Origin of the sequence: Gordonia oleivorans (assembly GCF_040044975.1) — a bacterium.
Classification (GTDB): domain Bacteria; phylum Actinomycetota; class Actinomycetes; order Mycobacteriales; family Mycobacteriaceae; genus Gordonia; species Gordonia oleivorans.
On the sequence record NZ_JBDZDI010000021.1, the window covers coordinates 1 to 93,945 of the forward strand.

The 93,945-nt window shown below is 66.9% G+C and carries 84 protein-coding genes and 2 pseudogenes; 46 read left to right on the forward strand and 40 right to left on the reverse strand.

What is annotated here, in order from left to right; all coding sequences use genetic code 11:
- The 5 genes from ABLE92_RS21480 to ABLE92_RS21500 form a co-directional block, all read left to right on the forward strand.
- The coding region (locus ABLE92_RS21480) for a hypothetical protein (RefSeq protein WP_348806830.1) at positions 1–377 on the forward strand (377 nt) is incomplete at its 5' end.
- Positions 374–844: a MaoC/PaaZ C-terminal domain-containing protein gene (locus tag ABLE92_RS21485; protein WP_348806831.1), complete on the forward strand. Its 471-nt coding sequence runs from the start codon at positions 374–376 to the stop codon at positions 842–844. The genes ABLE92_RS21480 and ABLE92_RS21485, both read left to right, overlap by 4 nt.
- 18 nt (positions 845–862) lie before the next feature.
- Positions 863–1,327 (forward strand): helix-turn-helix transcriptional regulator, encoded by a 465-nt coding sequence (locus ABLE92_RS21490; protein ID WP_348806832.1) that lies wholly within the window; start codon positions 863–865, stop codon positions 1,325–1,327.
- 10 nt (positions 1,328–1,337) lie between these two features.
- Positions 1,338–1,751: a VOC family protein gene (locus ABLE92_RS21495; RefSeq protein WP_348806833.1), complete on the forward strand. Its 414-nt coding sequence runs from the start codon at positions 1,338–1,340 to the stop codon at positions 1,749–1,751.
- 28 nt (positions 1,752–1,779) lie between these two features.
- The gene (locus ABLE92_RS21500; RefSeq protein ID WP_348806834.1) at positions 1,780–4,158 is read left to right on the forward strand and encodes an ATP-binding cassette domain-containing protein; all 2,379 of its coding nucleotides are present in this window, start codon (positions 1,780–1,782) and stop codon (positions 4,156–4,158) included.
- 24 nt (positions 4,159–4,182) lie between these two features.
- Here the strand turns inward: ABLE92_RS21500 and ABLE92_RS21505 are convergent, their stop codons facing one another.
- A complete protein-coding gene (locus tag ABLE92_RS21505) occupies positions 4,183–4,737 on the reverse strand; it encodes an FKBP-type peptidyl-prolyl cis-trans isomerase (protein ID WP_348806835.1) in 555 nt (184 codons plus the stop codon).
- A gap of 58 nt (positions 4,738–4,795) precedes the next feature.
- On the reverse strand, positions 4,796–5,836 hold the full coding sequence (locus ABLE92_RS21510) for an LLM class F420-dependent oxidoreductase (protein ID WP_348806836.1): 1,041 nt from the start codon (positions 5,834–5,836) through the stop codon (positions 4,796–4,798).
- Between the two features lie 160 nt (positions 5,837–5,996).
- Between ABLE92_RS21510 and ABLE92_RS21515 the strand changes: the two genes are divergently transcribed.
- Complete coding sequence (locus ABLE92_RS21515; RefSeq protein WP_348806837.1) at positions 5,997–6,584, forward strand: PadR family transcriptional regulator; 588 nt, start codon at positions 5,997–5,999, stop codon at positions 6,582–6,584.
- Position 6,585: 1 nt separating this feature from the next.
- Here ABLE92_RS21515 and ABLE92_RS21520 read toward each other — a convergent pair whose 3' ends face one another.
- Both ABLE92_RS21520 and ABLE92_RS21525 read right to left on the reverse strand, forming a co-directional pair.
- On the reverse strand, positions 6,586–7,005 hold the full coding sequence (locus ABLE92_RS21520) for a nuclear transport factor 2 family protein (RefSeq protein ID WP_348806838.1): 420 nt from the start codon (positions 7,003–7,005) through the stop codon (positions 6,586–6,588).
- Between the two features lie 116 nt (positions 7,006–7,121).
- Entirely contained in the window at positions 7,122–8,048 is a 927-nt protein-coding gene (locus ABLE92_RS21525) for a LysR family transcriptional regulator (protein ID WP_348806839.1), read from the reverse strand.
- Positions 8,049–8,166: 118 nt separating this feature from the next.
- Here ABLE92_RS21525 and ABLE92_RS21530 point away from each other — a divergent pair, with 118 nt between their 5' ends.
- Together ABLE92_RS21530 and ABLE92_RS21535 are read left to right on the forward strand one after the other, a co-directional pair.
- Positions 8,167–9,987 carry an acyclic terpene utilization AtuA family protein gene (locus ABLE92_RS21530; protein ID WP_348806840.1) on the forward strand — a complete coding sequence of 607 codons (1,821 nt, stop codon included), beginning with the start codon at positions 8,167–8,169 and terminating at the stop codon, positions 9,985–9,987.
- Positions 9,984–11,480 (forward strand): CoA transferase, encoded by a 1,497-nt coding sequence (locus ABLE92_RS21535; RefSeq protein WP_348806841.1) that lies wholly within the window; start codon positions 9,984–9,986, stop codon positions 11,478–11,480. The genes ABLE92_RS21530 and ABLE92_RS21535 overlap by 4 nt, the downstream gene beginning before the upstream one ends.
- A gap of 32 nt (positions 11,481–11,512) precedes the next feature.
- Here ABLE92_RS21535 and ABLE92_RS21540 read toward each other — a convergent pair whose 3' ends face one another.
- Positions 11,513–12,505 (reverse strand): isopenicillin N synthase family dioxygenase, encoded by a 993-nt coding sequence (locus tag ABLE92_RS21540; protein ID WP_348806842.1) that lies wholly within the window; start codon positions 12,503–12,505, stop codon positions 11,513–11,515.
- 486 nt (positions 12,506–12,991) lie between these two features.
- Here ABLE92_RS21540 and ABLE92_RS21545 point away from each other — a divergent pair, with 486 nt between their 5' ends.
- The 3 genes from ABLE92_RS21545 to ABLE92_RS21555 are packed head-to-tail and all read left to right on the forward strand — an operon-like array spanning position 12,992 to position 18,602.
- Positions 12,992–14,467 (forward strand): DUF3375 domain-containing protein, encoded by a 1,476-nt coding sequence (locus ABLE92_RS21545; RefSeq protein WP_348806843.1) that lies wholly within the window; start codon positions 12,992–12,994, stop codon positions 14,465–14,467.
- On the forward strand, positions 14,464–15,264 hold the full coding sequence (locus ABLE92_RS21550) for a DUF4194 domain-containing protein (RefSeq protein WP_348806844.1): 801 nt from the start codon (positions 14,464–14,466) through the stop codon (positions 15,262–15,264). Before ABLE92_RS21545 ends, ABLE92_RS21550 begins: the two co-directional genes overlap by 4 nt.
- Positions 15,261–18,602, forward strand: coding sequence for an ATP-binding protein (locus ABLE92_RS21555; protein ID WP_348806845.1), 3,342 nt, complete (start codon positions 15,261–15,263; stop codon positions 18,600–18,602). Before ABLE92_RS21550 ends, ABLE92_RS21555 begins: the two co-directional genes overlap by 4 nt.
- 117 nt (positions 18,603–18,719) lie before the next feature.
- On the opposite strand, the gene ABLE92_RS21560 is transcribed toward ABLE92_RS21555, so the two are convergent.
- The 5 genes and pseudogenes from ABLE92_RS21560 to ABLE92_RS21580 all read right to left on the reverse strand — a co-directional run bounded on the left by ABLE92_RS21560 (position 18,720) and on the right by ABLE92_RS21580 (position 21,324).
- Complete coding sequence (locus ABLE92_RS21560) at positions 18,720–19,136, reverse strand: DUF5313 domain-containing protein (protein ID WP_348806846.1); 417 nt, start codon at positions 19,134–19,136, stop codon at positions 18,720–18,722.
- A gap of 159 nt (positions 19,137–19,295) precedes the next feature.
- Complete coding sequence (locus tag ABLE92_RS21565; RefSeq protein ID WP_348806847.1) at positions 19,296–19,649, reverse strand: VOC family protein; 354 nt, start codon at positions 19,647–19,649, stop codon at positions 19,296–19,298.
- A gap of 46 nt (positions 19,650–19,695) precedes the next feature.
- Positions 19,696–20,379: an MFS transporter gene (locus ABLE92_RS21570; RefSeq protein ID WP_348806913.1), complete on the reverse strand. Its 684-nt coding sequence runs from the start codon at positions 20,377–20,379 to the stop codon at positions 19,696–19,698.
- Between the two features lie 8 nt (positions 20,380–20,387).
- Positions 20,388–20,627 (reverse strand): annotated as a pseudogene (locus tag ABLE92_RS21575) (hypothetical protein); the annotation flags it as partial.
- A gap of 76 nt (positions 20,628–20,703) precedes the next feature.
- The gene (locus ABLE92_RS21580) at positions 20,704–21,324 is read right to left on the reverse strand and encodes a TetR/AcrR family transcriptional regulator (RefSeq protein ID WP_348806848.1); all 621 of its coding nucleotides are present in this window, start codon (positions 21,322–21,324) and stop codon (positions 20,704–20,706) included.
- Positions 21,325–21,494: 170 nt separating this feature from the next.
- Here ABLE92_RS21580 and ABLE92_RS21585 point away from each other — a divergent pair, with 170 nt between their 5' ends.
- The 4 genes and pseudogenes from ABLE92_RS21585 (at position 21,495) to ABLE92_RS21600 (ending at position 23,271) form a co-directional block, all read left to right on the forward strand.
- On the forward strand, positions 21,495–21,635 hold the full coding sequence (locus ABLE92_RS21585; protein WP_348806849.1) for a hypothetical protein: 141 nt from the start codon (positions 21,495–21,497) through the stop codon (positions 21,633–21,635).
- A gap of 329 nt (positions 21,636–21,964) precedes the next feature.
- Positions 21,965–22,111 (forward strand): annotated as a pseudogene (locus ABLE92_RS21590) (X-Pro dipeptidyl-peptidase domain-containing protein); the annotation flags it as partial.
- Between the two features lie 77 nt (positions 22,112–22,188).
- Positions 22,189–22,659, forward strand: coding sequence for a M15 family metallopeptidase (locus ABLE92_RS21595; protein ID WP_348806910.1), 471 nt, complete (start codon positions 22,189–22,191; stop codon positions 22,657–22,659).
- A 57-nt stretch (positions 22,660–22,716) separates the two neighbouring features.
- On the forward strand, positions 22,717–23,271 hold the full coding sequence (locus ABLE92_RS21600) for a hypothetical protein (RefSeq protein WP_348806850.1): 555 nt from the start codon (positions 22,717–22,719) through the stop codon (positions 23,269–23,271).
- A gap of 92 nt (positions 23,272–23,363) precedes the next feature.
- Here the strand turns inward: ABLE92_RS21600 and ABLE92_RS21605 are convergent, their stop codons facing one another.
- The 3 genes from ABLE92_RS21605 to ABLE92_RS21615 all read right to left on the reverse strand — a co-directional run bounded on the left by ABLE92_RS21605 (position 23,364) and on the right by ABLE92_RS21615 (position 27,480).
- A complete protein-coding gene (locus tag ABLE92_RS21605; RefSeq protein ID WP_348806851.1) occupies positions 23,364–25,601 on the reverse strand; it encodes an NADP-dependent isocitrate dehydrogenase in 2,238 nt (745 codons plus the stop codon).
- Between the two features lie 455 nt (positions 25,602–26,056).
- Positions 26,057–27,178 carry an NAD(P)/FAD-dependent oxidoreductase gene (locus ABLE92_RS21610; protein WP_348806852.1) on the reverse strand — a complete coding sequence of 374 codons (1,122 nt, stop codon included), beginning with the start codon at positions 27,176–27,178 and terminating at the stop codon, positions 26,057–26,059.
- A 77-nt stretch (positions 27,179–27,255) separates the two neighbouring features.
- Complete coding sequence (locus ABLE92_RS21615; RefSeq protein ID WP_348806853.1) at positions 27,256–27,480, reverse strand: dodecin; 225 nt, start codon at positions 27,478–27,480, stop codon at positions 27,256–27,258.
- A 138-nt stretch (positions 27,481–27,618) separates the two neighbouring features.
- Here ABLE92_RS21615 and ABLE92_RS21620 point away from each other — a divergent pair, with 138 nt between their 5' ends.
- A complete protein-coding gene (locus tag ABLE92_RS21620) occupies positions 27,619–28,698 on the forward strand; it encodes an NADH:flavin oxidoreductase (protein WP_348806854.1) in 1,080 nt (359 codons plus the stop codon).
- Here ABLE92_RS21620 and ABLE92_RS21625 read toward each other — a convergent pair.
- Positions 28,695–29,726, reverse strand: coding sequence for a polysaccharide deacetylase family protein (locus tag ABLE92_RS21625; protein ID WP_348806855.1), 1,032 nt, complete (start codon positions 29,724–29,726; stop codon positions 28,695–28,697). The two genes, ABLE92_RS21620 and ABLE92_RS21625, sit on opposite strands and share 4 nt — an antisense overlap.
- On the reverse strand, positions 29,713–30,936 hold the full coding sequence (locus tag ABLE92_RS21630; RefSeq protein WP_348806856.1) for a methyltransferase domain-containing protein: 1,224 nt from the start codon (positions 30,934–30,936) through the stop codon (positions 29,713–29,715). Before ABLE92_RS21630 ends, ABLE92_RS21625 begins: the two co-directional genes overlap by 14 nt.
- A 246-nt stretch (positions 30,937–31,182) precedes the next feature.
- Here ABLE92_RS21630 and fadD5 point away from each other — a divergent pair, with 246 nt between their 5' ends.
- Complete coding sequence (gene fadD5 / locus ABLE92_RS21635; RefSeq protein ID WP_348806857.1) at positions 31,183–32,790, forward strand: fatty-acid--CoA ligase FadD5; 1,608 nt, start codon at positions 31,183–31,185, stop codon at positions 32,788–32,790.
- 64 nt (positions 32,791–32,854) lie between these two features.
- On the opposite strand, the gene ABLE92_RS21640 is transcribed toward fadD5, so the two are convergent.
- A complete protein-coding gene (locus tag ABLE92_RS21640) occupies positions 32,855–33,703 on the reverse strand; it encodes a 3-hydroxybutyryl-CoA dehydrogenase (RefSeq protein WP_348806858.1) in 849 nt (282 codons plus the stop codon).
- A gap of 111 nt (positions 33,704–33,814) precedes the next feature.
- On the opposite strand from ABLE92_RS21640, the gene ABLE92_RS21645 reads away from it, so the two are divergent.
- From ABLE92_RS21645 to ABLE92_RS21655, 3 genes are all read left to right on the forward strand, one after another.
- Complete coding sequence (locus ABLE92_RS21645) at positions 33,815–34,207, forward strand: ArsR/SmtB family transcription factor (RefSeq protein ID WP_348806859.1); 393 nt, start codon at positions 33,815–33,817, stop codon at positions 34,205–34,207.
- Between the two features lie 4 nt (positions 34,208–34,211).
- Positions 34,212–34,697, forward strand: coding sequence for an SRPBCC family protein (locus tag ABLE92_RS21650; RefSeq protein WP_348806860.1), 486 nt, complete (start codon positions 34,212–34,214; stop codon positions 34,695–34,697).
- A gap of 99 nt (positions 34,698–34,796) precedes the next feature.
- Positions 34,797–35,588: a hydroxymethylpyrimidine/phosphomethylpyrimidine kinase gene (locus ABLE92_RS21655; RefSeq protein ID WP_348806861.1), complete on the forward strand. Its 792-nt coding sequence runs from the start codon at positions 34,797–34,799 to the stop codon at positions 35,586–35,588.
- 20 nt (positions 35,589–35,608) lie between these two features.
- Here the strand turns inward: ABLE92_RS21655 and ABLE92_RS21660 are convergent, their stop codons facing one another.
- On the reverse strand, positions 35,609–36,781 hold the full coding sequence (locus tag ABLE92_RS21660) for an arylsulfotransferase family protein (protein ID WP_348806862.1): 1,173 nt from the start codon (positions 36,779–36,781) through the stop codon (positions 35,609–35,611).
- Between the two features lie 146 nt (positions 36,782–36,927).
- Between ABLE92_RS21660 and ABLE92_RS21665 the strand changes: the two genes are divergently transcribed.
- Positions 36,928–38,211 (forward strand): benzoate/H(+) symporter BenE family transporter, encoded by a 1,284-nt coding sequence (locus tag ABLE92_RS21665; protein WP_348806863.1) that lies wholly within the window; start codon positions 36,928–36,930, stop codon positions 38,209–38,211.
- Positions 38,212–38,241: 30 nt separating this feature from the next.
- Here the strand turns inward: ABLE92_RS21665 and ABLE92_RS21670 are convergent, their stop codons facing one another.
- Entirely contained in the window at positions 38,242–39,327 is a 1,086-nt protein-coding gene (locus ABLE92_RS21670) for a T6SS phospholipase effector Tle1-like catalytic domain-containing protein (protein ID WP_348806864.1), read from the reverse strand.
- A 144-nt stretch (positions 39,328–39,471) separates the two neighbouring features.
- Positions 39,472–41,181, reverse strand: a complete 1,710-nt coding sequence (ilvD, locus tag ABLE92_RS21675; RefSeq protein ID WP_348806865.1) for a dihydroxy-acid dehydratase — start codon at positions 41,179–41,181, stop codon at positions 39,472–39,474.
- 649 nt (positions 41,182–41,830) lie between these two features.
- Between ilvD and ABLE92_RS21680 the strand changes: the two genes are divergently transcribed.
- The 3 genes from ABLE92_RS21680 (at position 41,831) to ABLE92_RS21690 (ending at position 49,969) form a co-directional block, all read left to right on the forward strand.
- Positions 41,831–47,323 (forward strand): ATP-binding protein, encoded by a 5,493-nt coding sequence (locus ABLE92_RS21680; protein WP_348806866.1) that lies wholly within the window; start codon positions 41,831–41,833, stop codon positions 47,321–47,323.
- A 220-nt stretch (positions 47,324–47,543) separates the two neighbouring features.
- Entirely contained in the window at positions 47,544–48,899 is a 1,356-nt protein-coding gene (locus tag ABLE92_RS21685) for a hydroxysqualene dehydroxylase (RefSeq protein WP_348806867.1), read from the forward strand.
- A complete protein-coding gene (locus ABLE92_RS21690) occupies positions 48,896–49,969 on the forward strand; it encodes a phosphotransferase family protein (protein WP_348806868.1) in 1,074 nt (357 codons plus the stop codon). The genes ABLE92_RS21685 and ABLE92_RS21690 overlap by 4 nt, the downstream gene beginning before the upstream one ends.
- A 138-nt stretch (positions 49,970–50,107) precedes the next feature.
- Here the strand turns inward: ABLE92_RS21690 and ABLE92_RS21695 are convergent, their stop codons facing one another.
- Together ABLE92_RS21695 and ABLE92_RS21700 are read right to left on the reverse strand one after the other, a co-directional pair.
- Positions 50,108–51,400, reverse strand: coding sequence for an ammonium transporter (locus tag ABLE92_RS21695; RefSeq protein WP_348806869.1), 1,293 nt, complete (start codon positions 51,398–51,400; stop codon positions 50,108–50,110).
- A 140-nt stretch (positions 51,401–51,540) separates the two neighbouring features.
- Positions 51,541–52,356 carry a crotonase/enoyl-CoA hydratase family protein gene (locus tag ABLE92_RS21700; protein WP_348806870.1) on the reverse strand — a complete coding sequence of 272 codons (816 nt, stop codon included), beginning with the start codon at positions 52,354–52,356 and terminating at the stop codon, positions 51,541–51,543.
- Positions 52,357–52,493: 137 nt separating this feature from the next.
- Between ABLE92_RS21700 and ABLE92_RS21705 the strand changes: the two genes are divergently transcribed.
- The 5 genes from ABLE92_RS21705 to ABLE92_RS21725 are packed head-to-tail and all read left to right on the forward strand — an operon-like array spanning position 52,494 to position 55,329.
- Complete coding sequence (locus ABLE92_RS21705; RefSeq protein ID WP_348806871.1) at positions 52,494–52,919, forward strand: DUF2255 family protein; 426 nt, start codon at positions 52,494–52,496, stop codon at positions 52,917–52,919.
- A 2-nt stretch (positions 52,920–52,921) separates the two neighbouring features.
- Positions 52,922–53,764, forward strand: a complete 843-nt coding sequence (locus ABLE92_RS21710; RefSeq protein ID WP_348806872.1) for a DUF7379 domain-containing protein — start codon at positions 52,922–52,924, stop codon at positions 53,762–53,764.
- A 23-nt stretch (positions 53,765–53,787) separates the two neighbouring features.
- Positions 53,788–54,447 (forward strand): DUF7379 domain-containing protein, encoded by a 660-nt coding sequence (locus tag ABLE92_RS21715; protein ID WP_496560837.1) that lies wholly within the window; start codon positions 53,788–53,790, stop codon positions 54,445–54,447.
- A gap of 49 nt (positions 54,448–54,496) precedes the next feature.
- Positions 54,497–54,901, forward strand: coding sequence for a hotdog family protein (locus ABLE92_RS21720; RefSeq protein WP_348806874.1), 405 nt, complete (start codon positions 54,497–54,499; stop codon positions 54,899–54,901).
- Positions 54,898–55,329 (forward strand): MaoC family dehydratase, encoded by a 432-nt coding sequence (locus ABLE92_RS21725; protein WP_348806875.1) that lies wholly within the window; start codon positions 54,898–54,900, stop codon positions 55,327–55,329. The genes ABLE92_RS21720 and ABLE92_RS21725 overlap by 4 nt, the downstream gene beginning before the upstream one ends.
- Positions 55,330–55,333: 4 nt before the next feature.
- Here ABLE92_RS21725 and ABLE92_RS21730 read toward each other — a convergent pair whose 3' ends face one another.
- Positions 55,334–56,956: a long-chain fatty acid--CoA ligase gene (locus ABLE92_RS21730; RefSeq protein ID WP_348806876.1), complete on the reverse strand. Its 1,623-nt coding sequence runs from the start codon at positions 56,954–56,956 to the stop codon at positions 55,334–55,336.
- Positions 56,957–57,099: 143 nt separating this feature from the next.
- On the opposite strand from ABLE92_RS21730, the gene ABLE92_RS21735 reads away from it, so the two are divergent.
- Positions 57,100–58,107, forward strand: a complete 1,008-nt coding sequence (locus ABLE92_RS21735; RefSeq protein WP_348806877.1) for a DUF8017 domain-containing protein — start codon at positions 57,100–57,102, stop codon at positions 58,105–58,107.
- 15 nt (positions 58,108–58,122) lie between these two features.
- Here ABLE92_RS21735 and ABLE92_RS21740 read toward each other — a convergent pair whose 3' ends face one another.
- The 8 genes from ABLE92_RS21740 to ABLE92_RS21775 form a co-directional block, all read right to left on the reverse strand.
- Entirely contained in the window at positions 58,123–59,229 is a 1,107-nt protein-coding gene (locus ABLE92_RS21740; protein ID WP_348806878.1) for a YihY/virulence factor BrkB family protein, read from the reverse strand.
- A gap of 261 nt (positions 59,230–59,490) precedes the next feature.
- On the reverse strand, positions 59,491–61,710 hold the full coding sequence (locus ABLE92_RS21745) for a 6-phosphofructokinase (protein WP_348806879.1): 2,220 nt from the start codon (positions 61,708–61,710) through the stop codon (positions 59,491–59,493).
- 456 nt (positions 61,711–62,166) lie between these two features.
- On the reverse strand, positions 62,167–63,393 hold the full coding sequence (locus tag ABLE92_RS21750; RefSeq protein WP_348806880.1) for an NAD(P)/FAD-dependent oxidoreductase: 1,227 nt from the start codon (positions 63,391–63,393) through the stop codon (positions 62,167–62,169).
- A 24-nt stretch (positions 63,394–63,417) separates the two neighbouring features.
- Complete coding sequence (locus ABLE92_RS21755) at positions 63,418–64,065, reverse strand: dihydrofolate reductase family protein (RefSeq protein WP_348806881.1); 648 nt, start codon at positions 64,063–64,065, stop codon at positions 63,418–63,420.
- A gap of 29 nt (positions 64,066–64,094) precedes the next feature.
- The gene (locus ABLE92_RS21760) at positions 64,095–64,499 is read right to left on the reverse strand and encodes a VOC family protein (protein WP_348806882.1); all 405 of its coding nucleotides are present in this window, start codon (positions 64,497–64,499) and stop codon (positions 64,095–64,097) included.
- 102 nt (positions 64,500–64,601) lie between these two features.
- Positions 64,602–67,211, reverse strand: coding sequence for a LuxR C-terminal-related transcriptional regulator (locus ABLE92_RS21765; protein ID WP_348806883.1), 2,610 nt, complete (start codon positions 67,209–67,211; stop codon positions 64,602–64,604).
- A gap of 119 nt (positions 67,212–67,330) precedes the next feature.
- On the reverse strand, positions 67,331–68,422 hold the full coding sequence (locus ABLE92_RS21770; protein ID WP_348806911.1) for a catalase family protein: 1,092 nt from the start codon (positions 68,420–68,422) through the stop codon (positions 67,331–67,333).
- A gap of 59 nt (positions 68,423–68,481) precedes the next feature.
- A complete protein-coding gene (locus ABLE92_RS21775; RefSeq protein ID WP_348806884.1) occupies positions 68,482–70,329 on the reverse strand; it encodes a peroxidase family protein in 1,848 nt (615 codons plus the stop codon).
- 368 nt (positions 70,330–70,697) lie between these two features.
- Here ABLE92_RS21775 and ABLE92_RS21780 point away from each other — a divergent pair, with 368 nt between their 5' ends.
- The 6 genes from ABLE92_RS21780 (at position 70,698) to ABLE92_RS21805 (ending at position 78,044) form a co-directional block, all read left to right on the forward strand.
- Positions 70,698–71,441, forward strand: a complete 744-nt coding sequence (locus ABLE92_RS21780) for a hypothetical protein (RefSeq protein WP_348806885.1) — start codon at positions 70,698–70,700, stop codon at positions 71,439–71,441.
- A gap of 132 nt (positions 71,442–71,573) precedes the next feature.
- Positions 71,574–74,267 (forward strand): hypothetical protein, encoded by a 2,694-nt coding sequence (locus tag ABLE92_RS21785; RefSeq protein WP_348806886.1) that lies wholly within the window; start codon positions 71,574–71,576, stop codon positions 74,265–74,267.
- The gene (locus ABLE92_RS21790) at positions 74,251–75,153 is read left to right on the forward strand and encodes a DUF4132 domain-containing protein (RefSeq protein ID WP_348806887.1); all 903 of its coding nucleotides are present in this window, start codon (positions 74,251–74,253) and stop codon (positions 75,151–75,153) included. Before ABLE92_RS21785 ends, ABLE92_RS21790 begins: the two co-directional genes overlap by 17 nt.
- Before the next feature lie 357 nt (positions 75,154–75,510).
- The gene (locus tag ABLE92_RS21795) at positions 75,511–75,672 is read left to right on the forward strand and encodes a hypothetical protein (RefSeq protein WP_348806888.1); all 162 of its coding nucleotides are present in this window, start codon (positions 75,511–75,513) and stop codon (positions 75,670–75,672) included.
- 371 nt (positions 75,673–76,043) lie between these two features.
- On the forward strand, positions 76,044–77,408 hold the full coding sequence (locus ABLE92_RS21800) for a wax ester/triacylglycerol synthase domain-containing protein (protein WP_348806889.1): 1,365 nt from the start codon (positions 76,044–76,046) through the stop codon (positions 77,406–77,408).
- A 69-nt stretch (positions 77,409–77,477) separates the two neighbouring features.
- Positions 77,478–78,044 (forward strand): dihydrofolate reductase family protein, encoded by a 567-nt coding sequence (locus tag ABLE92_RS21805; protein WP_348806890.1) that lies wholly within the window; start codon positions 77,478–77,480, stop codon positions 78,042–78,044.
- A gap of 7 nt (positions 78,045–78,051) precedes the next feature.
- Here the strand turns inward: ABLE92_RS21805 and ABLE92_RS21810 are convergent, their stop codons facing one another.
- Positions 78,052–78,498, reverse strand: a complete 447-nt coding sequence (locus ABLE92_RS21810) for a nitroreductase family deazaflavin-dependent oxidoreductase (protein ID WP_348806891.1) — start codon at positions 78,496–78,498, stop codon at positions 78,052–78,054.
- Positions 78,499–78,652: 154 nt separating this feature from the next.
- On the opposite strand from ABLE92_RS21810, the gene ABLE92_RS21815 reads away from it, so the two are divergent.
- From ABLE92_RS21815 to ABLE92_RS21825, 3 genes are all read left to right on the forward strand, one after another.
- Positions 78,653–78,814: a hypothetical protein gene (locus ABLE92_RS21815; protein ID WP_348806892.1), complete on the forward strand. Its 162-nt coding sequence runs from the start codon at positions 78,653–78,655 to the stop codon at positions 78,812–78,814.
- Between the two features lie 61 nt (positions 78,815–78,875).
- Positions 78,876–79,493: a TetR family transcriptional regulator gene (locus tag ABLE92_RS21820; RefSeq protein WP_348806893.1), complete on the forward strand. Its 618-nt coding sequence runs from the start codon at positions 78,876–78,878 to the stop codon at positions 79,491–79,493.
- A gap of 3 nt (positions 79,494–79,496) precedes the next feature.
- Positions 79,497–80,318: a mycofactocin-coupled SDR family oxidoreductase gene (locus ABLE92_RS21825; RefSeq protein ID WP_348806894.1), complete on the forward strand. Its 822-nt coding sequence runs from the start codon at positions 79,497–79,499 to the stop codon at positions 80,316–80,318.
- A gap of 24 nt (positions 80,319–80,342) precedes the next feature.
- On the opposite strand, the gene ABLE92_RS21830 is transcribed toward ABLE92_RS21825, so the two are convergent.
- Entirely contained in the window at positions 80,343–80,939 is a 597-nt protein-coding gene (locus tag ABLE92_RS21830) for a hypothetical protein (RefSeq protein ID WP_348806895.1), read from the reverse strand.
- 287 nt (positions 80,940–81,226) lie between these two features.
- Between ABLE92_RS21830 and ABLE92_RS21835 the strand changes: the two genes are divergently transcribed.
- From ABLE92_RS21835 to ABLE92_RS21845, 3 genes are all read left to right on the forward strand, one after another.
- On the forward strand, positions 81,227–82,075 hold the full coding sequence (locus tag ABLE92_RS21835; RefSeq protein ID WP_348806896.1) for a carotenoid oxygenase family protein: 849 nt from the start codon (positions 81,227–81,229) through the stop codon (positions 82,073–82,075).
- Between the two features lie 20 nt (positions 82,076–82,095).
- On the forward strand, positions 82,096–82,647 hold the full coding sequence (locus ABLE92_RS21840) for a carotenoid oxygenase family protein (protein WP_348806897.1): 552 nt from the start codon (positions 82,096–82,098) through the stop codon (positions 82,645–82,647).
- Positions 82,648–82,840: 193 nt separating this feature from the next.
- Complete coding sequence (locus ABLE92_RS21845; RefSeq protein ID WP_348806898.1) at positions 82,841–83,686, forward strand: oxygenase MpaB family protein; 846 nt, start codon at positions 82,841–82,843, stop codon at positions 83,684–83,686.
- Positions 83,687–83,748: 62 nt separating this feature from the next.
- On the opposite strand, the gene ABLE92_RS21850 is transcribed toward ABLE92_RS21845, so the two are convergent.
- Together ABLE92_RS21850 and ABLE92_RS21855 are read right to left on the reverse strand one after the other, a co-directional pair.
- On the reverse strand, positions 83,749–85,398 hold the full coding sequence (locus tag ABLE92_RS21850) for an alkaline phosphatase D family protein (protein WP_348806899.1): 1,650 nt from the start codon (positions 85,396–85,398) through the stop codon (positions 83,749–83,751).
- A gap of 95 nt (positions 85,399–85,493) precedes the next feature.
- Positions 85,494–87,527 carry an erythromycin esterase family protein gene (locus tag ABLE92_RS21855; protein WP_348806900.1) on the reverse strand — a complete coding sequence of 678 codons (2,034 nt, stop codon included), beginning with the start codon at positions 87,525–87,527 and terminating at the stop codon, positions 85,494–85,496.
- A 284-nt stretch (positions 87,528–87,811) separates the two neighbouring features.
- On the opposite strand from ABLE92_RS21855, the gene ABLE92_RS21860 reads away from it, so the two are divergent.
- Complete coding sequence (locus tag ABLE92_RS21860; protein WP_348806912.1) at positions 87,812–88,240, forward strand: type II toxin-antitoxin system Rv0910 family toxin; 429 nt, start codon at positions 87,812–87,814, stop codon at positions 88,238–88,240.
- Positions 88,241–88,428: 188 nt separating this feature from the next.
- Here ABLE92_RS21860 and ABLE92_RS21865 read toward each other — a convergent pair whose 3' ends face one another.
- On the reverse strand, positions 88,429–88,638 hold the full coding sequence (locus ABLE92_RS21865) for a hypothetical protein (protein WP_348806901.1): 210 nt from the start codon (positions 88,636–88,638) through the stop codon (positions 88,429–88,431).
- 192 nt (positions 88,639–88,830) lie between these two features.
- Between ABLE92_RS21865 and ABLE92_RS21870 the strand changes: the two genes are divergently transcribed.
- The gene (locus ABLE92_RS21870) at positions 88,831–89,085 is read left to right on the forward strand and encodes a type II toxin-antitoxin system Phd/YefM family antitoxin (protein WP_348806902.1); all 255 of its coding nucleotides are present in this window, start codon (positions 88,831–88,833) and stop codon (positions 89,083–89,085) included.
- A 20-nt stretch (positions 89,086–89,105) separates the two neighbouring features.
- Positions 89,106–89,462, forward strand: a complete 357-nt coding sequence (locus ABLE92_RS21875; protein ID WP_348806903.1) for a PIN domain-containing protein — start codon at positions 89,106–89,108, stop codon at positions 89,460–89,462.
- Between the two features lie 185 nt (positions 89,463–89,647).
- On the opposite strand, the gene ABLE92_RS21880 is transcribed toward ABLE92_RS21875, so the two are convergent.
- From ABLE92_RS21880 to ABLE92_RS21890, 3 genes are read right to left on the reverse strand one after another with little or no spacing between them, the layout of a single operon-like run.
- Positions 89,648–90,790 (reverse strand): DUF3560 domain-containing protein, encoded by a 1,143-nt coding sequence (locus ABLE92_RS21880; RefSeq protein WP_348806904.1) that lies wholly within the window; start codon positions 90,788–90,790, stop codon positions 89,648–89,650.
- A gap of 45 nt (positions 90,791–90,835) precedes the next feature.
- Positions 90,836–91,273, reverse strand: coding sequence for a hypothetical protein (locus ABLE92_RS21885; RefSeq protein ID WP_348806905.1), 438 nt, complete (start codon positions 91,271–91,273; stop codon positions 90,836–90,838).
- Between the two features lie 38 nt (positions 91,274–91,311).
- Positions 91,312–91,464, reverse strand: a complete 153-nt coding sequence (locus ABLE92_RS21890) for a hypothetical protein (RefSeq protein WP_348806906.1) — start codon at positions 91,462–91,464, stop codon at positions 91,312–91,314.
- 433 nt (positions 91,465–91,897) lie between these two features.
- Here ABLE92_RS21890 and ABLE92_RS21895 point away from each other — a divergent pair, with 433 nt between their 5' ends.
- Positions 91,898–92,710 (forward strand): hypothetical protein, encoded by an 813-nt coding sequence (locus tag ABLE92_RS21895; protein ID WP_348806907.1) that lies wholly within the window; start codon positions 91,898–91,900, stop codon positions 92,708–92,710.
- Here ABLE92_RS21895 and ABLE92_RS21900 read toward each other — a convergent pair.
- Positions 92,707–92,964, reverse strand: a complete 258-nt coding sequence (locus ABLE92_RS21900; RefSeq protein ID WP_348806908.1) for a hypothetical protein — start codon at positions 92,962–92,964, stop codon at positions 92,707–92,709. The genes ABLE92_RS21895 and ABLE92_RS21900 overlap by 4 nt on opposite strands.
- A 172-nt stretch (positions 92,965–93,136) precedes the next feature.
- Positions 93,137–93,709 carry an ImmA/IrrE family metallo-endopeptidase gene (locus tag ABLE92_RS21905; protein ID WP_348806909.1) on the reverse strand — a complete coding sequence of 191 codons (573 nt, stop codon included), beginning with the start codon at positions 93,707–93,709 and terminating at the stop codon, positions 93,137–93,139.
- Between the last annotated feature and the right edge of the window lie 236 nt (positions 93,710–93,945).

The window sequence follows — 93,945 nt, forward strand, 5'->3', positions numbered from 1 at the left end:
TCCAGATACTCCCGGACATAGGCTGTGATCTCAGCGATCGTGTAACCAGCACTAATACTCATGTTGTGAACCTCCTCCTCGGAAGTGACTCACACCCAGATTGGCATACAACGGACAGCGCTCTCCTCATCGTTGACAGCGCTCTCGTCGTCACTGACAGCGCCCTGGTCGTCACTGACAGCGCTCTCGTCGTCACTGACAGCGCCCTGGTCGTCACTGACAGCGCTCTCCGCATCGTTGACAGCGCCCGCAGACATCCGGGTGCGCCATCCCGCGGGGTACGGCGGGTGTCCGACGGGCGGTACGGTCATAGAACTTTCCGACACGCCGAGCTTCCCGACACGCCGCGCCCGCAGAGGAGTGATCACCGCCGATGACCGATCCGAGCCCGAATCCCACCCTCGTCTACGCCGACGATCTCTCCGTCGGCACCCGATACGAGTTCGACCCACATCACGTCACCGAGGCCGCCATCGTCGAGTACGCCTCGGCGTGGGACCCGCAGTCGTTCCACATCGACCGCGCCGCCGCCGATGCGGGCGCGTTCAGGGGCCTGATCGCCAGCGGAATCCACACCCTGGCCGTCGCACAGCGCCTGTCGGTCGACGCGGCGCTGCACACCTGGGAGGTGATCGCCGGACGTCGGCTCACCGAGGTGGAGTTCCTCGCCCCGGTCCGCCCCGACGACGATCTGGGCGGATTCCTCGAGATCGAGGGCGTCGACTTCGATGACCGTGGGCGCGCGCTGGTCACCCATCGATGCGATCTGATCAATCAGGCCAGCGTCACCGTGCTCCGGATACGCGTGCAGGCCTACGTTCGGGCGCGTCCGACGACCCGGTGATATGCCAGGATCGGTGAGGTGACCCGCCGCGACGACACCTCCACCGCGCAACATCGGCGGGACCTGGAGCGATTGCGCAGGGTCCGCGATCGGATCGACCGTGACTACGCGCAACCTCTCGACGTCGAGGCTCTCGCCCGGGGTGCGCACATGTCGGCCGGCCACCTGAGCCGCGAGTTCCGACGCGCTTACGGGGAGTCGCCGTATTCCTACCTGATGACCCGGCGGATCGAGCGGGCCATGTCCCTGCTCCGCCGCGGAGACGTGTCGGTCACCGAGTCCTGCTTCACCGTCGGTTGCTCATCGCTGGGTACCTTCAGCACCCGGTTCACCGAACTGGTCGGAATGTCACCGAGTGAGTACCGCCGGCGTGCCGCCGACCTCGCGGCCGGGGTATCCACCGAGGGCATCCCCGCATGTGTCGCCAAACAGGTCACCAAACCGATCAGGAATCGAGAAGTCCCCGGCCCCGCGAGTCACTAGCGTGAGCGACATGACCATCACCATCCACTACGCGTTCCTGCCACAGACCGATCCCGACGCCGCGTTGGGCTTCTACCGCGACACACTCGGATTCGAGGTCCGCAACGACGTCGGCTACCACGGCATGCGCTGGATCACCGTGGGCCCACCGAACCAACCGCAGACCTCGATCGTGTTGCAGCCACCGGCCGCCGACCCGGGTATCACCGACGACGAACGCCAGACCATCCTCGACCTGATCGCCAAGGGCACCTACGGCGCCGGCCTGACGTTGGCCACCGACGACCTCGACGGCCTCTTCGCCCGACTCGAGGCCGCCGGCGCCGAGGTGGTCCAGGAACCGATGGACCAGCCCTACGGCGTCCGTGATTGCGCATTCCGCGACCCGACCGGCAACCTCCTGCGCATCAATCAGGCATCCTGAATCCCACCCCCGAACAGACGGAGATCCGATGAGCCGGACGCCCCGCGCGTCGACACCCCATCCCGCCGACACCCACGACATCATTCGTGTGCACGGCGCCCGCGAGAACAATCTCCGGAACGTCGACGTCGAGATCCCCAAGCGCCGGCTGACCGTCTTCACCGGAGTGTCCGGGTCGGGGAAGAGTTCACTGGTCTTCGCGACGATCGCCGCCGAATCCCAGCGGATGATCAACGAGACCTACAGCGCGTTCGTGCAGGGGTTCATGCCGACGTTGGGTCGGCCCGACGTCGACGTGCTCGAGGGACTGACCACCGCGATCATCGTCGATCAGGAACGGATGGGCGCCAATCCGCGGTCGACCGTCGGCACCGCCACCGACGCCAACGCCATGCTGCGGATCCTGTTCAGCCGGTTGGGAACACCGACGATCGGTTCGCCGCAGGCTTTCTCGTTCAATGTCGCCTCGGTGTCCGGGGCGGGTGCGGTGGAGATCGAACGCGGTGGACGAAAGGTGAAGGAACGCAAGGAGTTCAGCGTCACCGGAGGCATGTGCCCGACGTGTGAGGGACGCGGCGATGTCTCCGACTTCGACCTCGGGGCACTCTACGACGACACGAAGTCCCTCAACGAGGGAGCCCTGACCATCCCGGGCTATTCGATGGACGGGTGGTACGGGCGGATCTATCGCGAGTCCGGGTTCTTCGACCCGGACAAACCCATCGCGAAGTTCACCAAGCGCCAACTCGACATCCTGCTGTACTCCGAACCCAAGCGGATCAAGGTCGAGGGCATCAACGTCACGTTCGAGGGTCTCATCCCGAAAATCCAGAAGTCGTTCCTCGCCAAGGACCGCGAGGCGATGCAGCCGCACATCCGTGCCTTCGTCGACCGTGCGATCACCTTCACCGTCTGTCCGGACTGCCAGGGCACCCGACTGAGCGAGTTGGCCCGATCCTCGACGATCGACGGCGTCAGCATCGCCGACGCCTGCGCCATGCAGATCACCGACCTGGCGCAGTGGGTGGGCGGACTCGACGAACCCGGTGTCGCACCGCTGCTGACCTCGCTGACCGAATTGCTCGACTCCTTCGTCGACATCGGCCTCGGCTACCTATCGCTGGACCGACCCTCGGGCACACTCTCGGGTGGAGAGTCGCAGCGCACCAAGCTGATCCGGCATCTCGGTTCATCGCTGACCGATGTGACCTACGTGTTCGACGAGCCGACGATCGGACTGCATCCGCACGACATCACCCGGATGAACGATCTGCTGATCCAGTTGCGCGACAAGGGCAACACCGTCCTGGTGGTCGAGCACAAACCCGAGGCGATCGCCATCGCCGACCACGTCGTCGACATCGGCCCCGGCGCCGGAAAGGACGGCGGCACCATCGTTTTCGAGGGCAGCGTCGAGGAGCTGCGCCACAGCGACACCCTCACCGGACGTCACCTCGACGACCGGTCGGCGTGCAAGGACGTGGTGCGCCAACCGACCGGCGCGGTCGAGATCCGCGGCGCCGACACCCACAACCTGCGAGAGGTCGACGTCGACATCCCGCTCGGCGTGCTCGTCGTGCTCACCGGTGTCGCGGGATCGGGCAAGAGTTCCCTCATCGGCGGTTCGGTCGCCTCCCGCGACGGCGTGGTCACCATCGACCAGGGCGCGATCAAGGGATCGCGACGCAGCAACCCGGCCACCTACACCGGCCTCCTCGAACCCATCCGGAAGGCCTTCGCCAAGGCCAACGGCGTCAAACCCGCACTCTTCAGCGCCAATTCCGAGGGTGCGTGTCCCAACTGCAAGGGGGCCGGCGTCGTCTACTCCGACCTCGCGATGATGGCCGGCGTGTCGACCATCTGCGAGGTCTGCGAGGGCAAGCGGTTCCTCGCCGAGGTCCTCGACTACACCTTCGGCGACCGCAACATCGACGAGGTACTCGGCATGTCGGTGGCCACGGCGCACACGTTCTTCGCCGACGGCGACGCGAAAGTTCCGGCCGCACACAAGATCCTGACGCGGCTGGTCGACGTGGGTCTGGGATACCTCACCATCGGGCAGCCGCTGACCACCTTGTCCGGTGGTGAACGGCAACGCCTGAAGCTCGCCTCCCAGATGGGGGACAAGGGCGACATCTACGTCCTCGACGAACCCACCTCGGGACTGCATCTCGCCGACGTCGAGGCGCTGCTGGGTCTCCTCGATCGGCTGGTCGATTCCGGGAAGTCGGTGATCGTGATCGAACACCACCAGGCGGTGATGGCCCACGCCGACTGGATCATCGACCTGGGCCCCGGCGCCGGCCACGACGGCGGGCAGGTCGTGTTCGAGGGCACCCCGGCCGATCTCGTCGCCGATCGATCCACCCTCACCGGCCGGCACCTGGCCGACTACGTCGGGGCCTGACCCGCAACCGGTCCGGCCGTCCGGTCAGCCCTGGGCGTCGATGATGGTGAGGACGAAAACGAGGGTGTCGCCGGCATCGATCCCGGCGTCGGCGTTGCCGGTCGTGTACCCGTCGGCCGGCGCGATCGCCACCGCGACCGTCGACCCGACCTTCTGTCCGCCGATGGCCTTGGCGAACCCGGGGATCACCCGGTCCAGCGAGAAACTGGCCGGCCTGCCGCGCTGATAGCTGCTGTCGAACTGGATGCCGGTCCGGCCGTTCACGCCGACATAGCTGACCTCGACGATCGCGGTCTGCGACACGGTCTCGCCGCTGCCCTCGGTGAGCACGTGCACCTGCGTTTGATCGACCGCGAACGGGGTGGTGACCTTGACGGTCGGTGGGGTGCTCGCGTTCTGCGATGCGGTCACCGTCACACTGCCGGTGGTCCCATCGAGGGTCCATGTCGCACCCGGTGCCGAGCTGCCGCCCCCGTTCGATCCGACGCCATCCGATCCGCCATCATCGGAGCCACACCCGCTCACCACCAGAACAGCGAGAACGGCCAGGATCCCGAGGACTCCACGTACTGTGCGCATGGTGCTCGACGCTACCGGGTGCGCACCGGCCGGCCGGTCGGCGGCACCCGCAGGCCGGTCAGCTCGACTGCACCAGCGACGCCAACTGTTCCACCTCGGCGACGCTGCCCGGCGAGACGAGCATCGTCGTCACGCCCGCCTTCTCCCAGATCGCGATCTGCTCGCGGACGTGGTCGCGGTCACCGACGATGGCCGAATCGTCGACCACCGCGTCGGGGATGATGTTCGCCGCCTCGTCCTTGCGTCCGGATCGGAACAGTGCGGTCACCTCGTCGACGACCTCGCCGTACCCCATGCGGCGATACACCTCGGCGTGGAAGTTGGTGTCCTCGCTGCCCATTCCGCCCATGTAGAGCGCCAGGAAGGGTTTGATCGCCGCGTAGGTGGCCGCCCGGTCGTCGGTGATCACGATCTGTGCGGTGGCACAGATCTCGAAGTCCGCGCGGCTGCGGCGGGCGCCCGCTCGCGCGAATCCCTCGTCGAGCCAGGCGTTGTAGGTGTCGGCCATGCGGGGTGTGTAGAACAGCGGCAGCCAGCCGTCGGCGATCTCGGCGGCCAGCGCGATGTTCTTCGGTCCCTCCGCGCCGAGCATCACCGGGATGTCGGCGCGCAACGGATGGGTGATCGGCTTGAGGGATTTGCCGAGTCCGGTCGAACCGGGACCGGTGTAGGGCAGCGAATAGTGCGGGCCGGCGCTCGCGACCGGCGCCTCACGGGCCCACACCTGCCGCATGATGTCGACGTATTCGCGGGTTCGGGCCAGCGGTTTCTCGAATTTCTGGCCGTACCAGCCCTCCACCACCTGCGGGCCGGACACACCGAGTCCGACGATGTGCCGGCCGCCGGAGAGATGATCGAGGGTCAGGGCCGCCATCGCGCACGCCGTCGGCGTGCGCGCCGACATCTGCAGCACCGACGTGCCCAGGCGTACCCGCTCGGTGGACGAACCCCACCACGCCAACGGCGTGTAGGCATCCGAACCCCAGGCCTCCGCGGTGAAGATCGCGTCGAACCCGGCGGATTCGGCCGCGGCCACCAGTTCCTTGTGGGCGGGCACGGGTTGCGCGCCCCAATACCCCAGTTGCAGACCGAGTTTCATTTCTCGCGGGTCCTTTCCTCGACCATCGGCGATGAGGCGATGCATCGAACCTATACCGCCCGGTCTACCAACCTCAAGGGATCGGCAGTCAATTCCTTTACCATGGGTGCGTCGCCGCCAAACGCCCCCGGCGGCAGCGCCGACCGAGGAGGGGATCGTCATGTCATTGCGTCACGCGATTCTGGCCGAGTTGATCAACGGCGAGGCGTCGGGCTACCAACTCGCCAAGACCTTCGATGTCGCGGTCGCGAGCTTCTGGTTCGCCACCCCGCAACAGTTGTACGCGGAGTTGCCCCGCCTCGAGGCCGCCGGCCTGATCAGCGGCCGCGAGGTCATCCAGCACCCTCGTCCCAACAAGCGGGTCTACGCGATCACCGACGACGGTAGGGAAGTGTTGCGGAGGTTCGTCGAGGGCGCCTCGAAACCGACCTTCATGCGTGATGAACTCCTCGTGCGTGTGCGGGCCTGCGACATCGGCGACACCCCCGCACTGATCGACGACCTGCGCGGACGCGCAGAGTCGGCACTGGCCAAGGCCCGTCTCATCGAGGGATTGTTGCGCAAGGTGCGCGGCGACGTCTCCGAAGATCGCTTTCTCGCCGAAAGTCCGTCCGTGGGACCGTATCTCACCGGACTGCGTGGCATCGCCTTCGAACGGGAGAACGCCGCATGGTGTCGACGCGCCGCCGACGTCCTGTCCACCCGGATGGCCGCGACGGCGCAGGCCGACCGGGCCGACACGCCCTGACTCAGCCCCGACTCCCGCCGGCGGCCGCCGCGGCCTCGGCTGCCTCGGCGCGGATCCGGTCGAACTGCGCGCCCATCGCCTCGGCCACCGCGGTGGCCCCGGACAGTGGACGCACCATCACCATCAGGTCATCGATCCGGCCATCGGCGTCGACGTGGATGAAGTCGCAGCCGGTGATCGATTTCCCGCTCACGGTGGCGGTGAACATCAACGCAGTGTCGGCGCCGCCGGCCGATCCGAACTCGCGGATGTAGCGGAAGTCCTCGAACACCCGCATCACGCCGCGCAGGATCGCCGCGGTGATCGCCTTGCCCTCGTACGGCGCGAACGCCACCGGACTGGTGAACACCACATCGTCGGCGAGCAACGCCTCGATGGCCGTCGTGTCGCCCCGTTCGACCGCCTCACGGAATTCCTTCATCGAACACTCCTGGTCATGAAACATCCATGGTCATGTAATTGAGTATGACGGAGATGGTAGACGGAATCGTTCGGGTGGGCAGCCGTTTGGCGGCCTTTCGCCGGGTTCGCCGGTGATCAGCCCGATGCGGATTCCGATCGGCGGTGATCGTCGAGGCGGCCGACGACGTCGACGAGGTCGGCGACCAACGGATCGGTGGCCGCTCGCCGTTCCCGCCACGCCGCCACCGTGCTGATGTGCGCCCTGCTGTGGCGCAGCGGAATCACCTGCACCGGCTCACCGGCAAACAGGCGGCCGGTCATTCCGTCACCCAAGGCGACGAGGGTGAACGCCTGCCCGGTCGCCACCAGATGCGCCAGACCCCCGAAGTTGCCGTCGCTCAGCGTGATCCGTTTGTGCACGCCGTGCCGGGTCAGCAGGTTGTCGAGGTTCGCGTAGATCTCCGGTGCCGCATCGTGATTGATCGAGGCGAACGGGATCTCGGCCAGTTCGGCCAGCGCGATCGTCTCCGGCGTGCCGTCGACGATCATCGAACCGACCGCCACCCCGACGGGCTGCCGATCGAGCAGCAGGGACTCCACACCGTCGGTGCCCACCGGCCCGTGGACGAGGACGAGGTCGGCGGCTCCGCCTCGTAGATCCCGCAGCAGCGGAGCGGTGCTGGCCGGTAGTAGTTGGGGACGGACGTCCGGATACCGTTGTGCCAGAACGTCGAGGAATGCGTCACGGATCGACGGCGACACCTCCGGGGCGATGCCGATGACCGCGCGGCGCTGCTGCCCGGTCTGCGCCGCCGCGAGAAGATCGGGAATCGCGTCGACCCGTTCGACGATGTCACCCGCCTGGGGGAGCAGCGCGCGTCCGGCGTCGGTCAACTCGACCCGACGGTGCGCGCGGATGAACAGATCCATGCCGAGTTCGCGTTCGAGATCCTTGATGCGCTGACTCAACGGCGACGCGGCCATGTGCAGTCGCGCCGCCGCCCGCGTGAAACTGCGTTCCTCGGCGACCGCGACGAAGTACCGCAGATGAAGCACATCCACAGCGATCACTGTAGGCCACCGCCACCGGCGGCTCTCCGCGTTCGCGACCGATTCGGTCATCGTGGGCTTCGCCGATCGATCCTGGTCACCGCCGACGGTCGGTCGATAGCCTGCCCACATGGCAGTACCCGACCCCACACGACCCATCCGCATCGCGAACTTCTCCGGATATCTCGGTGATCGCCCCACCGCCATCACCGAGGCACTCGACGGTGACCCGATCGACGTTCTGATGGGTGACTACCTCGCCGAGATCACCCTCGCCTCGTTGTCCGCGGCCTATATCCGCAACCCCGATCGCGGTTACGTCGAATACTTCGTGCGCCAGATTCGGCCACATCTGGCCACCATCGCCGATCGTGGGATCGCCGTGGTGACCAACGCCGGCGGATTCCATCCGGCCCGGCTCGCCCAGGTACTTCGCGACGAGATCGCCGCTGCCGGAGTCGCTCTCGAGGTCGCCTACATCGAGGGCGACAACATCCTCGGTGACCTCGCCGACCTGCGCGCCGGAGGCCATCTCCTCGATCACCTCGACAGCGGTGCGCCGTTGTCACAGTGGACGGCCGAGCCGATCGCGGCCAACGCCTACCTGGGCGGGTGGGGGATCGCCGCCGCACTGGAGGCCGGGGCCGACATCGTCGTGTGTGGCCGCGTCACCGACGCCTCGCTGACCCTCGGCCCGGCGGCGTGGTGGCATGGCTGGTCCACCGACGAGTGGGACGCACTCGCCGGGGCCGTGGTCGCCGGACACATCATCGAATGCGGATCCCACGCGGTGGGCGGTAACTTCTCCGGTTTCCTCGACATTCCCGATCGCCTGGTGCCCGGATTCCCGATCGCCGAGATCGCCGCCGACGGCTCCGCTGTCATCACCAAACACGCCCGGGATGGGGGAGCGGTCACCGTCGACACCGTCACCGCCCAGTTGGTCTATGAGATCCAGGGACCGGTCTACCTCAACCCGGATGTCACCGTTCGTCTCGATCATGTGCGCGTCGATGCGGTCGGGTCCGACCGCGTGGCCGTCACCGGTGCCGTCGGCTCGCCGCCGCCGCCGACCACCAAGGTGGCCCTGTTCGGCAAGGTCGGCCACAGCGTCGTCAACACGGTCTTCGTCACCTCGCCACACGTGGAGGAGAAGATCGCGCTGATCCGCGATCAACTGTCGCTGGATCTGCCCGACGGCGTCGAGATCGACCTCACGGCGATCGGTACGGCCGCCGATGATCCCGAATCACAGTGGGCCGCAACGGTGTCGTTGCGCGTGATGGCCACCGCCGACGATGCCGACACGCTCGGTGCCGCCGCTCTCGGTGCCCGACTGGGGAGCCTGTATCTGCAGGGAATCCCGGGCTATTTCCACGACGGGGCGGCCGGTCTGCACTCACGGCCGTCACCGCGGATCGACTACTGGCCCGGTGTCCTGGACCAGTCGGCGCTGCGCCATCGGGCCGTCGTCGGAGACGGCCGCACCGTCGACGCACCGCGACCGCCCGCATTCGAGATCGTCTCGCAGCCACAGCATCCCGAACCCTCGGGCGCGCCGCTGGCGGAGCGGGTGACCCGTGTCGCACTGGGTACCGTGGTCCATGCCCGCAGCGGCGACAAGGGCGGCAACTCGAATGTCGGTGTGTGGACCCCGGATCCGCGAGTGTGGCTGTGGCTGCGCCGATTCCTCGACACCGACGAGATCCGTCGCCTCATCCCGGAGACCAAGGACCTCGACATCGTCCGACACGAGTTCCCCGAGTTGCGGGCCGTGCACTTCGTCTTCCGCGGACTGCTCGGTACCGGCGGGTCGTCGAATCTGCGTGTCGATCAGGTCGGCAAGGCGATCGGCGAATACCTGCGGTCGCGCCAGGTCCTCCTTCCCGACGATCTGCTCAGCGCGGCCGCCGACGGCAACGACGTCGACGATGCCGAGGTGACCGCATGACGTCGCTGACCGAACGACTCCGCACCGCCGCGGCCACGCCGGCCACCGACGACATCTTCGATGCCGGTGCCGAATTCGAGGGCGTGCTGTCCGGGCTGGGCATGTCGCCCGCCGACACCGGTGGCGAGGTGAGGTTCATCGGTGCCGATCCGGTGGTGCCGAGCACCCTGCGACTCGGCGCGGCGGCGGGCATCGCGCTGGCCACCAAGTCCGCCGCGGTCGCCAAGCTCCACCGTCTGAGAGGTGGAGCCGGACAGGACATCTCGGTCGACCTGCGCAGCGCACCACACCGGCTGTGCCCGTTCTACGACCAGAAGTGGGAGTTGCTCAACGGGTATCCGCCGTCGACCCCGGCGAATCCGTCGAATGCGTTGGGATTCCGTTTCTACCGGACCGGCGACGATCGCTGGATGATGCCGCTCAATCCCTATCCCAAGATCAAGATCGGCGCCCAGCGACTCCTCGGTGTCCCCGACGATTCGCGGGCGGTCGCCGCCGCCATCGCCACCTGGAAGGGACGTGAACTCGAGGCTGCCGGCACCGAGGCCGGGGTGGTGATGCCGATGCTGCGCACCATCACCGAACTGCTCGACGAGCCCCACTACCGTGACGTCCTCGCCGATATGCCGTTGATCGAGATCACCCGCATCGGCGACGGTGACCCGATTCCGCTGTCCGGTGGGACCGACCAGCCCCTCGACGGCATCCGCGCGCTCGGGATGGGCCACGTCATCGCCGGTGCGGGCGTCGGGCGGTCGCTGGCGTTGCACGGCGCCGACGTCCTCAACATCTGGCGACCCAACGAACTCGAACACGACGCCACCTACGCCACCGCCAACGTCGGGGTCCGCTCATCGGTGATCGATCCGCGTTCGGAGTCGGGGAGCGCACTCCTCGGCGGTCTGGTGGCCGGCGCCGACGTCCTCTACGCCAACCGACGGCCGGGTTACCTCGCCGAGATCGGACTCGACGCCGCGACCGCCACCGCCGGGCACCGAGGTCTGATCCACGCGACGGCGTCCCTCAACGGCGAATCGGGACCGTGGAGCGATCAGGTGGGGTTCGATCAGACGGCGGGCAGCCTGGCCGGGATGATGCTGAGCGAGGGCGGCGGCGACACACCCTCGCTACCACCGATTCTCGTCGTCAACGATTACATCGTGTCGTGGTTGCTGGCCGCCGGGGTCACCGAGGCGCTGGCCCGTCGGGCAGAGCACGGCGGCAGTTATCGGGTGCATGTCTCGCTGACCCGGGCGGCGCTGTGGATCGTCGGCATGGGGGTCTTCGACCGCGGATACGCCCACGAGATCGCCGGTACCGACGCCGGCGGCGGTGCGCACCGCTACCTCGATCCGGAGACGTTCACCGCCGACACCGCACTCGGTGCCTATCAGGGCGTCACCGATCAGGTCCGGATGAGCGGCACGCCCGGTGCGTACCGCACCATCCTGGTGCCGCGGGGTTCCTGCCGCCCGGAGTGGCTGCCGATCTGAGTCCGGAGTCCGGTGCCGGTCGGTACGCCGGGTCAGTATGCCGAGGCGGGGCCCGTCGGGGTGATCCCGTGATGACGTTGTGCGACATCGGGATGCGCCCGGGTACGCGACTTCCACGCGTTCTCCCCGTAGGTGGCATAGATCGGGTTGGCCGGATCGGCTTCGACGCCGCGCGAGCGGGCGGCGAGTTCCGGAGGCAGGTCGATGATCGGTATCACCGCATCGAGGGCGGGATTGAGGAAGAACGGGATCGAGATGCGATCGGTTCCCGGTTTCGGTGCGCGCACCCGGTGACGGGTGGCTCGCAGATATCCTCCGGTCGCGACTTCGAGCAGTTCACCGACATTGACGATGAACGCGTCGGCCACCGGTGGCACATCGATCCACTCACCACCGGTGGTCTCGACCTGCAGTCCCGCCGATCCCGGCTCGACGAGCAGAAGCGTCAGGACACCCGAATCCTTGTGCGCCCCAACGCCTTGCTCACGTTCGGCGGTGCCCGGGTAGCGCACCACCTTCAGCAAGGTGGCGGGCGCGTGGGCGAACGCCTCGTCGAAGTGGTCCTCCGAGGCACCCAGCGACAACGACCACTGCCGCAGCAGCCGCAGCCCGACCTCGGACAGGGAGTCACTCCACGATCCGAACACCTCACGAAACCGCGAGGGTCGAGTCGGCCACAGATTCGGGCCCTGAAGGTTCCAATAGCCGTCCGCGTTGTCGATGACCGGTCGATCCGGACCCAGATCGATCTGTTCACGCCAGTCGATCCGCCCGTTGGTGAGTTCTCCGCCCAGTCGCGAGTAGCCGCGGAAATGCGGGCTGTCCAGCTGACTGATCTCGTCCTTCTCCGCATCGTCGAGGGCGAAGAACTCGCGGGCCACCGCCACCGCGGCCGACATCTGTTCGGCGGGTATCCCGTGGCCGATCAGGTAGAAGAATCCGTGCACATGCGTGGCCTCGCGCAGCGCGAGCCGAAACCCCTCCGGATCGGTGTCGGCGTCGGCGAGATCCAGGATCGGCAGCATGTGCTCCACTCTGGCACCGCCGTCGGAACCACGCCAGGCCGCCGACCCCTTCGACCCACCGCGGCGTCAACACCGCTTCACCGACAGCGCCCTGCCGATCGTTGACAGCGCTCTGTTCCTCACTGACAGCGCTCGTCACTCCACTCACAGCGCCCCTATCCTCACCGACGGCGCTCTGTGCGTCGTCGGCTTCTGTCATCGGGGCGCCGTCGACGTCCGGCTGAGCGCTGTCAATGCGGGCGAGAGCGCCGTCAACGCGGGCGAGAGCGCCGTCAACGTCCAGCAGAGCGCTGTCAACGACGTGCGCGGGCATCGCCCCCAGCCGATCGACCTGCGGATATCGCCATCGCTCCACACGTGCCACCGGGCGACGCGGGCGAGGCGACCCGGCCGTGGGACACTACCTCGGGTCCGAATGTCCCTGACGAAGTGTCCCTGAAGAAGTGACACCGACGAACTGTTTCCCGACGAACCCACGAGGCGGCCATGGAGAGTGTGCAACAGCCGGCGCTGGCGCAGGCGTGGGAGGCCAATCGCTCGATCCAGAAGTCGGCAGCCGTGCGCCTCTTCGCGGCCACCAACTCCGCCCTCTACGTCACCCTGATGGAGCGCCACCTCGACTTCGGCTCGCGACGGTCGGAGACAGACCTGGCGGTCCGCCTCGATCGCGACATCTCCGACCTCGGTCTCATCGACCAGCCCCAGGGACTCGACCTCATCAAACTGTGGGCCAAGAACGGGTGGCTGCACCGGATGCCCGATCCTGCGGTCACCGGGCAGAACCTGTGCCACCTGACGCCCGAGGCGCGCTCGGTCCTCGACTACACCCGCCGGCTTCGCCGTGAGGACTCGGTGGCCACCGGTGGGTCCATCAACGGCATCGCCGCGGGCCTGCGACGCGTCGCCGGACAGGTGAGCGACGACGCCGACGCACTGCGTGAGGACCTCACCCAACAGATCGAGGAACTCGACGCCGAACTGGCCGACCTCGATGCTGGTCGTCGGCGCGAGCCCGACCTGGCCGCCGCCGAGGACGAGGCCCGGGCCATCGCCTATCAGATGGAACAGATCATCTCCGACATCGGTCAGTACGGCAGCATGCTCGATCGCATCACCACCGCGCTGCTCGACGATCCCGGCGATTCCGACCTCGCCTACCGGGATCGGCAACGGCAGATGTTCGACGACTACGAATCGCTGCTGGAGTCGTCACAGAGCGCCTCGTACCACGCATTCACGACGATGATCGGCGACCCCGCACAACGCGCGAAGCTGATCGCCGACATCGACACCGTCATCGCCCGTCTCCCCGGTATCGATCCGGCGCTGCGGTCGGTGATGGACAACTTCTTCGTCCTCGTCACCCAGCAGATCGGTGAGGTCGGCCGGATCCGTCGGCGCTGCGCCCGCCGCATCCGCCGATTCGTCGCCTCCGGCACCCTCGAACAGAGCCGCGGCATCGCCCGCCAGCTCAACGACGCGTTGTCGACGGCGAACGAGTTGCTGTCGACATCGCTGTCGGATCGTCGCCTCGGCTACGAATTACCGCTGGCCACAACGTCATTGACCTCCATCGGTCGACTGGCGTTCGAGATCCGCAATCCCGAACCACCGATCCCGGCGCTCATCGCCGACGGACAGGCCGATCTCGACTCGTTCGTGTCGCTGGCCGGCCAGGTCGACACCGTCGAACTCACCGAGCGCGTCAACGACGCCCTGCACACCGGTCCGGTCACCCTCGCCGAGGCCATCGACTCGCTCGACGAACCGTATCTGGCCCATGTGATCGTGTTGTGGTCGTGGGCGTTGCGCCAGCCCGGGGCGTCGGCGTCATCCCCGTCCGCGTCCACGCCGACCTCGGTTCTCCGCTTCCGGTCGCTCGATGGCGACGACCGCTTCATCGAGGTACCGAGCCTCACCTTCACCGAACCGATTCCGACCGCGGAGGCCGACACCCTGTGACCGACAATCGCGACCACGGCACCGCCGTCGACCCTGCCACCACCGACGAGTTCCGCGGCTACGACGACCTGCCCGCCGTCGCCCGGACCGCCACCGTCGACGACAGCCCGAAGGTGCCGCGTTTCGACGGCGACCTCAGCGAGATGCCCGACCGCGCGTGCTGGGCGTTGCAGAACCTGGTGACCCGCCGCTACGTCAGCGCCGATCGCACCCCGCAGCTGTGGTCGTGGGTCCTCGAGTATCAGGATCGGCTGCGTGTGCGGCTGTCCGAACTCGATCTGCGCCTGCGGCTGGTCACCGAACTCGAGGTCGCCTTCGTCGAGCAGGTGGGCTATGACTCACGTTGGGGGAGAAGGCTTCTCAAACGAGAGACCATCCAGACCTATGATGCGATCCTGGCTCTGCATCTGGCCAAACACATGCGGGCCGCGCGCGAGGAACAGGTGCTGATCACCCACGAGGAGATCCACGAATTGTTCGCGGGCGTGTCGAATACGATCGACCGGGACCTGACACTGTTCGACAAGCGCATCGACAAGGCCATCGACAAACTCGAGGAACTCGAGTTCCTGCGTCGTCACCGCGACGACCCCGACACCTTCACCGTCAGCCCGGTGATCACCGCGGTGATGACCGCCTCGGTCATCACCGATCTGCAACACCAGTTCGAGGTGTTCATCGGTTCCGGCGAGGTCGGTGATGACGACGCGGAGGACACGCCGTCGGATCACGACGGCGCCGAGTCGGTGGATCTCGATGCCGACGATACCGACGACGAGGGGGATGACCAGTGGTGAGCAGCAGCGTCGACCAGTTCCACCTCTCCCGGCTGCAACTGATCAACTGGGGTGTCTTCGACGGGTACCACTCGATTCCGTTCAGCGTCAACGGGTCTCTGGTCACCGGCTCGTCCGGCAGCGGTAAGTCGTCACTGCTGGACGCGATCTCGCTGGCCTTCCTGCCCGATCATCGGCGCAACTTCAACGCCTCCGGGGACGCGACGGCCGCCGGTTCGGCCAGTGGCAAACGCACGGTCGGCAAGTACGTCCGCGGCGCGTGGGGTGAGCGCCGCGACGGGGTCAACTCCACCCGCGAGGTGATGTACCTGCGCGGCACGGGTCCGGCATGGGCGGCCATCGCCGTCACCTACACCTCCGATTCGGGTGCCGCGATCACCGGGCTGGTGCTCAAATGGCTTGCCGCGGGCAAGATGACCGATGCGCACAGCGCCTACTTCCTGACCGAGGGCGACGCCGACATCGTCGAGGCCTGCAACGAGTGGGCGCAGGGCAATCACAACGCCGCCCGACTCCGTGAGCGCGGCTGGCGCGGTGGTCCCGGGGAGGGCAAGTACCTCGCGTCCCTGTACTCGCTGATCGGCATCCGCGGATCCGATGCGGCCCAACAACTTCTCGGAAAGGCCAAGTCGCTCAAGAGCGTCGGTGGCCTGGCACAGTTCGTCCGCGAGTTCATGCTCGACGAGCCGACGAGCATCGTCGGCATCAAGGACGCTCTCGAGCAGATCGATCCGTTGGTCGACGCGCGTGAACTCCTCGACATCGCCCGGCGTAAACGCACCATTCTCGGCGACATCGAGGCGATCCAGGAACGTTATGCGACCGAGGCGGCGAAGTTCTCGGTGCTCGACACCATCGACACCGCCGCCGTACGCGCCTACCTGACCAATCTGCGAATCCGGCACGCACAACCGGAGATCGCCGACCTCGACGATCAGATCGAACGCCTCGACGGCGACCTCGAGGCGCTGACCGCCCAACACGATCAGCTACGGACCGATCACAGTCACCTGCTGTCCCGGATCGCTTCGAGCACAGCGGATCTCGCCCCGCTGTCCGAGCAGCTCACCGCCGCCCAGAAGGCCGCCAACGAGGTGTCGATCCGGTTCTCCTCGTATGAGGCCAAACTGTCCGCGCTCGACGTCGAGATCCCGGACACCGCAGAGGATTTCTGGGAATCACGCGAGTTCCTGATCGAGGAGGCCACCCGGATCGACGGGCTCCTCGACGCCGGAAAGGGGCACTACGCCGAGGTGCTCGCCCAGGAGGTGGCCGCCCGGACCCGGCGTGACGCCGCGAGGGACGAACTCACCCGCGTCGAGAACGCCGGTTCGGCCCTGCCGCGCTCCGAGCACGAGATGCGCCGGGTGATCGCCGACGCCCTGCAGGTCGACGACACCGAACTGCGCTACGTCGCCGAACTCGTCGAACTCGATCCCGATCAGGAACGGTGGCGACCCGCCGTCGAGAAGGTACTGCGCACCGCAGGATTACGACTCCTGGTGCCCGACAGGCACTTTCATGCCGCACTGCGTTTCGTCAACACCCACGACATGCGTGGCCGGATCCAGTTGCACCAGGTCCAGGCCCGGGAGGCCGGCGCCGCCGAGCCCGGTACGCTCGCCGCGACGCTGCGTCCGGTCGAGGACACCCATCCCAGTTCCGCGGAGGCCCTGACCATCCTCAACCGGTTGGGCAACTACGTCTGCGTCGACGATCCCGCCGAGTTCTCCCGGCACACCAAGGCGGTCACCGATCGCGGGCTGCGCAAGGATTCGGCCAGACTCGCCATCAAGGATGACCGTCAGACCCTGCGGGCATCGCAGTTCATCTTCGTCGGCAACGTCGATGCCAAACTCGCCGCCCTGCGCGACGAACTCGATCAGCACGAGAGCAACTACGAGTCGGCCCGCGCGGCGACCGCGTCGATCGAGGCCGACCGATCCGACAAACAACGGCGACGCGACGCGTATCGCAGTGTCTGCGAACAGTTCACCCAGTGGACCGAGATCGACGTGGAGTCGGCCGAGGACCGCGCCGAACGCCTGTCCGACCAGTACGAACTGCTGATGGAGGAGCATCCCGACGTCGAGGCCCTGCAACGCAAGGCCGAGGAGATCTGGGAACAGGTGCGCGCGGCGATCTCCAAGGCGGCGCTGGTGCGCGACCGCATCGCCACCCACGACGAGCGCCGCACCCAGTTGCTCGACCTCACCGATCGGCTCACGCCCGAACAGGTCGGTGAGGGCATCGAGGTGGCGCTCGACGGTTTCCGGGAGGAGTCACCGGCCATCCTCGACGTCCTCGCACCCGAGCCCTACCGCGCGGAACTGGTGAAGGCGGTCGGCCGGGACCGTGACCGCATGCGCGCCGATGCCCGGCGCTCCCGGGACGAACTCGCGCGGATCGTGCGGACCTACGACGAGGAGTTCCCCGACGCCATCCCGAACGACAGCGACGACCTCGACGAGCGGGTGTACGACTACGTGGCGATGTGCCGCCGCATCGATGAACGGGAACTCCCGTCGGCCTATGAACGGATGCGTCGACTGATCACCGAGCAGGCGCCGGGAGCGATCCTCAACCTGCACATGGCCGCCGACGCCGAGGAACGCCGCATCGTCGAACAGATCGAACGTGTCAACACCGGCCTCGGGGCCGTCGCGTTCAACCGCGGTACCCGGCTGCGTCTGCAGCCCGGGCGCAAACACCTCGCCGCCGCGGCCGAACTGACCGAGAAGGCCCGTCAGATCTCCCGGCGGTCGACCGCGGTCGCCTTCGGCGACGAGCAGGCGATCCTCGAGCAGTACGCCGACATCCTGCTGCTGCGCGAACGTCTCGCGGGCGCCACCCCGGAGGATCGCCAGTGGACCCGCGATGCCCTCGACGTGCGCAATCGTTTCGACTTCTACTGCGAGGAGCACGACGCCGCCACCGGCGAGACGATCCGGACCTACAGCAACGCCGGCGACAACTCCGGTGGTGAGCAGGAGAAACTGATGGCGTTCTGTCTGGCCGGAGCGCTCAGCTTCAACCTCGCGAGTCCCGACGGGGACGACAACCGGCCGATCTTCGCGCAGCTGATGCTCGACGAGGCGTTCTCCAAATCCGATCCGCAGTTCGCCCAGCAGGCTCTCTCGGCGTTCCGCAAGTTCGGGTTCCAGCTGATCATCGTGGCCACCGTGCAGAACACCAGCACCATCCAGCCCTACATCGACAACGTGATCATGGTGTCGAAGACCGAGACGGGTGGGCGGCCGGTCGCCACCGCGACCTCGACGTCGATCGGCGCGTTCACCGAACTGCGGCGGTCCTCGGGCCGCAACCGGCTGATCTGACACGGCTGACCTGACACAGGGCCGACCGACAAAACAGCCGACCGACGAAACGACAGAAGTGGGGGAAGACGAATCTTCCCCCACTTCGTGGGCCGGGATTGCGCTGGAGCGCCGGGCTCAGTGGCCGGTGCCGCGGTACTTGCGCCGGTACTCGTCGTAGAGGTCGGCGTTCTTCTCGCGTTCGAGCTTGTTGACGAGATCCGGATCGAGTCCGTGCTGGGTCAGCCGGAAACGTCGGTACACCCGGTTCAACGCGATCGAGAAGAAGATGTACGGGATGAGGATCGGCACCGTCATGTTGGCGCGCACCAGCCAATCGGCCGGTGTGAACAGCAGCGGGACGAGAACGACGATGCACGGGATCGCCCAGCGCGCGACCATCCGGGTCGCCGCGCCGGGGCCGGCGAGATCATTGGTCACCCAGTCGCGCATCGAATCGGGCAGGCGACCGCCGTAGCAATACTTCACGTACTGCCAGCCGTGCGGGCGCTCGGTGGCCGTGCTGGTCGTGGTGACCGTGGACGTCTTGCTCATCGGGATCTTCCTTGTCTCGGCTGGGGTGTATGGCTCTGGGGTGTACGGCTCGGGTGTCGGCTACCCGCGTACACCGGGCGATCCACCCGGCGCCGATAAGTAGTGCACGATTTAATTGTATTCACTTTGATGCGCAAGCGCTACCCCTGGTCGGCACGATCAGCGTGCGAGCGGACTGTAGAACACCAGTCCGTTGCCCTTGTTGTCGTAGACCACGGCGCGACGTTCATGCGCATCGTCGTAGGGACCCTTGACGATGCCGCCGCCACTCGCCTCGATGGCCTTGGCGGCCGCGTCGACGTCGTCGGTCTTGATCCCGACCACCACCTGTCCCGGGATCGGGTGATCGACCTCGGTGGCCAGCGCCAGGGTGACGGCCCCGCCGTTCAATGCCGCGAAATGCGCACCGTCACGGAACTTCAGCGCGAAACCCAGGGTCTCGCTGTAGAACTCGATGGATGCGTCGAGATCATCGGTCGACAGCACGATCATCTTGACCTCATGCTCACTCACCACTGACTCCTTTTCTCGCAGGCACCCCCAGCATAGGCCTCCGACTTCATTCGCAGGCACCTCCACCATAGGCCTCCGACGCGGGGACAGGAACCTCGCCTGTCCCCGGACCGGCGACGAGAAGCGCTGCCGGACATGGCTTGTCATTTCGATGCAATCGGCCCATGCGACGCGGGATGATGACGGGATCCCCGTGGTGGCTCTGTGCCCCACCAGCGAGCCCGTCACCGCGCCCACCACGAAACTGCAGTGCGCCGAGCAGTGCCGCCGCCGCGCCGGCGCGTTCGGGATGGCGTATCAATGCCAGGGCGGTGACGCTCGGCCGATCACACCCCACAACGCTGCGATGACCGCACAGCCGACGAGCAGCCGCCAGGCCATCTGTTCCCGCGGCCACGACCAGAAGCGCCGAACCGGCTACGAGAAACGCAGCACCACAGGCGATCTGGTGGAGCGCTCGGGAGAATCGCACCCACCGTGCACACGCCATCAGGCACAGACCGTCGACCGCGAACACCACCGCGAACTCCGAGGGGCTCAGTCCGTGCACCTCCTGGAATGCGAAGGGGGAGCCGGTGATGTAGGCGAACAGCGCCCCGAAACCGACGGCGCCGGTGGTGATGACCAGCAGGTACGGCCATCGCTGAGCAGCCGCCCATACGACGCCGAGGCGCCGGCCAGCACCCCGCCGGACACTCGGTGTCCCGGCGGCAGCGTTTCCGGGATCCACATCGCGGTGGCCACGACGAGGAGCGCACCGATGACGGCGAGCACGGCGAAGATCGTGCGCCACGAACCGACCAGCTGGATGGCGCTACCCAGCAGCGGGGCCAGTACCGGGCCGAGCCCTACGACGACGGTGAGCAGCGCAAAGACCGACACCAGTGCCGATCCCGAACACCGATCGGCCCACGATGGCCCGGGGGAGCGCCGGAAGGTAGAGATCGGTGGAGATCGGGCCGAATGCCGACAGCGCACCGAGAATCACCAGGACGCGCCTGCCGACACCGGACTCCGACTCGTCCGGATCGTCCCGCACAACCACGGCGGACGTTCAGTCCGCGGCCGGTGCGAGCAGCCGAACCCAACTGTCGACGAGTTCGGTGATCATCTGTTCCTCTTCGAGTTTCCAGTCGGAGCTGCCCCAGTTCTGGGCGACGTAGTCGAGTTCGGCGATGGCCAGGACGCCCCGGAAGTGGCGTTGGTGTTTCTCGAACCGGCCGGCCCGCTCGAGTCCCTCCTCGATGTCGGCCACGGCCTCCTCCATCCACCGTTCGACGATGTCACCGAGATCGGGATCTACCCCGGCCGCCTGCCGGGCGATGCGGATGATCGGCCGGATCTCCGGCCAGATGGTCACGCGTTCACGCATCCACGCCTCGATGCTGTCGCGAGTCCCCGCCGCCACCACCGCGACCAGATCGGTGGCGGTCGACCCGTGGTCATCGGACCGATCGCGCTGCAATGACTCGTTGAGCTGTTCGTCGACGAGGGCACTCATCAGATCGCTGCGGTTGGGGAAGTAGGCATAGAACGTCACCCGAGTGGTGCCGGCCGCCTTGGCGATGTCATCGACCGTGGTGGCTGCGTATCCCTTGGCCTGGAAGGTCTCCAGCGCGGCCGTCAGGAGTCGACGGCGGGTGAGTTGCTTCTGGGCCTCGCGCAGACTGGTCATGGGCATTACTGTATTGGCCCGGTGACCATCGGGGTCCTGGGCACGCGTCCTGCTCAGTCCACCGGCGCGGCCCCGCGAGGACGCGCACAGTCGACGCAGACGCGGAATCGGTGTCCGGGTCCCCGTCGAGACGCTCGGGTTCGCCGACGAAGGGAAGATCACCGACCGCCTTGAGTGACAGCCCGAACTGTTCGGTCCAGAAGTACGGCCGATGCACCAGCGCGGGCGCATCCGCGCCGAGCAGCAACGTCGTCGCGGCCACCTTCGCCTGTTCGATAGCGCTGTTCCACAACGGGATCCCCACCTGGTGACCGGTGGTGTCCAACGAGGAGATGCGCGAACTCGGCGATCTTCGATGCCGGCGAACTCGCCAACGCACTGCGTGACGCGGCGTCCGTCCCGGCCGCGCTGGCGCAGTATCAGGCCGTCCGCAAGCCCGGCACCGATGAGCTGCAACGTATTTCGCGGTCCGGCTGGACCGAGGGTGAACTCAACGACGCCTTCCCGGGTCAGAAGCCGGCAGCACAGTCGACATCCCAGACCGCGGGGGCATGAGCGATGACATTGCATCCCGAGATCGCCAAGGTGCTGGTGAACATGCCGGCACCGCCGCCGGGACGTTGAATCCCACGGCGGCGACGAGCCGCTGGTCGACGACCACAACTCGCTGCTGCCACCGGATGCCTTCCACCTGCCGGTCGGCCGTCCGGTCACCCATAAGGTGTTCCGCGACGCCGCCCACCCCTCGCGGTTGGTGTTGCCGTTCACCACGACCGGCCGAGAGTAGACGGCATACTGGGTCGGGTGTCGTTCTCCCTGATGCCGCCAACTGCCCGTCGCACACCACTGACCGCCCGCCTCGCAATGCTGTCGGCCGTCCTCGGGGCGCTGGCCCTGCTCTGGTCGGGGACCGCGGCCCCGGCACACGCAGAGTCGGGCACCGCCGGCCTCGACCCGGTCCTGGCGACCGCGTACGCGCAGGCCGCCGCGGCCGCACACGACGACGGGGTTCCGCTGCACATCACCTCCGGCGCCCGCACCCGGGCCGAGCAGCAGCAACTGTGGCGGGACGCGATCGGCACCTACGGCAGCCCCGAGGCGGCACGCCGCTGGGTGCTACCGCCGGATGAGTCCACCCACGTCGGCGGTCACGCGATCGACGTCGGGCCGCAGGCCGGGGCGGCCTGGCTCGAGCGCAACGGCAACCGGTGGGGGCTGTGCCGCACATTCGCCAACGAGTGGTGGCACTTCGAGGTCGCGACCATCCCGGGCACGCCATGTCCCCGGATGTGGCCGGACGCGGCTGCCCGCGCCGACGCGCACGGCAGGCACTGACCACGCTTGTTGACCCTGATCGCCCCCGAGTTCGGTGAGATTTGCCACCATGGAGAGATGCCAGAGCTGACGTACGAGGAGTTCGGCCGCCGCTTCTTCGAGGTGGCGGTCACCGAGGACCGCGTGGCCAGCGCATTCTCCACGCTGACGGGTGATTCCTTCGAGGTCGGACCGATCCCGTCGGGCCCCGGCGGTATCGCCAAGGTCCGCGCCCGGGTGCGCATTGACGAACCCCACATCGTGCGTGAGGTCTCCGACGTCATCACCTTTGCCGTCCAGATACCGCTGAGTATCCGATTGCTGGTCGATCTGAAGGTCGATCGCATCCGCTACGACGTCGACGGCTCGGTGGCCCTCGCCCTGACCGCTCGGGCGATCGAGCCATTGGAACTGCACATCGACGTCGCCGAACCACGTCCGCGGGACGTGACAGTGGGTGTGGCGGCCCGCAACCTGCGCGGCGAGATCATCCGGATGGTGGGCCAGGTCGACGACGAGATCCGCCGGTTCATCGCCGCCGACGTCGCCGTGCGCATCAACGATCCGGCCATCACCAAGGCACGCATCATCGACGTCGCCACCGAGCTGGGCCGCGCCTTCGAATCGATGTAGCCCCGCCACACCGACAGCGCCCGAACACGACGAAGGGCCGCCACCGGTGCTTGTCGCATCCGGCGACGACCCCTGATCGTTGTGACCGGCGGTCAGCCGCTGACGGCAGCCAAGGCGTCGTTGAACGTGGCGCTGGGGCGCATCACCTTGTCGGTCAGCTCGAAATCCGGTGCATAGTAGCCACCGATGTCGACGGCACCGCCCTGAGCGTCGTTCAGCTCGGCGACAATGGCGTCCTCGTTCTCGGCGAGCGACTTCGCCAGCGGCGCAAAGTGTTTCGCCAACTCGGCGTCGTCGGTCTGGTTGGCGAGTTCCTGCGCCCAGTACATGGCGAGATAGAACTGGCTTCCGCGGTTGTCGAGCTCACCGGTCGACCGCGACGGACCCTTGCTGTTCTCCAGGAGCTTGCCGGTGGCCGCGTCGAGCGTCTTGGCGAGAATCGTCGCCTTCGCATTGTCATTCTTGCGGCCCAGATCCTCCAGGCTCACCGCCAGCGCGAGGAACTCACCCAGTGAATCCCAGCGCAGGTGATTCTCTTCCAGCAGCTGCTTCACGTGCTTGGGCGCAGACCCACCGGCACCGGTCTCGTAGAGACCACCGCCGGCCATCAACGGCACGATCGACAGCATCTTGGCACTGGTGCCGAGTTCCAGGATGGGGAAGAGGTCGGTGAGGTAGTCACGCAGGATGTTGCCGGTTGCCGAGATGGTGTCCAGACCCCGGATCAGGCGTTCCATCGTGTACCGGATCGCGCGCACCTGCGACATGATCTGGATGTCGAGACCCTCGGTGTCATGATCCTTCAGGTAGGTCCGCACCTTGCCGATCAGCTCGTTCTCGTGCGGGCGGTACGGATCGAGCCAGAACACCACCGGCATGCCGGAATCACGGGAGCGGGTGACCGCGAGCTTCACCCAATCCCGGATCGGGGCGTCCTTGACGATGCACAGACGGAAGATGTCGCCCTCTTCGACATCCTGGGACAGCAGGATCTCGCCGGTGGCCACGTCGACGATGTTGGCGGAACCGGCCTCGGGGATCTCGAAGGTCTTGTCGTGGGAGCCGTACTCCTCGGCCTGCTGCGCCATCAGGCCGACGTTGGGGACCGTTCCCATCGTCGTCGGATCGAAGGCGCCGTTGGTCTTACAGAAGTTGACCATCTCCTGGTAGATCCGCGAGAAGGTGGATTCCGGGTTGACCGCCTTGGTGTCCTTGGGCCGGCCGTCGGCGCCGTACATCTTGCCGCCGGCGCGGATCATCGCGGGCATCGACGCGTCGACGATGACATCGCTGGGGGAGTGGAAGTTGGAGATGCCGCGCGCCGAGTCGACCATCGCCAGCTCCGGGCGATGCTCGTGGCACTTGTGCAGGTCGTCGATGATCTCTTCCTTCTTCGACGCCGGCAGCGACTCGATCTTCGCGTACAGATCCGAGAGCCCGTTGTTGACGTTGACGCCGAGTTCGTCGAAGAGTTCACCGTGTTTGGCGAAGGCATCCTTGTAGAAGGTGCGCACGGCGTGGCCGAACACGATCGGGTGACTGACCCGCATCATCGTGGCCTTGACGTGCAGCGAGAACATCACGCCCGTCTTGTAGGCGTCCTCCATCTGCTCCTCGTAGAAGTCGATGAGGGCCTTCTTGCTCATGAACATGGCGTCGATGACGTCGCCGTCGGTGAGCGACACCTTCGGCTTGAGGACGATCGTCTCGCCGCCGGTGGTCACCAGTTCCATCTTGACGTCACGATCACCGTCGACGGTCATCGACTTCTCGCCGTGATAGAAGTCGCCGTGGCGCATGTGCGCGACGTGGGTGCGCGACGCCATCGACCAGTCACCCATCGAATGCGGGTGCTTCTGGGCGTACTCCTTGACCGCCTTCGGGGCGCGTCGATCCGAATTTCCCTCACGCAGAACGGGGTTGACTGCGCTACCCAGACACTTGGTGTAGCGGTCGCGGATCGCCTTCTCCTCGTCGGTCTTCGGACTGCCCGGGAAGTCGGGGATCTTGTATCCCTTGGCCTGCAGTTCCTTGATCGCGGCCAGCAGCTGCGGCACCGACGCGGAGATGTTCGGCAGCTTGATGATGTTGGTGCTGGGGTCCTGGGTGAGCTTGCCCAGTTCGGCGAGGTTGTCGGGAACCTTCTGCTCGTCGGTGAGGTAGTCGGGGAACTCGGCCAGGATGCGGGCTGCGACGGAGATGTCAGTCGTCGCGACGTTGATGTCGGCGGCATCGGCGAACGCTCGGATCACCGGCAGAAAAGCGTGGGTCGCCAGCATGGGCGCTTCGTCGGTCAGCGTGTAGATGATGGTCGGTTTTTCCGCGCTCATAATCCGCCTTACTCTCCAGTCGTGGTCACGCAGCACCGGGATTCGTGTTGTCTCGGCGCTACCAGTATCGCGGTCGCGGCGACATCGTGCGTGTTGATGCGTTGTCTTGCTGTCGCCGCATCCGCGGCCCGCGGGTCGGGGTCCTCTCCGAGCTTACGACCCCGGCTCCGGCCACCGACACGTCACACGGATCTGATCGGGCGACATGGATCACATCAACGAGCGGGTTGTTCAGACGCCGCAATCGCCCGCTCGTCGACCGCGCTCCTGCTCACATCGACGGCGCCCGTCTCCGCGTTCACAGCGCTCGGCTTCCCGTTGACAGCGCTCGATGTCGTTGCGCCCGACGCCCCAGCACGTTCCAGCCTCACCCCACCAGGCCTCGACACCTCCTCGACGCCTCCCCGGCCGGCGCCTCGTCGAGCTCGACCGGCGTTTGAGAGAGCGCCGTCGGATTACGGCCGCAGTCTCGCCGCCACCTCGTCGGCGAGCGCGAGGCTCGACGTCAGTCCGGGCGATTCGATGCCGAACAGGTGGACCAGGCCCGGTATCCCGTGATCCGAGGGTCCGCGCACCGCGAAGTCCGCGTCCGGGTCACCGGGACCACTGATCTTGGGGCGGACGCCCGAGTAATCGGGATGCAGCGCGTGGTCGGGGAGTCCGGGCCAGTACCACCGGATCTCTTCGGTGAACGTATCCACGCGGTGGGGATCGACGGACAAGTCGATCTGCGCGGGATCGACGTCCCCCAGCCACTCGACGTCGGGGCCGAATCGCGCCCGGCCGTCGAGGTCGAGCGTCAGGTGGATACCGAGGCCGCCGGCCACCGGCACCGGGTAGATCAGGCGGGAGAACGGCGCGGTGTCGTGGTCCAGTCCGAAGTAGTTGCCCTTGGCAAAACGGCGCGACGGGATCTGCCCGGGCGGGAACCCGTCCAGTGCGGCGGCGACATCCCACGCCCCCAGCCCGGCGCAGTTGACGAGTGTCGTGCACCGGACCCGGAACGAGTCGCCGAGTTCCACCGTGATCGTCGCGTCGGCGCCGATCTCGCCGGCGACGAGCGGGCTGTGCACGACCACCGAGGCTCCGGCGTCCTCGGCGTCGCGGCGCAGCGCCTGCATCAAGCCGTGCCCGTCGACGATGCCCGTCGACGGGGACAGCACCGCCGCGACGGCTGACAGGTCCGGTTCCATCTCGGCCAGTTCGGGACCCTCGACGAGACGGAGATCGGTGACCCCGTTGGCGTGCGCGGCGGCGATGATGCGCTGAAGTTGTGGACGCTGATCCTCGGTGGTGGCCACGATCAGCTTGCCGAAGCGTCGGTGGGCCACACCGGCCTCGGCGCAGTAGCGATAGAGCATTTCGCGACCCGCGACGCACGCACGTGCCTTCAGGCTGCCGCGCGGATAGTAGATCCCGGAGTGGATGACCTCGGAATTGCGGGAGCTGGTCTTTGTCCCGATGGCGTCCTCGGATTCGACGATCACCACCTCGCGACCGTCGCGCGCCAGTCGCCGCGCCACCGCCAGCCCGACGACGCCGGCGCCGACCACCACGCATTCGACCTCGTCTGTCACCGGACTCCCTTCGGATGCCGCGGCCCGCTCGTCCGCCCGCCGTCAGGATAGCGTCGCCACCTCCGGGCGAGCCGAATTCACGACGCGGCGTCGTCCTCGTCGATCCGGAAGCCGACCTTCAGGGTCACCTGCGTGTGCGCGACGGCGCCGTCGACGACATGCCCACGCGTTCCGACGACCTCGAACCAGTCGACGTTCCGCGTCGTCTTCGTCACGCGCGCAATGGCATTGGCAATCGCCGCATCGGTACCCTCCGCCGATGAACCGACAACCTCGATGACCCGGTATACATGTTCGCTCATACCGCGATTCTGGCACCGACCCCATCGCACGCGGGCGAAGTTCGACCATCCGGTCCGCCGGCATGGTCGCCGCCACCGCGCCACCGTCGGTGCGCTACAACTGATTGGTCCATCCCCTCGGCACCCAAGGACAGGTTCATGCAGTATCTCGGCTCGCCCCTCGAGCTCGCCCACGGTCGCCCGTGGCGCAATCGGGTTGCGCTCGCACCGCTGACCAACCTGCAGAGCAATGCCGACGGAACGTTGTCCGACGACAAATACCGGTGGCTGGTTCGCCGCGCCGAGGGTGGATTCGGTCTGGTGATGACGTGCGCCGCGCATGTCAGTCCGGAGGGACAGACATTCCCCGGTCAGCTCGGTATCTGCGACGACACCCATCTCGACGGTCTGCGACGGCTCGCCACCGGTATCCGGTCCGCGGGTTCGGTGTCGGCGGTGCAGTTGCAGCACGGTGGCCGTCGCGCCGATCCGGCACTGTCCGGTCGGCCGGCGCTCGGGCCGTGGGACGATCCGCAACGCGGGGTGACCGCGCTGACCACCGACCAGATCGAACGCGTGATCGCCGACTTCGCCGACGCCGCGGTCCGGGCCGAACGGGCAGGTTTCGACGGCGTCGAGATCCACGGCGCCCACGGCTACCTGGTGGCCCAGTTCCTCGACGTCCGGCACAACCGCCGCACCGACCGTTTTGGAGGGTCGGCGGAGAACCGGTTCCGCATCGTGCACGAGATCATCGCCGCGATCCGGGCGGCGACCTCGTCGGATCTACAACTGGGACTTCGACTCTCGCCGGAGAGGTACGGAATCGTGCTCGACGAGGCCCGTGCGTTGGCCGGTGAGGTCCTGTCCGACGGACAACTGGATTACCTCGACCTCTCGCTGTGGGATGCGTTCAAGCGTCCCTACGAGGAGCACCATTCCGACCGCCTCCTGATCGAGTACTTCGTCGACCTCCCACGTGGATCGACGCGACTCGGCGTGGCCGGCAAGATACTGGACGCACCGGGTGCACGTGAATGCCTGGAGCGCGGAGCCGATTTCGTGTTGATCGGAACCGGAGCCATCTTGCATCACGACTTCGCCCGTCACGTCGCCGCCGACGACGAGTTCCGGGCGATGGACACCCCGGTGCCCGAGCGTCACCTCGTGAACGAGTCGGTCGGTCCGCGCTTCGTCGACTATCTCGACGACCGGTGGGACGATTTCGTCATCCGCTAGGCCCTGCTCCCGAGCAGGCCGTGATCGCGCCGAAGCCATCGACCGAATGCGTCACCGTCCATGTCCGTGGCGTGCAGCCGGGGCAGCGCGTGACGATCGTCCGACGATATCGCCGGTGTCGACACACTGGTACAGCCCACGGTGACATCGCTGTCACGCAACAGGTTTCGCGTCGGAACGTCGAAACGGCCGAAGGGAAAGGCGAACTGGGTCACCGGCGCGTCGGCCAGTTCGGACACCGACCGGTTACCCGCGTCGATCTGGGCGTGCCGGTCCGGCAACGTCATGTCGGTGAGCGAGACGTGGTCACGAGTGTGACCACCGAGGGTGATCAACGGATGCCGTGCCAGTTCGGCGAACTGCTCACCGGTCACCGGAAGTCGTGAGCCGACACCGATCTCGGGCTCACCGGCCCACTCCAGAAGGTGGTCGACGGCCCCGTCCTGCTCGTCGGGACCCAGCACGACGATGGCATCCCACAGGGTCCGGAACAGCTGTTGACGCCGGTTTCTCGGGTCCTCGGCATCGGCTCGCCATCCGGCGTTCTCGGCAACCGCACCCCAACCATCGGTCGAGGTGAACGTCCGCGGTCCGGTCCCGAACGGGACGTCGAGGACCTCGGGCAGGGTGGTCGGACCGAGGATCGCCCGCTGCAACGCATCCCACCAGAACTCCCGCCCGCGGTCGACGGCGTTGCCGACCACGAAGATCGTCGCGGGAATGTCGTACTTCTCCAGGATCGGCAGTGCGACAAGAAGATTGTCGACATAGCCGTCGTCGAAGGTCACCGCCACCCGGGAACCGTCCCACGTGTAGCCGTCCTCGTCGGCGAAATCCGCGAGGGGCACCGCCGCACGCGCCTCGGCGAGGACGGCCATCTGATCGTCGAAGTGCTCGGGTGCGATGCAGATCGCCCACGGGTCGCAGGCCTCGGCGCAGATGCAGTGATACATCAGGATCCCGCCGCGCGGCCGCCACCGCCGAACCCGCCGCGTGATGGCGGCCGCCGCCGCCCTACTTCCCGACATAGATCACTGTCTGTGTACCGTCCTCGGATTCGAGGACGTCTTCACGCACGGTCATGCCGGCGAAGTGGGCAAGAAACTCCTCCCGCGGCAATTGCAACGTGGGAATCGGCTTGTCGTTGTCGACGCGCATCTCACTGTCGCCGAGGGGAACCGACAGCACGATCGCGAGACGGTCACCGGTACCGGCCACCGCGTTGGCGAGGATGCGTCGCCACCCCCAATGGTGTTCGAGCACCCGGGGCAGCAGCACCCGTCCGGAACCGCCGACGTGGTCGGCGATGTCGGCGAGGTCGACCTCGCCCCAGTTCTCGATGGCCGGAGCAGCGTCGCCCGGATCCGCGCCGACCGGGCCGACGTCGGCACTCAGGAACTCGGTCGCCGCCTGCAATGCCGGGTCATCGTCACCCGACGCCGCCACCTCGGTGCCGGGGGAGAGCACGGCCGGTTGCCGTTGTCCCACATCACCTTTGCGAGCCGAGATGGTGATGATGACCGGATACTCCGGGTCCACCACGTCGAGTTCGCTGCGGCGCAGTTCACGGTCGGCCATGCCGTAGAGAAAGGTGGTGGCCGACAACACGTTTCCGTGTGTTCGGACGTCGACGTTCCCCGGCGGGAAGGCCAGGCCGAACAGCCGGTTCGCCGAGAGTTCGGTGAACGACCAGTACCAGGTGGAGTTCCACACCGGATCGGCGATCTGGCTGATCCCCGGCGCCGTGCACAGCAGGACACCGCCGGGTTTGAGAATGCGGTAGATGGTTCGGATCGCCGAGGGCAGATCGAAGATCATCTGCAGCGTCTGCGTCAGGATGATGCAGTCGTAGGTATTACTCGGCACACTCGGCGCGTCGGTCAGGTCGTCGACGTAGGTGGCGCCGGGTTCGTCGACGACGTTCAGCATGTCCGAGCGGGTCACCCCACGACCGAACCGCTCGGTGTAGGTGCGTTCCCCGACCTCGAGGACCGCACCCGTGATGAGGTCGGCGCTGCGTTCCAGGAAGTTCTCGATGTAATAGCGGTCGACGGGGCGGCCGCGTTCGAAGCCGTACTCGCGGCAGATGGGCTGGGTGCGGCGGAGATCTCCGAATCGCACCTTTCCGACCCGGGGGCGTTGCCGCCGCTCGGCCAGTATCCGGATGACGCGACGGTAGTTGGCCTCACCGAGTACGGACTGCGCCAGTGAACTCCGGTTGCGCTGCAGAACTGTCATGGACCTTCCGATTCGATGTGCCGGTCACGCCGGTCACATACTCGATCGAATGATCAAGAATCTGTGTGCCGGGTACGAACTTGCTGTCAGTTAGGGTCACCTTATCTCACCGGTCCGCCGTCGCCGATCGGGACCGCGCGCCGACAACCTCCGCGATCCACCCCCACCGTCAGTGCACCCCTCTAGTGTGTGAGCCAGGGCACACACAACGCCGCCCGCGCGTCACAGAAGAGTCAGGGGAGTTCATTGACCACCAGCACCCACACGTCGAGCGATCTGACGACCGAACCACTGCGGTCCCGCCGTAACCACTGGAACAACCAGGTGCACCGGCACGCCTTCATGACACCCGACCGTCCGGCCCTCCGATTCCAGGGTCAGACCACGACGTGGCGCGAACTCGACGAACGCAGTCGGGCCTTCGGTGCCGCGCTCAGCCGCAACGGCGTGCAGTTCGGCGACCGCATCCTGATGGCGCTGCTCAATCGCACCGAGTACGTCGAGGCGGTCCTCGGCGCCAACCTGATCGGCGCCATCCCGGTCCCGGTCAACATCCGGATGAGTCCGGCCGAGGTCGGCTTCCTGGTCACCAACAGCGGCGCCAAGGTGGTGGTCACCCAGACGTTGCTCGCGCCGCTCGCCGCCGCGGTCAACGCATCGATCGGCGGAATCGACACCACCATCGTCGTCGGCGGCAGCGACAATCCCGAGCACCTCGACTACGAGACGCTGCTCGCCGACGGGTCGGCCGACCTGCCCGAGGTCGACGTCCCCGAGGACACCGTCGCGCTCATCATGTACACCTCCGGGACAACCGGAAAACCCAAGGGCGCCATGCTGACCCACCAGAATCTGCAGGCGCAGGCGGTGACCACGATCAGTGCCGCCCAGGACCACACCGACGACGACGTCGCCTCGGTGGTACCGCCCATCTTCCACATCGCCGGCCTCGCGGCCTTCGCGCCGGTCTTCTACCGGGGCGTCACCTCGGTGATCCACCCGCTGGGCGCCTTCGACCCCGACGACATGCTCGACACCCTCGAACGCGAGGGTGTCACGTCGGTGTTCATGGTGCCGGCGCAGTGGCAGGCGGTCTGCGCCGCACAACAGGCCCGGCCCCGAAACCTGAAGTTGCGCACCATCAGCTGGGGTGCGGCGCCGGCCTCGGACTCCGTGCTCAACGCCATGAGTGACAACTTCCCGCAGGCATTGAACATGACGGCGTTCGGTCAGACCGAGATGTCACCGGTCACCTGCATCCTCGAAGGCAAGGACGCGCTGCGCAAGATCGGATCGATCGGCAAGGTCGTTCCCGCGGTGACCGCACGCATCGTCGATCCGATGATGAACGACGTCAAACCAGGCGAGGTCGGCGAGATCGTCTACCGGGGCCCGAACCTGATGAAGGGGTACTGGGAGAATCCGCAGGCCACCGCGGACGCATTCCGCGGTGGGTGGTTCCACTCCGGGGACCTGGTGCGCGAGGACGAGGACGGCTTCCTCTACGTCGTGGACCGGGCCAAGGACATGATCATCTCCGGCGGTGAGAACGTCTACTGCGCCGAGGTCGAGAACGTCCTCTACGGCCATCCCCACATCTCCGAAGCCGCGGTGATCGGACGGGCGCATGAGAAGTGGGGAGAGGTACCGGTCGCGGTGGTGGTGTTGGCCGAGGGCATCGAGGATGTGACCCTCGACGCCATCGCCGGCTACCTCGACGAGAACCTGGCCCGGTTCAAACAGCCCAAGGACCTGATCATCGTCGACGAACTGCCCCGCAACGCCGGCGGCAAGGTCGTCAAGCCCCGGCTGCGAGAGAGCTACGGCAGCAAGGACATCGGCCTGAATCACTGACGAATCCCGTCGAGTGGGCGCCCATCCCCGTCGAGTGGGCATACCGCCCGGCCGGGCGCAGACCTCAGCTGTAGTCGTAGAAGCCCTTGCCGGTCTTCTTGCCGAGGTAGCCGGCCTCGACCATCCGGCGCAGCAACGGCGGCGGGGCCAGGTGCGACTCGCGGAACTCGTCGAACAGCGACTCGGCCACATCGAGCACCACGTCGAGGCCGACGGTGTCGCTCAGGGTCAGCGGGCCCATCGGATGCGCGCACCCGTTGACCATCCCGGCGTCGATGTCCTCCTTGGAGGCGTAGCCGCTCTCATACATCCGGATGGCGCTGACCAGATAGGGGATGAGCAGCGCGTTGACGACGAATCCGCCGCGGTCACCGGCCGCGATGGTGGTCTTGCCGAGGTGGTCACGGGCGTAGGCGGTGACGGTCTCGATCGCCTGAGGTGAGCTCGCGAGGCTGGAGATGATCTCGACGAGCGGCATCACCGGCACCGGGTTGAAGAAGTGGACGCCGACCACGCGGGAGGGGTCGGCGACGTCCTTGGCGATCCGGATGATCGGGATCGAGGAGGTGTTGGTCGCCAGGATCGCTTCCGGCGAGGTGACCTTGTCGAGTTCGGCGAAGAACCCGACCTTCAGCGATTCGATCTCCGGCAGTGCCTCGATGACCAGTTCGCGGTCGGCGAAGTCGCCCACCGAGGTCGTCAGGTGCAGCCGCGACAGTGCCTGTGCGGCATCGTCTTCGGTGATCTTCGATTTGCTGACGGCGCGACCGAGCGACTTCTCGATGCGGGCCCGCGCACCGTCGGCGGCCTCCTGATCGCGCTCGAGGACCAGTACGTCGTCACCCGCCCGGATGGCAACCTCGGCTATTCCCGCGCCCATGGTGCCGCCGCCGACAACTCCGAGCTGTGTCATGTGAATCCTCCAGGTGATCGGTGATCGCTCGTGGTCAGCCTAGGACATCACGCGGAGCGAAGAGCGTCACACCCTTGACAACGTACAACCAATCGGTTGTATATTGGGGAGGTGACCGACACCGACGAGGACCGGGCCGATGCCCTGTTCCACGCGCTGTCCGACCGCACCCGCCGCGATATCCTGCGGCGCGTTCTGGCCGGGGAGCACTCGGTGTCGACACTCGCGGCCGCCTACGACATGAGCTTCGCGGCCGTCCAGAAACACGTGGCGGTCCTGCAACGCGCCGGACTGATCACCAAACGCCGCAGCGGCCGTGAACAACTCGCGTCCGGAGACGTCGACGCCGTGCGCGCCGTCGCCGACATGCTGACCGATCTCGAACACATCTGGCGCGGACGAATCGCCCGCATCGACGACCTGATCGCGGACGCATCACCGCACACCACCGGCGATCGCCAGCCATCACCACAACCGACACCCACCGCATCAGAAGAGGACTGACACCATGCCCGTCACCGACGTCACCCACGACCTCGACACCCGAACCCTCACCATCACCGCGGAGTTCGCCGCCCCGCCGAGCCGCATCTGGCAGATCTACGCCGATCCGCGTCAGCTCGAAAAGATCTGGGGCCCACCCGAGTACCCGGCGACCGTGGTCGATCACGACCTCACCGCAGGCGGCCGCGTCACCTACTACATGACCGGTCCGGACGGTGGAAAGTTCGCCGGGTACTGGCTCGTCGACACCGTCGACGAACCCCGCGGCTTCACCTTCCGAGACGGATTCGCCGACGAGGACTTCACACCCATCGATTCCCTCCCGCTGTCGCGCAACACCTACACGTTCACCGAACGGGACGGGACCACCGTCGCCACCTACACCAGCACCTTCGACTCGGCCGAAGGCCTCCAGAAGGTCCTGGACATGGGCGTCGTCGAGGGATCGACCGGCGCCATCAACCAGATCGACGGGTTCATCGCGGCCTGAGCGCACGCCGGCGCACCCCGTCGACGGCGCCACGCATACCTCTACGCTGATCGTGGGGAACCCCCACGTTCCTCACGATCAGCGCAGAGGAGTGAACCGATGACGACCATCGCGTATGTGATCGCCGGATCCGAGGCAACCGGCGGCGCCGGACTCCAGGCAGACCTGCGCACCTTTGCGCAACTGGGCACCTACGGCGTCGGCACGATCACCTGCATCGTGTCCTTCGACCCGAACAACGGGTGGGCCCACCGATTCGTACCCGTCGACGCAGCGGTCATCGCCGACCAGATCGAGGCCGCCACCGTCACCCATGCACCCGATGTGGTGAAGGTCGGCATGTTGGGCACGCCCACGACGATCGAGACCGTCGCCGAGGCACTGCGCAGCCGTACGTGGCGTCACGTGGTGGTCGACCCGGTCCTCATCTGCAAGGGACAGGAACCGGGGGCTGCGCTCGACACCGACAATGCGCTGCGCGAGCAGATCCTGCCGCTGGCGACGGTGGTGACCCCCAACCTGTTCGAGGCCGCGACCCTCGCCGGCATGGACGATCTGACCACGGTCGACGACCTCGCCGAGGCGGCGCGCCGCATCGCCGATCAGGGCCCGCAGACCGTGATCGTCAAGGGTGGAGTCGGCCTGGCCGGCGACGACGCGATCGACGTCGTGTGGAACGCCGGCGAGATCTCGGTGCTCCGCGCACCCAAGGTCGGCCAGGAGCGGGTGTCGGGCGCCGGATGTGTCTTCGCCGCCGCCACCACCGCCGAACTCGCCAAGGGTGCCGACGTCGTCGACGCCGTCGCCACCGCGAAACAGTTCACCCACGGCGGGATCGTGAGCCGACTATCGTCGTCGGCGCCGTTCGACGCGGTGTGTCCGCGGCCGTGAGACGAGCCGCCCCCGTCGACCTACAACCCGGTCGGGTAGAAGAACGCGCGGTAGGTGGTCAGGGTTCCTGAGAGGTTGGCGTCGTAGACGAGGTGTCCTCGGGCATCGAACTGGGAGATGTGGCCGGTCGTGCCCCAGCCCCCGAACACCGAACCGTCGGCGAGCGTCTGGGCGTTACCCATCGCCCACGCGGTCAGACGCTGCGGATGCTCCCACCGCGACACCAGGCGCACGACGCCGTGCGCGAAGTCCGGTCGCACGGTCAACACCGATGACCCTCCACCGACCGCGGGAACGGCCGCGTGATTGTCGAAGAGACGAATGGACCCGTCCGGCAGGAACTCGGCGTCGTGCTGATTGGCGAAGGTGGCGTTCGCTTCCACCCGAAGGGTGGAGTTGTTGCCGCCGAGCCGCCATCGGACCTGTCCGGTCGTCCCGTCGATCAGGTAGAGCGCCGACGTGTTGCGCGAGGAGATGAGATAGTTGCCCGAGCCGTCCGCGACGATGCTGTTGATGTGGAAGTAATCCAGTCCCTCGCCGGGTACCGGCCAGGGCGTCGTGTTGGCCGCCACCGGTACGTGCGCCAACGAACTCCAGCTGAATTCGGCACGCCCACTGTCGATGTCGATGATGTAGAAGCGAGAATCGATGACCCGCAAGGGAACTCCGTTGACCGAGGTGGCGACCGGCGCATAGCTGGTCACCGCGGCGCGGCCGTCGGCAAGGATGCGGAACTCGTGCAGATCACCGGAGGAACCCGCCGGTGTCCGGATGGTTCGCAGGACGCGGAAGTCGCGGTCGGCGATGTAGTAGCTCCCCGATCCGTGGCCGGGTTTGCTGGTTCCCTGCCACCACGTGTAGACGCGCTGTCCGCCATAGGACTGGATCTGGAAGTTCCCGGCCGATTGGCCGTCGGGGATGACATGCCGGGCCAGTAGTTTCCCGGCACGAGTGCGCACCTGCAGTTCGACCGGGGCGTGCGCCGAGTTGCCACCGACACGGGGGACCGCCGGGTTGTTGAGCAGGTCGTCGGGCGCCAGCAAGATGACCCCCGGCGTGCCCGGCCGCGAATCGAGGTTGACCCGATAAATGTCGGCGGCCGGTGCGGCGTGCACCGGGCCCACGACCACGGTCATCCCCACCACGACCGCACACAGCGCAACGGCCATGCGCCGCAACACAATTCTCATCATCGAGCGTGATGCTATCAAGCCCGGAATCCGGCACATCACGTTTCGGCTCGCACTGGGCGCAACCACTGATCGATGACGCCGATCAATGCCACGAATCTCGGTCATTCTCACGCGGCGGCCGCGTCGCTAGCCTCGGGTTCACGCCCATGGTCACATCCCGCAACGCCCACCCCGATCAGCACGCCCCGCACGACGACGGAGGTGTGTACGAACGTCCGCCTCGCCCGCTCCCGACGCCGCGCCGGATCATCGCCGACTTCGGCACGAGTTACGCCACCAACGGCCTGATCGGCCTGATCTTCTCCGCGTCCGGACCGGTCGCCGTCATCCTGGCCGCCGGGGCCGCGGGTCACCTGGATCGGGCCGTGCTGTCGTCGTGGATCTTCGGCGTGTTCGCACTCAACGGTGCGTTGACGATCCTGGCCAGTTGGGTCTACCGCACGCCCCTCGCGTTCGCGTGGACCATTCCCGGGACCGTCCTGGTCGGCTCCTCGCTGCAGCATCTGTCGTGGCCCGAGGTTCTCGGCGCCTTCGTGGTGACCAGCGTGCTGATCACCGCGATCGGCCTCACCGGGCAGGTTCGGCGAGTGATGTCGGCGTTGCCGCAACCGATCGTGATGGCCATGGTCGCCGGCGTGTTCCTGCAGTTCGGCATCAACATATTCCGGTCGCTGGACGACGATCCCGGTATCGCCGTGCCGATCGTGGTGGTGTTCGTGGTGCTGTTGGCCTACCGGCGGTTGGGACGGTTCATCCCGCCGATCATCGGCGCACTGGTGGCCGGGGCCCTCGCCGTCGCGGTGAGCGGCCGGTTCCATCTCGCCACCACACCCACCACGTGGTTGGCCACGCCCGCACTGCAGGCTCCGCAGTTCGGCATCCAGGCCTGCCTCGAGTTGGTGATCCCCCTGGCCATCACCGTGATCGTCGTCCAGAACGGGCAGGGCACGGCCGTGCTCGAGTCCGCCGGGCACCGTACCCCGGTCAACGTCGTCACCATCGCCTGCGGGGTGTTCTCCGGGTTGGCGGCCGCCGTCGGTGCCGTGTCGAGTTGCCTCGCCGGGCCGACCAACGCATTGCTGGTCGCGGGTGGTCAGCGCCAACGCCAGTACACCGCGGCGCTGACCTTCGGGATCCTGGCCATCGTCGTCGGCCTCGCGGCGCCGCTGTTCGTCGAGCTGATGCTCGCCACACCTGCGGCGTTCGTGGCGACGGTCGGCGGACTGGCGCTCCTCGGCGCACTTCAGAATGCGTTTCGCACCGCGTTCTCCTCCCGGTGCACCCTGGGTGCGCTGGTCACCCTGCTGGTGACCATCTCCGGCGTCGACCTGCTGAACATCGGTGCGGCGTTCTGGGGTCTGCTCGCCGGACTGCTGGTGTCGTGGGCCGTCGAGCGCGAGGACGTTCGGCCGGCGCGCACGGGCCGGTGACGACGGATCATCACGACGTCCCCGACGAGCTCACGCCGCGTCGGCGTCACCGGTCTCGCTGGCCGGGGCGCTGCGCACCGTGTCGACGCCCGTCACCGCCTCCGCGACGACCGGCACCATCCGCCGGCCGACCTGGGTGTCGAGCAACGTGTCCTTCGGCCCGGCAAGATCCGGTAGCTGTTTGGGACGGTAACCGTCGTCGCCGATGATCCGTACCTCCACCGAGTTCGCGACGGCCGCGCGCGGGGCGATCGCGCGGGTGATCCGTCGTCCCCAGTACGCCTTCCATGAGCGCCGCATCGGCACGCACGCGGACTCCCGGGGCAGCGGTGTGCGCCGCCACGTCGACGCCGGGTCGATCTCGACGCCGTGCCGGGTCGCCTTGTCGAGCATCCACCCGAGGGTGATCGCATCCAGTCCGCCGGCCATCTGCCCACCACCACCGACGTCGCAGTGCACGCCGGCGAACCACACCTGTTCGATGATCTGGTCCTCGCGTCCGCGTGACCACAGCGTCGGCGCGAACTGTTTGCGCCGCTCGTCGATCGCCACCGCGTGGTATCCGGCCTGCACGGCGGGGTGCAGCGAGGTGTCGAGGAATCGGTACTTCGCGTCCTGCGAGCCGAAGAACGCACCCGGGATCCCCAACGTGCCGACCGTATCCCACACGCCGACCATCTCGACGCGAGCGTCGACGAGGTCCGCCGGCCGATCGGCCCATGCTGATTTGCCGTCGCGGGCCCGATAAGCGCGGAAGGCGTTCGCCACCTGATCGGGGGTGGCGAGACCCTCGGGCAGACCGCAATAGGCGATCATCCCGCCGAGACTGCGCGCGGTGTACGCACCGCGGCTGAAACCGAACAGGTAGATCGAGTCGCCCGGCACGAAGCAGTTCGCGATCTTCTCGTAGCCCTCGCGGACGTTCTCCACCAGTCCGGCCCCGAATGCCCCGCCCCGCAACCGCGACAGAAAGCCACCGGCGCGCCCGACGCCCTCGTCGTAGAACGGTTGCTGCGCAGCGGATTTGATCAAGGTCTTGTAGAACCGATAGACGTTGGTGTCGGTCGCCGGACCATTCCAGGTACCGTCGCAGCAGTAGATGATCTTCTTGGCCATGACCGATCCTCGACTTCGGTGGTGTCTGCCGGCGACGTGCTCGTCGTCGTGCGACGAGCCTAGGAGCGTGACCGCAAGCGGCACATGAGTAGTCGACTACTCGATTCGCCGCGACCCACCCTCGTCAACGCACCCGGCGACCCCTCAACGACAGACCGCACCCTGCGACGCCGAGGCCACCAGCTTGGTGTACTTGGCCAGCACGCCGCGGGTATACCTCGGCGGCAGTGGAGTGAAATCGACTGCACGGGAGGCGAGTTCGTCGGGATCGACCAGAAGGTCGAGGGTACCCGCGCCGACGTCGAGCCGAATCCGGTCGCCGTCCCGCACGAAGGCGATGGGACCGCCGTCGACCGCCTCGGGGGCGACGTGGCCGACGCAGAGGCCGGTTGTCCCGCCGGAGAATCGTCCGTCGGTCATCAGGAGTACGTCCTTGCCCAGACCCGCCCCCTTGATGGCGCCGGTGATCGCGAGCATCTCGCGCATTCCCGGGCCGCCCTTGGGGCCCTCGTAGCGGATCACCACGACGTCGCCGGCGGCGATGGTGCCGTCCTCGAGCGCATCCATCGCCGATCGCTCCCGGTCGAAAACCCTTGCGGTGCCCTCGAAAACGTCCGAATCGAAGCCGGCCGACTTGACGACCGCACCCTCGGGGGCCAGCGATCCCTTCAGGATGGTGATCCCGCCCGTGGGATGAATCGGGGATGACAAGGCGCGCAGCACCTTTCCGTCGGGGTCCGGCGGCGCGACCGCGGCCAGGTTCTGCGCCACCGTCTTTCCGGTCACGGTCAGGCAGTCCCCGTGCAGCAGGCCGGCATCGAGCAACGCCTTCATCACCACCGGCACTCCACCGATGCGGTCCACGTCGGTCATCACGTGCCGTCCGAAGGGCTTGACGTCGGCGAGGTGCGGTACCCGGGCGCCGATCCGGGCGAAGTCCTCCAGCGACAACTCGACGTCAGCCTCGTACGCGATCGCCAGCAGGTGCAGCACCGCATTGGTGGACCCGCCGAAGGCCATCACCACCGCGATCGCGTTCTCGAAGGCCTCCCGGGTCATGATGTCGCGGGCGGTGATCCCGCGACGCAACAACTCGACGACGGCCTCGCCGCTGGCGCGGGCATACCCGTCACGTCGACGATCCGGCGCCGGGGGAGCGGCGCTGCCCGGCAGCGACATCCCGATGGCCTCGGCCGCGCTCGCCATCGTGTTGGCCGTGTACATGCCGCCGCATGCACCCTCCCCCGGGCAGATGGAGCGTTCGATGGTGTCCACGTCGTCGCGGCTCATCAGCCCGCGGACGCACGCGCCGACCGCCTCGAAGGCATCGATGATGGTGACCTGGTGTTCCGAGCCGTCCGACAGGGTGGCGAACCCCGGCAGGGTCGATCCCGCGTAGAGGAAGACACTCGCCAGGTCGAGTCGGGCCGCGGCCATCAACATCCCCGGCAGCGACTTGTCGCACCCGGCGAGCAGCACCGATCCGTCGAGGCGTTCGGCGCTCATCACGGTCTCGACGCTGTCGGTGATCACCTCGCGCGACACCAGCGAGAAGTGCATGCCCTCATGACCCATGGAGATGCCGTCGGACACCGAGATGGTGCCGAACTGCAGCGGATACCCGCCGGCGGCGAACACGCCCTCCTTGACCGCGGTGGCCAGCCGGTCCAGGGACAGGTTGCACGGGGTGATCTCGTTCCACGACGACCCGACCCCGACCTGCGGTTTGACCCAGTCGTCGTCGCCCATGCCGACCGCGCGGAGCATGCCGCGTGCGGCGGTCTTCTCCAGTCCGTCGGTGACGTCGCGGCTGCGGGGCTTGATGTCGACCTGGTCGTGGGGCTGGTGGCTCATGAAGGCCACCTTAGGCGTGGTGAAACGGCGTCGGGGGATCTTTGCTCCCCGACGACGGCGGCCCTCTCAGCGGTACCGCCACATCCGGCACACGATGACCCCCGGAGGCCGCCTCCACTGTCGCGAGTCGTGCTGTCCGACAACCGAAGTACCGATCCTTCTCCGACAGATCGCCGAGTTGCGCTGCGAGGCAACACCACAGCACCACCCCGGCGTCGATCGCGACCGGTTGAGCTGGGCCAGAACATCATTCACGATCGTGGGAGTTGAATCCGGCGTCAACTCGCCGATCCCATGCGCCAACCATCGATGGTGACAACGGCCATTGCTCGGAATATCCGGGGGCGCCGACACCCTCACCCACGACAGTGGCGAAGACCACATCGCCGACGCCGCCGGGTTCACATGTCCTGGTGCCGCCCGGATTCGCCGGTCATCGCCGCCCTCGAACACGACATCGCAGGTCGGCGTGTCCGCACCGTACTCGCGCGTACGGTAACGATCCGCAACAATCGACCGCGGGTTCGCCACCGGCGTCCCACTCCGCCGAACCGAGACACTCGACGCAGCGACGGTGCTACCGTCCGCCCCGAGTGCTGTGCGACCACCACGGTCCATCGGCCTGACGACGAAGAGAAGGGAGTCGGTGATGTTCGCTCGCATTGCCATCGTGAACCGAGGCGAAGCCGCCATGCGACTCATCCACGCCGTCCGCGGCCTGTCCGCCGAAACCGGACAGCCCATCGAGGTGGTCGCCCTGCACACCGATGTCGACAGCAACGCGACCTTCGTGCGCGAAGCCGACATCACCTACGACCTGGGCCCGGCGGCCGCACGCCCCTACCTGAACATGGACCTCCTCGAACGAGCTCTCCTCGAGACCGGCGCCGACGCGGCGTGGGTCGGCTGGGGCTTCGTCGCCGAGGACCCGGTCTTCGCCGAGCTCTGCGACCGCATCGGCGTGACCTTCGTCGGGCCGTCGGCCGAGGCGATGCGCAAACTGGGCGACAAGATCGGCGCCAAGCTCATCGCCGAAGAGGTCGGCGTCCCCGTCGCCCCGTGGAGCCGTGGTGGCGTCGACACCATCGACGAAGCCGTCGCGGCGGCCAAGGACATCGGATACCCGCTGATGCTCAAGGCGACCGCCGGCGGTGGCGGTCGAGGCATCCGCAAGGTCTCCGACGACGCCGAACTCCGCGACGCCTACGAGCGCACCCGCGACGAGGCCGCCCGCGCCTTCGGCAGCGGCGTGGTCTTCCTCGAGCGTCTGGTGACCGGCGCCCGCCACGTCGAGGTCCAGGTGATCGCCGACGGGCAGGGCACCGCATGGGCACTCGGCGTCCGCGACTGCTCGGTGCAGCGACGCAACCAGAAGATCATCGAGGAATCCGCCTCACCTGTGCTCGCACCCGAGCAGGTCCTCGAGCTCAAGACCTCCGCCGAACGGCTGGCGGTGGCCGTCGGCTACCGCGGCGCGGCCACCGTCGAATTCCTCTATCACCCGGGCGAGAAGCTGTTCGCCTTCCTGGAGGTCAACACCCGCCTGCAGGTGGAGCACCCGATCACCGAGGTCACCACCGGCTTCGACCTGGTACGCGCACAGTTGCGGGTCGCCTCCGGTGAACGTCTCGAGGGTGAACCGCCGGCCGAACGCGGCCACGCCATCGAGGCCCGGCTCAACGCCGAGGATCCCGACCGCGACTTCGCACCCGCCCCCGGCCGGATCGCCCGTCTCGATCTCCCCGCCGGTCCCGGCATCCGCGTCGACACCGGCGTCAGCGAGGGCGACACCATCCCCGCCGACTTCGACTCGATGATCGCCAAGATCATCGCCTACGGCCGCGACCGCGACGAGGCACTGGGCCGCCTGCGCCGCGCGATGGCCCAGACCCGCGTCATCATCGAGGGTGGCGCGACCAACAAGAGTTTCGTTCTCGAACTGCTCAACCAGCCCGAGGTGATCGACGGCAGCGCCGACACCGGCTGGATCGACCGGGTCCGCACCGAGGGCCGCCTCATAGCGTCCCGCCATTCCGCGGTCGCCCTGGCCGCCGCGGCCATCGACGCCTACGAGGAAGAGGAATCCCTCGAACGTCAGCGGCTGCTGTCCACCGCATCCGGTGGTCGGCCGCAGGTCCAGCACGACAGTGGCCGCCCGTTGGACCTGAAGCTGCGCGGCGTCGGTTACCGCGTCCGCGTGGCGCGCATCGGTGCCCATCGCTTCCGCGTCGGCATCGAGGCCGGCACGGAGTCGCGCACCGCCGACGTCGATCTCGAACGCTTCGACGCGCACGCCGCGCAGATCGTCCTCAACGGGGTCCGCTACCGCCTCGTCACCGACACCCACGGACCGATCCACCTCGTCGACGTCGACGGCGTGACCCACCGCGTCAGCCGCGACGAGGGCGGCGTGGTCCGATCGCCCGCACCCGCACTCGTCGTCGCCACCCCGCTGGAGGTCGGCGCCGAGGTGGAGGCCGGAGCTCCCGTCCTGGTGCTGGAGAGCATGAAGATGGAGACCGTGCTGCGGGCACCGATGCGGTCGCGGCTCAAGGAATGCCTGGTGTCGGTCGGTACGCAGGTGGAGACCGGTGTCCCGCTGCTGCGCCTGGAACCGCTCACCGACGACGAGGAAGAGGATTCGGTCGAGGCGGCCGAGGCCGCCGTCGACATCGAGTTGCCGGAAGGGCCCGCCGACCTGTCGGCGGAGGTCCGCACCGCTCGCGGGCTCGAGGATCTGCGCAGCCTGCTGCTCGGCTACGACGTCGACCCGCACGACCGTACCCGCCTGCTCGACGACTACCGCTCGGCCCGGCGCGAGGCGATCGAGGACGCGCGCCGTCCCATCGCCGACGAACTCGAGCTGATCACCGTGTTCTCCGATCTGGCCCGCCTGAGCCAGAACCGCCCGTCGGGTGAGGGGATCGGCGACGAACGCGTGCACAGCGCGCGGGAGAGCTTCCACACCTACCTGCAGAGCCTCGACGCCGAACGCGACGGGCTGCCCGAGGCCTTCCACGCCGCGCTGCGTCGCGCACTGGTGCACTACGGCATCGACGATCTGGAACGCACGCCGGAACTCGAGGCCGCGGTGTTCCGCATCTTCCTCGCCCTGCAGCGTCCCTCGGATTCGGTCACCGTCATCACCGCGCTGCTGCGGCAGTGGCTGAGCGAACCCGCGCCCCGCGACGAGCTCAGCGACACCGTCGGCGCGGCTCTGGACCGGCTGGTCGCCGCATCCAAGGTGCGCTTCCCGGCGATCGCCGACCTCGCCCGCGGAGTCGTCTACGCCTGGTACGGCCAGCCGTTGCTGCTGCGCAGCCGCGCGCGGGTGAACAACACCGTCCGCGATCAGTTGCGATACCTCGACACCAACCCCGACGCGGCCGATCGTGCCGAGCGGATCGCCGAGATGGTCGGCAGCACCGAACCCCTGGTCCGCCTGCTCGGTCAGCAGATGACCCGCGGCAAGGACGACAACTCCGTCCTGCTCGAGGTGCTCACCCGCCGGTACTACGGCAACAAGGGCCTGACCAACATTCGCGTCCAGCAGACCGGCGCGGCCGGCTTCGTGGTCGCCGAACGTGCCGGCTCGAGCCTCATCTCGACCGCCGTCGGATTCGACGAACTGGGCGGCGCGCTGGCCGGTTTGACGGACATCGCCCGCGACAGCGTCTCCGTCGACGCCGACATCTACCTCCGGTGGGAGCAACGACCCGACGACTTCGACGCCATGGCGAGCGCCCTGGAGGAGGTCATCGCCGGCAGCGGGTTGCCGCCCCAGGTCCACCGCGTCACGACCACGGTCGCCGGCATCGACGGTGCCCGGATGCACCATCACTTCACCTTCCGCCCCTCGGCCACCGGCATGTCCGAGGAGCGCCTGATCCGCGGCCTGCATCCCTACATCGCCCAGCGCATGCAGATGGAGCGGTGGCGCAAGTTCGATCTCACCCGTGTCGCATCGGCCGACGACGAGGAGATCTACCTGTATCGCGCTGTCGCCAAGGACAATCCGTCCGACGACCGGCTCGTCGCCTTCGCGCAGGTGCGCGACCTCACCGAGTTGCGCGACGACGAGGGCCACCTGCTCACGCTGCCGTCGGCCGAGGCCACCCTCGCCTCGTGTGTGGACTCGTTGCGACGGGCCCTGCGCGGCGCAGGCAGGAGCGCCGACACCAACCGCATCATCATGTACATCTGGCCGCCCATCGAGGCCGGCGACGACACCTTCCGGGTGATCGCCGACTACATCCGGGCGACCACCGTCGGCGTGGGACTCGAGGAGGTCCTGCTGATCGGGCGTCGTCGCGACGAGCAGACCGGCGAACTGTCCAAGGTCGCGGTGCGTCTGTCGGTCAACGCCACCGGCGGATTCGACGTCGTGGTGGGCGAACCCACCGACGAGCCGATCGCACCGGTCGACGCCTACCGTCAGAAGGTGCTGCGGGCCGCCAAGCGCAACACGGTGTACCCGTACGAACTGGCCGCGATGCTCGGCGACTTCGCCGAGTACGATCTCGACGCCGAGCAGACCCTGGTGCCGGTCGACCGGCCCGCGGGCCGCAACACCGCCGCGATGGTCGCCGGTGTCATCACCACCACGAGCGAGAAGTACCCCGAGGGGATCACCCGCGTCATCCTTCTCGGTGACCCAACCAAATCCCTTGGCGCACTGTCGGAACCGGAGTGCGCGCGAGTCATCGCGGCGCTCGATCTGGCCGAGCGGATGCAGGTCCCGCTGGAGTGGTTCGCCCTCTCGTCGGGTGCCCGGATCTCGATGGAGTCCGGCACCGAGAACATGGACTGGGTGGCCCGGGCGCTCAAGCGCGTCGTCGAGTTCACCCAGGACGGCGGCGAGATCAACATCGTCGTCGCCGGCATCAACGTCGGCGCCCAGCCGTACTGGAACGCCGAGGCGACCATGCTGATGCACACCAAGGGCATCCTGGTGATGACGCCGGATTCGGCGATGGTGCTCACCGGCAAGCAGTCACTGGACTTCTCCGGTGGCGTCTCGGCCGAGGACAACTTCGGCATCGGCGGTTACGACCGTGTGATGGGTCCCAACGGGCAGGCCCAGTACTGGGTACCCAACCTGACCGCGGCACGCGACCTGTTGATGTCGCATTACGACCACACCTACGTGGTTCCGGGGGAAGCCACACCGCGTCGGGCCATCACCGGCGACCCGATCGATCGCGACGTGTCGGATTATCCGCATGTCCTGGCCGGCAGCGACTTCACCACGGTCGGTCAGATCTTCTCCCCGCTGACCAACCCGGATCGCAAGAAGCCGTTCGACATTCGTACCGTGATGCGGGCCCTCGCCGATCAGGACCATGCGGTCCTCGAACGCTGGGCCGGCATGGCCGACGCCGAGACCGCCGTCGTGTGCGACGTGCACCTCGGCGGAATCCCGGTGTGCCTCTTGGGTATCGAGTCCCGCGAGGTGCAGCGTCGCGGATACACACCCACCGACGGACCCGACACCTACACCGCGGGCACCTTGTTCCCGCAGTCGTCGAAGAAGGCGGCCCGCGCGATCAACGTGGCCAGCGGCAACCGTCCGCTGGTGGTCCTGGCGAACCTGTCCGGATTCGACGGCTCGCCCGAGTCGCTGCGCAAACTGCAGTTGGAGTACGGGGCCGAGATCGGTCGCGCGATCGTGAACTTCAAGGGCCCCATCGTGTTCTGCGTGATCTCGCGCTATCACGGCGGCGCGTTCGTGGTGTTCTCCAAGGCCCTCAACCCGAACATGACGGTCCTGGCGATCGAGGGGTCGTTCGCCTCGGTGCTCGGCGGAGCTCCCGCCGCCGCGGTGGTCTTCGCCGGCGAGGTGGCCAAGCGCACCGCGTCCGATCCGCGGGTCCGTGATCTCGAGGCCCGCGTGGCCGAGGCATCCGGCACCGACCGGACCAACCTCGGGGCGGAACTCACCGACATCCGGCAGTCGGTACGGGCGGAGAAGATCAGCGAACTCGCCGCGGAGTTCGACTCGGTGCACAGCATCCAGCGCGCCGTCGAGGTCGGCTCGGTGGACGCGGTGATCAAGGCCGCCGAACTGCGGCCGCAGATCATCGGCGCCATCAACGGCAGCACCGCCTGGTCGAACCAGAACACCCAGGTGGGCGTCTCGTAACGCATCGCCCCACCGGACCGCCCCGCACCGATCGGCACGATCGCTGCGGGGCGGTCCCGTCTGTACCCGCATTGACAGCACCCGCCCCAACGTTGACAGCGCTCACCACTCCGTTGACAGCGCCCGCCCCGTCGTTGACAGCGCTCACCACTCCGTTGACAGCGCCCGACATCACCTCCAAAACGCGCAAAGACACAGATCTACGATCTAGTCTCAACCCATGCACTGTGTGATTGTGGGCGGGGGACTGGCCGGACTGGCCTCGGCGGTCTGGCTGACCGAGGCCGGACATCGGGTGACGCTGCTCGAGCGTCGCGGATCGTTGGGTGGGCGCACCATCGCGATGCCGGTGGCCGCGGTCGACGATGTACCCGACAACGGACAGCACGTGTTCGCCAGCGGCTACGAGCATCTGATGCGCTACCTCGACAGCGTCGGCACCCGGCAGTATGTGGAGTTCCCCGGCCAGATGACCATTCGGATGCCGGGTGGTGCGACGCGGCGTTCGGCCTTCGCCGGCATCGCCGGGGCACGGGCCGCGCTCGGCGACCTGCCCGGGGTGACCGGCCTCGACCGCCTCCGCACGATGCGAGCCCAGACCACACTGATCCGTCACGTCCTGCGCCAACCCGACTGGCTCGACGACATCACCGCCGACGAGTGGTTTCGGCGCATCGGCATGCCCCAGTCGGCGCGCGACGCCCTGTGGGATGGCATCGTCATCGGCCTGACCGGTGACAAACCCGAGATCTCCTCGGCCAAGGTCCCCGCCGATCTGCTGGTGACCGGAATCCGACAGGCACGCAAGACCCGCACCCCGATCTCCATCGGGTATCCGACCGTGGACCTCGACACCCTGTTCATCGACGGTGCGCAGAAAGTGTTCGCCGACAACGGCGTCGAGGTCCGCCACCGCGCGGTGGCCGCGTCGATCGATGTCGCCGACGGGGCGGTCGCCGGGGTGACACTGACCGACGGGGAACACATCGCGGCCGACGCCGTCATCTGCGCCGTCCCCGTGTGGAACATTCGCGGGCTGCTCGACAAGGTTCCCGGGCATGAGCAGATCTATGCCGCGGCAGAGCAGCTCACACCGGTACCGATCGTCAGCGTCAACCTCTACCTCGACCGGCCGATCGGCATGACGGATTGGGGCGAGATCCTGCTCGGCGGCGAAGGCGTCCTCGAACAGGTGTGGGACCGACAACGCATGCACGGCCGCAATCCGCAACGCGCACACCTGTATTCGACGACGGTGTCGGCGGCCTACAATCTCACGACGAAGTCCAATGCGGCGATCACCGACATCCAGATGCAGATGTTGCGCCGGTACTTCCCCGAGGCGGAGGACGCGCAGGTGATTCACAGCCACGTCGTGCGCATGCCGAAATCCACCTTCGCCCAACGACCCGGGACCGCCGGGATCCGGCCGGATCAGCGCACCGCGGTGCGGGGACTGGCACTGGCGGGGGACTGGACTCGCACCGATTGGACCACCACCATGGAAGGTGCGTGTCAGAGTGCGGCGCGTGCGGTCGAGGTGATCCTGCAGAGCAGCAAGGGAGATCGAGGATGAGTCATCAGGTCGCGGGTGCACGCGATGTCCGGTCCGAGGACGCCTTCGACACCGATCGGGTCGCGGAATGGTTGCGTACCCACGCGTCCGACCCGACGGGACTCGACCACACACCGGAGGTCAAGCAATTCTCCGGCGGCGCATCGAATCTCACGTTTCTACTGACCTACCCCGACCGTGAACTGATCCTGCGTCACGGACCCCGCGGCACCAAGGCCCGCGGCGCCCACGACATGAGCCGCGAATACCGCATCCAGTCGAAACTGGCTGCGGTGCTGCCCTACATCGCACCGATGGTCGCCTTCTGCGACGACGAGGAGATCCTCGGCGCCGACTTCTACGTGATGGGCAAGATCGACGGCGTCATCCCGGGAAAGGAATGGCCGGCCGACGTCCCCCTGTCCGCCGAGCAGGCCTGGGCGTTGTGCCTGAACTTCATCGACGTTCTGGTCGAACTGCATTCGGTCGACCCCGAACGCGCCGGACTCGCCGATCTCGGCAAGGGCGCCGGGTATGTGCGCCGACAGGTGGAGGGATGGTCGACGCGGTTCCGCAACGCGCGCACCGACGACGTCCCGGACTACGAGGCGGCCATGGCGTGGCTGGCCGACAACCAACCCGATGACGTCGCCAACTGCGTCATCCACAACGACTACAAGCTCGACAACGTGGTGCTCGCCGACGACGACGTGACCCGGGTGATCGGCATCCTCGACTGGGAGATGGCCACTCTCGGTGATCCGCTGATGGATGTCGCCGGTTCGATGGCGTACTGGGTCCAGGCCGACGACGACGATCAGATGCAGATGATGCGGCGGGTTCCGACGCATCTGCCGGGTATGATCACCCGCGCCGAGTTCGTCGACATCTATTGCGAACGAATGGGTTTCGCGATGTCACCGGAGCGGTGGCGCTGGTATGAGGCGTTCGGGTACTTCCGCCAGGCCGTGATCGCGCAGCAGATCTACTACCGCTACTACCACGGGCAGACCACCAACGCGGCCTTCAAACTGTTGGGGCACGCGGTCGGTATGGTCGAGCAACGCATCACGGCCGTGACGGGATCCTGATCGCACTCACCTCGTCGGACGACATCGCGTCGCCGCGGCGGAGGCTCATTCACCTCAACCGGTCTACTCTTCCGCTGCCGCGCAATAGAAGCCACCCCAGTAAAAGCCACCCAGGAGAAGTAACCCAGAAGAAGACGCTCAGCGGCCCGACGTGAAGAAGTCGTAGGCCGATTCGGCGTGCTGCGCATCGTCGATTCCGTCCACCTCGTGCTGACGGTCCGCGCGCAGTCCGATGGTGTACTTGAGCGCCAGCCCGATCACCCCGGTCACCACGACGGCATACGCGAACACCGCGACCACCGCCACCGCCTGCCGCCACAGTTGATCCACCCCGCCGCCGTAGAACAGGCCGTCCACGCCGGCCGGCGCGGTCGACGACGCCACCAGTCCGATCATCAGCATGCCGACGACACCACTGACGAAGTGCACGCCGACGACGTCGAGCGAATCATCGTAGCGCCAGCGGAATTTCAATTCGATCGCATACGAGCTCACCGCGCCGGCCACCGCCCCCACGGCCAGCGCGCCGACCGGCGTGACCGCCGAACAGGAGGGGGTGATCGCCACGAGACCGGCGACCACACCGGACGCGGCGCCGAAGGAGGTCGGCCGACCGTGCCGGACCTGTTCGACGACCAGCCATGACACCATCGACGCCGCGCCCGCGCCGAGGGTGTTGACGGCGACGATCGCTGCCGCACCGTTGGCCTCGAGGACCGAACCGGCGTTGAAGCCGAACCATCCGAACCACAACAGTCCGGCGCCCAGCATGACGAATGGCAGATTGTGTGGTCGCATCGGGTCTTTCGGCCATCCCCGCCGGCGGCCGAGGAGCAAGGCGAGGACGAGCGCGGAGGCACCCGAGTTGATCTCGACCGCGGTTCCGCCGGCGAAGTCGATCGCCTTGAGGTGCGACACGATCCAGCCACCGTGTTCCTCGGTGAGGCCGGGTGCGCTGAACACCCAGTGCGCGATCGGGATGTAGACCACCACCGACCACACCGCGGCGAAGAGCAACCACGCGACGAACCGCATGCGATCGGCGACAGCACCGGCGATCAGCGCGACGGTCACCATCGCGAAACCGGCCTGGAACGCGACGAATAGGATCGCGGGAATCGTTCCGACGAGCGGTATCTCGCCGTCGGCGTTGGCGCCGAAGGTGTGTTCCAGGCCGGGGAAGGAGGCGAAGCTGCCGATCAGTCCGTCGTGGTCGGTACCGAACGCCAACGAGTACCCGATGACCACCCAGATGATCCACACGATGGGGATGGCCGACAGGCACATCATCATCATGTTGAGCACGCTCTTGGATCGCACCATGCCGCCGTAGAACAGCGCGAGGGCCGGTGTCATCAGCAGGACGAGCGCAAACGCCACCAGCATCCAGGCGGTGTCCGCACCATCGGGGATTCCGTATGTCGGGAACATCGACACCCTTCGTCGTAGGAGAGTGTCGGAAGTCTAACGGCTTGCCGCGACCGCAGCCGAGGCGAACTTCCCTGCCGCACAGGCGAACCCGACGAATCGGGCATATCGCCCACGAGACACTCTCCGCCCGGCCGGGATGCTCAATCGGGATCGACGAACCGGGCTGGGCGACGGGCCATCCCGGCGGCCACCGCCTCGAGCTGATTCGGTGAGCCCATCAGCCCGACCTGCAGCTCGCTTTCGAGCAGGAGGGCCGCGGCCGGGTCGTTGCCGGTCCAGGTGCGTTCGTACAACTGCTTCGCGGCGCGGACGGCGTGGGGTGATTTCGCCGCGATCTCGTGGGCGAGGGTCAGCGCCGCGTCGAGGGGATCGTCGGACACCCCGGTGACCAACCCCAGTCGGTGCGCCTCGGTACCGGACAGGATGCGGCCGGTGAAGGTCAACTCCTTGGCCACGTCCAGCGGAACGAGGCGGGGAAGGGTCGCGGTGATGCCCATGTCCGGCACGAGTCCCCACTTGATCTCCATGATCGACAACCGGGCGTCGGGCGCCGCGTAGCGGATGTCGGCGCCGAGCGCGATCTGCAGTCCACCGCCGAAACAGTTCCCGGTGATCGCCGCGATGACCGGCGCCGGCACCCGCGCCCAGTCCACCGCAACCCGTTGCGGCCGGTTGGCCACCTGTCCGCCCTCACGCTCCAGCAGCGAGCGCCCCAGACCCGAACCGCCCAGGTCCGAACCACCCAGGGTGGAGACGTCGAGGCCGGAGCAGAAGCTCTTGCCGTCGCCGTGGATCACCACGGCACGAACGGCGTTGTCGGAGGCCATCGTTGCCGCCGCATCGACGAGAGCGTCGAACATGGCGTCGTCGAGGGCGTTGTGCTTCTCGGCTCTATTGAGGGTGAGAACGGCGACTCCCGCCTCGTCGACGGTGCTGCGGATTCGGGGTGTGTCCATCGGGCATGCCTCTCGATTGATTCCGTCCACGACTATCACGGGACACGTGGGGACGTCACCGAACTACCATGTCTGCCAGAGATCGCCGCATCGAACGACGGTGCGACGCGAGGTCGTCGGCACGAAGGGTGGGGGCAATGAACTTCCCCGGCAAATGGGACGGTGCCGCTCTGCGACGGATCGCTGCCGCACGCGAGCTCCTGATCTCGACGCCCCGCGCGGACGGCACCATGCGCACCGACGTCCCCATCTGGGTGGTCGAGGTCGACGGCTCGGTGTTCGTGCGGACGTGGCATCGGCGCGACACCGGCTGGTTCGGGGCCGCCGTGCGGACCGGCACGGCCCTGCTCCGCATCGCCGACTGGGAGCGGGAGGTGGCCGTCGCCGATGTGGGCGCCGCCGATGCCGGGACACGGACCGCCGTCGATGCGGCCTACCGGAGCAAGTACGGGGTGTCCGACGATCCCACGGTCAGCGGAATGGTCACCGATGACGCTGCGGCGTCGACGCTCCGGTTGTCACCGCCGCCATCAGGCGACCCCGCCCACCACGGAGGGCAGTGACCATGCCCGAGGACGAACCGGTTTTCCACCTGCCGCCGGACCTGGTCCTGCTCGGCCCGCTCGCCCGATTCGGGCCGGGCGATGATCCCGAGACCGTCGCCGGTCCCGGTGCACCATCGGCGACATCCTTCGCCCGGCTCGGTGGTTGGCAGTCGATGTATCACGCACGCATCGGCCCGTCCGCGACCACCGCGGTGGCCGAGCCCGCGGTGGCCCGCGGGCGACCCTCGACCCCGGCCGCGCGCGAACCCGCCGCCGGACCCCACGTCGACGTCACCGTCGGTGAAGGGCAGAGTGCGGCCGTGCTGATCGACGACGGTGGCGTTCTGCGCTGGATCACCCCGTCCAACGGCGACGGCGCCTCACGCACCCTGACCTTCGAGCTACCGGCCCCACGTGCACGCACCGCATCGGCAGGATCGGCCACCACGGTGGGGCGCGCATCGGAAGTGCTGTCGTGCTCCGTCTTCCGGTTCCCGCTGAGCTCGGCGATCGGCGGTGTCGTGACGATCGCCGAGTCGTTGTTCACCAGAACCCGCCTGGTGCACGTCAACTCGGCACACGATCCCGATTGGCCGACACTGGGGAAGGTACCGCCACCACCAGACGGTCAACCGACCCGAATCCTGCTGCTGGTCCACGGAATCTTCGTGACGACGCGGTTCACCTTCCGCTCGCTCACCGAATTCGACGCGGGCACAGCCTTTCTGAATGACTGCATGTCCCGCTACCACCTGGTGCTCGGCTTCGATCACCGCACTCTCAGCGTGGACCCGAAGGTCAATGCCGTGGAATTGCTGGCCGCCCTCAGGGACTCGGGTACGAGGACATCGTCCTGGACGTGATCGCCCACAGCCGCGGGTCGTTGGTGACCCGGAGCCTGTTGGAGAGCGTGGCGACACCTGCGGACCGCGTCCGGGTTCGCACGCTCATCATGGTCGGCGGCCCGAATGCCGGTACGCCACTGGGCAATCCCGACTGGTGGCGGCTGCTCATCGATCTGTTCACCAACCTCGTCGCCGGCCACGGTTTCAGCGTGGGCCCCAGCACCGCAACCGGCCACCCACCGGCGGACGACGCACCCGACGGATGTCGTCCGATCGCCGAGATGATCAAGGCCGTCGTCAGTGCCGGTAACTCAGGCCCCGCCATCCCGGGCCTTGCGGCGATGGCCCCCGACAGCCCCTACCTCGCCGAGCTGAACGGCCCGTCCGCGTCGACCGGCGCCACGCTGTTCTCCGTCACCACGGATTTCGAACCATTCCAAGCGGATCCACCGTTCTCGGGGCCCGAACTCGCGTTCTGGACCGCCCTCGACACCCTCGCCGACGCCGCCTTCACGAGCCGCGACGTCGGAGAGACCAACGACCTCGCTGTCGGTGTGCGATCGATGAGCATGGTGGACAACACCCCGCTGCCGGAGACCTTCCATCTGCCGCCGATCACCGGCATCAACCACCTCACCTACTTCGCCGACGCCGACGTCGTCGCGCGACTGCGTTCGTGGTTGGAACGCGACACCCACTGAGTCGGCACATCCCACCCACATCGCCGATGCCGTGGCGATACCATGGGCCATGCCGTATACCCTCGCCGAGGGCATGGTGTTCACCACACCGGAACCCCTCGGCGTCACCGACACCCTGCTGGCCGACTTCGCCGAGGTTGTCGGCCACGGCACGGCACCGTCGGGGATGCCGGTCATCCATCAGATCATGGCGATCCTCGCGCGAGAGGCGATAGTGGCGGGCGCGGTCCCGGCCGACGGCCTCGTCCTCACCGCGGAATCGCTTCGGGTACACCGTCCACCACGCTCCGGCGACGTTCTCGGCGGGCGCCTGACCATCGAGTCGGTGCGGCGGCGGGCCGGCGCCGTCTCGACCCGGGTGCGCGGCGAGATCCTTGCCGCCACCGCGGAGACGATCGCGGAATCGTTGGCCACCTTGACCTTCCGTGACGACGACGATGGGGCCGGCCGATGACGGGGGACACCACGACGCCCGAACCCTCCGACGCGGAGCCGCTGTGGGAGGCGATCGAGCCCATCACCCGGGACCGGGTGGCCCGCTACGCGGAGGTCTCCGGCGATGGCAACGCGATCCACCTGTCCGACGACGCGGCCCGTGCGGCGGGGCTACCCGCACCCATCGCACACGGCTACCTCATCCTGGCCATCGTGATGCGTCACGCGGAGCGGTGGGCTGCCGACCACGGCGCCCGGATCACCGGATGCGACACGCGCTTTGTCCGACCGGTGTATCTCGGAGATGCCCCGGTGGAGCTGCACCTCACCGGCCACCGGAAGAGTCCCGGGCTCATCGCCGCGTCCGCCACGGTGGCCGATACGGACGGACGGGCGCAGGCGATCCTGCGTCCGATCAGGATCGCCTACGAGCCGTCCGGCCGTTGATCGGTCACAAGTGCGTGACCGAGAGCCCGCCGTCGTGGAACTGCGACCGCAGACGCTTCTTGTCGAATTTGCCGACGCTGGTCTTGGGCACCTCGTTGACGAGGGTCCACTGCTCCGGCAGCTGCCACTTGGCGACCTTGTCGGACAAGAACTCTCGCAACGAGTCGGGGGTGGCGTCGGAACCCTCGCGCAGCACGACGGCCACCAGCGGCCGCTCGTCCCATTTGGGATCGGGCACGCCGATGACGGCCGCCTCGATGACGTCGGGATGACCCATGACCGCGTTCTCCAGATCCACCGACGAGATCCACTCGCCGCCGGACTTGATGATGTCCTTGGTGCGGTCGGTGAGGGTGAGGTAGCCGTCGGGGGTGATGGTGCCGACGTCGCCGGTGCGCAACCAGCCGTCCTGGAACTTCTCCGGCGCATCCACGCCGTAGTAGGAGCCGGTGATCCACGGTCCGCGCACCTCGAGCTCGCCGATGCTCTTGCCGTCACTGGGTACCGGCTCACCGAGGTCGTCGACGAGACGTGCCTGCACCGAGGCGGGGAACCGTCCCTGGGTGTAGCGGTAGGCCCAGCGTTCCTTGCCCTCGCTGCCGGCCGGCGGCCGGGCCACCGACCCGAGCGGTGAGGTCTCGGTCATACCCCAGGCGTGCAGCACCTGAACGCCGTGATCCTCCTCGAAGGTGTGCATGAGCGACGGCGGCACGGCCGAACCGCCGATGAGGACGTCGTGCATGCAGGAGATGTCCTGCGGATGCTGCTCCAGGTATTGGTGCAGGCCCTGCCAGATCGTCGGAACGGCTGCGGCGAACGTCGGCTGCTCCGCGGCGATCAGCGCGGCCAGCGGCTCGGGCTGCAGGAAACGATCCGGCATGATCAGCGACGCGCCGATCATGAACGCCGCGTACGGCAACCCCCACGACATCGCGTGGAACTGGGGGACCACCGCGAGGGCGCGGTCACCCTGCTTGAGGGCCGGACCGTCGGTCATGCACACCTGCATGGAGTGCAGGTAGATCGAACGATGGGAGTACGCAACACCTTTCGGGTCGCCCGTGGTCCCGGAGGTGTAGCACATCGCGGCCGCCGAACGTTCGTCGACCTCGGGCCAGTCGAAGTCGGTCGGCTGGTCGGCGATCAGCGCCTCATACGAGTGGATCTGCACTCCCTCGGGTGCGTCGACGCCGTCCGTGGAATCACCGGTGACGATGATGTGCTTGACGGTGGTCAGCTGCGACAGTTGCGGATTGAGCAGCGGTAGCAGCGTCGGGTCGACGATGACGACGTGATCCTCGGCGTGATTGGCGACGTGGACCAGTTGCTCGGGGAACAGCCGGATGTTGAGCGTGTGCAGTACCGCCCCCATCGCCGGAACGGCCAGATAGGCCTCGAGGTGTTCGGCGTTGTTCCACATGAAGGTGGCGACCCGCTCGTCCCCGTTGACCCCGAGACCCCGCAGCGCGTGCGCCAGCGCAGCGCATCGGCGACCGACATCGGCGTAACTGCGGCGACGGGCCCCCTCACCGGTCCAGGTGACGACCTCGGCCGTCCCGTGCACGCTGCTTCCGTGACGGAGCAACTGGGCAATGGACAATGGGACGTCTTGCATGGTGCTCAACATCTGATCACTCCTCGATCCTCGATCCGCTCAACCGCATTCTCGCAAACGGCCATCACAGGGTCCCATCCGCCGCCCGACGACGAGGCCGAATCCTCCGAAACGGACATCGGGCGGGAGGTCGCACCGCACCCCGCGGTGATAGCGTGACGCATCCATCAACGGCGACCTCGGGGGAATCGATGAGCCATCCGACACCGGGCGAGCAACCGGACCGAGGGAATCCGGAATGGACCCCGACCCCGCCGGGTCAACCGATCCCGCCCGAGCCCGCTTGGCAGCCACCGGGATACGGTGTCGCACCGCCACCGCAGTTCGCCTGGCCGGAGGCCGCTGGTGGCGGATCGTCGGGCGGCGGTCCACCCGGTGGGAGCGGGAAGGCCCTGGCGGTCATCATCGGAGTCCTCGTTCTGGTCATTGCGGCGATCGTCGGGGTGGGTGTGGTCGCCGTCCACCTGTTCAGCGGTACGGGCGGGCACGCCGCACCGGCCGCGTCCTCGTCACCCGCCACCTCGGTCACGGTGAGTACACCGCCGCCCGTGACCGCCACACCGCCACCGGCGACGTGCCCGGGAGCGGTCACCACGGCGGCGACACCGACGGGATGGCAGCCCGTGGCCGGCAAGCGTGGTCTGTCCTACGACGTCCCGGGCAACTGGCAGGTGCTGGGCTGCGGCACCCTCGTCGGCTGGGAAAAGCGCTGCGACGACGGGCCGTTCGGCTACTGCGCGATCAGGACGATGGGTGGTGCGGCCGAGTTGGAGGTCCCGCGGTGCCCCAACAACTCGGCGGGCCTGTCCGGAACTCCGGCGGCCTCGAACACCGACGACATCACCACGGCGGTCACCGACGAGGCAGCGCTCGTCGCCGACATCTACAGCTCCGACTCCGGGGTGGTACCGACCGTCACGTTGAGCGAGCCGCGCCCATTCACCGTCTCGGGTGCACCGGCGGTTCAGATCGTCGCGACGGTCACCGGGATCGAGACCTCGTCGTGCGTGGGTCCGACCGCGATCCACAGCATGGTGGCGACCACGGTCCCCGGCCAGTCCGGCACCGTGCTCTTCGTCATCTCACTTCCGCAGGGTGGACCCGATGCCGCCGATCCGTCCCTGATCGACACGATGGTGGGCACGCTCCGTCGCAGCTCGTGATCGACCGTCGGTCCCTCAGGTCGTCCCGGGCAGTCGTGGTGGACGCCCCTGTTCGTGTCGTCCGGCATGGCCGGCCGCATCGGGTTCGGCCCCGTCCCGCGCAGCCCCACCCGGCGCATCGGAGCCCTGCCCATCTGAGCCCTGCCCATCGGAACCCGAAGACTCGGCCGGGTTGTCGAATGTCACGTCGATCGCCTGAAAACCCTTGCTGCGCTGGGCTCGAGCCTGCGCCGAGTAGGCTGCCTCGTCACCGGGCATCAGGATGACGTTGTCGGTGAACGGGGTCAGCAAGGATCGCGGATACAGTTTGTCGACCCACACCGTGTTGAGTTCCAGACAGATCACCACCATCACCGCGGTGATGTAGAGAAATGCGAGCAGACCCAGGACGACGGCGAAGACGCCGTTGATGGCACTGGCCCGGGCGATCACCCGCTGTACGTACACCGCGCCGAAGGTCTGCATCAGTTGCCATCCGAGTGCGGCGATGAGGGCTCCGGGCAGAACGTCGCGGACACTCACGTGCCGGGCGGTACCGAACCGGAACCCCACGACAAAGACCGCGGCGTAGAGGATCACCGGACCGATGACCGCCAGGAAAAGACCGCTCCCACCGAGGTCGAGAGTTGCGGTCACGCCGTTGAGCACGGTCAGGCCGATGACCGCGAGTCCGACCGTCGACAGCAGCATCGCACCTCGGATCCGCACTCGGATCGGATCGGGCCGATCGTTGCGTGGCACCGCCCAGATGACATTCATCGCATTCTGGATCGCCACCGACACCCCGAGCGCACCGTAGACGGCGCTCACCACACCGATGATCACCGCGGTGGCACTGCCACCGAGGTGCCCGGTGTCGCCGAGTTGATCACCGACCACCGGAATCTGCGACAGCGCCGAGTCGACGATGCGCGCCTGAAGTTCCGGATCGTCTTCGAGGACGAAGCCGAGGATGGAGGTGAAGACCAGCAGAAGTGGGAACAGCGAGATGAAGCCGTAGTAGGTGATCAGCGCGGCCAGGTACCCACCCTGATCGTCGAAGAACTTGTAGGCGACGCCCAGTGGGAACCCACTCCATGGGTGTCGACGCTGAAAACCGTCGACACGATCTGCCATCGACATCGACGCCACCTTCTCCTCGAACCGGGGTGGCCCCGGTGGCCGCGGCCCCTGCCATCCACGTGCGTGCTGGTCAACGCACTGCGGATTCTACGTGGCCACGGTCGGCCGTCGGCGGTGCCGCTCGACCTCGGGTGCGTTCGAACAACTCCACGCTTGGCCACCAACCCCCCGCAGATCAGCAGCAGGGCGACAACCCCGACGGAGGCGGTCTCCACCCCGCTGGTCGGCAACTCGATCGCATCAGGTTGTGGATCTACCGCCTCACCGCCGCATGATCCGCGCCAGGTTCTTGCTCTCCATCCAGCGTTGTTCGATGGGTCGCATGGCATCGGTCTCGATGAGAGCGGGGTAGGAGGTGAGGTCGGTGAATTGCAGCCTGCCGGACTGGAATCCGATCATGGCGCTCGACCGCCCTCCCGACTCGAGCTGTTCGGAGAGGAATTCGACGCACCGCGCGGTCAGGCTGGTGGCGTGAATGCGATCGAAGGGCGACGGATCCCCACCCTCCTGAACGTGGCCCAGCACCGCCTGCCGCGCGTCGAACAGTTCACCGCCCTCCTTCTCGAACAGTGACGTGATGAACCAGGTGTTGTACACCGAGTCGGCACCCTCGCTGCGGATGATCAGACCGAATCGCCGTCCCGACCGGAAGCCCTCGGCCATCGAATGAATGTCGGCGGTCAGGTCGTCGATGGTGATGCCGTCCTCGGGCATGTAGATCCGCTCGGCACCCGACGCGATTCCCGACAGCAACGCCAGATAACCGCTGTCGCGGCCCATCACCTCGACAACGGCCACCCGGCGGGTGGCGACCGCGGCCTGCCGGATCTTGTCGACGTCGGAGACGATGCTGTTCAGCGCGGTGTCGCTGCCGATGCTGAGTTCGGTTCCGGGGACGTCGTTGTTGATCGTCATCGGCAGACACACGATCGGGATGTCGAGGGCCGAGAACTGCTGTCGATGACGGTGGAGTTCGTAGGCCGATTGGTAGCCCGCCCAGCCGCCGGCCACCAGCAGACCGTCGATGCGATGGGCGGCGATCTGCTCGGCGATCTGCCCGATCGCGTCGCCCTCGGGCACGTAGCGATTGGTGCCGAGTTCGGCGCCACCGTCGGACACCCAGCCACTGACGTCCATCCAGCCCATCTCCTGGACATGACCACGCCGCAGCCCGCGGAAGCCGTTGCGCACCGCGAGGACGCTGTAGCCGCGGTCCAGACCGAGCCGGACCGCCGCACGCACCGCGGTGTTCATTCCGGGTGCCGGTCCGCCACCGTGGACGATGGCCAGCCGGAAGCGTCGACGGCCCGCCTGGGTGGGTCGCGCAGCGGCCTGCTGCATCGTCTGAAGGATGCGGTGGGAATGGCGAAAACTGCCGCCGCGCAACAACATCGCACCGTCGTAGTCGTTTGACTTGATCCGGTCGGCGACCGCGCGTGTCTGTTCCACGCATTCCATCAGCGGGGAGGTGACCACACGGTTGCCGCGAAGACCGACCAGTTGCGCGGGGGCGTGCGGTTCATCGGCGAGGAGTCGCTCAACGGCGGCGTATCCCAGCCGCGTCGCGAGATAGCGGTCGAAGGCGCTCGGCGCACCGCCACGCTGCACGTGGCCCAGCGTGGTGATGCGGGTGTCCTCGCCGAGTTCGTCCTCGAGGAGTTTCCTGATCTGTTCGGCGGTGATCGGGTTGCCGTCGCGGTCCTGGGCTCCCTCGGCGACGACGACGACCGACTGGCGTCGGCCGATCTGCCGACCGGTCCGGATGTCGCGGCACATCCGGTCGGCCCACCCGTCGGCCGGCGGCTGCTCGGGGATCAGCACCCAGTTGGCAGCGGTGGCCAGGGAGGCCATCAGCGCGAGGTACCCGCAGTTGCGCCCCATCACCTCGACGACGAACGAGCGCTGGTGACTCGAGGCCGTGCTGCGCAGGGCGTCCATCGCCTCGACGATGCGGTGCAGTGCCGTGTCGGCGCCGATGGTCATGTCGGTGCCGGACATGTCGTTGTCGATGGAGCCGACCAGGCCCACCAGACGCAGGAAGGGATGCGCGCCGGCGACGTCGGCGGAGATCTCACCGGAGGTGACGAGCTCATCGAGCAGCTCCGCCCATTCCGCCCGAAACATGTTGGCACCGGTGAGACTTCCGTCGCCGCCGATGACCACCAACGCGTCGATGCCGCGCTGGAGCATGTTGTGGGCGGCCGCGCGGCGCCCCTCACGGGTGCGGAACTCCTGCGAGCGCGCGGTACCGATCTCGGTGCCACCCTTGGCCAGGATGCCGTCGGTGTCGGCGTTCTCCATCCGCCGGATGAACTCGCCACCGTGGACCAGACCCTGGTATCCCTCGTGAACGGCATAGGCGTCGATGCCGTGATGCAGCGCGGTCCGGATCACGGCCCGGACCGCCGGGTTCATCCCGGAGGCGTCGCCGCCACTGGTGAGGACGCCGATGCTCGTCGGCGCGGAGCAGAGCTCAGACATGTCGCGAACCCGCCGTCGGCCGGCCCTCGCGTGAGTCGCTGATCGTCAGTGAGTCTCTGATTGTCATGGGCACCCCGTGTCCTCGCGTTCTGACGGCTCTGTGATTGCGGGTCTTCGGCTATGAGCATTGCCGTCCGGCATCCACCCCGCAACCGATTCGCGCCGGTCTGTCGCGCAGGGCGGCCTACGCCGCCGTCGGCGGGAGCGGATTCTGCAGCGTCACTGGCTCACTCGTTCGTCGCCCGGACTTTCGGACGCACGCAGGGTCGCCCGCGTGTCGCCGGCGCGTGGTTCGTCGGCGCACGATTCGCCCGTGGCGCCGCACATCACCCGCACGGGCCTGCGCAGCGGGGCCGGACGAACGCCACGACCGACCACAACAGGATCACCGCCCGAATTCCCACGCCGAGGTTGACCCCGAGGGGCGGCATGCGCCCTGTCCGATGCCCTATCGGATCAGGCGGTCAGGTCCCGCATCTTGACCGACGGATCCGCCAGCGCGTCGGGGTCGACGTGCGCGCCTCTGCGGATGAGCTTCTTACCCCCGTTGAAATCGGCGGGGGCGTTGACGGCCTCCACCGCGACGACGTTGCCCGCCGGTTGGATGTGGAAGAACGAGACCGCGTTCTTGCCCGGCGTCGCGCGGGTGATCACCCGGACATCTGGTGTCGTCAGTCCGGCGATCTTGAGTTTGAGATCGAACTGATCCGACCAGAACCACGGCACCTCATGCTCCTCGGGATCCTGACCGAGGATCGCCGCCACCGCGTGCCGGGCGTGTTCGGTTGCGGCAGGGATGGATTCGAGGCGCCGCAGACCGTGATGCCCGGCGACCGGGCGCCGCGCCAGGTCGCCGATGGCGAAGATGTCGGGGTTGCTGGTCCGTCCGTATTCGTCGGTGATCACTCCGTCGTCGTACTCCAGACCCGCCGTTCGGGGCAGTACCTCGTCGGGGGCGGCACCGATTCCGACCAGCAGCGTGCGGCACTCGACGACGCTGCCGTCGTCCAGGTTGACCCCGGTCACCTCGGAGCCCTCGATCCGCAGGTCCGACACCGAGCGCCCGGTGATGATCGTCGTTCCCCGCTCACGGTGGTAGTCGGTGAGCATCGCCGAAAGTTCGCGGCTGGCGACGCGGGCGAGGATGCGCTCCTCCCGTTCGATGACCGTCACGTGCAGGCCGCGGCTGCGGGCGACAGCTGCGACCTCCATGCCCACGTAGCCGCCGCCGACGATCGCGAGTTCGCCGCCACGGGCGAGCGACCGGTTGAGCGTGTCCGCGTCATCGAGGGTCCGCAACGTCATCACCGAGGTGGTTCCCTCCGGTGTGCCCGGCAGTGCGCGCGGGTGCGATCCGGTCGCCAGGACCAGCGTGTCGTACCCGATCTCGGTGCCGTCGGCGAGGATCACCGTCTTGCCGGCCGCACGGATCTGAACGGCTCGTGACCGGGTGCGGATGTCGATCCGGTTGTCGGTGTAGAACTCGGCCGGCCGCAGCAACTGCTGCACCGACGGCGCGTCGAACTTCTTCGACAGCGGCGGCCGGTGATAGGGGAGGTGCGCTTCATCGCCGATCATGGTGATCGACCCGGTGAAGCCGGACTGACGCAGCAGCGCGGCCAGTCCGGCACCGCCGTGTCCCGCGCCGATGATGACGACCCGCTGATCGGTGTTGATGGTCATGGTCCCACGGTAGAACGTGGTGTCTTACCGGGTGAACGAGAGGTGGATGGTGCCGCTCTCGGCCACCTCGGTCGTCACCGTGTGGGTCACGTCGAGCGCGGGCAGCTCATCCCACAGCCGGGTTCCGCGGCCCAGCACGATTGGGGCGACCATCAGATGGAGCTCGTCGACGAGGCCGGCCCGCAGGAACTCCCGGATGGTCTCCACGCCTCCGCCGACGCGGACGTCGGCACCGTCGGCGGCTGCCGACGCCTCGGCCAGTACGTCGTCGATGGCGCCACTGCGGAAGTGGAATGTGGTGCCGCCGGTCATCGGGATCGATGCCCGGGGCGCACTGTGGGTGAGCACGTAGACCGGGGTGCCGAACGGCGGTTCGTCACCCCACCAGCCCTGCCAGGCCGGATCGTCGGGAAACGTATGGAGCCCGAACATCGCCGCACCCATGATCTCGGCACCGATCCCCTCGAAATGCGCTGCAGCGTACGCATCGTCGACGCCGGTTGTGCCGGCGCCGCCGGTGTCGCCGAAGACCCGCTCGTGGAATGTGCGCGTCGCCGAGTACGCCGCGGTCAGCCGCCCCCAGTCCGCACCCATCGGATCGTCCGGGGAGAGGCCGGCGGTGGCGGTGCGGCCGTCGAGCGAGGTGAACATGTCGACGCGGACACGCGTCATGGTGGCGTCCTTTCTCTCGCTACGAGGTATCACTCTGACTGTGTCGCAGCCGAATCCATCCACATGATCTGCCACGAGTGACCATCGAGATCACTGTAGCTGCGCCCGTACATGAAGCCGTGATCCTCGGTGTCGCCGGGCGTGGCCCCCGCGGCGATGGCCGCGTCGACCAACTCGTCGACAGACGTACGACTGTCGGCGTCAAGGCAGACAACGCACTCCTTTGTCACGGTCGCATCGGCCGTGTGGACGGGGTGAAACGTGTCGAAGAAGTCCCGCTGCAGCAGCATTGCCACCATGTTGTCCCCGAGGACGACAGAGATCGCCCTGCCGTCGGAGAAGTTCTCGTTGAAGGAGTATCCGAGTTCACCGAAGAAGGCACGCGAGCGCGCCACGTCGGCCACCGGAAGATTGACGAAGATGGTGGTGTGCACGATTCACTCCTGAGGTCTGCGATGTCTGCCGTCCGACACCGTCGCAGTACAGACCACGAGGCAATCGGAAAGTCATCGCCGCGCAGCCGCTCCACACACCAGCTACCCGACACCCCGCTTGTCGCCCCGCCACACGATGCGGGCCAGTTCGTCACGATCGGCGACATCGAGTTTGATACACGCCCGGTACACGTGTCCCTCGACGGTGCGGACCGACACCGTCAGGCGATCGGCGATCTCACGATTGCTCAGGCCCTGTGACACCAGCGCCGCGATCTCGCGTTCACGCGGTGTGACCGGCAATGGCCGCGCGGCCGTTCTGGTGGCCGGGGTCGTCGCGCCATCACACCTCCTGGACAGCAGCAGTGCCCGGGCGCTGGACTCGGTGCTCTGCCGCCGATGCCCGGCCCGGTCATGCAGCGACACCGCCTGCGCCGCGGCGTCGGCCGCCGACAACAGCAGTCCGGCCTGCTCGAAGGCGTGACTGACGTCGTCGAGCGCGTCGGGGTCGGCGTCGGCGACCGCCACCGCGTGGCGTGCGAACAACGGCGCGAGCACTCCCTGCACCCGGGGCGCAACCTGCACGAGTCGTTCGGCCATGGTGCGATCACCGAAGCGCGCCGCGTGATGCAGGGCTTCCGCCTCGACGGCGTACTGACCGACCTCGTGCGCGAGATCGGCTGCGCCGTGCGCGAATTCGATGGCGGTTCGTTCCCCACCGCGTGCGGCGGCCAGCCAGGCGCGGGAGATCAACCGTTGCGGATCGTGGATCGCTTCGTGCGGACCCACATGCTCGTCGGCCTCGGTGAGCACCCGGTCGGCGTCGCCCACCGCACCCAGTGCCGCGTAGGCACGTGCCAGTAGCAGTCGCGCCGGGAGTTTCCACGGCAGCGAGTTGTCGGCGTTGAGTGCTGCCAGCGCTTGTTCGAGTGCACCGATCGCCTCCCGGAAAGACCCCCGATAACAGGAGACGAGGCCGGCCATGATCTTCGCTATCGCCCACCCGACGAATTGGCCTGCGTTGGAGAATTCGGCGTACTCGATCGCCCGTTGCTCGGCGAGGTCGATGCGGCCGGTGGTGGCCAGGGCCAGCACGTCGCCGTAGCGCACCATCACCTTGATCATGCCGTCGGTGGCCTTGTGTTCGGGACGGCACCGATCGGCGATCGCCTCGAAATCGCGGCCACGGCCGGCGACCGGCATCGCCAGTCCCGCCGCGAAGGCCGCGAAATCGACTGCCTGCCCGGGGGATTCCGGGTCGGCCAGCACCCGTTCGGCGCTGTCGATACCCTCCGCGATCCGGTTGGCGTGCACCGCCATCGCCGATCCGGTCGCCTCGACCATCAAGCACAGCGCCGGATACCGCACCCTCGACCGCAGCAGATCGAGCAGGCGCGCGCTCTGGTCGACGTCGCCGAGCGACCAGAACAACAGGCTGATGCGCGGCACGCCCCACTGGACGAGTTCGAGTTCATCGAGGGTGTCCGGGTCGAAGGCGGCGAGCACCTCGTTGGCCTCGACGATCTTGCCCTGCCACAGGAGGGCCCTCGACAGCACGTCCACGGCGCGCAGACCTCCGCCGTTCTCGGTCGCAGCTCGCGCAAGGCGTTCTCCCAGAGGAAGATTGGTCAGCGCCACCGCATCCTTCGCGGCCGAGATCAGCAGCTTGACGTCGAGCTGGTGGCCACCGTCGACGCACAGTCGCGCCAGGCGGATCCGGTCGGCGGCCGTGCCGGTCGGCCGTTCGCGCAGAACCTCGACGATCCGGGCGCGGAGGCGTCGACCGGCGATCGTCCCGATGCGCCGCCTGATCACATCGCCGTAGAGCGGGTGGGCGAACCGCGCATTCTCCACCACACCGTCGCGGGTGATGCGGATCAGACCACGGACCTCCGCGGTGTCGACGGCGTCCTCGCTCGACAGTGAGATGAGGGTGTCGATGTCGAGGGGTTCGGACAGCGCAAGGAGTTTCAGCGCGTCGACGACGTGATCGCCCGCGGCATCGATGCGGTCGTCGAGCAGCGCCACCAGCCCCGAGGGGACCGCGGTAGGGCCGCGTAGTTGCCAGACGCCGTTGACCTCGGCGAGGTTTCCGGCGTCCAACGCACCCTCGACCATGTTGCGCAGGAACAGCGGATTGCCGTTCGACGACTCCCACATGACGTCGGCGCTGAGTCCCTCGAGGGTCCCGCCGAGGACCTTCTCCACCAGCGACGTGCACTCGTCCTTGCGCAACGGCTCCAGCTCGATCCGCGTGAGGTAACCATCCTTCCAGAGCGAGGTGATGGCGTCGGGTACCGCCTCACCGGACCGCACGGTCACGATGATCCGCGCGGCCCGTTCCACCGCGAGTTGATGCAGCAGAGTCGCCGAGAGCTGGTCGAGCAGGTGCGCATCGTCGATACCCAGAACCGTATCCGGTTGCGCCACAAGAGATTGCCGTGCGGCGCCGAGCGCGGCCACCGGATCACGCGATCCCGTCTGCTCGACCCACGGGGCGAACGCCCCCAACGGGATGGCCTTCGACGATTCGGTGCACGCGGCCCACAGGACCGGTCCGCCGAGGTCGGCCGAGACGGTGCGGGCCAAAGTCGTCTTGCCCACCCCGGCGGCACCGATGAGTACGACCCCACTCCCGTCGGCACTGGTCAGAGCCGATCGGATGGTGTGCTGCTCGGTGGGCCGACCGAGCAGCTGCCAACGGCCGCCCATGGGGCTTGAGTATAGGGTCCGCGAGGGGCGGCCGTGCTGGCGTTTGCCGCGATATGTGGGCGGGCCGGCAGCACCCGGGCGAGGTCGGTCGTCCGGGTCGTCACGGGGAACGGCGACGGTCATTCGGGCAGGTCGGACTCGGTCGCCGGCTCGAACCGCGGCGCGTTATTGACCTGATGACGGAAGTTGCTCGACGCCTCGTACACCCGCTTCTTGAGCCGGTTGATCGATCCCAGCGGACGGTGGGCGGCCAGTCCGTTCCAGGAGTTGTAGGACAGCACGTCGTCGCCGAATGCCCGCCGCTCCGGGGTGTAGGGGTCCTGGACGGGATAGTGGATCGTCGCCACCGGGATGTATGGGGATTCGACCTGATTCCAGTGGGCGGTGGCGTCCTCGATCGGCATCGTGTCGATATTCGTGCACAACTGCACCTCGAGCCGGTAGTCGGCACTGTGGTTGGCGAAGAAGTCGATGACCATCTCGCGGAAGGCGTTGATGCCCGGGCGGTCGTCGACCGGCTGACCCATCAGCGCACGGACCTCCGGTGAGGCGGGCACACACCGCAGCTTCGCGATGTACGGGCCGTGCAGCTGCGGGGCGGATGTGTAGAACTCGTCGCCCAGGATGTGTGTGTTCGGCCGAACGAACACCGCGAGGGTCTCGGGAAGACGCCGGCCTCCGACAACGCCGAGTGCGGTGCTGAGCCCCTTCAGGACCGGGTCCGGCAGCCGTGCCAGGGTCACCGCCGTGACCATTCCGAGCCGGCTGTACTTGTGCGCGTCGGCGAACAGGAACTCCTCGTGGGTGACCATGATGAAGTCCTGGGTGGTGGCGGTGTCGTCCGGCAGTGCACGCGGAGCATTCGGGTCCACGCCGACGAGCTTCATTCCGAGCCCCCGCACACCCTGAACCTGATCGCTGCGGATGGCGCCCGACGTACTCGACAGGCGCGAGATGACCGGGTACTTGCGCGGGGTGGCGAAGACGCCCTGCGCGAGTTCGTTGGGCAGGTCGGGAAGCACCTCGAGAGTGCCGCGCAGAATGCCATGGCTCTTCGCGTGCGCGTCGCGGACGCCGCACTTGTACTTCCGGAAGGCGTATTCGTTGTTGCCGTGCAGCGCGCGGACGATCCGCTCGATGTCACGCTCCTCGTCCTCGCGGGGTTGTTCCATCTCCGGGACGAAGACGACGGGGGTCGGGGTGGTCGGCATCGCGGGGGTCTCCGCGGATGGGGCGATGTCGGTCATGATGGCCGGTCCTCGGGTTGTGGTTACGGAACATTCCAGGGCGCGAACGGATTCGGGACATCCCGCAGGGCCGGCGCGAGAGTGGGGAAGTGGCGCAACAACACCGACCGCATGGAGTTGTCCCGGATCCACGCCATCCCGACCTCTGTGTAGACCTCGGAGGTGAAGTCCTCGGTGAGGAAGCGGTCGCAGGTCAGCCGTCGCGACGCCATCAGGATGAAGATACGGAAGGCCGTGTCGCTGAAGCCGAATCCTGCGGGTCTCGGTTCCGCGTAGAGCCCGATCATCAGATCGAGCCGTTCGATGTCGCCGTACACCGACTCCAACTCGTCGGCGATCCGACGATCACCGGTGAGATCCATGAAGTCTTTCTTGGGCTTGAGACGCAACTGCCGACGGAATTCGTTGTAGCGCGGCACCCCGCGCTCACGGACACGCACCAGATCGATGGTGGCCAGGTCGATCGGCGGACCGACCGGACGCCTGAGGTTCTGGAGCGTGACGGGATAGTTGTGCAGATCGAGCGCGCCGGGATTGGCGGTGCCGAACGTGTAGAGGAGATCGGCCATCGGGGCGTCGGCGAGCCGGGTGCGGACATCGGGCATGACGAGATCGGAGAGCGTGCGGGTGACGATCACCTCGTCGTCGGCGAGTGCGCGGATGGTCACCTCGTCGGGCATCAGCGGATGCATGCGATAGATCGCCACGAACTCTTCGGTGAGGGAGAAGGCGACGTCATTGAAGTCCGTGCGGGATCCGGGGATGCCGCTGAGCACCTCGTTGCCGAAGACGTGCCCGTAGCGCCGTGCAACACCTTCGCCGAGGACGCCGAACCAGTTGCCGCGCAACGCCGCCACGGTCGTGGGGTGGGCGATGATCGCCGGCGTCCAGTCCACCGTGTGGATCTTGGCCATCAGTGCGCAGTTGATCAACCGGGCCACGGTGTATCGCCGCTCGGGGTCCATCTGCGGGTACGCCGCCGCCAGACGGGTGCAGATGGCGTTGTGTTCGCGCAGGAACAGCGAGTGGATGAGAGCCAGACCCACCCAGAAGTTGGGGGCCGAACCGTTGGGATCCAGAAGCGCGTCGGTGGCGGCGGGCGGGAGACCGGTCTCGTCGAGGTCGATCCGGCCGTCGGGCAAACGGATCGCGTTCGAGTAGGCCGGATTGTCACCGTAGATCTGGGAACCGTCCCACCAGAAGGTGGTGATGGATTCGTATGCGGGGCCGAAACCCGGGCCGGCCGGCGGGAGCACCGGGGTGCGCGGAATGCTGATCGGCTCATCACCCACCGGATCGCCCGGGGGCCGCTCGATCTCCCAGCATTCGGTGGCCTCCGCGGCCGGAATCGTCCGGTGGTTGAACCAGTCGTGGACCTCGAACTGAATCCACGCCGCAGCGAGAAGGTTCAGCGTCGTCGCCGGGGTGAAGTCGTCACCTCGGTCGAGTAGACGCATGCTGACCAGGCGCGGATTGGGCTGCAGCACATCCGCGTCGGAGCCCGGTTGGACGTAGCCGGGCATGTTGCGGCCGAATCGGCTGCCCACCGAGCCCATGGCCGGGTCGGTGGTGGCGTTGTAGGTTCCCAGGACCGTCCGTCCGGCACGATCGGCCTCGGTTGCCGGCGGTAGCGCCGGGCCCGGGTGGGGGCCGGTGTCGACGAGGTTCTTGGCCCGCAACTGACTGCGCAATCCGAGCAGAACGGCCAGCCCCGGCCACCTGCCCACCCGCTCCCATCCGATGTGACGGTCGACGTACTCGGCCACGCCGGCCAGACGCCGGGTGATGGCGGGTCGTCCGTCGGGTGACGCCTGCGGCGGTGCGCCCTGCAGCGCGGTGGTCGAGGCGGTCACACCAGGGATTCCGGGCATCAGCAGTCTCCGTGGCGGGAAAGCTCCGCCGGTCGTCGGGTTCATCTTCGTACGCGTCGGTGCCCGACCAGCATGAAGCCATCGGTGAACGGGTACACGAGTAATCGACTACTCGATCCCCGGCACATCACCCCTCGGATTGCGGCTCGCACCTCTCGGTTCCGACGCTGCATCCACCTGAGAGGTACGTCGGAGGTGCCCGTTCGTGTGGTTTGTCCGGTTCTGACGTCCGATTTCGGCCGCGACGACCCCGATTGAGGTAGCGCCGTACTCGTGCCCTCGGGCGTGTCGATGGCAACGATGGGACATAACCGGCGCGGCTGAAGACCTCGGTGCGCAGTGAGCGTCATGTACATGGAGGGTGGCCTGTGATCGCACCGATCGAGATCAAGACGAACATCGACACCGGGGTCGGCGAGGCGTTGCGGGTCCTGGGGTGTCCGCAGCGGCCCACGGAACGTCGCGACATCTGGTTTGCCGAAGCGCGGTCGACGGTCGAGCACACTCCTCTTCCGCTGCTGTCGAGCAATCTCATCATCAAGATGCGCAGCGGTGACCAGGATGACATCACGGTCCGGCTACGCCCGTGTCCGCCGGACCGACTGGTCGGCAAGTGGGTCGCCCCGTTCGCCGACGACAATCTGATGTACCGCCTCACCGGCGACTGGTGCGGCTCACATCGCGCGATGGCGGCGTCGGTGGTGAGTCGACGGAACCCCGGTTCGGTGGGAACCGCCGTTGCCGACGGGATCGATCCGGCACATCTCCTCGATTCTGCGCAGCGTCAGTTTCTCGTGACCTGCACACCCGCAGGCGTACCCATCGACCACCTGATGCGGCTGGGGCCGATCGACTCATCGCGATGGTCGGGGATATCGCTGGACGGGGTCGGGATCGAGGTAGAGCGTTGGGCCGTGCCCGAGGTGGATCTGCTCGAGATCTCCGCAATGGTGCAGCCACGACCGGGGGAGTCGGCGGGTGAGTTGGAAATGCGCTCTGCGACAATCCAATTGGCGATCCGAACAGCTCTGGACAACCGCGGTCTGATACCTTCACCGACCGATGTCAAGACCCGTCGGATGCTCTGTGCACTCGCTCGGTCACGTGCCTGAAACCCACGTCCGCGGGACGGGCCCGCGTCCACCGGCAGCTGATCGCGAGACGCTATGCCGTAGATCCGAGTCACTTGGTGACTCGGATCTACGGCGTTATTGCAGTCGACGCGGTCGGCTAGCATCGGTCCGGTGACTTGGGGAGCACGGCAGATCATCCAGTTCGGTGGCGTGTCGAACGAGCCAGTGCACGGCGCCTCACCGGCACGAGTGGTGGAGCTTCGGTCTGCGCTCCTCGGCGATCGGGTGATACGACGGATCGGCACCGCCGACGACGAGCACCTCGTCAACGGGGTGGAGGTCGCAGGTGACCGGGTGGTGGGCTACCAGGCACGCGGCATTGCCGGATACCCGGAGTGGGCATTGGCCCACCACCCCGATGACCGCGACGACATCCTCGCGGGTGCCAACCTGCTGCATTCGGCCAGTCCCTTCGAATGGCGCAAGTGGGAACGGGGTGCACCCCCCGCCGTGGTCGCGTTGGCAACCGAAGAGCGGGCCCGAGTACAGGACCCTGCGTGGGCCGGACACGGCGATGGCGGCCAGATGTCATATTTCACCGATGCTCGCGTCGGTGAGCGTTCGGCCGGAGTGGAACCAGATCTCCCGCGGCTTGTCGCCGCGTACCAGGAGTTTGCCTTGCGCGGCCAGCTGGACAGCGCGGACCTCTTACCCTTACGACGCAGCCTGACCGCCATGCCCGCGCCGGCCGATACGGATTCCTTCTGCGTAGATACCTTCTGCGCGGTACTGACGGCAATGGTCGGTAGTGGCTACGCCCCGCATGTGGGGATGCTCGCCGACATCGCTGAAGTGGCCGAACAATGCGGTATCGATCCGGACGACCATCTTGATCGGTTTCTGTTCGGCATTCTCGACCTCCCGGGAACCTGCGACGCCTCGTCACCGTTCTGGACACGGGTCGCGGACCGGGTGACCGCCGGCGTGGACGGCAACGAGCTCTGGGCCGAAGCGTTACTCCGGGTGCGCCCCCGACGAATCGGTCCGAGCGACTGGGCCGATTACCTCATCGCGGTCGGTGCCGACGCCGCTCTCCTCGATGGACGCGTCGACGCGGGTGAATGGCTGGCGGCCCAGACATACCGACTTCTCGACCGCGGCTTCGACGATGACACGGGAGGTGGCCTGGTGCGTCTCGTCGAGAAGGTCATCGCAGCCCGGGATTCTGGACGAATCGAGGTGCACCGGACAGTGGTGGGCACCCCATCGACCTGCGCCATATCGGCGGGACTCTATGATGCTCTTCTGGCGGCCGGGCTGGAGCTCGAAGGCCGCGTCACCGGGCTCACCGAACCGGCCACACATTTCGGACGCGACCTGCGTTTCTACGCGGCGACCCATAGTTTCACCGCAAACATCGACGGCACGGGCAGAGCGCTCATGCGGGCGGTGACCCGCGAGCCGGAGCTGTTGACCGCCGCGGGTGTCGCCGAACTCTGTCGTCGCTACACCAACGAACTCGCGAACCGTTTGACCACAACCGGTTCCGTTCGTCAGATCGTCGAGACCCTCGGCAAGGTTGCCCAGATTCCCGCACCGCTCATGAGCCGGGCGCTCGCCTCGGCGGTGGCCGCCCTTGCTCCCGTTTCCCTGCTGAGCCAAGCAATTCGATGCGGTCTCCCCTCGGAGTACGGGTGGACGATGTTCGAAGATCTGGTCGAGCCGACGCCCGCCCCTACCAGGCCGGGGACATTCGCATCCAGTCGATTCGATGACCGGGAAGCGATTCCGGCGTGGGCAGATGCCTGGCCGGCCGTCGGCGTCCGCAGCGGCAGTCGTTTCGTCTTCGTCGACGGCGATGACGTTGTCGCCGAATGTGCTGGCCTGCCCTGGAACTCACGCTTCCTCACTCTTGTCGATGGCGAGGTGGTGCAGACCGATGGCGATGTCGCCACATGGAGTCCGTCGGGGCGGCGGGCCCACGTGACCTACGACAGCCAATCTTTTGATGGCAATCGTCACGCCGCGAGTACGGGCGCGTCCTGGGTGATGCCGGACGGACGACGGGTTTGGTCGACGACATCGGTTGTCGCGCCGGATATGCCGGCTCTGGTGGTGCTGCGTGAGCCATTTCCCGTCCTCGTCGACGAGGAGGGAAACGCGTGGGTGGTACCGGATTCGTCCGACGTGAACCGACATCAGTTCCGTCCATTCAGCGGAAGCGAACACCTGACGCCCCCGGACGTGATCGGACTCTTTCCGTCGGCACTGCCCGGCGAACGGTTACGCCCCGAGTACTGCACCGCCCGGCCGGTGACTCCCACGACCCGTCATTCGCCGGTCAATACACACAATGAGAGGCATTATCTGGCGGTGTTCTGCGACTCGACCGAACAACGCTGGCGGGTTGTGGAAGGTGACGGCACGTCGATCACCATCGACCTACCGCGTCACATCACTCCGACGTCGGTGATGCGCGTTCCCGAGAGCGGGAGCCACCGGTGGGTTCTCACGGGTTCGCGCATCTACGACGCGGACGGTGGCGACCTGATCTGGGACACCCGCAAACTGGTTGACGGCGAATTATCCTATCGGGCAGCACAACCCGCCCACGAGTGGCTCTGCCACCTGCGGCCCATGTGGTGGCATCAGCTGACCGTGCGAGACTCCGTGACCTCAGATCGGATGCGCGGATTCACCGACGAGGACGCCCAGCAGCTACTGGCCGCCGGTGACGATCATCTGGGTCCCACGATCGAGCGGGTGCTGCCGGGTGCCCCCGTCCCCATCGTCGCGGACCTGACAGAGCTCGTGCACCAGGCCCGGGCGATCGCCGAACGGAGGTCGGATGTCCTCGAACGATGAGGTCAGCTCGAGCACCGGGGATTCTCTGTGGGTGACCGTCGGCGAGACAGAACTGTCCCTGAAGGACGGTGAGGTCGTGGCACGGCGGTTGGACGGCACCGCACTTCCCTCGGTACCGGAGGCCGTGTACGGCACACCCGAGTACACACAGCTGCGTGAACTGGGGGACCTGCTGGTGCGACACGACTCGCACTCCCACGCCGAGGTACAGCGATGGGTGAGTACCGGAATGCCGGTGCGCACACTACTTCTCGGTGAATTATGGCCGGACCCGACCTGGCGACGCTGGTTACGCAACCTGGCCGTCGTACCGATACGCGACGTCACGACACCAGTCGATGCCGACGACCCGCCATCCGCCGGTTTTCTCCACCGCGTCGTACCCGACCCACATAGCGACGAGACCGCAGTGATCGAGGTGCTCGCACCACTGGACACCATGGTGTCCGTACGGTGCGAGAACGTCGTGTTCCCCCATCCGGCAACACTGGGTGCGGAACTCGACCAGTTGCGACGCTTCGCCGAGGACACCGGTATCGAACAACCCGTCGAGCAGATTCACCGGATGACGTTTCGTTACCGCCCCGACGACCGGGCCTATGTGAACCTCGACTTTCAGGGACGAGAATTCCGCGACAAGCATGCGGTGTCGGACGCCGCTCTCGCCCACGGTTTTCGCGTCCACGACGGTCGTGTGGTGACCAGGATCGTCGCGGACGGAGCGGTCTACGAGGCACATCTGCTGTTCGACGACGAGTACGGCGTCACCACCGACACTCTCAGGTGGCTCTGCCATGACGAGGTGGTTCGAATCCATCACCTGCCCGCTGCGGTCTACAGCGAAGGCGTCCGGATGGCGACGCTCGTCTGCGAGCGTGCCCGGTAGCGACGCGTACACCGGGGGCAGCCCGCATCCGAGGCCGAGAGCTGTGAGTACGGCCTATCCGGTGGTGAACTCCCGAATCGCCCCGGCAACCCCTTTCGGGTCGGTCAGATTCGCGAAGTGACTCTGCCCCGGGAAGACCACCGAGGTGGCATTCGGAATCGACGCCGGCCGGTCGCGACAAGGACATGGTCAACCGGGGTGGTGAGAAGGCCTCCGCCGAGGAGATGGAGAACGTCGCCTACCGACTTGCCGGCGTCGAGACGGCCGCTGCCATCGCCACGCCGGATCTGGTTCTCGGTGAACGGCTCTGCCGGTATCTGACGGTGGCTGTATCTGACGGAGGCCGAGGGACATTCGGTGTCACTCGACGATGTCAGCCGGTCGATGCAGGCCGCCGGGGTGGCACGGTTCAAGATCCCCGAACGTCTGGTCGTCGTCGACAAGATGCCCACCACCAAGATCGACAAGAAGACGATGCGGGACGACATTCGAATGCGACTCGATCGCGACAAGGCATGATCTACCCGCGCGGGGAGCAGTTCCCACTGATCAACCGAATCAACGGCTGCCGCGCGACTCGCCGGGCACCTGCCCGATTACCCTGCCCGATCACCCGGCCACGGTCGGCTTGCCGAGCGTGTCCATCGGTCGGCCGGTAGAGCGAACCGAGCGGTCGCCTCGTGGGTGGACACCGCGGCGGTCAACGTCAGCGGGTCGCGGTAACGCACCGCGGTGAGCTACACCCGGCCCGGGTGGTGCGGAGCGGCGGTGCGAACCGGACGCGCACGCGTCAGCATCCACGACGAAACCGTGAACGTGGTGCCGGAACCATCCAGCACATGTCAAAAGACTCTGCCGCTATGTGATGTCGACCGGGGATACTGGACGCTGTGAGCAGTAACACCACCCGGATGACTCAATCGGACATGTTCTCCTGGCGGATGGAGCACAACCCGGTCCTGCGTTCCACGGTCGTCGTGGTTCTCCTGCTCGATGTCTCACCGGACTGGGACCGACTCGTCGCGACGGCCGAACGGGCAGCCCAGGTACTACCGGCGATGCGCCGCAAGCTGGTACCCGACGTGGGTCTCGCACCGCCCCGGTGGATCGAAGACCCGGATTTCGACCTCCGCTGGCACCTCCGTCGTCTCGCCGCCCCGCATCCCAAGGATCTGCGCGGGGTTCTCGAGGTGGCCCGGACCAAGGCCATGACCGCATTTGATCCGGCACGCCCGATGTGGGAGTACACGCTGCTCGACGGTCTCGAACGCGACGGGGCCGCGGCCGTGGTGATGAAGTTTCACCACTCGATGACCGACGGCGTCGGCGCGGTCCGCATCGCGGCGGAGATCATGGACTTCGAACGGTCCGGAACCCCACGGGAACCGGCGCCCGACAGCGTCGCCCGTGCCGCCGACCCGTCGATACTCGACACCGTCGGCTGGTACGCATCCTCGGCCACAGTGGTGGTGCGCGCGTCCGTGGTCGGGGCGGCACGTCTGGGCACCCGCATGCTCTTCCAACCGATCCGGGCGGTCCGCGATGTCGGGGTGACCCTCGCCTCGATCGCCCGCGTCGTCGAACCGGTGCTCCGCACGCAGTCGCCGGTGATGACCGAGCGCAGCACACGGCGCCACCTCGCGACCCTGAACGTTCCGGTCGACGGATTGGCGGCGGCCGCCGAGAAGGGCGGGGGAACCCTCAACGACGCCTTCCTCGCCGGCATCGTGCTCGGCATGCGTGAGTATCACCGCCGGCACGACTCGGATGTCGATCGTCTGCGGATCACCATGCCGGTCAACCTGCGGCCCGACGACGACGAGACGATCGGCGGCAACCAGATCACGTTGTTGCGCTTCGTGATTCCCTCCGACATTCCCGAACCCGCCAAGCTGATCGGTCGCATCCACGAGATCGTCGCCAACTGGCGGCTGGAGCCGGCGGTCCCGCTGGCCCAGCCCATCGCCGGTGCCCTCAACGTGCTGCCGTCCTCCGCGGTCGGCGCGATGCTCGAACATGTCGACTTCCTCGCCTCCGACGTACCCGGTTCGCCCGTCTCGCTGTACATGGCGGGCGCCAAGATCATCAAGCAGTACGCCTTCGGCCCGACGATCGGGGCAGCGTTCAACGTGACGTTGCTGTCGTATGTGGGGGAGTGCTGCCTGGGCATCGACGTCGACGACGCCGCCGTCCCGGATCTCGATGTCCTCGTCGACAGTCTCGGCGTCGGGTTCGACGAGGTGTGCACCCCCTGAGCTCCACAATCGTGGTGTGACCAGCGCGGCGCCGCGATGAGTATCGCGCTCCGGTGCAGTCTGACTTTCATGGGCACACTCATCTACGGCTTCACCGTGTCGGTCGACGGCTACATCGCCGATGCGCACGGAAACATCGACTGGTCCGATCCGAACGAGGAACTGCATCAGTACTGGAACGATTTCGAACGCGAGACCAGCCTGGCGTTCTACGGACGGCGACTCTACGACCTCATGGCCGACTACTGGCCGACCGCCGACGACGACCCCGAGGCGTCACCCATCATCGTCGACTTCGCCCGCATCTGGCGCGCCATGCCCAAGGTGGTCTTCTCCCACACCCTGGAGTCCGTCGACTGGAACTCGCGCCTGGAACGCGGCGACCCGGTCGAGGTGGTCACCAGACTGAAGGCCGAGACCGACGGCCAGTTGGAGATCGCCGGCGCGACCCTGGCCGCACCGGTGATCCGGGCCGGACTGGTGGACGAGTATCGACTCGTGATCGCGCCCACGGCAATCGGCGGCGGTCTGCCGTTCTTTCCGATGCTGCCATCGTGGATGTCGTTGCGACTGTTGGAGAATCGCACCTTCCCGGGTGGCACCGTCCTGCTGCGCTACGCGGCACAGCGTGACTGACGTACCCTCACGCGCCTATCGGCACCAATTCGAAGACCGGGTGTCGATCCGCTTCGGCGGCGAATTTCTCCAGCGGCGCATCGGGTTTCGCGACGAAGTAATCGCGCGGCGGACCGGTGATCCGGAGATACTCCTTCAGGATCGGGGCGGCCTCCTCGGGTGCGGTGACCTCGCGCACCGCCCACTCCTGGTTCTCGCCGCGCCGGGTGATGCGTACCGTTCCGGCCGCGCGCGCATTGTGCACCCATCCGACGGGGCCGTAGGGCGCGACGAGCCATCGCGAGCCGTCTCGTTCGACGAGGCTGACCGGGTGACTGTGCTGTTTCCCGGTCTTCCGTCCGCGGGTGGTCATCATGTAGGTGTGCGGTACCAATCCCCACCGCACCGGCACGGGCATTACCTTCTCGCCGACCCTGCGTATCGGCGTCATGCGGAATCTCTTGACCTCACCCATGCTCCGATTGTCGCGCCCACCCGAACAGGAAGGGTAGAGACGTTGGACTCGAACTCCGGACATTCAGTGCTTCGCCGTACCGGAGACATCGGTGAGATCGACGGAGATGACGAGTTCGGCAGTTCATGGCGACCACGTTCGGTATGAATGGTGGATGACCCCCAAAGAGACCGACCCACACACCGAGGACACAGGCACCGGGCCGGAAGGCGCGGATTCCGACGTGCAATCAGATCCCGCTTCCGGCGAGACATCCGGCGACTGGACCGGCGAGGGCGGCGCGACCGACGACGGTCCGGCCACAGACACCGACTGACAATTCGGGGCATCTTCTGCCTTGATGGCAGTTTCTGCCACATTTTGCTAGGGTGTGGGACATGGGCACCGTCCCCACCTTGCGTGAACAACGCCAGCAGCAGACGTCGGTCGATATCTCCGACGCCGCGTTGGACCTGTTTGCCCGGCGCAGCTACACGGAGACCACCATCCCCGAGATCGCCGCGGCCGCACACGTTTCGGTACGCACATTCCATCGCTATTTCCCCACCAAGGAAGATGTGATCGCCCCGGCACTCGACGCCGGCTGGCGATCCTACGTGGACGCCCTCGCGGCGCGCCCGCGCGAGGAGAACCTCATCGACGGGCTGGTCGGCGCACTACAGACGGCACTCGACGAACCATCCGGCCGGCGCCACCGCACCTTCCTACGGACACTCCCGACGTCGCCGGCGCTCGCATCCGCGTGGCTCAGCGTGCACGACCGTTGTTGTGACGCACTACGCCCGGTGCTCGCCGGTCGGATCGACCTCGATCCGGCCGACCTGCGCGCACACTTCGCCGCCGCCTGCGTCGTGACCGCCAACCGACTGGCCGTCGAGAGCTGGGCCCGAGATCCACAGGTGGCGATCGACGACACGGTGCGGAACCTGCTGTCCGCTGCCGGGCCACTCATCAACCCCGCGATCGGCAGTCGTCGGTCCAGACGAAAGGTGTAGACAATGACAAGCGCAGGACGAGTGGCGGGCGAGGTCGCCTTCATCACCGGAGCAGCGCGTGGCCAGGGGCGGGCCGAGGCCGTCGCGCTGGCCGAGGAGGGCGCGGACGTCATTCTCTGTGACGTCTGCGCACCCGCCACCGACACCGACTATCCGGCCGCAACCCCCGAGGACCTGGCCGAAACCGTTGCGCTCGTGGAGAAGACCGGACGTAGCGCAGTGCACGCCGAGGTCGACGTCCGGGATCTCGACGCCATGGTCGAGTTGGTGACGCGTGGTGTCGATCAACTGGGACGGCTCGACATCGTGGTGGCGAACGCCGGGGTCGTCAGCTGGGGACGATTCTGGGAGATGTCGGTGGACCGGTGGCGCGACATGATCGACATCAACCTCACCGGCGTGTTCAACACGCTGCGCGCCGCCGCGCCGACCATGATCGACCTCGGCAACGGCGGCTCGATCATCGCGACCAGTTCCGTGGCCGGCATCAAGTCACTGCCCGGCCAAAGTCATTACAGCGCAGCCAAACACGGCGTCGTCGGGCTGGTCAAGTCGGCCGCGATCGAGTTGGCACCCTACCGGATCCGCGTCAACTCGATACACCCGTGGGGCGTCAACACCCCGATGGGTGCCCAAGGCCCCGAAGGTGCGAAGGTGTTCGCGGACAATCCTTCCTACGCGGCGGCAATGGGTCAGTACTGGTTCGATCCGCCGATCTCGGAGCCCGAGGACATCGCCAACACCGTGCTCTTCCTGGCCGGTGACGAGTCGCGGACGATCACCGGGATTCAGCTCCCCATCGATCACGGGGCGACCAAGATCTGACTCGCCACCCGCCGACGAGCGACGTCAGGCGGGTTCCAGCGACCGCGTGGCCTTCGCCAACGCCGCGAGGGTTCGCAGGACCGACTCACGTTTCGCACTCAGGTCCGACACCTTGGCCTTGCCGCTGAGACCCGGATCGTTCTGCGCGACGGCGAGGCGTTCCTCGATCTCGGCGAGTTGCGCCAGCAACTTCTCGGCCCGATGCGCGAGTTCTGCGCGGTCCGGACCGGAGACGTTCGAGGATCGAGCCGTCGCCGACGCGGCGGTCCGCGCCGGGCCGCTGCTCGTCCTTCCCGCAGCCTGCGTTCGGGCGGCCGAGCCGGCGGCGACCACGCCACGCTGCCCGGATCGGGACTTTCCACGCCGTGGCGGCTCGGTGCGGGTACGGGTCAGCTCCGCCCGCGCCTCGCGAGCCGCGACACGGTGCGCGCGCTCCTCCTCGTCGTCGGACTCCAATGATCCACCCAACGGCCGCAGACCATAGAAGTCGACGAACTCGCGAGCCTCGGCGATGGTCTGTTCGGCGGTCCGGCAACGCGCGCATCGCGGTTCGTTGCGGAAGTAGGCGAGGTCGTCGGTCGACGAGCACCACACGCATTCACGCAGGGTGATGTCAGTCATAGGAGCGTCGGCAGTGGGGAGAGGCACGGGCGAACAGAGTACGCCACAGCGCATTTCGTGGCACAGGGGGGTTGGTGGTTGAGCACTCGTGCGAGACGGTCACCGAGCGTCCGGGGGCATCCGTGGTGAGCGCGACGTCGGAGACCGTGCGAGGCGAGCCGTCGCCTGGTTGACCCACAATGCGGCTTCATGCGGCCAACCCAATTCTGGAAACGGGTGTTGCCAAATATGCGCAAGGCTGCGACACTGGGCGTGAGAATCACAGCAGGTCGAACCCTGGAGGAGCCTTGACCTCGACAGTTGATACATCGTCTTCCATCGCCCGCGCATTTGAGCCCGCAATCGAATCCCCAGATGAAGTAGCGCTGCCCCTGACCGGGGAGATACCCGGCGATCTGCGCGGCACCTTGTATCGCAACGGCCCGGCACGGTTCGAAGCCGGTGGATTCCGCGCCGAGCATCCGTTTGACGGAGACGGCTTGCTATCCAAGTTCGTCATCGACAATGGCGAGGTGCGGTTTCGTTCACGGTACGTGCGAACCCCGAAGTTTCGCGCCGAAGAACGGAACGATGGTGCAAGAATTCGTGGACTCTACAGTCAAGCAAAGGGTTTTCGCGCGAACGTCGGACGCGGTCCATCCGACAATGCCAACACCCACGCCGTCCTGCACGCGCACCGCCTTCTTGCACTCAGCGACGTCGGCCGGCCATGGGAAATCGACCCCGACGATCTCAGCACACGGGGACGATGCGACTACGACGGGAAACTTCCGTTGCTGTCCCGCTTTTCGCCACACCCCAAGATCGACCCGGTCACCGGAGAGCTCTTCAACTTTGGCCTCGACCTGAGTATTGGGGCCAGGTTTCCGGCAGCCCTCCGCTGTTACCGCGTCGACCGATCCGGCCGGATGCATGGTGTGGGTCGTGTCCCGCTCCGCGATGTCATAGTGCAGCACGATTTCGCGATCACCGAGAACTACCTCGTCTTCGCTCTCGCGCCGCTGACCGTCGACCCGGTGCGAGCGGCGTTGGCAATGATCGGCCACGGTACACACGGCGACGCAGCCGACTACCGTCCCGAACGTGGCATGCGGATTGTGCTCGTTTCCCGGCACGGGGCCGCAACCGTGTCATAGAATGCGAACCCTTCCTGTACGTGCACGTCGACAACGCCTACGACGACGGAAATGACGTGATACTGGATGTGGTACAACATGATTCGCTGGAGTTTCTGACCAGCGAATTGAAGAACTTCCGCCAAGGCCTGCCACCGATCGGACGTCCGGCTCGAATCCGAATCAGCAAAGCCGGCCGTGTGGAACGTGAGATCGTGGGCGAATTCGAGTCCGTCGAATTCCCGATGCACGACGAACGCCGCACCGGCCGACAGCATCGATACAGCTACTTTGCCGCCTACACCCCGGAAACCGACGGGGCGATAGTCAAATTCGACCACACCACTGGCACAGAACGCCGGCACACCTTCACCGGTCAGGAGTTTCCCGGAGAGCCCGTCTTTGTGCCGCGGTCCGCCAAGTCCGACGAGGACGACGGCTGGCTACTTGCACTCACCTACCTCGCCGCCGAGCACCGCACCGCGCTGGTCATCCTTGACGCGGCAGATATCGAGCGCGAACCACTTGCCGTCGCTCGCCTGGACGGGCATGTGTTCCCCGGTTTCCACGGCAGTTTCACCGACCGCGTCTGACAGCCGATTCGCCACCACCGAGTCCCAGCCCCTTGGTCTCGAACACTTCGGAAGGATGACCCTCATGGGCGCACACGAACCCATATCGGATTACGCGGGCCCACCGCAGTGGTCCCACGCCGACTACATCGCGTCACTGTTGCCAGAGAGAATCCCGATACACGCGACGCCACTCACCGTCGAGCAGACGCGCATGCGAATTCCGCGCCACCGGCATCGGCACACGACTGCCGACAACCCACCGACTCTCGCTGCAGCTCTGGACTTCTGGGCACTGTCGACGGCAGCACCGAACGTGGCGATGCAGATGGCGTGGCCGGAGATCGGTCGCGGCGTCATCGAAAGTCCGGTGGAGTCCGGTGCCTTGACGAAGCATCCCTGGAAGCGACTTCGGACCACCGCGTCGTATCTGGCCGTCGCAATCCTGGGCACCGAGGCGGAAAAACGCGAGATGCGGGAGGCGGTCAACGCGGCCCACCGTCAGGTGCGTTCGCAACCGGGCGCCAAGGTGAAATACAACGCCTTCGACCGCAGGGCGCAACTGTGGGTCGCGGCATGCCTTTATGTCGGGTTCGAGGATGCGTATCAGTTGCTGCACGGCAGGATGACTGCCGAGCAGTTGGAATCGTTCTATGCGAGCGGTTCGACACTGGGGACCACGCTGCAGGTGCCCGAGGACATGTGGCCCACAACGCGTGCGGACTTCGACGATTATTGGAATGCGGCGTGCGCGAGGGTCGCCTTGGATGATGAGGTCCGGGCCTACGTCGACGACCTTCTCCACCTGCGAATGCTCCGCTGGTACATGCGAATTCCGCTCAGCGGGCTGATGCAGTTCCTGTGCGCGGGATACCTGGCACCGCATTTTCGGGAGGCCATGGGAATCGAGTGGAGCACGACAGACCAACGCCGCTTCGACAACCTCTTCTTGTTCGTCGGGTTCGTCAATCGATTCATGCCGCATTTCTCGCGCGATGTCGGCCACAAACAGATGGACTACGTGCGTTGGCGGATTCGCCGAAAGGCGCCGTTGGTGTGACCGCGATCGTGACGCCGCCGGTCACGCAGACGCAACCCCTGCGGGTTTCCGCTCCCGTGGCCTCAGGATGCCTCGCCGGCATCCGCGGGGTCCGCGGTGAGCGGAACGTCGGAGACCGTGCGAAGCGTGCCGTCGTCCCCGGGTTGCTCGAACACCGCGCGCGCCGAGCGGCCGAGGAAGCCGGCGGTCGCGATGGTGTTTCCGAAGATCGGACCGTTGACCTTGGCCCAGGACATCGGCAACGGGGGAGCGCCGGCGTGCCGGGCCCACCGACGGGTCACACGTGCCAGGAGAGTCGACCAGCCCGCGATGAACATCGGTTTCACGTACGGCGGTACCGCGTTGTGCACCGGGGAGCAGACGAGTTGGTAGACGGCCGATCTCACCGGTTCGCCGAAGTCGACGCGCGCGGCGTAGCTGTGGTGGACATCGCCGGACAGGACGGTGATGGTCGACGGTGCGACGTCCGGCAGCGACGCACTGCCGCGGATCGCCCTGGTGAGTCGCTCGAAGGAGGCACTGAAGGCGGGCCAGTGTTCGAGGTCGGCACCCTGGCGAATCCGCTCGGCCAACCGACCACGCCACCCGGACCGGTGTGCGGCGATCTCGTTCACCGTCTCGACGTCACCGAGAACCGGAGGCAGCAGCCACGGCAGAGACGTTGCGATCATCAGGTGATCGACCGCCTCCGGCGAGTCGGTCAGCTGGGCCTCGAACCACTCGAATTCTTGGTCGCTCAACATCTTTCGGTCGCCCTCGGCGAGAATCCGGCCGTTGCGGGAATCGACGACGATCAGTCGGGCACGACCCAGGTCCCAACGGAAGCTGAACCGAAGTCCCTTGCGCCCATCGGATTCGGTGTCGGCGCGGTCGGCGAGGTCGACCAACCGCGACCAGCAGTCCCCGTCGATGTCGAGGACGTCCTGATAGTCGGGGTCGGTGGCGAGGACAGCCGGATCGAGGTTCCCGATATGTTGAAACACCCAGTACGACACCAGACCCGCCCGAATCCGTTCGCGCCACCACGGTTGCCGGTTGATCTGTTCCTGCCACGCGGCCGACGTGTTCCAGTCGTCTCGGATGTCGTGGTCGTCGAAGATCATCGCCGTCGGCACGGTCGAGAGAATCCACCGGATCTCCGGATCGCCCCACGTGTGGCGGTAGAGACTGGCGTACTCGTCGAAGCTGACCACCTCGTCGTCGGGGAGGTCGGTGCTGGGTCGCCGGCCGGCCAGATTGCGACGGGCGCGGGGAGTCAGTTCGTCGGCGTAGACCTGATCACCGAGCAGGAGCAGCGCATCCGGCCACTGCTCATGTGCCAGGCCGGCGAGGCGAGTCGCATAGGAGTCGAGTGCGTCGATCCCCAGCTTCTTGTCGAGGTTCGGGTCGTCGGTCCGAGGAAACCGGCATGACCCGAACACCACACGGTTTCTGGTGGCCGACGCGGGACCGCGCGTCCGGATGATGCTGGGCGGGAACTCGGAGTCGGGTTCCGGCCACACCTGCCGGCCGTTCACCGCCACCTGGTAGGCGTTCACCGTGTCGGGCTCGAGTCCATCGACGAGGACAAGAGCGAAATGCGACCCGTGGACCTCGAATGTCCGCGCTGCGCAGCTCAGCACCTCGACCTCGGCCGCGCGATCTGTCTGCACCCAGATCAGCGCCGACGTCTCGTCGACGTGACGCAGGACCGGTCCGAGCACGAGTGACACGGGACCAGCCTAGGTGCGGTTGCTGTGAAGTTCCGGCACCGGGAATCTCCTCGTCCGACGCGCGGTCGGGCGCGGGTCTTCCGAGTGCGGGAAACTCAGAGCCCGGTGGGGTAGGTCTCGGGGTGCCGGTCTGCGAGCCACTGGCTGGTCGGCTCGAGCGGTTCGAGTGCGTGGGTCCGGTCGAAGTGGATCATCGCGTCGTATTGATCGGCCGGACGCACGTGGTAGTAGTGACTCTGGCGTTCGGTCTCGGGTCGATAGATCACACCGATCGCACGGGCCAACCGCACCGCCTCCAGCGCGGGCGCCGCGTCCTCGTCGTCCATGCGGATCAGGAACGACGGTGTGCCCACCTCGTGGCAGACCTCCTCGAAACTGCTCGCCAGAGCCGGGCGGACGCGTTTGTGATACGCGATACCGCCCCAATCGTCGGCGGCGGTGACGGAGCCGCTGTAGGTGGAGAATCCGATGAGGCGGGAACTGTCGGGGTGGCGCTCTCGCATCAACTGTCCGAGGGTCAGCTGCCCCTCGGCGCCGACCTCGGTGGCTCGGGCGTCGCCGACGTGGGAATTGTGTGCCCACACCACCACCTTGCCGGGATGTCCGATCGCGCCGCGACTGTCGTCCAGGTGGCTCAGCAGCGCATCCAGGGTCTGGGCCATGTGCTCGTCGCGGACGTTCCATGAGGTCACGCGGCCGTGAAACATCTTGCGGTAGTACAACTCCGAATTCCGTACTGCTTGCGCGTTCTGGCGGGCGGAGAACAGTTCGTCGGCGGCGGCCAATCCGTCTCGGCTGAGGTATTCCAACGCACTCTCGTTCAGGTCGACGAGTTGGTCGATCACTTCCCGCTCACAGGAGGGCCCGGCCCCGAAGGCCGCCGCGTATCCGTAGGCCTGGCCGTCTTCGGGACCGGTGTGGTCGAAGCACTCGTAGCGCGCTCGGGCGCGTTGCGCCGCAGCGGGATCCACGGTGTCCAGGTAGGTGATCACCTCGTGCATGGAGCGGTGCAGGCTGTAGAGATCGAGCCCGTAGAACCCGACGCGTTCCGGGGCCGACCTGCGGATGTTGTGGTCGTGGAGCCAGTCGACGAACTCGCGGACGACGACGTTGCGCCACATCCAGGCGGGAAACCGCTCGAACCCCGAAAGGGCCTCGTCGGCCGAAGCGTCCGATCCCAATCCACGAACCCACCGGTTGACGCGGTAGGCGTCGGGCCAGTCCGCCTCGGCCGCGACCGCGGTGAAACCCTTGTTCTCGATGAGCCATCGGGTCATCTGGGCGCGGGCGGCATAGAACTCGTGCGTGCCGTGTGAGGACTCGCCGATGAGCACGATGCGGGCGTCCCCGACGAGTTCGTCGAGGACCGAGGCCGGCGGGACACCGTCGACGCAGTCGACAGCGACCCGGGTGATCACTTCGGCGTCGGTTTCCTCGACGGTCGTCGGCGGCGCGGTTGTCGGCGTCGCCAGCAGTGTCCGCACCTCCTCGTCATCGGTCTGCCGAAAATCCCAATACGAATCACCGACTGCCAGAAAGGGAGTCGGCATGGCGGCGCAGACAACATCATCGGCGAGGGCGGCCAGCTCCCGGCAGGTCGATTCCGGCGCGGCCGGTACCGCAACGACGATCCGGGCCGGTTCGGATTCACGCAGTGCGAGCACGGCGGCCTGCATGCTCGATCCGGTGGCCAGACCGTCGTCGACCAGAATCACTGTCTTGTCGGTGACGTCCACCGGTGGTCGCGAACCCCGATAGGCGGCCTCGCGTCGCTGCAGTTCACGGGTCTCGCTCTCGACGACGGTGCGCACCTGCTCGGGCGTCAGTCGCAGGCCGCGAACCACGTCGTCGTTGAGCACGATCCGGCCCCCGGCCGCGATGGCACCCATCGCGAACTCCGGGCGCGACGGGATGCCCAGTTTGCGCACGATGAACGCGTCGAGCGGCGCGTGCAGGGCGGTGGCGACCTCGAACGCCACCGGCACACCTCCGCGGGCGAGCCCGAGGACGATGACGTCCGGTGTGCCTCGATAGTCTGAGAGCAGTTGGCCGAGAACGCGTCCCGCCTCCCGACGGTCACGGAACAAATGGTCGCGGTCTCGACGCGTCGTCGATCTTGCCCCAGTCATCCCTGGCCTCCGACTCGCTCGTAGGTTTCGCCGTGGACGACACCATTGTGAGCCGTCGTCGGCGTGGGCACCAGAGCCGAACGTCACGCAGTGAGCACCAGGTTGTCGGCGGCGGCGTGCCTTGGCGGCTAACCTCTGCCGCAGCGACCCGCCCACAGCGCGACCACGTCGTATGGCTGCCTGCCGGCATGCGGAACCGAACCGCTGCATCTACGTTCGAAAGGGGAGCGAGGTCCAGAACAGGCGCCTCATCGTGCGCGATCCGGGAGAAAGCGACATCGAGGATGCCGGAAATAGACGTCGGGATCGACTCACAGCTCGAGCCGGAAGGTGCGTGGCGGTTGGCATCGGATCTGGAGAGGTTTTCCGAGTGGATGACGATCTTCGGAGGGTGGAAGGGCGAGGTTCCCGAGTCCATCCGCGAGGGGACGACAGTGGCATCGCTGATCAAGGTCAAGGGATTCCGGAATGTCATCCACTGGACCGTCACCGAGTACGACGAACCCTCGGTGATCGCCCTGTCCGGTCACGGCCGCGGTGCGGTCCGCGTTGCTCTGTCGATGACGGTGACCCCGATCAACGACGGAAGCCACTTCGACTTGAGTGCAGACATCGGGGGCGGCGTGCTCAACGGTCCTATCGGGCGTTTGGTGGCCCGCGTGTTGCACTCCGACGTCCACACGTCGATCGAGAACCTCGCCGCGCTCCGATGAGGGTGACGCTGATCTGGGCCCAACAGGCTTCGTGGGCGATGGCCATGCCGCCGCGCCACCTCAGGGGATGTCCGCCACTTCGAACGCAATGACAACGATCGACCTCCCAAACCGTGGCCTTCGGGTCGTCAAGAAACCTCACTGTTCCGCCTACCAGGGGCCCGCGGACCCCGCCATCGAACAGAAACTCATTCGCCGGTCAGGGCAGACGTGCGGAGCACGATCTTGCCGGTGGTGTGGCCGTCCTCGACGGCCCGGTGGGCCGGGTCGGCGGCGAGGCCTGCGATGGCCTCGATCCACGCCCGTTCGGTGTGGACATGGGTGGCAGCGAGCCGTACTCCGATATTCTCCGCCTGCTCGGCAAGCGTGCCGGAGCCGGCGCCGAGAGCGATCAGCACGCCGCCGGGCCGTACCGCACGCAGTGCGGCTTCGCGAGAGCCAGGGGCTAGGACCAGGGCGACGTCGACAGCTGTGAACGTCCGACCAGGCGAGTCATTGACGGCATCGCCTTACCCACGGCGCAGGAGGATAGACACACTCCACCGTGCCGCCGCGCGTTACTTGAGTAGCACAGGTGCTACCATGGCGCCATGAGCAGTGACACCGTAGGGCTTCGCGAACTGCGTCAAGACGCATCGGAATTGGTGCGTCGGGTTGAAGCGGGCGCCGAGATCGTCATCACCGTGTCTGGTCGCCCCAGTGCCCGGCTTGTTCCGGCGACCCCACACATCTGGCGGGAGTGGGCCGACGTGCAGCAGCTATTCGCCGGTTCCGCGGACCCAGCCTGGGCTGATGATCGTGACGTGCTTGATCACACGATCGCAGATCCGTGGGAACGTCGTTGAGAGGCATCCTCGACACGAGTGTGATCGTTGCGACTGATGTCAAACCGATCCCGGGATCACTTGCGCTGAGCTCTATCACCCTCGCGGAAATGCACTTTGGCGTACTGGTGGCCAAGACGGGCGCCGTCCGCGCCGAGCGACTGCGTCGATTGTTGTTGGTCGAGAGGATGTTTGACGCATTGCCCGTTGACGACGCTGTGTCCGCAAGTTACGGAATCGTCGCCGCAGCTGTTGTTGCGGCCGGTCGACAACCGCGTGCGCGGTCGATGGATCTGCTGATCGCCGCAACGGCGCACGCCCACGCCGCCCGCCTCTACACCCGCAATGCATCGGACTTCGTTGGACTCGATGACCTGGTCGACGTGATCGAGGTCTGACAGAGGGGCAATCCCGTCTGTAAGTATCGGAGGGTGGCAACTCGGCGCATTGGTCCCAGTAATCGCTGGACCGGGCAGTTGCCAGTCGTAGTGCTGACCACCGGGGCTGAGGTTGCAGTAAAGAGTGCGTCCTCGCGCATCGGCGGCTGGCACCTCGCGATCTAGGACACGGCCACAGCTCGAATTCACTGAGACCGCCAGCCAGGGCACCGCTGACGCAATTCGTATGCGGGGGCGCGGAGCGCCCTGCGGTGTTTCGGGTTCGATGCCCGAAGCACCGGACCCGCCCCGCCTGCGCGGGATGGGTCCGGCCGCGAGTCAGGCGTGGCCGCCTCCTCGGTGGTGTCGGTGGTCTCGCTGCGGGGGCGGTGGTCTTGGATTTCGGGGTAGGGCACGGTGTGGCGGATCAGGCGGCCGCCGAACGGCGCCGGCGTCTCAACGCTGACGGTCTTCTTGTTGGTGCGTAGCACGGGCGTCCATCCGTGGTGGCGGATCTTGACGAGGTCACCGGCGGTGATGGTGTCGGGGCTGCAGTCGCCGGTCTTGCCGTCGGCGATCTGGGCGGCGCGAACGCCTTTCCAGTGGGTGATGTTCGCGGCGCGTTCGGCCATGCGGGCGATGAGGCGTTCGCGGTATTCGCCGGTCGCGGCGGTGGTCTTCTCCACGTGTTTGACGCCTCGGCCGTCGGTGAACAGGGTTCGGGTGTGTCCATCGAGGGCGCGTTGATCGGCGCGCTGCTCGGCTTCGAGCTTGTCGATGCGGTTCGCCACGGTGACCGGGTTGTAGCGCAGTTCGGTGGTGCGGGAGGCGGCTTCGGCGCGCTGGGCAGCATGGTCGGCCTCGCGGTCGGCGGCCACGGCTTTACCGAGCGCGTTGTGCGCGCAGTCGATCGCGCGGCGGTGCCGGCCCTCGCTGTGATGGCCGACCTTGACCGGCTCGCCTCCCGGGGGCAGCGCGGCCGTGGCGCGCTGTTCGGCGGTCCATGCAGCCTCGGCGTCGGCGGCGCGGCGGTCGGCCTTGTTCTCGAGTGCGGCGACCCGGTCGGCTTGACGGGCGGCGCGGTCGGCTTCGACCTGGGCGGGGTCGCGGTGGGTGCGGTCAATCTCGACGGTGACGGTATGGCCGGCCTCGTCGAGGGCGCGGGCGGCGCGGTTGATCTTGTACTCGTTGGGCTGGCGGTCACGGCTGGACTGGATCCCCATCAGCCCGAGCGAGCGGAACCAGTGAAACCCGTTGGCTTTCAAGATTTCATAGGTGCCATCGCCTCGAACCATGCCGTCGGCGAGGGTGCCGTCGGCGGCGGTGTGGGTGATCGTGATCTCGGTCATGGGGTTAGGAGTCCTTTCCTCGGTGGTTGGGTGTGGTGGGCGTGGTCAGCGGTGCAGGGCGAAGTCGTGGACTTTCACCTGGCGGGGGGCGTCGATGCCGTCCAGGTCGGGCAGGGTGGCGGTGCGGTGTCCGGCGGCGTGGCGGCCGGTGAGGGTGAAACCGTGCTCACCGGGGGTGACCGGGGCGAGGTACCAGCTGGTGCCGGACGGGCTGCCGAGCAGACCGGGCACGTACTTGGTGTGAGACGTGCCGGTGTGGGCGTTGACGGTGGTCACCTCGGTTGCCCAGGTCACCGACACGAGCGCGAACAGCGGCGCGTCGAGGTCAGTGACCGGCTCACTGGTGCCGGTGGTGAGTGGTTCGACCGGCGTGCCGGGGCCGGGGTGTCCGGGGAAGGCGTCGACGCGGCCGATGATGTGGGCGAGGGCGCCGTCGCTGAGGGTCGTGGGGATGGTGGTCAGTGCGGCGCGGCTGGTGGTCATGGTGTTGTGCTCCTTCGCGTTTGGGTGTGCGGGGTTGGTCAGTGGTGAGTGTGGAGGTCGCGGCGGGCGGCGGCGCGGTCCTGGCGGTTGGCTTGGCGCTTGGCGGCGCGGATGGTGTGGCGGTTCTGGTGGGTGCGGCTGGTGTTGGTGAAGACGTCGCGCTGGGTGCCGTTGCGGGTCGGGCGTGCCATCGTGGGTTCCTCCTGCGGCCGGGTGGTTTGTTTGACACCTGCCATCTCGTCGCCGGCGGGAGGTCGGTGCAAGGGTGTTCACAGCGAAAAAGTCATCCGGGGCGCAGCCCTGTAACCCGTAGGGCGGATTAGTTTTTCGCGGCCCTTGTCGCCGGGCCGACCAGAGGTACGAGAATGGAAGGGGGCAACAAACCCCTGCCCGTGCGGCGAAGCCGCACACTCCTGGTTCCGGGACGCAGTCCCGGTCCTGTCAGGGTGGCGCAGCCGAGAGCGAAGAGGTGCCGCACAGTCGTACTGCCAGCAGTCAGGCTCGACGCGACCACACCGGACGCACGTGGCAGGGAGGTGATTGTGCGGGAGCGACGCGGGTCCGGGAGGGCTTGGTGTCGCGGCAGCACTAGTAGTTGCGGTCTGTGTTCGTCATACTCTCCACATGCCGCTCACCTGGGGAGATTGGCTTCGCTTCATTGTGACGCCTCTAGTTATCGCCGCAATTACCGCCATTGTTGCGACCCGAAATGCCAAAAAGACACCGCATGAGCGCCTAAAGAATCTCGTAGAAATTCACAAGAACATGCCAGCTGGATTGGATTTAGAGAACGTCGTGGAAGGCGCGATCGCTCGCGAGCTTGTCGACTTCGACCGTCGGCTGGCGGCCGATCAGCGAGGACTCTGGGCGGGTATAAGGGAACGGTTAGCGCAGCTACGCAGCGAAACTGTTGTCACGGTGATCGGCGGCGTAGGAGCCCTTGCGGCGTACGCCACCGGCCTGATGGAGCAGGTTGATTCGTGGGGCACCGCGATCATTGGACTGACCACGATTCTAGTCTCGTCGATCGGACTCTTCGCGGCCGTTCGCGCAAGCTTGAAAAGTGAGCGGTCTTCGTTGAATAGCGACCGCGCTACGGCGGAGATTAAGGCGCATTTTCCACGGCTGTTACTGCAAGAAGTCTCAAGAGACGGGGAATTGTCTATTTCATCGGGTGACTATCGGCTCAAATTGGCCGAGAGACTGGCGGATATGGGCATATTCGAGAAGGTGATTGTCCCGCGGGAGCCAGTCGCTAAGGAGCAGCTGTTCACGTTTGTTCTGACGGAGGATGGGAAGCGGGTGTGGAACTCAGCGTTTGCTGACCTGGAGCGTGAGCACCTCGCGCATTGGGAGGACATCGCGGCGGAGAACAGGCAGGAAGAGGGGGACGACGACCCCGGGCGCGAAGCGCCCGGGGTCGTCGTCCCGGGCTAGGCCGTGCCGTAGATGGGTGCGGTGGTGAGGATGAGGCATTCGCGGTTGTCGTCGTCGGCGACGATGATGGCGTGGCGGTGGGTGAGGAGTTCGGCGAGTCCGAGTGCCCAGTCGCTCATTTTGAGGTCGAGCATGTTGGCGATGTCGATGAGTGCCGGCAGGTTGTCGGCGCTGACGCTGTCGAGGACGTTGGTGGCTCGGATGATCTCGCGGGCGGCCGGGGTGACGTCGATGTTGGTGATGGTCCAGGCCATGGTGACTCCTTCGTTGTGTGGTCCGCCCGGTGTTGGGTCGACGTGCGCGCTGCTGTGGTGACCACCCCCCTGAGTAGGTCTTTGACTCCCGGTGGTGATGCTGTGCGGCCGCCAGGCCGCTCCGTCGTGCCTCCCGGCCGGGGCCGCCGAGCGGGCGGCCCCGACGCTGGGTTTAGGCGGCGTCTTCGGTGTCGGTGAGGGTGTCGGGGTCGAGTGCTGCGGCGATCTGGCGGGCGGTGGCCAGGACGCGGGCGGCGGTGTCGACGATGATGTCGGTGTTGCCTTCGGACCATCCGGCGATGTAGCCGATGCTGTAATCGCTGGTGTCGACTCCGAGCATTCCGGCGGCGACGTAGGCGACGGATTCGGCTTCGACTTCGCAGCGGCCGCGGTGGGCGATGTAGTCGGCGGTGTCGATGTCGGCGTGCATGAGGGCGTGGGCGGTCTCGTGTAGCGCGGTCTTGGCGGCCTGGGCGGCGGTGAGGTCGGCGGCGATGACGATGCGGCGGGTTCCGTCGGTGGTGGTGTAGCCGTTCGTGCCGGTCTCGGGGATCTGTTCGCGGCTGACGGTCCAGCCCTGGGCGGTGATGTAGTCGACGGTGCGGCTGTAGATGTCGGCGGGGTCGTCACCGATGAGGGTGTGGGCGGGGCTGGCGAGGTCGACCCAGACCCGGGCCTTGGGGTTCTTTTTGCGCATCCAGTCGGCGACCTCGGTGATGGGGTCGGTCTGGGCGATGTCGAACACGGACAGGATTGGGTAGGTGGCGACCTTGCGTTCGGTGTCGTCGCCGGTCTCGGGGTCGGTGTCAGTGATCTTGCGGGAACTGAAACCGCGGATCCGGATCGCCTTTTCTCCCTTGAATCCCCCCGGGTTTCGTGCCGCTTCCTTTTGAGTCAGGAAGGATGAGCGGTATGCCCAAGAAGATTGATCCGGAGGTCAAGGCGCGTGCGTTGCGGATGTTGGCCGAGCATGGCGGGGAG

What these genes read in the sequence shown, in the direction of transcription:
- ABLE92_RS21750 (WP_348806880.1), bottom strand. Translation starts at nt 63,393, where the DNA reads ATGACCATCAACACCGATCAGCGGGTCGTCATCATCGGCGCGGGACAC.
- ABLE92_RS21790 (WP_348806887.1), top strand. Translation starts at nt 74,251, where the DNA reads ATGTCCTCGAACGATGAGGTCAGCTCGAGCACCGGGGATTCTCTGTGG.
- ABLE92_RS21770 (WP_348806911.1), bottom strand. Translation starts at nt 68,422, where the DNA reads ATGCCGACCACCCCGACCCCCGTCGTCTTCGTCCCGGAGATGGAACAA.
- ABLE92_RS21600 (WP_348806850.1), top strand. Translation starts at nt 22,717, where the DNA reads ATGCCAGAGCTGACGTACGAGGAGTTCGGCCGCCGCTTCTTCGAGGTG.
- ABLE92_RS21805 (WP_348806890.1), top strand. Translation starts at nt 77,478, where the DNA reads ATGGGCACACTCATCTACGGCTTCACCGTGTCGGTCGACGGCTACATC.
- ABLE92_RS21545 (WP_348806843.1), top strand. Translation starts at nt 12,992, where the DNA reads ATGGAGAGTGTGCAACAGCCGGCGCTGGCGCAGGCGTGGGAGGCCAAT.
- ABLE92_RS21605 (WP_348806851.1), bottom strand. Translation starts at nt 25,601, where the DNA reads ATGAGCGCGGAAAAACCGACCATCATCTACACGCTGACCGACGAAGCG.
- ABLE92_RS21520 (WP_348806838.1), bottom strand. Translation starts at nt 7,005, where the DNA reads ATGAAGGAATTCCGTGAGGCGGTCGAACGGGGCGACACGACGGCCATC.
- ABLE92_RS21665 (WP_348806863.1), top strand. Translation starts at nt 36,928, where the DNA reads ATGGTCACATCCCGCAACGCCCACCCCGATCAGCACGCCCCGCACGAC.
- ABLE92_RS21625 (WP_348806855.1), bottom strand. Translation starts at nt 29,726, where the DNA reads ATGTCGGGAAGTAGGGCGGCGGCGGCCGCCATCACGCGGCGGGTTCGG.
- ABLE92_RS21720 (WP_348806874.1), top strand. Translation starts at nt 54,497, where the DNA reads ATGCCGTATACCCTCGCCGAGGGCATGGTGTTCACCACACCGGAACCC.
- ABLE92_RS21745 (WP_348806879.1), bottom strand. Translation starts at nt 61,710, where the DNA reads ATGTCTGAGCTCTGCTCCGCGCCGACGAGCATCGGCGTCCTCACCAGT.
- ABLE92_RS21615 (WP_348806853.1), bottom strand. Translation starts at nt 27,480, where the DNA reads ATGAGCGAACATGTATACCGGGTCATCGAGGTTGTCGGTTCATCGGCG.
- ABLE92_RS21655 (WP_348806861.1), top strand. Translation starts at nt 34,797, where the DNA reads ATGACGACCATCGCGTATGTGATCGCCGGATCCGAGGCAACCGGCGGC.
- ABLE92_RS21880 (WP_348806904.1), bottom strand. Translation starts at nt 90,790, where the DNA reads ATGACCGAGATCACGATCACCCACACCGCCGCCGACGGCACCCTCGCC.
- ABLE92_RS21895 (WP_348806907.1), top strand. Translation starts at nt 91,898, where the DNA reads ATGCCGCTCACCTGGGGAGATTGGCTTCGCTTCATTGTGACGCCTCTA.
- ABLE92_RS21890 (WP_348806906.1), bottom strand. Translation starts at nt 91,464, where the DNA reads ATGGCACGCCCGACCCGCAACGGCACCCAGCGCGACGTCTTCACCAAC.
- ABLE92_RS21775 (WP_348806884.1), bottom strand. Translation starts at nt 70,329, where the DNA reads ATGCCCGGAATCCCTGGTGTGACCGCCTCGACCACCGCGCTGCAGGGC.
- ABLE92_RS21885 (WP_348806905.1), bottom strand. Translation starts at nt 91,273, where the DNA reads ATGACCACCAGCCGCGCCGCACTGACCACCATCCCCACGACCCTCAGC.
- ABLE92_RS21820 (WP_348806893.1), top strand. Translation starts at nt 78,876, where the DNA reads ATGGGCACCGTCCCCACCTTGCGTGAACAACGCCAGCAGCAGACGTCG.
- ABLE92_RS21660 (WP_348806862.1), bottom strand. Translation starts at nt 36,781, where the DNA reads ATGATGAGAATTGTGTTGCGGCGCATGGCCGTTGCGCTGTGTGCGGTC.
- ABLE92_RS21685 (WP_348806867.1), top strand. Translation starts at nt 47,544, where the DNA reads ATGCACTGTGTGATTGTGGGCGGGGGACTGGCCGGACTGGCCTCGGCG.
- ABLE92_RS21845 (WP_348806898.1), top strand. Translation starts at nt 82,841, where the DNA reads ATGCGAATTCCGCGCCACCGGCATCGGCACACGACTGCCGACAACCCA.
- ABLE92_RS21900 (WP_348806908.1), bottom strand. Translation starts at nt 92,964, where the DNA reads ATGGCCTGGACCATCACCAACATCGACGTCACCCCGGCCGCCCGCGAG.
- ABLE92_RS21540 (WP_348806842.1), bottom strand. Translation starts at nt 12,505, where the DNA reads ATGCTGCCGATCCTGGATCTCGCCGACGCCGACACCGATCCGGAGGGG.
- ABLE92_RS21500 (WP_348806834.1), top strand. Translation starts at nt 1,780, where the DNA reads ATGAGCCGGACGCCCCGCGCGTCGACACCCCATCCCGCCGACACCCAC.
- ABLE92_RS21510 (WP_348806836.1), bottom strand. Translation starts at nt 5,836, where the DNA reads ATGAAACTCGGTCTGCAACTGGGGTATTGGGGCGCGCAACCCGTGCCC.
- ABLE92_RS21705 (WP_348806871.1), top strand. Translation starts at nt 52,494, where the DNA reads ATGAACTTCCCCGGCAAATGGGACGGTGCCGCTCTGCGACGGATCGCT.
- ABLE92_RS21700 (WP_348806870.1), bottom strand. Translation starts at nt 52,356, where the DNA reads ATGGACACACCCCGAATCCGCAGCACCGTCGACGAGGCGGGAGTCGCC.
- ABLE92_RS21710 (WP_348806872.1), top strand. Translation starts at nt 52,922, where the DNA reads ATGCCCGAGGACGAACCGGTTTTCCACCTGCCGCCGGACCTGGTCCTG.
- ABLE92_RS21740 (WP_348806878.1), bottom strand. Translation starts at nt 59,229, where the DNA reads ATGTCGATGGCAGATCGTGTCGACGGTTTTCAGCGTCGACACCCATGG.
- ABLE92_RS21830 (WP_348806895.1), bottom strand. Translation starts at nt 80,939, where the DNA reads ATGACTGACATCACCCTGCGTGAATGCGTGTGGTGCTCGTCGACCGAC.
- ABLE92_RS21810 (WP_348806891.1), bottom strand. Translation starts at nt 78,498, where the DNA reads ATGGGTGAGGTCAAGAGATTCCGCATGACGCCGATACGCAGGGTCGGC.
- ABLE92_RS21595 (WP_348806910.1), top strand. Translation starts at nt 22,189, where the DNA reads ATGCTGTCGGCCGTCCTCGGGGCGCTGGCCCTGCTCTGGTCGGGGACC.
- ABLE92_RS21815 (WP_348806892.1), top strand. Translation starts at nt 78,653, where the DNA reads ATGACCCCCAAAGAGACCGACCCACACACCGAGGACACAGGCACCGGG.
- ABLE92_RS21495 (WP_348806833.1), top strand. Translation starts at nt 1,338, where the DNA reads ATGACCATCACCATCCACTACGCGTTCCTGCCACAGACCGATCCCGAC.
- ABLE92_RS21535 (WP_348806841.1), top strand. Translation starts at nt 9,984, where the DNA reads ATGACGTCGCTGACCGAACGACTCCGCACCGCCGCGGCCACGCCGGCC.
- ABLE92_RS21640 (WP_348806858.1), bottom strand. Translation starts at nt 33,703, where the DNA reads ATGACACAGCTCGGAGTTGTCGGCGGCGGCACCATGGGCGCGGGAATA.
- ABLE92_RS21680 (WP_348806866.1), top strand. Translation starts at nt 41,831, where the DNA reads ATGTTCGCTCGCATTGCCATCGTGAACCGAGGCGAAGCCGCCATGCGA.
- ABLE92_RS21725 (WP_348806875.1), top strand. Translation starts at nt 54,898, where the DNA reads ATGACGGGGGACACCACGACGCCCGAACCCTCCGACGCGGAGCCGCTG.
- ABLE92_RS21730 (WP_348806876.1), bottom strand. Translation starts at nt 56,956, where the DNA reads ATGTTGAGCACCATGCAAGACGTCCCATTGTCCATTGCCCAGTTGCTC.
- ABLE92_RS21690 (WP_348806868.1), top strand. Translation starts at nt 48,896, where the DNA reads ATGAGTCATCAGGTCGCGGGTGCACGCGATGTCCGGTCCGAGGACGCC.
- ABLE92_RS21630 (WP_348806856.1), bottom strand. Translation starts at nt 30,936, where the DNA reads ATGACAGTTCTGCAGCGCAACCGGAGTTCACTGGCGCAGTCCGTACTC.
- ilvD (WP_348806865.1), bottom strand. Translation starts at nt 41,181, where the DNA reads ATGAGCCACCAGCCCCACGACCAGGTCGACATCAAGCCCCGCAGCCGC.
- ABLE92_RS21560 (WP_348806846.1), bottom strand. Translation starts at nt 19,136, where the DNA reads ATGAGCAAGACGTCCACGGTCACCACGACCAGCACGGCCACCGAGCGC.
- ABLE92_RS21580 (WP_348806848.1), bottom strand. Translation starts at nt 21,324, where the DNA reads ATGACCAGTCTGCGCGAGGCCCAGAAGCAACTCACCCGCCGTCGACTC.
- ABLE92_RS21530 (WP_348806840.1), top strand. Translation starts at nt 8,167, where the DNA reads ATGGCAGTACCCGACCCCACACGACCCATCCGCATCGCGAACTTCTCC.
- ABLE92_RS21855 (WP_348806900.1), bottom strand. Translation starts at nt 87,527, where the DNA reads ATGACTGGGGCAAGATCGACGACGCGTCGAGACCGCGACCATTTGTTC.
- ABLE92_RS21650 (WP_348806860.1), top strand. Translation starts at nt 34,212, where the DNA reads ATGCCCGTCACCGACGTCACCCACGACCTCGACACCCGAACCCTCACC.
- ABLE92_RS21485 (WP_348806831.1), top strand. Translation starts at nt 374, where the DNA reads ATGACCGATCCGAGCCCGAATCCCACCCTCGTCTACGCCGACGATCTC.
- ABLE92_RS21620 (WP_348806854.1), top strand. Translation starts at nt 27,619, where the DNA reads ATGCAGTATCTCGGCTCGCCCCTCGAGCTCGCCCACGGTCGCCCGTGG.
- ABLE92_RS21860 (WP_348806912.1), top strand. Translation starts at nt 87,812, where the DNA reads ATGCCGGAAATAGACGTCGGGATCGACTCACAGCTCGAGCCGGAAGGT.
- ABLE92_RS21755 (WP_348806881.1), bottom strand. Translation starts at nt 64,065, where the DNA reads ATGACGCGTGTCCGCGTCGACATGTTCACCTCGCTCGACGGCCGCACC.
- ABLE92_RS21870 (WP_348806902.1), top strand. Translation starts at nt 88,831, where the DNA reads ATGAGCAGTGACACCGTAGGGCTTCGCGAACTGCGTCAAGACGCATCG.
- ABLE92_RS21670 (WP_348806864.1), bottom strand. Translation starts at nt 39,327, where the DNA reads ATGGCCAAGAAGATCATCTACTGCTGCGACGGTACCTGGAATGGTCCG.
- ABLE92_RS21765 (WP_348806883.1), bottom strand. Translation starts at nt 67,211, where the DNA reads ATGGGCGGCCGTTGGCAGCTGCTCGGTCGGCCCACCGAGCAGCACACC.
- ABLE92_RS21515 (WP_348806837.1), top strand. Translation starts at nt 5,997, where the DNA reads ATGTCATTGCGTCACGCGATTCTGGCCGAGTTGATCAACGGCGAGGCG.
- ABLE92_RS21505 (WP_348806835.1), bottom strand. Translation starts at nt 4,737, where the DNA reads ATGCGCACAGTACGTGGAGTCCTCGGGATCCTGGCCGTTCTCGCTGTT.
- ABLE92_RS21695 (WP_348806869.1), bottom strand. Translation starts at nt 51,400, where the DNA reads ATGTTCCCGACATACGGAATCCCCGATGGTGCGGACACCGCCTGGATG.
- ABLE92_RS21825 (WP_348806894.1), top strand. Translation starts at nt 79,497, where the DNA reads ATGACAAGCGCAGGACGAGTGGCGGGCGAGGTCGCCTTCATCACCGGA.